The organism is Aeromonas sp. 130281 (assembly GCF_056642115.1).
This window is the reverse complement of record NZ_JBWVQS010000006.1, coordinates 1-115,343: the sequence shown is the minus strand read 5'-3', so window position 1 is coordinate 115,343 and position 115,343 is coordinate 1. Positions and strand designations below refer to the sequence as shown.

General features: G+C 59.7%; 96 protein-coding genes, 1 tRNA gene and 3 pseudogenes (1 of these 100 running past the window's edge). 39 read left to right on the top strand and 61 right to left on the bottom strand.

Translation table 11 applies throughout. The annotated features are described in order from the left end of the window. From AC1IN8_RS16090 to rfbB, 20 genes and pseudogenes are all read right to left on the bottom strand, one after another. On the bottom strand, positions 1–108 hold the beginning of the coding sequence (locus AC1IN8_RS16090; protein ID WP_479759643.1) for a glycine zipper 2TM domain-containing protein. Its footprint begins 345 nt before the window's first position; 108 of the gene's 453 nt are visible here — the first part of the coding sequence; it begins with the start codon at positions 106–108; its stop codon lies beyond the left edge, outside the window. 177 nt (positions 109–285) lie between these two features. Next, a complete protein-coding gene (locus tag AC1IN8_RS16085) occupies positions 286–2,001 on the bottom strand; it encodes a PglL family O-oligosaccharyltransferase (protein ID WP_479759641.1) in 1,716 nt (571 codons plus the stop codon). Positions 2,002–2,096: 95 nt separating this feature from the next. Further along, entirely contained in the window at positions 2,097–3,179 is a 1,083-nt protein-coding gene (locus AC1IN8_RS16080; RefSeq protein ID WP_479759639.1) for an LPS O-antigen chain length determinant protein WzzB, read from the bottom strand. A gap of 370 nt (positions 3,180–3,549) precedes the next feature. Beyond that, positions 3,550–3,804 (bottom strand): sugar phosphate nucleotidyltransferase, encoded by a 255-nt coding sequence (locus AC1IN8_RS16075; protein WP_479759637.1) that lies wholly within the window; start codon positions 3,802–3,804, stop codon positions 3,550–3,552. Between the two features lie 28 nt (positions 3,805–3,832). Continuing rightward, positions 3,833–4,750 carry a dTDP-4-dehydrorhamnose reductase gene (rfbD, locus tag AC1IN8_RS16070; RefSeq protein WP_479759636.1) on the bottom strand — a complete coding sequence of 306 codons (918 nt, stop codon included), beginning with the start codon at positions 4,748–4,750 and terminating at the stop codon, positions 3,833–3,835. A 6-nt stretch (positions 4,751–4,756) separates the two neighbouring features. Next, the gene (locus AC1IN8_RS16065) at positions 4,757–6,028 is read right to left on the bottom strand and encodes a sugar transferase (protein WP_479759634.1); all 1,272 of its coding nucleotides are present in this window, start codon (positions 6,026–6,028) and stop codon (positions 4,757–4,759) included. 53 nt (positions 6,029–6,081) lie between these two features. Continuing rightward, positions 6,082–7,518: a phosphomannomutase gene (locus AC1IN8_RS16060; protein ID WP_479759632.1), complete on the bottom strand. Its 1,437-nt coding sequence runs from the start codon at positions 7,516–7,518 to the stop codon at positions 6,082–6,084. Continuing rightward, positions 7,511–8,962, bottom strand: coding sequence for a mannose-1-phosphate guanylyltransferase/mannose-6-phosphate isomerase (locus AC1IN8_RS16055; RefSeq protein WP_479759630.1), 1,452 nt, complete (start codon positions 8,960–8,962; stop codon positions 7,511–7,513). The genes AC1IN8_RS16060 and AC1IN8_RS16055 overlap by 8 nt, the downstream gene beginning before the upstream one ends. 1 nt (position 8,963) lies before the next feature. Beyond that, positions 8,964–9,995: a WaaS/CpsH family glycosyltransferase gene (locus AC1IN8_RS16050; RefSeq protein ID WP_479759629.1), complete on the bottom strand. Its 1,032-nt coding sequence runs from the start codon at positions 9,993–9,995 to the stop codon at positions 8,964–8,966. Beyond that, a complete protein-coding gene (locus tag AC1IN8_RS16045; RefSeq protein ID WP_479759627.1) occupies positions 9,952–10,551 on the bottom strand; it encodes an LbetaH domain-containing protein in 600 nt (199 codons plus the stop codon). The genes AC1IN8_RS16050 and AC1IN8_RS16045 overlap by 44 nt, the downstream gene beginning before the upstream one ends. A gap of 3 nt (positions 10,552–10,554) precedes the next feature. Continuing rightward, a complete protein-coding gene (locus tag AC1IN8_RS16040) occupies positions 10,555–11,592 on the bottom strand; it encodes a glycosyltransferase family 4 protein (protein ID WP_479759625.1) in 1,038 nt (345 codons plus the stop codon). Then, positions 11,589–12,536: a hypothetical protein gene (locus AC1IN8_RS16035; RefSeq protein WP_479759623.1), complete on the bottom strand. Its 948-nt coding sequence runs from the start codon at positions 12,534–12,536 to the stop codon at positions 11,589–11,591. The genes AC1IN8_RS16040 and AC1IN8_RS16035 overlap by 4 nt, the downstream gene beginning before the upstream one ends. Positions 12,537–12,837: 301 nt before the next feature. Then, positions 12,838–13,740 (bottom strand): glycosyltransferase family 2 protein, encoded by a 903-nt coding sequence (locus AC1IN8_RS16030; protein ID WP_479759621.1) that lies wholly within the window; start codon positions 13,738–13,740, stop codon positions 12,838–12,840. Between the two features lie 23 nt (positions 13,741–13,763). Beyond that, positions 13,764–13,913 (bottom strand): annotated as a pseudogene (locus AC1IN8_RS16025) (DapH/DapD/GlmU-related protein); the annotation flags it as partial. A 395-nt stretch (positions 13,914–14,308) separates the two neighbouring features. Further along, a complete protein-coding gene (locus AC1IN8_RS16020) occupies positions 14,309–14,815 on the bottom strand; it encodes an acyltransferase (RefSeq protein WP_479759619.1) in 507 nt (168 codons plus the stop codon). Between the two features lie 3 nt (positions 14,816–14,818). Beyond that, on the bottom strand, positions 14,819–16,306 hold the full coding sequence (locus tag AC1IN8_RS16015) for a lipopolysaccharide biosynthesis protein (protein WP_479759617.1): 1,488 nt from the start codon (positions 16,304–16,306) through the stop codon (positions 14,819–14,821). After that, complete coding sequence (locus AC1IN8_RS16010) at positions 16,306–17,133, bottom strand: NAD-dependent epimerase/dehydratase family protein (RefSeq protein ID WP_479759615.1); 828 nt, start codon at positions 17,131–17,133, stop codon at positions 16,306–16,308. The genes AC1IN8_RS16015 and AC1IN8_RS16010 overlap by 1 nt, the downstream gene beginning before the upstream one ends. Positions 17,134–17,135: 2 nt before the next feature. After that, entirely contained in the window at positions 17,136–17,687 is a 552-nt protein-coding gene (rfbC, locus tag AC1IN8_RS16005; protein ID WP_479759613.1) for a dTDP-4-dehydrorhamnose 3,5-epimerase, read from the bottom strand. Positions 17,688–17,698: 11 nt separating this feature from the next. Beyond that, complete coding sequence (gene rfbA / locus AC1IN8_RS16000) at positions 17,699–18,562, bottom strand: glucose-1-phosphate thymidylyltransferase RfbA (RefSeq protein WP_479759611.1); 864 nt, start codon at positions 18,560–18,562, stop codon at positions 17,699–17,701. Further along, positions 18,562–19,647: a dTDP-glucose 4,6-dehydratase gene (gene rfbB, locus AC1IN8_RS15995; RefSeq protein WP_479759609.1), complete on the bottom strand. Its 1,086-nt coding sequence runs from the start codon at positions 19,645–19,647 to the stop codon at positions 18,562–18,564. Before rfbB ends, rfbA begins: the two co-directional genes overlap by 1 nt. Before the next feature lie 948 nt (positions 19,648–20,595). Here rfbB and AC1IN8_RS15990 point away from each other — a divergent pair. From AC1IN8_RS15990 to AC1IN8_RS15960, 7 genes are all read left to right on the top strand, one after another. Next, positions 20,596–21,270 carry a response regulator gene (locus AC1IN8_RS15990; RefSeq protein WP_025327574.1) on the top strand — a complete coding sequence of 225 codons (675 nt, stop codon included), beginning with the start codon at positions 20,596–20,598 and terminating at the stop codon, positions 21,268–21,270. Between the two features lie 11 nt (positions 21,271–21,281). Then, entirely contained in the window at positions 21,282–22,652 is a 1,371-nt protein-coding gene (locus tag AC1IN8_RS15985) for an ATP-binding protein (protein ID WP_412095033.1), read from the top strand. A gap of 155 nt (positions 22,653–22,807) precedes the next feature. Beyond that, positions 22,808–33,949: a VCBS domain-containing protein gene (locus AC1IN8_RS15980; RefSeq protein ID WP_479759607.1), complete on the top strand. Its 11,142-nt coding sequence runs from the start codon at positions 22,808–22,810 to the stop codon at positions 33,947–33,949. A gap of 15 nt (positions 33,950–33,964) precedes the next feature. After that, positions 33,965–35,494 (top strand): TolC family protein, encoded by a 1,530-nt coding sequence (locus tag AC1IN8_RS15975; RefSeq protein ID WP_479759605.1) that lies wholly within the window; start codon positions 33,965–33,967, stop codon positions 35,492–35,494. Then, positions 35,478–36,248, top strand: a complete 771-nt coding sequence (locus AC1IN8_RS15970; protein ID WP_139434791.1) for an efflux RND transporter periplasmic adaptor subunit — start codon at positions 35,478–35,480, stop codon at positions 36,246–36,248. The genes AC1IN8_RS15975 and AC1IN8_RS15970 overlap by 17 nt, the downstream gene beginning before the upstream one ends. Continuing rightward, positions 36,241–37,581, top strand: a complete 1,341-nt coding sequence (locus tag AC1IN8_RS15965) for an efflux RND transporter periplasmic adaptor subunit (RefSeq protein WP_479759603.1) — start codon at positions 36,241–36,243, stop codon at positions 37,579–37,581. Before AC1IN8_RS15970 ends, AC1IN8_RS15965 begins: the two co-directional genes overlap by 8 nt. Next, the gene (locus AC1IN8_RS15960) at positions 37,581–39,680 is read left to right on the top strand and encodes a site-2 protease family protein (protein WP_479759601.1); all 2,100 of its coding nucleotides are present in this window, start codon (positions 37,581–37,583) and stop codon (positions 39,678–39,680) included. Before AC1IN8_RS15965 ends, AC1IN8_RS15960 begins: the two co-directional genes overlap by 1 nt. A 203-nt stretch (positions 39,681–39,883) precedes the next feature. Here AC1IN8_RS15960 and glk read toward each other — a convergent pair whose 3' ends face one another. Next, positions 39,884–40,852 (bottom strand): glucokinase, encoded by a 969-nt coding sequence (glk, locus tag AC1IN8_RS15955; protein WP_139434784.1) that lies wholly within the window; start codon positions 40,850–40,852, stop codon positions 39,884–39,886. 348 nt (positions 40,853–41,200) lie between these two features. On the opposite strand from glk, the gene AC1IN8_RS15950 reads away from it, so the two are divergent. Next, the gene (locus AC1IN8_RS15950) at positions 41,201–42,055 is read left to right on the top strand and encodes a MurR/RpiR family transcriptional regulator (protein ID WP_167402227.1); all 855 of its coding nucleotides are present in this window, start codon (positions 41,201–41,203) and stop codon (positions 42,053–42,055) included. Positions 42,056–42,216: 161 nt separating this feature from the next. Continuing rightward, complete coding sequence (pyk, locus tag AC1IN8_RS15945; RefSeq protein ID WP_139744459.1) at positions 42,217–43,656, top strand: pyruvate kinase; 1,440 nt, start codon at positions 42,217–42,219, stop codon at positions 43,654–43,656. 64 nt (positions 43,657–43,720) lie between these two features. Here pyk and AC1IN8_RS15940 read toward each other — a convergent pair whose 3' ends face one another. The 4 genes from AC1IN8_RS15940 to psrA form a co-directional block, all read right to left on the bottom strand. Further along, the gene (locus AC1IN8_RS15940) at positions 43,721–44,764 is read right to left on the bottom strand and encodes an efflux RND transporter periplasmic adaptor subunit (RefSeq protein WP_479759599.1); all 1,044 of its coding nucleotides are present in this window, start codon (positions 44,762–44,764) and stop codon (positions 43,721–43,723) included. A gap of 15 nt (positions 44,765–44,779) precedes the next feature. Continuing rightward, entirely contained in the window at positions 44,780–47,842 is a 3,063-nt protein-coding gene (locus tag AC1IN8_RS15935) for an efflux RND transporter permease subunit (protein WP_479759597.1), read from the bottom strand. Between the two features lie 163 nt (positions 47,843–48,005). Further along, positions 48,006–50,330, bottom strand: a complete 2,325-nt coding sequence (locus AC1IN8_RS15930) for an acyl-CoA dehydrogenase (protein WP_139434776.1) — start codon at positions 50,328–50,330, stop codon at positions 48,006–48,008. Positions 50,331–50,377: 47 nt separating this feature from the next. Then, the gene (gene psrA, locus AC1IN8_RS15925; RefSeq protein ID WP_025327582.1) at positions 50,378–51,031 is read right to left on the bottom strand and encodes a TetR family transcriptional repressor PsrA; all 654 of its coding nucleotides are present in this window, start codon (positions 51,029–51,031) and stop codon (positions 50,378–50,380) included. Positions 51,032–51,494: 463 nt separating this feature from the next. Between psrA and AC1IN8_RS15920 the strand changes: the two genes are divergently transcribed. The 3 genes from AC1IN8_RS15920 to AC1IN8_RS15910 all read left to right on the top strand — a co-directional run bounded on the left by AC1IN8_RS15920 (position 51,495) and on the right by AC1IN8_RS15910 (position 53,056). Further along, positions 51,495–52,235 carry a phosphatase gene (locus AC1IN8_RS15920; protein WP_139434773.1) on the top strand — a complete coding sequence of 247 codons (741 nt, stop codon included), beginning with the start codon at positions 51,495–51,497 and terminating at the stop codon, positions 52,233–52,235. 86 nt (positions 52,236–52,321) lie between these two features. After that, positions 52,322–52,397 (top strand) — tRNA-Thr (locus tag AC1IN8_RS15915). Between the two features lie 146 nt (positions 52,398–52,543). Further along, positions 52,544–53,056, top strand: coding sequence for an AAA family ATPase (locus tag AC1IN8_RS15910; RefSeq protein ID WP_479759594.1), 513 nt, complete (start codon positions 52,544–52,546; stop codon positions 53,054–53,056). Positions 53,057–53,718: 662 nt separating this feature from the next. Here AC1IN8_RS15910 and AC1IN8_RS15905 read toward each other — a convergent pair. From AC1IN8_RS15905 to AC1IN8_RS15855, 11 genes are all read right to left on the bottom strand, one after another. Beyond that, positions 53,719–54,381 carry a hypothetical protein gene (locus AC1IN8_RS15905; RefSeq protein WP_479759592.1) on the bottom strand — a complete coding sequence of 221 codons (663 nt, stop codon included), beginning with the start codon at positions 54,379–54,381 and terminating at the stop codon, positions 53,719–53,721. Further along, positions 54,368–55,288 carry a hypothetical protein gene (locus AC1IN8_RS15900; RefSeq protein ID WP_479759590.1) on the bottom strand — a complete coding sequence of 307 codons (921 nt, stop codon included), beginning with the start codon at positions 55,286–55,288 and terminating at the stop codon, positions 54,368–54,370. Before AC1IN8_RS15900 ends, AC1IN8_RS15905 begins: the two co-directional genes overlap by 14 nt. Beyond that, complete coding sequence (locus AC1IN8_RS15895) at positions 55,285–55,869, bottom strand: Rha family transcriptional regulator (RefSeq protein WP_479759588.1); 585 nt, start codon at positions 55,867–55,869, stop codon at positions 55,285–55,287. Before AC1IN8_RS15895 ends, AC1IN8_RS15900 begins: the two co-directional genes overlap by 4 nt. A 172-nt stretch (positions 55,870–56,041) precedes the next feature. Then, a complete protein-coding gene (locus AC1IN8_RS15890; protein WP_283940880.1) occupies positions 56,042–56,236 on the bottom strand; it encodes a helix-turn-helix transcriptional regulator in 195 nt (64 codons plus the stop codon). Between the two features lie 82 nt (positions 56,237–56,318). Then, entirely contained in the window at positions 56,319–57,155 is an 837-nt protein-coding gene (locus tag AC1IN8_RS15885; RefSeq protein ID WP_479759586.1) for a hypothetical protein, read from the bottom strand. Next, positions 57,152–58,450 (bottom strand): tyrosine-type recombinase/integrase, encoded by a 1,299-nt coding sequence (locus AC1IN8_RS15880; RefSeq protein ID WP_479759584.1) that lies wholly within the window; start codon positions 58,448–58,450, stop codon positions 57,152–57,154. The genes AC1IN8_RS15885 and AC1IN8_RS15880 overlap by 4 nt, the downstream gene beginning before the upstream one ends. Next, entirely contained in the window at positions 58,447–58,869 is a 423-nt protein-coding gene (locus AC1IN8_RS15875) for a hypothetical protein (RefSeq protein ID WP_479759582.1), read from the bottom strand. The genes AC1IN8_RS15880 and AC1IN8_RS15875 overlap by 4 nt, the downstream gene beginning before the upstream one ends. Further along, positions 58,866–59,249, bottom strand: a complete 384-nt coding sequence (locus AC1IN8_RS15870) for a hypothetical protein (protein ID WP_479759580.1) — start codon at positions 59,247–59,249, stop codon at positions 58,866–58,868. The genes AC1IN8_RS15875 and AC1IN8_RS15870 overlap by 4 nt, the downstream gene beginning before the upstream one ends. A gap of 405 nt (positions 59,250–59,654) precedes the next feature. Beyond that, positions 59,655–61,070, bottom strand: coding sequence for an efflux transporter outer membrane subunit (locus AC1IN8_RS15865; RefSeq protein WP_479759579.1), 1,416 nt, complete (start codon positions 61,068–61,070; stop codon positions 59,655–59,657). Beyond that, positions 61,063–64,212, bottom strand: a complete 3,150-nt coding sequence (locus AC1IN8_RS15860; RefSeq protein ID WP_479759577.1) for an efflux RND transporter permease subunit — start codon at positions 64,210–64,212, stop codon at positions 61,063–61,065. Before AC1IN8_RS15860 ends, AC1IN8_RS15865 begins: the two co-directional genes overlap by 8 nt. A gap of 17 nt (positions 64,213–64,229) precedes the next feature. Next, a complete protein-coding gene (locus AC1IN8_RS15855) occupies positions 64,230–65,423 on the bottom strand; it encodes an efflux RND transporter periplasmic adaptor subunit (protein WP_265436618.1) in 1,194 nt (397 codons plus the stop codon). Positions 65,424–65,575: 152 nt separating this feature from the next. On the opposite strand from AC1IN8_RS15855, the gene AC1IN8_RS15850 reads away from it, so the two are divergent. From AC1IN8_RS15850 to AC1IN8_RS15840, 3 genes are all read left to right on the top strand, one after another. Further along, positions 65,576–66,217, top strand: coding sequence for a TetR family transcriptional regulator (locus AC1IN8_RS15850; protein WP_479759575.1), 642 nt, complete (start codon positions 65,576–65,578; stop codon positions 66,215–66,217). A gap of 99 nt (positions 66,218–66,316) precedes the next feature. Continuing rightward, a complete protein-coding gene (locus tag AC1IN8_RS15845; RefSeq protein WP_479759573.1) occupies positions 66,317–66,985 on the top strand; it encodes a class I SAM-dependent methyltransferase in 669 nt (222 codons plus the stop codon). A gap of 117 nt (positions 66,986–67,102) precedes the next feature. Then, the gene (locus tag AC1IN8_RS15840) at positions 67,103–68,281 is read left to right on the top strand and encodes a dicarboxylate/amino acid:cation symporter (protein ID WP_139439560.1); all 1,179 of its coding nucleotides are present in this window, start codon (positions 67,103–67,105) and stop codon (positions 68,279–68,281) included. Between the two features lie 46 nt (positions 68,282–68,327). Here AC1IN8_RS15840 and AC1IN8_RS15835 read toward each other — a convergent pair whose 3' ends face one another. The 7 genes from AC1IN8_RS15835 to rnm form a co-directional block, all read right to left on the bottom strand. Next, positions 68,328–68,699, bottom strand: a complete 372-nt coding sequence (locus AC1IN8_RS15835; protein ID WP_479759571.1) for a glyoxalase superfamily protein — start codon at positions 68,697–68,699, stop codon at positions 68,328–68,330. Positions 68,700–68,727: 28 nt separating this feature from the next. Then, the gene (gene tesB, locus AC1IN8_RS15830) at positions 68,728–69,600 is read right to left on the bottom strand and encodes an acyl-CoA thioesterase II (RefSeq protein WP_139439558.1); all 873 of its coding nucleotides are present in this window, start codon (positions 69,598–69,600) and stop codon (positions 68,728–68,730) included. Positions 69,601–69,858: 258 nt separating this feature from the next. Continuing rightward, complete coding sequence (rluB, locus tag AC1IN8_RS15825; RefSeq protein ID WP_139439557.1) at positions 69,859–70,782, bottom strand: 23S rRNA pseudouridine(2605) synthase RluB; 924 nt, start codon at positions 70,780–70,782, stop codon at positions 69,859–69,861. 110 nt (positions 70,783–70,892) lie between these two features. Beyond that, the gene (scpB, locus tag AC1IN8_RS15820) at positions 70,893–71,465 is read right to left on the bottom strand and encodes an SMC-Scp complex subunit ScpB (RefSeq protein ID WP_025327615.1); all 573 of its coding nucleotides are present in this window, start codon (positions 71,463–71,465) and stop codon (positions 70,893–70,895) included. Between the two features lie 35 nt (positions 71,466–71,500). Further along, a complete protein-coding gene (locus AC1IN8_RS15815; RefSeq protein ID WP_479759569.1) occupies positions 71,501–72,382 on the bottom strand; it encodes a segregation and condensation protein A in 882 nt (293 codons plus the stop codon). Continuing rightward, a complete protein-coding gene (locus AC1IN8_RS15810) occupies positions 72,375–72,995 on the bottom strand; it encodes an L-threonylcarbamoyladenylate synthase (RefSeq protein WP_010673702.1) in 621 nt (206 codons plus the stop codon). Before AC1IN8_RS15810 ends, AC1IN8_RS15815 begins: the two co-directional genes overlap by 8 nt. 129 nt (positions 72,996–73,124) lie before the next feature. Beyond that, positions 73,125–74,006 carry an RNase RNM gene (gene rnm, locus AC1IN8_RS15805; RefSeq protein ID WP_479759567.1) on the bottom strand — a complete coding sequence of 294 codons (882 nt, stop codon included), beginning with the start codon at positions 74,004–74,006 and terminating at the stop codon, positions 73,125–73,127. 421 nt (positions 74,007–74,427) lie between these two features. Here rnm and AC1IN8_RS15800 point away from each other — a divergent pair, with 421 nt between their 5' ends. The 7 genes from AC1IN8_RS15800 (at position 74,428) to AC1IN8_RS15770 (ending at position 83,428) form a co-directional block, all read left to right on the top strand. Next, entirely contained in the window at positions 74,428–76,065 is a 1,638-nt protein-coding gene (locus AC1IN8_RS15800) for an anthranilate synthase component 1 (protein WP_479759565.1), read from the top strand. Between the two features lie 80 nt (positions 76,066–76,145). After that, complete coding sequence (locus AC1IN8_RS15795; RefSeq protein ID WP_479759563.1) at positions 76,146–76,745, top strand: aminodeoxychorismate/anthranilate synthase component II; 600 nt, start codon at positions 76,146–76,148, stop codon at positions 76,743–76,745. Positions 76,746–76,754: 9 nt separating this feature from the next. After that, positions 76,755–77,768: an anthranilate phosphoribosyltransferase gene (trpD, locus tag AC1IN8_RS15790; RefSeq protein ID WP_479759561.1), complete on the top strand. Its 1,014-nt coding sequence runs from the start codon at positions 76,755–76,757 to the stop codon at positions 77,766–77,768. After that, complete coding sequence (trpCF, locus tag AC1IN8_RS15785; protein ID WP_479759559.1) at positions 77,765–79,264, top strand: bifunctional indole-3-glycerol-phosphate synthase TrpC/phosphoribosylanthranilate isomerase TrpF; 1,500 nt, start codon at positions 77,765–77,767, stop codon at positions 79,262–79,264. The genes trpD and trpCF overlap by 4 nt, the downstream gene beginning before the upstream one ends. Before the next feature lie 74 nt (positions 79,265–79,338). Beyond that, complete coding sequence (gene trpB, locus AC1IN8_RS15780) at positions 79,339–80,532, top strand: tryptophan synthase subunit beta (RefSeq protein ID WP_202046714.1); 1,194 nt, start codon at positions 79,339–79,341, stop codon at positions 80,530–80,532. Then, positions 80,529–81,335, top strand: coding sequence for a tryptophan synthase subunit alpha (trpA, locus tag AC1IN8_RS15775; RefSeq protein WP_479759557.1), 807 nt, complete (start codon positions 80,529–80,531; stop codon positions 81,333–81,335). The genes trpB and trpA overlap by 4 nt, the downstream gene beginning before the upstream one ends. A gap of 1,376 nt (positions 81,336–82,711) precedes the next feature. Further along, entirely contained in the window at positions 82,712–83,428 is a 717-nt protein-coding gene (locus AC1IN8_RS15770; protein WP_479759555.1) for a hypothetical protein, read from the top strand. Positions 83,429–83,625: 197 nt separating this feature from the next. On the opposite strand, the pseudogene AC1IN8_RS15765 reads toward AC1IN8_RS15770, so the two are convergent. Then, positions 83,626–83,724: pseudogene (locus tag AC1IN8_RS15765) on the bottom strand (metal-dependent hydrolase); the annotation flags it as partial. Positions 83,725–83,851: 127 nt separating this feature from the next. Here AC1IN8_RS15765 and AC1IN8_RS15760 point away from each other — a divergent pair. The 5 genes and pseudogenes from AC1IN8_RS15760 to AC1IN8_RS15740 all read left to right on the top strand — a co-directional run. Next, positions 83,852–83,989 (top strand): annotated as a pseudogene (locus AC1IN8_RS15760) (tryptophan synthase subunit alpha); the annotation flags it as partial. 1,033 nt (positions 83,990–85,022) lie between these two features. Next, positions 85,023–85,487 carry a hypothetical protein gene (locus tag AC1IN8_RS15755; RefSeq protein WP_479759553.1) on the top strand — a complete coding sequence of 155 codons (465 nt, stop codon included), beginning with the start codon at positions 85,023–85,025 and terminating at the stop codon, positions 85,485–85,487. Between the two features lie 85 nt (positions 85,488–85,572). Continuing rightward, entirely contained in the window at positions 85,573–85,947 is a 375-nt protein-coding gene (locus AC1IN8_RS15750) for a MazG nucleotide pyrophosphohydrolase domain-containing protein (RefSeq protein WP_479759551.1), read from the top strand. A gap of 90 nt (positions 85,948–86,037) precedes the next feature. Further along, positions 86,038–86,631 carry a hypothetical protein gene (locus tag AC1IN8_RS15745; protein ID WP_427203810.1) on the top strand — a complete coding sequence of 198 codons (594 nt, stop codon included), beginning with the start codon at positions 86,038–86,040 and terminating at the stop codon, positions 86,629–86,631. A gap of 175 nt (positions 86,632–86,806) precedes the next feature. After that, entirely contained in the window at positions 86,807–87,133 is a 327-nt protein-coding gene (locus AC1IN8_RS15740) for a hypothetical protein (protein ID WP_479759549.1), read from the top strand. Here the strand turns inward: AC1IN8_RS15740 and AC1IN8_RS15735 are convergent. Beyond that, entirely contained in the window at positions 87,120–87,662 is a 543-nt protein-coding gene (locus AC1IN8_RS15735; protein WP_479759547.1) for a metal-dependent hydrolase, read from the bottom strand. The genes AC1IN8_RS15740 and AC1IN8_RS15735 overlap by 14 nt on opposite strands. Positions 87,663–87,803: 141 nt before the next feature. On the opposite strand from AC1IN8_RS15735, the gene AC1IN8_RS15730 reads away from it, so the two are divergent. Then, a complete protein-coding gene (locus AC1IN8_RS15730; RefSeq protein WP_005332143.1) occupies positions 87,804–88,046 on the top strand; it encodes a DUF3297 family protein in 243 nt (80 codons plus the stop codon). A 275-nt stretch (positions 88,047–88,321) separates the two neighbouring features. Here AC1IN8_RS15730 and AC1IN8_RS15725 read toward each other — a convergent pair whose 3' ends face one another. Continuing rightward, on the bottom strand, positions 88,322–88,756 hold the full coding sequence (locus AC1IN8_RS15725) for a DMT family transporter (protein WP_479759545.1): 435 nt from the start codon (positions 88,754–88,756) through the stop codon (positions 88,322–88,324). Positions 88,757–88,854: 98 nt separating this feature from the next. Next, positions 88,855–89,343 carry a DMT family transporter gene (locus tag AC1IN8_RS15720; protein WP_479759543.1) on the bottom strand — a complete coding sequence of 163 codons (489 nt, stop codon included), beginning with the start codon at positions 89,341–89,343 and terminating at the stop codon, positions 88,855–88,857. A 100-nt stretch (positions 89,344–89,443) separates the two neighbouring features. Between AC1IN8_RS15720 and AC1IN8_RS15715 the strand changes: the two genes are divergently transcribed. Then, entirely contained in the window at positions 89,444–90,337 is an 894-nt protein-coding gene (locus AC1IN8_RS15715) for a LysR family transcriptional regulator (RefSeq protein WP_479759541.1), read from the top strand. Positions 90,338–90,487: 150 nt separating this feature from the next. Further along, a complete protein-coding gene (locus AC1IN8_RS15710) occupies positions 90,488–91,591 on the top strand; it encodes an ElyC/SanA/YdcF family protein (protein WP_479759749.1) in 1,104 nt (367 codons plus the stop codon). A 66-nt stretch (positions 91,592–91,657) separates the two neighbouring features. Here the strand turns inward: AC1IN8_RS15710 and AC1IN8_RS15705 are convergent, their stop codons facing one another. The 8 genes from AC1IN8_RS15705 to AC1IN8_RS15670 form a co-directional block, all read right to left on the bottom strand. After that, positions 91,658–92,026 carry a DUF1428 domain-containing protein gene (locus AC1IN8_RS15705; protein ID WP_479759539.1) on the bottom strand — a complete coding sequence of 123 codons (369 nt, stop codon included), beginning with the start codon at positions 92,024–92,026 and terminating at the stop codon, positions 91,658–91,660. Between the two features lie 57 nt (positions 92,027–92,083). Beyond that, a complete protein-coding gene (locus tag AC1IN8_RS15700; RefSeq protein ID WP_454010179.1) occupies positions 92,084–93,445 on the bottom strand; it encodes an MFS transporter in 1,362 nt (453 codons plus the stop codon). A 188-nt stretch (positions 93,446–93,633) separates the two neighbouring features. Continuing rightward, positions 93,634–94,527, bottom strand: a complete 894-nt coding sequence (gene cyoE / locus AC1IN8_RS15695) for a heme o synthase (RefSeq protein ID WP_010673685.1) — start codon at positions 94,525–94,527, stop codon at positions 93,634–93,636. A 10-nt stretch (positions 94,528–94,537) separates the two neighbouring features. Then, positions 94,538–94,870 (bottom strand): cytochrome o ubiquinol oxidase subunit IV, encoded by a 333-nt coding sequence (locus AC1IN8_RS15690; protein WP_139436396.1) that lies wholly within the window; start codon positions 94,868–94,870, stop codon positions 94,538–94,540. Between the two features lie 75 nt (positions 94,871–94,945). Next, positions 94,946–95,641, bottom strand: coding sequence for a cytochrome o ubiquinol oxidase subunit III (locus AC1IN8_RS15685; RefSeq protein WP_139436394.1), 696 nt, complete (start codon positions 95,639–95,641; stop codon positions 94,946–94,948). Continuing rightward, positions 95,562–97,538, bottom strand: a complete 1,977-nt coding sequence (cyoB, locus tag AC1IN8_RS15680) for a cytochrome o ubiquinol oxidase subunit I (RefSeq protein WP_479759536.1) — start codon at positions 97,536–97,538, stop codon at positions 95,562–95,564. Before cyoB ends, AC1IN8_RS15685 begins: the two co-directional genes overlap by 80 nt. A gap of 3 nt (positions 97,539–97,541) precedes the next feature. After that, entirely contained in the window at positions 97,542–98,615 is a 1,074-nt protein-coding gene (gene cyoA / locus AC1IN8_RS15675) for a cytochrome o ubiquinol oxidase subunit II (protein WP_139436390.1), read from the bottom strand. Positions 98,616–99,115: 500 nt separating this feature from the next. Further along, positions 99,116–99,559, bottom strand: a complete 444-nt coding sequence (locus tag AC1IN8_RS15670; protein WP_479759534.1) for a carboxymuconolactone decarboxylase family protein — start codon at positions 99,557–99,559, stop codon at positions 99,116–99,118. Positions 99,560–99,678: 119 nt separating this feature from the next. Here AC1IN8_RS15670 and AC1IN8_RS15665 point away from each other — a divergent pair, with 119 nt between their 5' ends. Then, positions 99,679–100,587, top strand: a complete 909-nt coding sequence (locus tag AC1IN8_RS15665; RefSeq protein ID WP_319913328.1) for a LysR family transcriptional regulator — start codon at positions 99,679–99,681, stop codon at positions 100,585–100,587. An 87-nt stretch (positions 100,588–100,674) separates the two neighbouring features. Here AC1IN8_RS15665 and AC1IN8_RS15660 read toward each other — a convergent pair whose 3' ends face one another. The 3 genes from AC1IN8_RS15660 to AC1IN8_RS15650 form a co-directional block, all read right to left on the bottom strand. Further along, a complete protein-coding gene (locus tag AC1IN8_RS15660) occupies positions 100,675–101,004 on the bottom strand; it encodes a DUF3634 family protein (RefSeq protein ID WP_162519194.1) in 330 nt (109 codons plus the stop codon). Positions 101,005–101,097: 93 nt separating this feature from the next. Beyond that, positions 101,098–102,066: a nucleoside hydrolase gene (locus AC1IN8_RS15655; RefSeq protein ID WP_319916559.1), complete on the bottom strand. Its 969-nt coding sequence runs from the start codon at positions 102,064–102,066 to the stop codon at positions 101,098–101,100. A gap of 171 nt (positions 102,067–102,237) precedes the next feature. Then, positions 102,238–102,540, bottom strand: coding sequence for a DUF3861 domain-containing protein (locus AC1IN8_RS15650; protein ID WP_479759532.1), 303 nt, complete (start codon positions 102,538–102,540; stop codon positions 102,238–102,240). An 81-nt stretch (positions 102,541–102,621) separates the two neighbouring features. Between AC1IN8_RS15650 and AC1IN8_RS15645 the strand changes: the two genes are divergently transcribed. Next, positions 102,622–103,044, top strand: a complete 423-nt coding sequence (locus tag AC1IN8_RS15645; protein WP_479759530.1) for a MarR family winged helix-turn-helix transcriptional regulator — start codon at positions 102,622–102,624, stop codon at positions 103,042–103,044. A 137-nt stretch (positions 103,045–103,181) separates the two neighbouring features. Next, a complete protein-coding gene (locus AC1IN8_RS15640) occupies positions 103,182–103,742 on the top strand; it encodes a HutD family protein (protein ID WP_319913324.1) in 561 nt (186 codons plus the stop codon). A 12-nt stretch (positions 103,743–103,754) separates the two neighbouring features. Here the strand turns inward: AC1IN8_RS15640 and AC1IN8_RS15635 are convergent, their stop codons facing one another. Continuing rightward, positions 103,755–103,958 carry a hypothetical protein gene (locus AC1IN8_RS15635; protein WP_202046734.1) on the bottom strand — a complete coding sequence of 68 codons (204 nt, stop codon included), beginning with the start codon at positions 103,956–103,958 and terminating at the stop codon, positions 103,755–103,757. A gap of 202 nt (positions 103,959–104,160) precedes the next feature. Then, the gene (gene azu / locus AC1IN8_RS15630) at positions 104,161–104,601 is read right to left on the bottom strand and encodes an azurin (protein WP_202046735.1); all 441 of its coding nucleotides are present in this window, start codon (positions 104,599–104,601) and stop codon (positions 104,161–104,163) included. Between the two features lie 302 nt (positions 104,602–104,903). Between azu and AC1IN8_RS15625 the strand changes: the two genes are divergently transcribed. After that, positions 104,904–105,941, top strand: a complete 1,038-nt coding sequence (locus AC1IN8_RS15625) for an FAD:protein FMN transferase (RefSeq protein WP_479759528.1) — start codon at positions 104,904–104,906, stop codon at positions 105,939–105,941. 42 nt (positions 105,942–105,983) lie between these two features. Here the strand turns inward: AC1IN8_RS15625 and AC1IN8_RS15620 are convergent, their stop codons facing one another. Further along, positions 105,984–106,409, bottom strand: coding sequence for an Hsp20/alpha crystallin family protein (locus AC1IN8_RS15620; RefSeq protein ID WP_139436372.1), 426 nt, complete (start codon positions 106,407–106,409; stop codon positions 105,984–105,986). Between the two features lie 257 nt (positions 106,410–106,666). Here AC1IN8_RS15620 and AC1IN8_RS15615 point away from each other — a divergent pair, with 257 nt between their 5' ends. The 5 genes from AC1IN8_RS15615 (at position 106,667) to AC1IN8_RS15595 (ending at position 114,995) form a co-directional block, all read left to right on the top strand. Continuing rightward, positions 106,667–108,313: a response regulator gene (locus tag AC1IN8_RS15615; protein WP_479759525.1), complete on the top strand. Its 1,647-nt coding sequence runs from the start codon at positions 106,667–106,669 to the stop codon at positions 108,311–108,313. A 59-nt stretch (positions 108,314–108,372) separates the two neighbouring features. Further along, positions 108,373–109,335 carry an ion channel gene (locus AC1IN8_RS15610; RefSeq protein WP_479759523.1) on the top strand — a complete coding sequence of 321 codons (963 nt, stop codon included), beginning with the start codon at positions 108,373–108,375 and terminating at the stop codon, positions 109,333–109,335. Between the two features lie 253 nt (positions 109,336–109,588). Beyond that, the gene (gene xthA / locus AC1IN8_RS15605) at positions 109,589–110,395 is read left to right on the top strand and encodes an exodeoxyribonuclease III (RefSeq protein ID WP_139436366.1); all 807 of its coding nucleotides are present in this window, start codon (positions 109,589–109,591) and stop codon (positions 110,393–110,395) included. Positions 110,396–110,666: 271 nt separating this feature from the next. After that, positions 110,667–111,866 carry an efflux RND transporter periplasmic adaptor subunit gene (locus tag AC1IN8_RS15600; protein ID WP_265435379.1) on the top strand — a complete coding sequence of 400 codons (1,200 nt, stop codon included), beginning with the start codon at positions 110,667–110,669 and terminating at the stop codon, positions 111,864–111,866. Between the two features lie 9 nt (positions 111,867–111,875). After that, positions 111,876–114,995 (top strand): efflux RND transporter permease subunit, encoded by a 3,120-nt coding sequence (locus AC1IN8_RS15595; RefSeq protein WP_427232393.1) that lies wholly within the window; start codon positions 111,876–111,878, stop codon positions 114,993–114,995. Positions 114,996–115,343 lie beyond the last annotated feature (348 nt).

Here is a 115,343-nt window from a genome sequence, read left to right as displayed (position 1 = left end):
GCGGCTCTCTTGCACTGTGCCGTATTCCACCTGGGCGCTGGTGCCTGCGAGGGCCGGTGTGCCCATCAGGATGAGCAGGCTGGTAATGATGGATGCAATCTTCTTCACTATGTCGACTCCGATGACGACTGAGACCCGATGGCGCTGGCACCGCGCCTGCGCGGCCCCGCCATCCCCATTCGGGAGACTACACCGCCGATCCTGACTGTGAGCTTGCCTGAGGTGGAAATGATCACGGCCGCAAAGCGGCCGTGATGGGATAAGGGGAAGCGGCGCCCGGCCCGCTCATGAGGAGGGCTTGGGCTCCAGGGTCGAAGCGACCGACCTGGCCGCCGAGGCGGTGAGCAAGGGCTCACCCGGATAGAGCATCAGCGCCTGGGTGCGCAGGCGGCTGGCCTCTTCGGTCCGTCCCAGCGCATTGAGGGCGATCACCATGTTGGCGTAGATGTTGGCCCTGGGGGTATGACGCACGAACGCCTGCCCCCAGTCGAGATAGGCCTCCAGCTCCGCCTTGTTGTTGGCCTGTAAACCCACCATCAGGCGCACCGCGTTGACGTCGAACTCCACCCGGGTCAGCCAGGCCATGGGATTGACGATGTCGAGCAAGAGTGCAGGCTGCTTGTAGCCGCCGCGCTCATACTTGGTCACCACCCAGGCGGTATGCAGGGCCGTCAGCATGAAGGGAACGACGATCAGGGGAATGCCAATGGCCAGGAAACGCAGCAAGAGCCAGGGGCGATAGACATGCTCCCGCCAGTTGGCATGGCCAGCGGTCCCCCCCTCCTCCACTTCCGCATCCAGCACATGGATGAGCAGCAGCAGCGCCCACCACAGGGCGATGGCATGGTAGAAGGGATACTCGGTCTGGGTGTGCAGCAGTATGGGGATCACCAGGGCCAGCAAGGCACTCCCTCTGACCCAGCCAGCCCGGCCCAGTCGCCACAGCAGGGCCCCGCCCATCAGCGCCATGCCGAGCATGGGGGCCAGCCCCCCTTCCACCGCCCAGTAGAGAAACTCGTTGTGGGGGTGATCCAGGTTGTACTCGATCTGCACCATGGCGGGATTGAGCGCCTTGTCCGCCATGTAATGCTGGAGGAACACGGACTCGAAACTGCCATAGCCCCAGCCGGTCCAGGGCGCCTCGGCAATCAGCCTGGCGGCATAGGGCCAGTAGATGGATCTCATGCCGCCGGACTGATACATCTCCAGCCCCCGCCTGGCCCCCGCCATCCAGTACTGGGAAGCCAGCCCGAGCGCTATGCCCAGCCCAACCAGTCCCAGCACCCGGCCCAGTTGTCGCTCGCGATACAACTGCGGAAGCAGCAGGATCAGGGCCAAGGCGCCTCCCAGCTGGCCCACCCTGGACTGCAGCACCAACAGCAGCAAGGCGGTCGCCAGGATCACGGCATGACGCAGCACCTTGAGCCAGGGGTTGACGTGCCCTCGCATCTGAAGCCATATCGCCAGGGCAAACCCAGTTGCCATAAAGCTTGCCATCACATTGGGTTGCTGGAAGATGCCATAGGGGCGATTGGCCCTGGTGTCATAACCAATCCAGTTGCCCGGCACCAGCAGGTAGTATTGCACCAGGCCGAGCAGCGCCTCTATGGCTACCGCTCCCAGCAGCAGGTAGAGCAGCCGATCCCGCATCTGACGGTCCAGTCGCCACTGATAGAGGCAAGCGAGAAACAGCAGACCGGCAAACAGCCCCAGCAGGCGGGGGATGGCATAGTCCTTGAGCTCGAAGCCCGGATAAGCCATGGGCAACAGCAGCAGCAAGGCCCCCAGCCACAGGACCGTCAGCAGCGGCGAGACCACCAGTCGCTGGTTGAGGGTGACCTGCCACAGTCCCAGCGCCATCACCAGGCTCGCGAAGATCCAGCCCCAGGCATTGAAGGGCAGGTAGAGCCCGGCCCCGCCCGGGTTGTGCATGAAAAAGTGCATGCCCAGCAGCCAGTAGAGGATGCTGAGCAAGCCAAAGATCCCTGTTGTTGTCCTCATCGTCCCTGATCCCTGCAGCGTCATTCTCATGGTGTCGTCACCAAGCGTCCAATACGTAAAAGGGGGCAACCGCCCCCCTGTTCACTTCCTTGCCATCATGCCGGCTCTGGCCTGCGAAACGCATGACGGACCAGCACTATGCCGACGCCCAGCATGCCGCCGAGCAGGGTAGCCAAGACCACGACCAAGGGACGCTTGGGTTTGTCACGGCTCAGGGGTTCACTCGGCGAAGCCAGATAGGCGAAAGACTGGAAGGGCAGCTCCTCGAGCTTGATGGCCTGCAGGCTGCTCAGTTGCAGACGCAGATCGCCAATCCCTGGGTTCATGAACTCGGGGTTCTTGATCTCCTTGAGGATCTTGAGCTTCTCCGCCAGGGCGCGAGCCCCCAGATCGATGGGCAGGCTACCCTGATCTTGCAGGTTCTGCACCGGCGCCTCCAATCCGGCCACCTGGGCGATGCGAAGACCGTACTCGGTACGCAGAATATCGTCTTGCAGCTGTTTGAGGGTATCGGCCTTGGCACTCTCATACTGGGTCTGCAGCGTCTTGATCCGGTTCTGCCAGATGGTATTGAGCTCCTTGCCCTTGGCCGCCGACTCCTGCATCTGTATGAAAGCGATGTATTGCGCCAGACGCTCCTTGGCCTCGGTCGCCGTGCCTGCGGCGAAGGAGAGGGTGACATCTTCGCGCAGTTTGTCCGGGGCCTTGGCACTGATCCCTTCAGTCATCTTCTTGAGCAAACGCCGCTTGTCTTGCGCATCCGTTGCCCCGGACTGCGCCGCCTCGGCGTCCAGATAACCTTTATCCATCAGGAACTGGCGCTTGTTATTGAAGCTGTTGAAGCTGTTTACAAAATCATCGTAGAGCGCCTTCTTATCGAAGGAGGTAAAAGCTGTCACCGGTATCTGGGCGTTGATCAGCTGGTTGATGTTGAGCTCGAGCGATTCCACCTCCTTGAGGGTCGGCTGTTTGATCTCGGCCTGACTGACCCAGACCTGGGGGGCCAGCAGGGCGTAGGCAATGCCTGCAAAGGCAAATATGATTGCTGTCAGCAGGATCAATATTTTCTGACGCCACAGCATCAGAATCAGCTCGCGTAGATCAATCTCATCGCCAGAGGAGGCTTGCCAACCCTGAGGCAGCTGACTATCTGAGTTATCGAATACTTTTTTGTTCATACTGGGCTCTAAAGATGATGATGTTACTTCCAGAAAGGAGCCTGACGGTCTTTGTCCGGCAAGACTAATGGCACATTGTCCATGAGGGGCCACGCAATTGCCAGCGTCGAGCCAGGCCATCATAAAAATAGATGCCTGCCATCACATACAGGCTCACCGGACAGAAAGGCTTATCGACTATGGCTGCCCCTATTCCTTGTCCATCGAATACCAAAGCACAATACCGCTCAGCATCCCGCACATAGTTGGCAAACAGGCCATCCTGACGCTGGTCCACTGAAGCTGATAAGGCAACTAGCCCTCCATAAAAGATATAGCCGGCAAGGCAGGGACTACCGGCGAGGAAAGGCTCTACAAGCAGCGGGGCTGCTTATTCTGCAGCGGATAGCGAAAGTGCATGCCCCACTGATTGCCATCTCCCAATAACAGCTCGAAGCGAGAAAGATCCAGGGAAGTGCTGATGACCAAGATGTCGAGAAGGTCCGCCTGCATCGGGGGTCGACAGGGGGTAATAGATCATGGGTTTATCGTAGACGGGCAGCAATTGGTTACTGATAGCCAGGGTCGCAGGATAGAACCAAGTGGCCAAACAGCCGGCCAGTATGATGCCTTTACGCTGGATCATGGGACTCCATGGAATTAAGAGGGGCAACTCATGGAAAGGGGCACACATCCTCCGCCCCATGATCGGCATCTTGACTGGCCAGCCAGAGAGTCATCTGCTTCTGCCAGGAAGGCAGCCTGATGCCAAAAACAGTGGAGAACAATCTGCAATCGAGCCTGGAGTTGAGCGGCCGACGGGCTGCCTGGGGCCAGTTCGCCGACGGAATGGGATTAATCGGAACGGAATGTGTCAGCAGCCCCAACCGACAGGCTTCTCGCACCAGCGCAGAGGCAAAGCCATACCAGCTTGTCTCCCCCCCGCAAGCCAGATGATACAAACCTCTCTTACCCGGATCGTTCAACACTTGTGTTAGCGCAAACACCGCTACCCTTGCCAGCCAGTGAACCTGAGTTGGTGCCCCCCATTGATCATCTACCACCTGAAGGGGGATCCCCGCCCTAGCACGGCAAAGTATGGTACGAGCGAAATGCGGGCCTTCCCCGCCATAGAGCCAACTGGTGCGAAAGATCAGGTGGTCAGGACATAGCGCTTGTATTACCTGATCACCGGCATATTTGCTGGCACCATAAACATTAAGGGGACAAGGCTTGTCCGCCTCATTCCAGGGCCTTACCCCGGAGCCATCAAATACATAGTCGGTGGAAAAATGCACCAGCAGGGCGCTCCGGGCCTTTGCTTCCTGGGCCAGGGTCATCACTGCTGCGTGATTGACACTCTCTGCAAGTTCAGGCTCAGCTTGTGCACGATCGACCGCCGTATAAGCGGCGCCATTGATGATGACATCCGGGCGGTGACGGTTCAGGGCATCCGTCAGGGAGCGCGGATCAGCAATGTCACACTCGCCTCTGCTCAGCGCCACCACTTCCCAAGGGAAGGTGTCATGGTTAAGAGCAGAAAAAAGGGCTCGTCCCAACTGGCCACGAGCCCCCAACAGCAAGATCCTCATCAGGGATTACCGTGCGCCAAAACCTGTGAGGATAGTGCGGATGGTCTTGAACACGATGAGCACATCGAGCCAGAGCGAGAAGTGCTTGATGTAGTAAAAATCATGCTCAATCTTGATGCGCGTATCATCGGCATCGGCAGCATAACCGTGCACCACCTGCGCCCAGCCACTGATCCCTGGACGCACTATATGGCGATACATATAAAAGGGGATCTCCCGCTCGAACTGGTCGACAAAGGTACGCTGTTCCGGCCTCGGCCCAATCAGGCTCATGTCCCCCTTGAGGACATTGAAGAACTGCGGCAGCTCATCGATGCGCAGCTTGCGGATCACCTTGCCCACGCGGGTGACACGCATGTCACCGTCCTGGGCGAACTGAGCTCCTGCCTTTTCCGAGTCCTTGCACATGCTGCGGAACTTATAGATACAAAAATCTTTATTCCCCTTGCCGACACGATTTTGCAAGAACATCACGGGACCCGGGCTCTCCAGCTTTATCAGCACAGCCGTTACCAACATCAGTGGTAAGAACAGAGGAATCGCGATCACCGCAGCCAGTATGTCCATGCCCCGCTTAATGAAGGCATAGACGGGTGACGGCAAGAGGGAGCCCAGCTGGTTCTCGTGCAGATGGTCAATCTTCACCCGGCCGGTGAGGGTCTCGCTGATCTGCTTGATGTGGTAGACGGGAATATGGGCCAGAGCACAGCGAGCGAGAAAACGCTCCCACTCACCAGCCAGCTTTTCATCTCGCAGGTCCGCCACCACGGCGTCATAGCGAACGGCACCCAGATCAGGTTTATCCAATAAACGCCACTGTACACAATCATGATGGGTCAGAGGCTGATAGTCACCAAAAGGCAGCAGTGCATACTTTGGAGTCCGATAGCGGCGACCAATGAAGTAAACCAGCCAGCAGCAGAGCAGCGCTACTACATATGACTCAAACAATACCTGACGGCTGTAAGGCAGACGCAGGAAGAAGAGGATTCCGACAAGCGCCCCATAGAGGGTTGTCACCGTGGGGATCATGTAGGCAACCGGGCTGGCCCCCGGATAGCGCAGAAAACGATGGAGTACTATCCCTGTCAGCAGAAACGCCACAAAAGCACCAACTAAGGTGTTGACTCTTACCGCATCGAGTCCCTCCCAAAAGCCCCATCCCCAGCGCTCGATGGCAGGTAAACACACCGCAAGCAAGGCTCCAAAGAAAAATAAGGAAGGGGGGCTTAATAAAGCACGCTCATACCAGCGTGAGTGACGGCGTTGATAACTCAATGTATTACCCCATGCGATTAAAATTTGTACGAATTGATTTTTGGAAGACTATTTTAAATCGATTTTTGCAAATAACCAAGGCACTGATTCACGATGGCCTTCGCCCTCTCAACGCTTTCAGACTCAGCATAACATCGGAGTTCAGGTGCATTGCCTGAAGGTCGAAGGTGTAATACATCGCCGCCTAAGAATACAATTCTCAACCCATCGGTTTGATCAACCAATATTATCTCAGCCTTATCGAAGTGAAGCTCCAACATTAACAATGACATGTCGGAAACGCCTAGTTCAATTATTTTCTTACTTTTCTCTCTAGGAAAATCCTTGATTCTATCCGAGTAAGTAAATCTTTGGGGAAGATCACCAACCATTGCTGATATTTTTGATGATTGAGCACTAACAAACAATATCAATGCTGGCAAAACTGCATCCCGGGTTGGCAAAGGAGCCAAGGTCTGACCATTGAACGTCACCTGACTGCCAAGCAGGAATCCACCATTGGCTTCAAAGCCAGCAACAGAACCATATTTGAGGTTCAATGCTGGAAATGCCTCCAATACGTATGGCGAGCCAATCTTTGTATATGTGACATTTTCAAATTTACCACAAGAGCTCACGGCTGAATTACAGCTAATAGGGATAGCAACGGCTTCTATGCCTAATTTGGCGGCACACAGCAGACCCAATATATCGCCTCTCAACCAATTTCCTGATTCGTCAGCAACTAAAGGTCGGTCACCATCACCATCTGTAGAAAAAATGGCATCGAGATTGTACAACTGGGACCATTTCTTGGCCTTGTCTTGATCGGCTTCAGAAACTGCCTCGGTATCGATAGGCACAAAATTCTCTGTGCGTTCCAGAGAGATGACTTCAGCGCCTAATCTTTCAAAGAGTACGGCATAGATATCACGACCGGCACTCGAGTGCTCATAAATACCGAGTCTCATGCCAACAAGAGGCGGATTATCAAAAAGCGAGGTATAACGCTCCATATAGGCAGCAGCGGCATCAGTCCTTGGCTCCAAGCATAGCAGATCACTTGCAACCGAGAATGTTTCCTCTGCCGAAAGAATAGCCAATTCATCACTCTTGGAGATTTCGCCATCTGGGCGATAGAATTTTAGCCCATTTCGATCAAATGGAATATGGCTTCCTGTCACCATGATACAGGGAATACTATCTTTCATCGCTTTATAGGCCAGTGCCGGCGTTGGTATGACACCGTAATAGACAGGCTCCAATCCCATAGCCTTCAATGCCGTCGCACAGGCCATCGCCATGTCATAACTGCTGGGTCTATTATCAATGGCCAGCGCTACTTGATTGAAGCTGTAGGAAAACTTCATGACAGAAATAAAAGCGCAAGTGAATGCAAAACATGCTTCTGGAGTAAAATCCGTGACAAGACCTCTAGCGCCGCTGGTACCAAATTCAATGCCACTTTGATTTATGACATTCTTGCTCACAAGATCGCCTTGCTTAATCATACTTCCCTCCGTCAACCCGACCATATTTATCACTTAAACGAACAATGTCATCCTCATCGAGATATCTACCAGAGCGGATCTCAATCAACTCCAAATCAACCTTCCCCGGGTTTTCAAGCGAATGTATTGCACCAATCGGGATAAAAGTTGACTCATTTTCAGTAATCAGAAACTCTCGCTCAGCATTAGTCACTTTGGCAGTACCTGACACCACAATCCAGTGTTCCGCCCTATGATGATGCATCTGTGTTGATAAACGTTCTCCGGGTCTGATCAATATCTTTTTGACTTGATAACCATTGCCATCATCAATGGAGTCATATTGTCCCCAAGGCCTGTATACCTCACGGTGAGTTCTGTATTCTTTCCGGCCACGACGCTTTAGTTCTTCCACAATCGATTTGACATCTTGTACCTTATCTTTGCTTGAAACAAGAATGGCGTCCTTTGTTTGAATGATGACAAGGTTATCTACACCTATGGTTGAAACTAGAACAGACTCGGCAGAAACGTAGTTATTATGACTTTCAGTCAAAATAACATCACCACGGCAAACATTACCACAAGAGTCTTTTTCTGAGATGTCCCACAAGGATGACCATGAACCCACATCATTCCAACCTGCATCCATTGGAACAACTATCGCATCCGAGGTTTTTTCCATAATGGCATAATCAATTGAATCGCTGGGACATTCACTGAACGCATCATGATTAATCCGAATGAAATCCAGATCACTTCTGACATCATCCATTGATGCCATGCATGCATCGTATATGTCAGGACGTGAGTTCTTCAATTCAACTAGGTAACGACGAGCACTAAACATGAACATGCCGCTGTTCCAGTAATATTCACCGCTCGCCAAATAGGTCTTGGCAATATCCAGATTTGGTTTCTCTACGAACTGATTAACACTATATGCTTTTGAGCATTTCTGGGGAGCATGCAACTCACTGCCACGATGAATATAACCATATCCCGTCTCTGGTGAATTGGGGACAATTCCAAATGTCACCAACTTTCCCGATTCGGCGAATGGGATGGCACTGTTGATAGCATTGGTGAATGCCTGTTGATCTTGAATCAAGTGGTCAGCAGCCAGCACCAACAATATCGGGTCATGAGCATCGCCGGCGTCTTGCAGGCTTTGTATCGCGGCTAGGGCTATTGCCGGTGCTGTATTTCTTCCTACCGGCTCAAGAATAATGTTATTGGCAAGAATATTGAGCTGGCGAAGTTGCTCGGCCACGATAAAACGGTGCTTTTCATTGCACAGGATAAGGGGAGCGGTACATTCGATATTAGCAAGCCGGTTTACAGTCTCTTGCAGCATCGAATTATTGCCATACAAGTTCAGAAACTGTTTTGGGAAATGCTCACGAGACATGGGCCAAAGCCTGGAGCCAGAGCCCCCAGCCATGATTACGGGAATAACAGCCATATTAATTTTCACTTTTTATCAACAAGTTATCAAGCCATGTAGATATGGACAACGCATCTCCACTCAGTGTGGAATCCAACATCTCATCCAGGTAGCAAGCACACTGTGAATCAGACCATCGCTTTCCTGTATTCCTGTCAATGACAACGACATCTTTCATGTCTGCATGACAAAGTACTGCCGCATTCGTCGTCACCAATTGATGTCTATCACCCAAGGTTTCCCAAGTCCGCATGGTGAGCCCGGTTTGATTGGCATTATGTATGTCTATAACATATTCACTATGTTCAGCCACATCAGTAATTGTTGCCCTTGCCAGTGGCTTGAATGTGAGCCACTCCTTAGGGGCAGTGCGCAAGGCTGGATCAAGAAGGTAGTAAAAAGCAAATTGCAATTTACTCTGAAAAAATATTTTCACATATACACTGGCATCATTTTCATGGGATAAAATGCGTTGTAAAACGGCTACACGATCACCATGATAGCTGCCGATGAAACTATATTTATATTTTTTGGCAACAGAATAACCGTAGCATTTTTTATCAGAATAGAACAGAGGTAAATAAGTGTATCCATACTTCATGCAATCAGCAATATCAAATGTATATGCTGCATCAGCTTTGACTGCCAATAAAGGAAACGTCTTTATATTTGAAATGGAATCCCAGCTGTAACAGATCACTCTTGTTTTTGGATTGAGTTTTTTAATTTTCTCGATCAGACAAGGAGATACACAAGTCCCTTTGACAATAATGACTTCAGCGATTTCAGAAAGCTTGTCAGCAATCGAATAGAAAATTTCAGCACTATATTTTTTGGCAGCTATATGGGCATATCCAAAAATATTAAACTTTATCAATGCCTTTTCTACTGAGGTACAGTGCGGCCGGTCAGAAAAAGAGAGTACCGACGCGTAGCGGCGTTCAAGTTCGGCTGTAAGTAAACTTTTATAATCAAAAAAATCCGGGCATATCAACACGGCACCAGCATTACTTCGCATCAACAGCCACCCATTGCCCACGTTGGAAATCAAACTGTTTAATCACTCTTGCCGGATTGCCTACTGCAATGGAGTTAGCTGGTATGTCTCTGGAAACCACTGAGTTCGCTCCAATGATGGAGGCCTTGCCAATGTTGACGCCAGGTAATACGACCACGCCTTCCCCAAGCCAAACATTTGACTCAATGACAACCGGCTTGGTATGCAATGCCCGCTCCCTGCAGATTGAATCAGGATGAGAGTGATCGACCCCGCTATAGCTGCCATGATTGAGGTCCGTGATAAAAACTCGACTTGCAATCAGCACATCATCACCAATAAGAACACTTTCCGCAGCAGCAATATGGACAGAATCATTAATCTGGCAATTATTGCCGATGAGGATGTTCATTCCTTCTGAACCATGTGCTTCTAGCCTGCAATATCTTCCTGTAGTGAACCCCAGACCAACATTGATATGTTTCTTCCCACGACATTCAAATGGGGTTCTTATCACTTTTGCATTGCGAAATCTAAACTTGGTGAAAATAACCTCTATTGCCAATCTGACACACCCAAAAAACCCATAGTGCTCTATATAAAATCGCATACTTTACTCCATCAACTCCTGATATACGCACAAGGTATCTTGATAGCATTTTTCCCAAGAGAATTTTTTTGCCTGAACCAGACCATCTGCTATCATTTTTTTTCTAAGTGTGTCGGACTCAAGTTGGGTAAAGGCATCCCTGAATGCATCAACAGTAGCTTCCTTAACTAGCAGTGCAGCATCGCCAGCGACCTCGGGGATTGATGAAGTATGTACAGCGACAACAGGACATCCCGAACGCATGGCCTCGGCGACCGGAATACCGAACCCTTCGTAGCTTGAGGGATAAAATAGGCAATAAGCCTTGTTGTAGAGCTCATTTAATCCACTATCAGGAACACGTCCCAACCACTCGTACCTGCCAGGAATACACTCTTCCAACAATGCAATTTCTTCAGGTGTCAGAGCCCCCCCTCCAACAATACTGAGCTTCAGATAGGGAAATAGGTGCAGCGTACGAACAGCAATCGTAAAGTTCTTATACCAACCGCGAGCTCCCACAAAAATAACGCTACTGTCTTTCTGTGCTCCTTCTATCGGAAAGTAAGACTCAGAAACTCCGTTGTAAACAACTCGAATTTTATCTCTCTCAATAGGACAAAAACGCATCAGGTCATCAGCTGTGTTTTGAGAAACACAAATCACCAGGTCGCTGTTTCTGATCGCCCTAAATTTCTGCCAAGAGTGCATCCAACGGGCAGGGCCTTTCCGATACAACTCATAAGTAAAATCATGTACGGTGGTGACTGTCCTGACGTTGCGAGTAGGTAGCCTGTAATGGGTAGAGTGGAAGATAATATCATCACCAAACTGAGATGTGTCTACATCACGCCACCTTTCCAAGAGACGTTGGTCTCGTTTCACTAACGTACAATTCGAATCATGCAAAGAAATATTTTCCCCCATGACAGGAAAGAAACGCATATACGCCAGAGAAACCTTGTTCTCTTGCTGTAGAAAAGAAAGAAACTGGTTAAAATATACCGTGCAACCACCGTTATTTTGTAAGCTTTCAATAATTCCATCTATAACCAACTTCATAATATATGATTTTCCTTTTGGAATGTTTTTTCTTTTCTTGTTTTATCTAATAGATAGAAAACACTGACCGCGAGCATAAACAATGATGGACTAAAATAGCCAACCCCTCTAACAAAAAATTCCAGCACACTGGTTATTATTACCGTCGAAGCAAAGAGATCTTTCTTACTTTCGATACTTTTGGTGCGAACTTTCCTGCACAATGAGATCAATGCAACAAGGTAAACAACTAACAATATAAAACCAAATATTCCGAATTCTCCAACAATTTTAGGTGCAGTAGAGCCACCATCAAATTGATTTATATCAAAGCCTAGCAACTGATATAGTTTCTCACTAACATCACCGGTTAAGGTCGTTATACCAAATTGCTGAAAACCACCACCTAACCAGGACCCGGTGAGTGTCTTTATGGCGTTATCCCATCCTTGATATAGCACAAGGACAGAAAGATTATCGCTACTGCCAGAAAGCGACAGGCGGTCACTAAAATAACTAAGTTTATCTGCATCAATAAAAAAGACCAGTGTACTCACTACAAGTAATAATGCGCATAGTGACAAAAATAAATTATTTCTCGTTGAGAGTAAATATGCAATAAGGACGGCCAACATCATTGTCATATTTTGAATATATGCAGCCCATCCCGCAACAAAGAGCAGCATTAATATACCCTTTACTCTCGTTGTCGTTAGGCAATAGTAAGAGACGAACGGCGCTACAACTAGTGCAAAGTGTGATGGCTCTAAATAGATGAAAGAAGGTTTTGCTAAGCCGGTGCCAAAAAAATCAATCTGACTCAAAGATATCAATCCATTACCGAACAGAACGATTGATATCACCATGCAGGATTTGTAAAAATAGTCATCACTCACCATTTTTAGTGATGTAGCAATCGATAATGCACAGCACAGCATCAGGCTGAATGTTATGTAGCTCAACATAAAACGATTCAAGTCAATTTGATTGAAATGAAATCGAAGCATATTTAAAATATAGAAATGCAACATTATAAATAACAAAAAAAACATCAATAAAATAATGTTTTTCACGCTATATTCTAAACGAGAATTATTCCTACGCAGTAGTGAAAGTATGAGCAGTGCAATTAAAAATATGACCGATGAACAGAGAATTCCAATAGAGAAAGATGAGGCAAGTTTAAAAACCATCAGCATTGATGGCAATGCCATTATCATGAACCACCCAGATGGTAATAGCACTGGGAAACTAGAGACCTTCATATTACATTTTCAACCCGTCAAGAATACCTTTACCAATAGCGCTGCGCAGTTCGGGATTTTTTATTGTCAACATTCGAACAACCCTTGTCATCAGCGTATATGAGAGGCTGATAACCTTCTTTATTCCTCTAATGTTCTTCTTGATAAAATAGATACGATTTCGAGTGAGATGATACATACCAAAATGTGAGATATCCCCTCCCGTAGAACTGCCCACTTTGTGGTAGACTAATGCATTAGGAATTAATTCAACTAGAACACCTGATTGTACTATACGATATAGAAAATCAGTATCGTCATAATAAGCAAAATAGCGTTCATCCATAAGCCCGACACGTTCCCATACATCACGAGAGACCATGAGAAAGCAGGTAGGTGCATAAGTGAAACATGCACGTCTGATGGTTTGAGGCTGATATACCTCATCAATCAGAAAGTGTGGGGCAACCGCCCTGAGCTCATCGATTTCCCCACCTGCGTACCAAATGTTGCCCGCTGGATAATTCAGAATAAGTGGACTCAAGACCTTCACATTATCGTCTGTTGCCGCCTGAACCAGCTCTGAAAATACAGTCGTTTGCTCAAACAATAGATCATTATTAATGAAAACGATATAGTCACAACCATCACGCCCTGCGGCAAGTGCCCCCTGATTGTTTCCGGCAGCTACACCGACATTGTTGCCCTGATTGTCGATAAAGGTAGTTTCAATACCATACTGAGCGGCCAGCTCTCGTGCCAGACGAAGTGATTCGGGTTTCGAGCTGTTATCAATTACATAGAGAATAAAGTTTTTATAATTCTGGCATGCAAGGCTTTTAAAAAAGTCGGGTAACACTTCAGGTGTATTATAAAGGACCGTAACAAGACCTATTTTTGACGAATACACTATACTTTCTCCCATACATGCTTATCAAAATTATACTTTTTGATTATTCTTGCAGGATTCCCAGCGACTACGCTGTAGTCATCTACATTTTTAGTGACGACAGATCTTGCTCCTACAATGCAATTACGACCTATTGTTACACCAGGATTTATATGTGAACCGAAGCCAATAAAACTTCCGTCACCTATCAACACCGGCATACATACATCTTCTATTCTGTCACCTATTTTATTGGCTGCGAACACATCATTATATGGATGGACAACATCTACAATAGAACATCCGCCAGTAATAGATACATTATCACCTATTGATATATTGCATCGAGCAACGATATGAACATATTGTTCTATGTTAACGTTATTTCCAATTTTTATTACAATATCATTCTGTGGGTCAACAACTTCTAATCTAACGCCATCTCTAATAAAAACATTATCACCTACAGAAATATTCTTATGGTTGGAAATTAGCATAGGCTTTATTATTCTACTTTTGTGGCCAAAACTATGCATGAGAATCTTGTACTTTAGCTGACTATATATCAAAAACATGCCATTTATTATTTTGTCAAAGTACATATTTAACTCACCCATTTATTAGATTGGGAATCATATTTTTTAATTATTTTAGCCGGATTTCCTGCAATCATTACATAACCAGGAAACGATTTTGTCACAACCGCACCAGCACCAACAATACACCAGTCTCCTAGTGTGACATTAGGCATAATTTTACAACCAAAGCCAACGAATACATTTTCACCTAGAATTATTGGACCCTTATCATAAGACTCTTGTTGCATTATTGGTCCTGACTGTGGATCTAATCCGTGTGAGAGTGTACTTAAATACACATAGTCACTTAAAACAGTCCCCTCCCCGATTATAATTTGAGAGCCAGTATGTATATTTGAAAATCTACCAACATACACATTCTTATTTATTGTTATATTAGAGTCTGAATTACCTGTAACTATAAATGTCGCAGCATTATGGATGAACACATTATGAGGTGATATCTCAACTCTCTTATCTAGGAAAAATCTATATTTAATTTTATATATCAAGTTGATCAATCGTCCAATCATGAATCACACCTCGAGAATTTTTTTAATATTTTTTGCTTTTCTCAACACCAAATATCCACCTATTATTAGAGCTAGAACTGATACGAAATTTAGCATATATATTAAAATATCCATGCTTTCTTTTTTCGCCTCGACTAAACCGATAATAAAAATGAACGTTGACAGTGGATATATTAAGAAAATAAATTTATATCTAATAAAATAACTATGATCATCTAGTATATTTAACAATTTAAATGAATATATAAATAGTATTAGGAAAACTGAAATAGCCAGCCCTATAGGTACCGCATACATTCCATAGGAACTAATTAGCAAAATAGTCAATACAACGCTAATGACACTTTCTATTAGCGGATAGTGCATTATTTTATTCTGCTTAGCTTGAGCTATATATAATAGACCCAGTGGAGCACCAACTAACCTAACAAGATTAACAGCCATCAAAGATATAAATATATTTTCTACATGGATAGATATAGAATCTCCTACCCATAAATTCAAAATGTATGGTCCGATATAAAATGCTATTATTATAGAGATGATAGATAACCACATAACAATAAAAGTAAGGTTGTATAATAATTTGTTTAGATTTTTTGAAGAGTCACTTCTATTAGAGAGCTTCACCAACGGCTGTATTATTGGTGACATCGCGGCATTAATAAATCCTACAGCAGCGGTTACTAAGCTCATTCCCAATGAATAATATGCAAACTCATTAAAAGCATATTTTCCTACTAAGATCCCATTTAAACCGACCAACATAAAGGAAGCTAAATTAAAGACACTTATACCAATGAAATATGAAAAAAAATTTCCAAACCTGTACTCAAAATCATCTTTTGATGGTTGATTAACTAGAGTGTTCCTGAAAAAAGAATATGATATATATATCGTCAAGTAAGATAAAATATTAATGACTAGATATACATATGACATTACTTTAATGCCATATTGTGCCGACATTACAATGCAGACACCTAATATAACTCTTGACAATAGATTTATCATTGCTGGGATATCATTTCTCTCTATCCCAGTAAAAAACCCACTAAATACAGACGATATTAGACCAATAACAAATGATATAGCTACAACAAAAAAAGTTACCTTATCCTCTGATGCTTCAATCCCCTCTACTTCACTAAATAAAGAATAAAAATTATTATAAATTAAAACCAATAATAGACAACTAATTAAAATACCAAGCGAGCTTAAAATAATACCATTTTTTATTATCTGGTGCTCCATTATAGAGTCTTGTTTTTCTCTCGCGATTGTAATGTTTCTCGCAACCGTCAACTGACATCCAAAACCAATGAGAGCAAAGAATGCTCCAACTTGAATACTCAAATTCCATATCGAGAAGCTATCAATTGGTAGACGTTGCAATAAGAAAGGGGATATAACTATCCCCAATATTACATTTGAAAAGCCATTAATTATATTTGCTACTGAGTTCTTCAGCAGTCTATTAAATCCACTCATCAGTGTGCAGCCAAATGAGTTTTAAATTCCGCTATCATCAACTCAATGTCTTCGAGTACATTCCTTGGTTGATAATCAGGGATAAGAGATATGATTTTACTGATAGCTGTCTGAGGGAAGTTTTCATTTGGGAAAGGGATCTTATGCCACATAATCTCACATGCCGTGAACTTATGTAATACATCAGCTATTTGTCGTGCAGTAATATTATATCCTGCGGCGATATTGATGATTTGTCCCACACTCTCAGGATGAGTGGCCAAAGTTATACAGGCGCGGGCAACATCCGTCACCGAAACGTAATCTTTTGCATAATCCTGGTCAATATACATATCGACCTTGCCGTGATTGATGGCATTACGGGTGATCGCCGGCAAGAAAAGCGGACTGTGCAGGGCAACGCCATAGACATTGCTCGGTCTGACGATGGTAATATCGCGGCCACTTTTCAGACAGAGTTCTTCTGATACCAGCTTGGTGAGGTTGAACAGCCGGCGCTGATCATCGGAACATACCTTCAGATCATCTCCTTCTGCCGCCGAGTCCTGGTTCATGTATACACGGGTGGAAGAGACATAGAGGAGACGCTCAAACTTGCCTCGTGCCAGCAGATCGGCCAGCAAACGACAGTTGGCGTCAAACACACCCAGCGGAGCATTCTTGCAGTCGCCCTGCCCCGCACTGTAGATCACTGTCCCCAGATCGGTGTCAAATACACTTTCATCGTCGCGCGGCGGCACCCAGACATCCTGACCGGCAGCTTCCAGCATGCTGACGATCTCGCTGCCGATAAAGCCACGCCCACCAAACACTGTGTAACGTTTCATGCTCACCACCCATTCACCAGGTTGTCACGGATCTGGGCCAGCGTGGGCTGCACACTGTCTTTCGGTGACAACAGCGGCTCCGTCAACGGCCACTCGATCCCCAGCGCGGGATCATTCCACAACAACCCGCTTTCATCAGCAGGGTCATAGTAATCGGTACATTTGTATTGGAAATCGGCCGTTTCACTCAGTACGCAGAAACCATGGGCAAATCCAGGCGGAATGTAGAACTGGATCTTGTTTTCTCCCGTCAGCAAGACAGATTCATGCTGACCAAAAGTAGGAGAGTCTGGTCTCAAATCGACAGCAACATCAAATACACGGCCCTGGGTCACAGTGACCAGTTTTCCTTGTGGCTTGGTTTTCTGGAAATGCAGACCGCGCAGTACATTTTGAGTAGAGCGAGAGCGATTGTCCTGGACGAAATCCACGGTGATTCCAGCGGCCTTGTAACGCGCCTCTTGGTAGGTTTCATAAAAGAAACCTCGCTCATCACCAAATACTTTCGGTTCAATAATCAGCAGATCTGCAATTTTTGTTTTGATTACATTCATGTCGACATCTCTTATTTGATCAGACTCAACAAATACTTGCCATAACCGGTTTTTGCCATGCTGCTACCAATGGTCTTTATTTGATCACGGTTCAACCAGCCATTGTTAAGCGCAATCTCTTCAAGACATGCGATTTTGAATCCCTGACGCTTTTCAACGGTTTGCACGAACTGGGAAGCTTCAATCAGAGAATCATGGGTACCGGTATCAAGCCATGCGAAGCCACGCCCCAGCTGTTCTACCTTCAGTTGACCACGATCCAGATATGCCTGGTTGACACTGGTGATTTCAAGCTCACCGCGCTCAGAAGGCTTGATGCTCTTGGCGATCTCGATGACGGAGTTGTCATAGAAATACAACCCAGTGACAGCCCAGTTCGATTTCGGTTTTACCGGTTTTTCTTCGATGGATTTGGCACGGAACTCTTCATCAAATTCAACCACGCCAAAGCGCTCGGGATCCATCACCTTGTAACCGAATACGGTGGCACCTTCCTGATTGGCAATCGCCTTTTGTAACTGCTTGCCAAATGCCTGACCAAAAAAGATATTATCGCCAAGCACCAGGCAGACACTGTCTTGGCCAATAAACTCCTCACCCAGAATAAAGGCTTGGGCCAGTCCATCCGGTGACGGCTGTACCGTGTATTGCAGATTAATGCCGAACTGTTCACCATTGCCAAGCAGACGCTGGAAACTTTCCAAATCCTCGGGCGTCGTGATGATCAAGATATCCTTGATGCCAGCCAACATGAGTACCGACAGGGGGTAGTAAATCATCGGTTTGTCATATATCGGTAGCAGTTGCTTGGAAATGCCGCGCGTGATCGGGTGAAGGCGAGAGCCTGAGCCACCAGCCAGAATAATGCCTTTCATTACTTCTTCTCCCCGTACTGCTGATCGATCCAGGACTGATAGGATCCACTCTTCACGTTGTTGACCCACTGCTGGTTTTCCAGATACCACTGCACTGTCTTGCGGATACCGGATTCAAAGGTTTCTTGCGGTTGCCAGGCGAGCTCGGCGCTCATCTTGCTGGCGTCAATGGCATAACGACGGTCGTGACCGGGGCGGTCGGCCACGTAGGTGATTTGATCACGATAAGATCCTGCTTTCGGCACCATCTCATCAAGCAGATCGCAGATGGTATGCACTACCTCCAAGTTCTGCTTCTCGTTGTGACCACCGATGTTGTAGGTCTCGCCGATGACACCTGTGGTGACCACTGTATAAAGCGCGCGGGCGTGATCTTCTACATAGAGCCAGTCACGGATCTGGTCACCCTTGCCGTATACCGGCAGCGGTTTGCCATCCAGGGCGTTGAGGATCACCAGCGGGATCAGTTTCTCGGGGAAGTGATAGGGACCGTAGTTGTTGGAGCAGTTGGTGACCACGGTCGGCAAGCCGTAGGTACGACGCCAGGCGCGCACCAGATGGTCGCTGGAGGCCTTGGACGCAGAGTAGGGGCTGCTCGGGGCATAAGGAGTCGTTTCGGTAAAGAGCGGCAATGCCTCACCGGGAGCAACTTCATCGGGATGGGGCAGGTCGCCATATACCTCGTCAGTGGAGATATGGTGGAAGCGGAAGGCCTCCTTGCGCATCTCGTCCAGACCGTTCCAGTAGGCGCGAGCTGCTTCCAGCAGCATGTAGGTGCCGACGATATTGGTTTCGATGAAATCGGCAGGGCCGGTGATGGAGCGATCGACGTGGCTCTCGGCCGCCAGGTGCATCACTGCATCGGGTTGGTGGGCGGCAAAGACGCGATCCAGCTCGGCGCGGTTGCAGATATCTACCTGTTCAAAGGCATAACGTTCACTTTTTGCGACACAGGCCAAGGATTCCAGATTGCCTGCATAGGTGAGTTTGTCGAGGTTGACCACTGAGTCTTGGGTATGTTGGATAATGTGGCGAACAACGGCAGATCCGATGAACCCGGCACCGCCAGTCACAAGGATTTTCATTGAGAGGTTCCTGATTTCAATCTAACTAAATGAAAAGTAAATATTTTTATAAGGAGATATTGCTGTATGCCACCAGCTTATTTCTGGAGCAAAAATATGATTGTAGTGATGGGGTGAACGTTAAATTCCATAATTTGAGAGGCTGTCCACTTGATTAGTTGGGCACATACCTCATACCAAGCACCAGGCGGCAGTAGGTAGAAATATTTCCTGCTCGCAATAAATTACGCTACCGCCCTTGAGTTACAGCTCCCAACATGCTGCTTTTAACCTGATTGTGTGCGCTGTTGGTCATCATATCCTCCAGCTTCTTGTTTTGGCTGATGTTTAACAATGGCGTCACATCACCTTGCTCACCCAGGCGTTCCTGGCGCCCCATTGTTCACATCTTGGGCAGTTAAGAGCCCCAAACCCGATTTTGGGCCAGATTCTATCTTGTTTGACCCAAGGATGAACAGTCAAAACAACAGTCCACCCCCATGCAGGCTAGGATTCAATAAAAACCGTCCATAGGATTTTTCACTCAGTGCTCTTCAAGAGACAAGTTCACATCCAGACAAACGGAGCTACCCGGCATCTGACAAGGACGGTAAAATATAAATAATTCATAATCTTATGACCTAATTCAGTGATGACATAACCATCAGAATGACATTGCTAGACCGACACCCTGCCCCCTGAATAGTGCGCCTAGTATGTGCCAAGCCCCGGTCCGTGCGATAGGAACGGTCGCAACCCCTGGTTCTGAAGTGCTGGGTGAGCCCCAGGTTGTCGATAGCCTTGATTGAGGGACCATGGTTCAGCCTGGTCACGGAGGGAAGTGGGACGCCGATAATAAAGGCAGGCACGATTCAGTCCCGATACAGGGGGGTTATGTAGGATCCTCGTTGACTCTCCCCGTTAGACACCCTCTAATTGACAGCCTGGACCCTTATCATCATGCATCTTATGAAAATCCTACTGGTCGAAGACGACAAGCTGCTCAATCATCACCTTACCACGCTGTTGACCGAGGCCCAGAATCAAGTCCACAGCACCGACAGTGCCCAGGTGGCGCTGCACTATGCGGCCGACTACCCCATCGATGTGGGCATCATCGATCTGGGCCTGCCTGACATGGACGGTCTGCAGCTCATCAGCCGGCTGCGCGAGCAGCAGATCCCCTTCCCCATCATAGTCCTGACGGCCCGGGGCAACTGGCAAGACAAGGTGGAGGGTCTGGAAGCCGGCGCCGACGACTATCTGGTGAAGCCCTTCCAGAAAGACGAGCTGCTCGCCCGCCTCAATGCCCTGGTGCGTCGCAGCGCCGGTTTCATCTCCCCCAGGGTGAAGGCGGGTGACTACGAGCTGGATCTCTCCCGCAAGGAGCTCACCGTCGCCGGCGAGGTCACTGTGCTCACCAGTTTCGAGTATCTGATCCTGGAATACCTGATGCGCAACGCCCGTCAGGTGGTTTCCAAGCAGCAGCTGCTTGATCAGCTCTATGGCGATGGCGAAGGAGATCCGAACACCATAGAGGTGATGGTGAGCCGACTGCGCAAGAAACTGGATCCGGAAGGGGTCATTGCCCCCATCTCCACCATCCGTCGCCAGGGTTACATCTTCAACCTCTCCTGCAGCTGATGTCCCGTCTCATGCTGCATCCAATGCAACTGATCCGCCGTTCGCTGCACCTCAAGCTGATGCTGAGCGCCATGCTGGTCATCGCGCTCATCATGACCTTCTCCGTCTATATCCTCTATCTTGGCCACGCCGAGGAGCAGGCGCAGAAGGCCAGCATCCGCATGCAGGAGAATCTCTCCAAACTCTTCTCCTCCAAGCAGCCCGATCCCCATGCCATCACGGATCTCGGCAACATCACCCCGGATGCCATCGACCCCAATCTCGACACCCTGATCTGCCGATCCGACGGTGAGCTGAGCTGGTCCAGCCTGCACATGCCGGAGGTGATCACCATCAAGGAGACCATCTGCCGGGATCTGATGAAATACCTGGGCGGCCTGGATCAGGACTATTTCTTCAAGCTGCACACCATCAAGAACGGCGAGAGCTACTTCATCTACAGCCTGCGTTTCCTGCGCAACCACGGCGACGGCCCCACCACCTACTACGTGGTCATGGTCGATTCCGCCAAGCGTTACCAGGCCCAGACCAGGGAGTATCTCTACCGCTGCATTCGTCAGGCGCTGCTCTCCTATTGCCTGCTCGGGGCTCTGCTGCTGCTGACCAGTTTCTGGAGTCTCTCCTCCCTGCGCACCATGGCGCGGCAGATTGACGAGATCCGCGCAGGCTCCCGGGAGTCGCTCTCCAACGACTACGAGCGGGAGCTGACACCGCTGACCGAGTCGGTCAACCAGCTGCTGGAAAACGAGCGCCAGCAGACCCAGCGTTACCAGCACGCCCTGAACGATCTGGCCCACAGCCTGAAAACACGGCTGGCGCTCATCCAGATCACCGCCCAGGAGCTCAAGCTCGGCCACGATATCCATGACAACATCAGTGAGCAGATCACCACCATGGATCAGATCATCCAGTACCAGCTGCGCCGTGCCGTCACCGGGCGAAAACGCCTTGCCAGCAAGGGTACCGAGCCGGTGCCCCTCATCGAGAAGCTGCTGGCCAGCCTCACCAAGGTCTACCGCCACAAGAAGCTGCAAACCGGCTTCCAGTTTGATGACGATGTCTTCTTTCACGGTGAACAGGGCGACCTGATGGAGCTGATGGGCAACCTGCTCGACAACGCCTGCAAGTTCGCCATCAGCGAGATCCAGGTTAGGGTCAACCGCCAGGGCAGCGGCCTGCTCATCGTGGTGGAAGACGACGGCCCCGGCATAGATCCCGGCAAGTCGCAGCAGATCTTCCAGCGCGGCGTGCGGGCGGACAGCTCCCCCGGCCAGGGGATAGGGCTCGCGGTGGTGACCGAAATCGTGCACAGCTATGGCGGCAAGATCCGGGTGGACGAGTCACCGCTCGGCGGCGCCAGATTCCATATCACCCTCCCCTGACACCTTAGGCTCCAGGCAAGAAACCGCATACCAGAGGTGATTTCCAGACCCATTTGGTCTCAAAAAATACATATTTATCATCGAACTGCATTAGAAACTTAACCAGGGTTGTGACATAACTTAACACCATCAACTAACGCACGGATGCGATAGCCATGGTCAACAAGCCAGCCAACCCGTTCTTCAGGCCCCAACAACAGATGCTGGCGTTGGAACCGCGCATTCTGTTTGATGGCGCCGCCGCCGTCGCCGCCGAGCATCAGAACCAGGATAACCAGGCGACCCCGGCTGAGGCCCCGGATCATGGGGCGCCCACGCAGACGGCACAGCCTCGCCAACTGCTGGTCATCGATGCTCGCATCGAGCAGGCCAGCCAGCTGACCAAAAACCTCGACAGCCATGTCAGCCTGCTGCTCATCGACAAGCAGACCGACGCCCTGGCCGCCATCGGCACCAAGCTGGCGGAGCTGGGTCAGGTTGATGCCGTCCAGATCCTCTCCCACGGCGCTGCCGGCCAGTTCACCCTCGGCAACCGCACCCTGACGGCCGACAACCTGGCCAGCGTCAGCCAGCAGTTGCAAGGCTGGCAATCCCACCTGAGCGAGCAAGCCGACATCCAGCTGTATGGCTGCCGGGTCGGGGCCGGGGAGTCTGGCCAGGCTCTGGTCAGCGCTCTCGCCAACTGGACAGGTGCCGATGTGGCGGCATCCAGTGATGACACCGGCGCCAGCAGCAAGGGGGGGAACTGGGAGCTCGAGGTGAGCAAGGGCCTCATCAGTCAACCCCTTTCACTCAGCCGGGCGGCGATGCAGAGTTACGATCGGCTGCTCGCCAACGCCGACCCCAGCAGCAGCCTGCCCCTGAGCAACGCCAATGTGCTGCTGGGCGAGCAGTTCGAATTCACGGTCACCGTCAGCAACGAGGCGAGCCAGACCGGCTATGCCCCCTATCTGGATCTCTACCTGCCCGGCACCGGCAAGGACGGAGACGATGGGGTCAGCTTCATCAAGGCCAGCTACCTGGGTCAGGCACTCAAGACCCACAGCGTGGTGTTTGACGCCTCGGGCAATGCCACCCATCCCCTCGCGGTCGATGGCAGCGGCAACCCCCTGATCATCCGGGCGGCTGACGTCGGCCTGCGTGCCGGCGACACCCTGGTGGTGATCGAGATCCCCTTCGGCAGTGTCAATCAGGGCCAACCGGATATTTCTGTCCAGATCACCGCCCAGTTGAGCAATCTGGCCGACACCAGCTACTCGGCGGCGTCGCCGGATCTGACCATCGGCATTCGCAGCGGTTTCCAGTATGGCAATGATGCCCTCGACAACCCCCTCGACGATCCCAGCCTGGTCGAAGGGGATCTGCACAGTTTCGTGGTCAAGCCGACCGTCATCCGCTTCGAACACAGCCTCGACATGCCCGAAGGCGAAACGGCGACCGGGCCCAACTTCAACCATACCCTGGTCCTGACGGCCATCCCGGCCGATGGCCAGACTCTGAACAACGTCGTCATCAGCCAGACCCTGCCCGCCGCGATTCAGGTCACGGCCATCACCCCGGGGCAGAATGGTATCCTCACCTCAGTCACCCTCTCGGATGGCCGCGTCCTCACCAGCCCGGCGCTCATCACGGCGGCCATCAACAGCGACAGCCTGTTCATCCAGGCTTTTACCGTGACCTACAGCAGCCTCGCCGCCGCCACCGATACTCTGGTCAAGTTCTATGTCCCCGAGGCCGATGCCAACGGTCAGCAGGTGATCAACCCCAACAGCGGCGATGCGGTACAGATCACGATCGCGGCACCCACCGCCAGCGGTGAGTGGACCCCGCTCGACAGCCGGGATCTGACGCCCCCGGCCACCAGCATCGACTTCGCCGGCCAGGGTGACCCCATCGGCTTCACCGCCCGCGCCATCGCCCTGCAAAAAGAGGTCAGCCTCGCCATCGACGGCGGCAAGGCCGGGATCTCGCCGGGCGATACCCTGGACTACAGCATCAAGATGACCCTCTCCGACTACTTCGCCTTCGGCAAGAATCTGTTTGGCGAGGGCCAGTTCATCGTCTCCGACACCCTGGGGGACGGCCAGACCCTGACCGGCACGCCCACCCTGACCCTGACGCGCAATGGCGCGAGCGAGACCATAGCCCTGGTCTACACGACCATGGTCAATGCCGACGGCTCCACCGGCATCAGCTTCGACATCGGCCAGTCCCTGGCCAACGCCTTCCCCTTGCTGAGCCGGCTCGCCGGGGATCTGGCCTTCGATGACAACCAGCAAGGGGCCACCCTGGCGCTGCTGAGCTACAGCGCCCTGATAAGCCAGAGCTACACCCCGCCGGCCGGCAACCCCCAGAGCGAGATCAACGAGGGGGATGCCATCGGCAACAGCGCCGGCGTCACCGCCAGCGTCCTTGAAAACGGCACCAACCTGACCGGCGGTACCGCCTCCGACAGCTCCCAGACCACGACGCGCATCCCAACCAGCCAGGTCGACATCGCACTGACCAACGTCAATGGGGTCGGCAGCCCGGGGGGCGCCATCGAGCTGCGCCCGGGGGATCAGGTGACCTTCCGGCTCAGTTACGATCTGGTCACCGGAGACTATGAACAGTTCAGGCTGACGGCTTACCTGCCCTTGCCACTGTTCGATCTGACGGGCATCAACTGGAGCGAAGGAAGCGGCGTCGGCCAATGGCACTTCGGCAGCGGCGACACCAATCTCGGCGCTCTGGTCAGCATCGGCAACGGTCCCGGCAACTCACTCATCTTCGATTTCGGCAGCTATGCCACCAGCGTATCGGGGGGCAGCCGCATCGAGGTGGAGTTCACCCTCAGGGTCGGCGATCAACCCTTCGCCGATCAGCGCACTCTGGACGTGCTGGCGCAATCGAGCCAGGTAACCACCCTCGACAAGAGTCAGCTCAGCAGTTCTGACATCACCGTCATCACCTCCATCGCCGAGCCGGATCTCGCCATCGGCCACGGGGTCGTCTCATCGAGCAACGGCACAGTGACCGGCACCACCGGCAGCTGGCAGGCTCCAGGCAGCGGCGGGCTCCCCTTCACCGGCCCGATCACCGACATAAATGCGGTGAATGGCAGCGTCACCGACATAGATGGCGCTGACAGGCTGCGCCTGGCGACGGCCATCGAGAACCGGGGCGGCGGCGGGGCCTACGATGTGGTCACCAGCATCACCCTGCCCGCCGGCCTCTCTTTCCTGAACGGTTCGCTGGCCGCGGCCAACCTGCAGATCTATCGCGGCGATGGTACCCCGCTGCTGCTGGGGACCGACTACCAGGTGAGCGGCAACACCATCAGCTTCCTGGATGCCGGCAATGTGGCGACCCTGTTGCCGGGTCGGGACGGCTCGACGGCGGCCAATGCGGGCAGCAATCTCATCGTCATCACCTATGAGGTCGAGGTCGCCGCCGACATCCGGGCCAGCAGCACGCTGGAGACCAGCGCCACCCTCAGCAACTACGCCAGCGTCAACAACGGGCAGGACTTCACCCCCGTCGATCTGACCGACAAGGGGGGCGCGCAGATCGCCGCCCCGACCCTCACCATCGACTTCAGCAATGGCGATGCCGCCTCCGCCTCCAGTGCGGGCCATACCGCGGGGGCCAATCTGGTGATTGGCGAGAGCATGGGCTATGACATCCGGGTGACACTGCCGGAGGGGAGCACCCAGCAGCTCAACATCAGCGATCTCATTCCCCCCGGTTTCAGGCTCGACACCGGCTTCAACGGCGGCAAGGGCTATGAGCTCATCACCACCGGCTTTGCCGGCAGCATCAGCGAGCCCACCCTGGGGGGCGCCGGGGTCGGCACCAATGGCGCGGACGCCCTCTTCAGCTTCAGCGCAAGCGGTGCCAACGCCGACAACAATGAGGGCAACAACGGCTTCACCCTGCGGCTGCGCCTGGTCGCCGACAATGTCGCGTCCAACCAGGCCGGCACCAGCCTCGGCAATGGCGCAACCCTGCACTACCAGGATCCCGACGGTGACGTCGCCGGCGGCAGTGCCCTGACGCGAGAGGTCACCACGGCCCCCGCCCCCTCCGCCTTCATCCAGGAGCCGGTGCTCACCATAGCCCAGAACCTCATCACGACCCCGCCCCCCTACGGCTTTGAAGAAGGGGATGCGGTCAGCTTCAACATAGTGATCAGCAACAACGGCCCCCTCGACGCCTTCGACATCCGGCTAAGCGACCTGCTGCCCGGCCAGCTGAGTGGCTACAACCTGGTGTCCGTCATCTATGATGGCGTCGATGTCAGCAGCCAGTTCGAACTGGTGGGCAATCAGTTGCAGACCAGGGCCGATGCCAACCTGGATATCGCCGTGGGCAAGCAGCTGACCCTGGTGCTAAGCGGCGTGGTCAATGCCAGCGCCACCAACCTCGCCCAGCTGACCAACCAGGCCGAGGTACAGTGGACCAGCCTGAACGGCAACCTCGGCACCGCGGCCGATCCCGCCGGTGAACGCACCGGTGCCGACGGCCTGCCCGCCAGCCAGGTGCTCAACGACTACCGCGCCATCAACCAGTCGCTGATCCCCATCGCCAGCGGCATCCTCATCTCCCGGGTCGGCGGCGTGGCTGACACCGGGGGCGGCGCCACCGATGCCAGCCATGAGCAGGTCACTGTCGGCGAGATCATCCGCTACAAGGTGGTGGCCCTGATCCCCGAGGGGGATAACGCCAACTATGAGCTGAGGGTCAGCCTGCCCAGTGGACTCAGCTTCCTCGACAAGGAGCAGGTGCGTCTGGCCCTCATCTCCAACGGGGGGCTGAGCAGCAGCCTGAGCGGTGGCGCCATCACGGGCGCCGATGTGGCGGGCAACGAGACCAGCAGCGCCGCCCTGGCCATCTCGCCGACCCTGACCAATGGCTTGCAGGGCCTGCTCGACGCGGCCCAGATCGAGATAGTGACCGATGCCAATGGCAACCAGACCATCATCTTCCGGCTGGGGGATATCACCAACCTGGATGCGGACGGCGACCTCGAGGGCATTGCCATCGAGTTCAACGTGCGGGTCGACAACAGTGCGGGCAATCAGGCCGGCGCCCAGCTCGGGGTCTTCGCCAAGGATTATGTGGGCGCCGACCCGGACAATCTGATCCAGCGCGGGGCCAGCCAGACCCTCTATCAGGACATCATGGAGCCCAGCCTGAGCGGCCTGGACAAAACGGTGATCGCCTTCGATCCCAGGGCCATCGACAACAACACCGGCCGCGCCCAGGTCCGGATAAGCTTCGCGCAGTCAGGGGGCCTGGCCGCCTTCGAGCCGCGTCTGACCGACGGCTTTCCCGGCGGCAGCAACTATGCGCTCACCAGCCTGACCATCACCCTGGGGGGTACCCTCTATACCTACGACAGCGGCGACAGCGCCAACAACTATGGCCTGCCGCCGGGCGTTACCGTCATCGTCACCCAGGGCAGCAACTTTGCGGTCGACTTCTCCCGACTCGATGGCGGCGCAGAGGTGACCCTGGTCTATGCCGTCGATCTGCCCAATGGCGCCACCATTGCCGGCACCGACGCCACCCTGACCTGGTCCAGCCTGCCGGAAGACTTCAGCGGCTGGGGCGGCTCCACCGTCGGCACGGACGGCAGCGCCAGCGGTGAACGCACCGGCCAGGATGGCCAGGGCAACACCCTCAACAACTATGTGCTCGCCAGCACAGCCGGGCTTGGCCTCGTCAGCGGCACCCTGTGGAACGACACCGCCAGCGCCACCACCAGCACCCAGCCGGATGGGCCCGGGCTCGCGGGCCAGACGGTCACCCTGGTCTGGGGCGGGCTGGATGGGGACCTCGCCACCACAGGGGATAACCAGAGCTTCACCACCACCACGGACGGCAGTGGCCGCTTCTCCTTTGGCATCCTGCCGGCGGGCGTCTATCGACTCGATGGGCCGGCGGGGAGCACCATCACGGATGCAGGCTATGGCACCTTGCAGGTTCGCATCGACAGCGACGCCAGCACCCTGGGGCAGATCGGGCTAGTGCTCACCGAGGCCGGCATCGACGCAGGCCAGTACGAAGCCGGTGCCAACATCGGCTATGTGGAGCTCAACGATGCGCCCACCCTGGGCAACACGACCCCGGCCCAGAGCGTGGATGAAGATAGGGATCTCCAGCTGGTCGGGCTCTCGGTGGCCGACATGGACGCGGGCAGCGGTGCCCTCACCCTCACCCTGACGGTGACCCAGGGCGTGCTCACCCTGGGGAGCGCAACCGGCCTGACGGTGGTCACCAACAACGGAGGTGGCCAGCTGGTCTTGACCGGCAATCTGGCCGCCCTCAATGCCGTCCTGCTGACCCTCAACTACCGTGGCAACCAGGATTACAACGGCAGCGACACCCTCTCGGTGCTCATCAACGACAACGGCCAGTTCGGTGACAAGCCGGGGGGCGATGGCATTCCCGGCAATGCCGAAGATGCGCTGACCGCGGCGACGACCATCGTCATCACGGTCCAGCCGGTCAATGACGCCCCCACAGGGCAGAACGACACTGTCACCGCCACAGAGGCCGGAGGCACAGATAACGGCCTGCCGGGTAACAATCCGCAGGGGAATCTGCTGACCAATGACAGGGATGTCGACATCGCCACCAATGGTGACAGCCTGCATCTGGGGCTGGTCACCAGCGTGGCCACCGGCAACAGCACGACTCCGGGCTCCGCCGACATTCCCGCCACAGTGACGGGCAGATATGGCACCCTCTACCTTCTGACGGGCGGGGGCTACCGCTATGAAGTCGACAACAGCAACCCGGATGTGGAAGCGCTTCGTCTTGCCAGCCAGACCCTGACCGAGCAGTTCAGCTACCAGCTGATAGACAGCCAGGGGGCCAGCAGTCAGGCACAGCTCATCGTGACCATAGAGGGCGCCAACGACGCCCCCGTGGGCAGCAACGATCTGGGCAACGCCACCGAGCAGGGGGTCGGCCAGGCGGGTACGGACGCCATCGGCAATGTGCTCACCAACGACACGGATATCGATGCAGGAGACGACAAGCGGGTCGACAAGGCGGCTCTCGGCCCCGTCACCGATCCCAACCAGATCCTCGACGTCCCGGGCGCCAGTACCAGCGCCAATGGCGCCGTCATTGTCGGGCGCTACGGCACCCTGACCCTGGGGGCCGACGGCAGCTATCGCTATGTGGTGGACAACGGCAATGCCACAGTCCAGGCCCTGAGGCAGGGGGACACCCTCACCGAAACCTTCAGCTACAGAGTCACGGATCTGGGCGACTTCCACGACATCGCCGCCCTGGTGATCACCATCAACGGCAGCAATGATGCCCCTGTTGCGGCGGATGACACGGGCACCGCCGTCGAGGCCGGGGGGCTCGGCAACACCACCCTTGGCAGCAATGCCACCGGCAACGTGCTCGCCAACGACGGCGACCCCGACGCCAGCAACCCCGATGAAACCCGGCGTGTCGCCACTGTCCGCACCGGCACCACAGGAGGCACGGGCACCTCAGGTACCCTGGGCTCCCAGTTGCGGGGCGACTATGGCTGGCTGCTGCTCAATGGGGATGGCAGCTACACCTATGTGGTCGACAACGACCTGGCGGCGGTTCAGGCCCTGCGTCTGGCGACCGATACCCTGGCCGACAGCTTCACCTACTCCCTGGTGGATGCCGCCGGCGCCAGCAGCCTTGCCACCATCACCATCACCATCCAGGGGGCCAATGATGCCCCCACCGCCCTCCCGGATGCGGCCATCGCCATCGAAGGCATCGATCAGGCAAACGGCACCAACCCGAGCGGCAACGTCCTCACCAACGACACGGATCCTGATCGCAACGGGGAGCAGTTCACCGTCATCGGCGTCAGCGTCGGGGCCACCAGCGGCACCGTCGGCAGTGCAATAAGCGGCCTCTATGGCACCCTCACCCTCAACGCCGACGGCAGCTACACCTATGTGCTGGACAATGCCAATGCCACTGTGCAGCAACTGCTGCCCGGCGAGAGCCTGACCGACGCCTTTGACTATCAGATGCGCGACCTCGGCGGCCTCGCCAGCCCCCAGACCCTGACCATTACCATCCAGGGGCGCAACGACACCCCGCTGGCGGTGGCGGACACTGGCACCGCCGTCGAGGCGGGGGGGGCCAACAACAGCACCCTCGGCAGCAATGCCACCGGCAACGTGCTCGGCAATGACACGGATCCCGAGTCGGGCAACCCCGACGAGGGCAAGACGGTCAGTGCAGTGCGCACAGGCACCGGTACCGCAGGCACCCTGGGCAGCCAGCTGAGAGGCAACTACGGCTGGCTCACCCTCAACGGGGATGGCAGCTACACCTATGTGGTGGACAACAGCCTGGCGGCAGTTCAGGCCCTGCGCCTGAGCAGCCATACCCTGACCGACAGCTTCGGCTACACCATGCAGGATGCCAATGGCGCGACCAGCCAGGCCAGCGTCACCATCACCCTCCAGGGAGCAAACGATGCCCCCGTCGCCACGGCCGACACCGCAACCGCCCTTGAGGCCGGCGGCCTGAACAACGACCTCATGGGGACAGACCCCACCGGCAACCTGCTCACCAACGACACGGACCCCGATCGCAACGGGGAGCAGCTCACCGTCACCGGGGTCAGCGCAGGCGCCACCAGTGGCACCATCGGCAGTGCAATAAGCGGCCTCTATGGCACCCTCACCCTCAACGCCGACGGCAGCTACCGCTATGTGCTGGACAATGCCAATACCGCAGTGCAGCGACTGCTGCCGGGGGAAACCCTCACCGAGCAGTTCGATTATCAGATAACGGATCTCGGGGGGCTCGTCAGTGCCCAGACCCTGACCATCACCATACAGGGGCGCAATGACACCCCGGTGGCGGTCGCCGACAACGGCACCGCCGTCGAGGCGGGGGGCGTCAACAACACCACCCTGGGCAGCAATTCCACCGGCAACGTGCTCGGCAACGATACGGATCCCGAATCGGGCAACCCCAACGAGGGCAAGACGGTCAGCACAGTGCGTACCGGCACCGGCACAGCCGGCACTCTCGGCAGTCCGCTGAGAGGCAGCTATGGCTGGCTCACCCTCGGCGGGGATGGCAGCTACACCTATGTGATCGACAACAGTCTGGCCGCGGTCCAGGCCCTGCGGACCAGTGCCGACACACTGACCGACAGCTTCGGTTACGGCATGACAGACGCCAACGGTGCCAGCAGCTCAGCCACCCTGACCATTCGCATCCAGGGGGCCAACGACGCCCCCCTGGCCCAAAACAACACCGGCATTGCCGTGGCCGACAATGGTCTCGGTACTCCCATCAATCCCAGTGGCAACCTGCTCACCAATGACAGCGATGTGGACAGCGGCGACAGCCGGACCCTGACCGCAGGCCGCCCCGGTGAGGAAGGGGCCGGTGGTCCACTCGATACCGTTCCCCCCGGCAACGCCCTGGTGCTGACCGGGCTGTATGGCACTTTGACTCTGGAGGCCGACGGCAGTTACCAATATGCCCTCGACACTGGCAATGCCGCCGTTCAGGGGCTGGGGCCCTTGCAGACCCTGAGAGACTATTTTACCTACCAGGCACAAGATCTGGCTGGCGCCGTCGACCTCGCCCAGCTCACCATCATCATACGGGGGCTCAACGATGCCCCGGTCGCCAACCCGGATCAGGCCCAGGCGATCGAGGCGGGCGGACTCAATAACGGGCAGCCCGGCCTGGATCCCGCTGGCAATGTGCTCGGCAATGACAGCGATCTGGAGGGCGATGCCCTTCGGGTGACGGGCGTTCAGCATGCCGATGGCCAGAGTGCCGCCCTGGGAACTGTGCTGCAGGGCCGCTATGGCGAGCTGGTGATGAATGCCGATGGCAGCTGGCACTACCGCCTGGACAACAGCCTCCCCGAGGTGCAGGCCCTGCGCGGACCTGACCAGACCCTGACCGAACTCTTCAACTACCAGATCGCGGATCTCTGGGGCGCCACCAGCGCCAGCACGCTCACCCTGACCATCCGCGGCAGCAACGACACTCCCATTGCCGTGGATGACAAGGCCGATGCCATCGAAGCCGGTGGCATTCGCAACACGGCGGCGGGGCGGGATCCCGTCGGCAATGTGCTGGACAACGACAGCGACGTGGACAGCCAGGCCAACGGCGAGACCAGGAGAGTGCTCACCGTCAGCGACGCACTCGGCAACAGCGTCAATGCGGGTCAGGTTCTGCAGGGGCGCTATGGTCAGCTCATCCTCAATGCCGATGGCAGCTACCAGTACCTGATTGACAATGACAACCCCGAGGTCGAGGCGCTGCGACTGGCCAGCCAGACCCTCACCGAGGTGTTCGGCTACCGCATGCGCGATCAGGGGGGAGCCCTCTCCGAGGCCCGCCTGACCGTCGTCATCCAGGGGGCCAACGACAACCCGATCGCCCGGGATGACAGCGCGGTGGCCAGCGATCAGGTGCAGGCCCCCCATGTCTCGGGTCAGGTGTTGCCCAACGATGGTGATGTCGATGCCGATGATCCCTTGCGCGTCACCGGGGTGCGCAGCGGCACCGAGGACGGCAGCGGCAATGCGGGCACCCTCGGCCAGCCCCTCGCCGGGCGCTACGGCTGGCTCACCCTCAACCAGGATGGCAGCTATGGCTACACCATGGATCTGACCAACCCGGACGTGCTGGCCGCCGCCGGCCTCGGCCAGGTGCTGCAGGACGTATTTACCTACACCCTGGGGGATGGCAGCGATGCCACCGATCTGGCCCAGCTGGTGATCCACCTGGACATCTCGGCCCCCTATGTGCCCCCTCCCGACACCAGAGGTGCTGGCCCCCATGATCTCGATCAGGGGGCAGTGGGGGATCTGGGTGCGCAGCTCCCAGACCTGACCCCGGCCATCTTCATCACCCCTGTGGTGCAGAACATCAACAGGCTGCTCGGCGCCAGTTCAGAGCGCTCGGACGGCAGCCTGCTGTTCTTCGGCCTGACCCCGGAGATCCACAGCCAGAGCATAGGCCAGGGCCTGGGCCAGCTGGAGGGGACCTTCGTCAGCCAGAGCGTGCAGGAGAGCTGGCTGGCCCAGGAACAGGATCTGGCCAGCTTCCTCGGTCGTCACGGCCGGGTCAGCCTCAGCGCCGACGGCCTGCTCAGCGATGCGTCGGTGTTTGCCATGACGCCACAGGATATGCGGCCCCAGGGCGCCCCTGACCCCGCTGGCAAGGCCAGCAGTTTTACCAGGCAACTGCAAGATGCGGCAGGCCGCGCCATGACAGCCACAGCGCGCACGACCACAGTTGCCACCAAATCCGGCACTTGATTCTAAGGACAGATGATGCCCAGACTCGCTCCCCGCCCCTTGACCCTGACTTCCAGCCTGCTGCTCTGTGCCTGCAGCGCTCTGCCACCCGAGACCTACACGGAGCAGGACAAGACCGACCGGATCCGCTTCGATCGTCAGCTGATGTACGATCAGCAAGAGCCCGTGATCCACCCCCTCACCTTCTATGAAGCGGCGGCCAGGGCCCTCAAATACAACCTGGACTACCGCCTCAAACTGATGGAGGGCGCGCTCGCGGCGGATCTGCGGGATCTCTCCAGTCACGAGATGCTGCCCCAGCTGGTCGCCTCCGCCGGGCTGGCCGGACGCAGCAACGAATCGGGCGGCACCTCGGTCGGGATAGAGGACGGTGAGGAGAGCCTGCGCGCCTCGACCTCCCAGGAGCGCTACCGCGATCTGAGCGGTCTGGGGCTGAGCTGGAGCCTGCTCGATTTCGGCGTCGCCTATTACCGCAATCAGCAGAAGGGGGACCAGGTGCTGATGGCCGAAGAGCGCCGTCGCAAGGTGGCCCAGAACGTATTGCAGGATGTGCGCAGCGCCTACTGGCGTGCCCTGGGGGCCCAGCGCCTGCTGCCCGAGGTCGACAAGCTGCTGGCCAGAACCCGGGTGGCGCTCGATTCCGCCCGCCAGGCCGAGACGCAAGGCTTGTTGCCGCGCCAGCAGGCGCTGGCCTACCAGCGCGCCCTCATCGATTCCGTCTCCCTGCTCAATCAACGCCGCCAGGATCTCGAGTTCGCCCGTGCCGAGCTCGCCGCCCTCATCTCCCTGCCCTCCGGCAGCAAGATGGTGCTGGCCGATGATACCCCCGAACCCCGACTGCCGACCCTGGCCCAGAGCATCGACAACCTGGAGCTGATGGCGCTGGAAAACCGCCCCGAGATCATGGAGGAGTGGTATCGCAAACGCGCCAACCAGCAGGACATCAAGATAGCCAAGGCCGAGCTCTGGCCCAACGTGAGCCTGAACTGGGGCTACAACTACGACTCCAACCAGTACCTTTACAACAACCACTGGTCCGAGACAGGGTTGCAGGTCTCCATCAACCTGCTCAAGTTCCTGCGGCTGCCCGCCATCCAGAACATGGAGGTCTCCCAGAAGGTCACGGATGATGCCAGGCGCGTCGCCCTCTCCATGGCCGTGCTGACCCAGGTCAGGGTCGGGGTGCTGCGCTACAACCTGGCCGCCCAGGAAGTGGCCTTCGCCGACGAGAGCCTGCGGGTCGACGAGAGCCTGCTGCGCTATGCCCAGGCCGCCCGCACCAGCGATCAGGGGTCCGAGCTCGAGGTCATCCGTACCGAAGGGCGCTACCTGCTCTCCCGCTACCAGCGCGAGGCCGCCTACTCCCAGGCCCAGGCCGCCTGGGGCCGGCTCTACAACTCGGTCGGCCTGGACGTGCAGCCTGAAGCCATCGCCCAGCACGACGTCCAGACCCTGGCCAAAGCCATCGAGCAAACCATCAAGAAACAGGAGAACCAGGCCTTGCTGACTTCCAATGGCGGAGTGCCCTATGCCCTTCCCAACTAACGCCAGCCCCTGGTGGCTTCTGCTGCTGCCGCTGACCGCGCAGGCCACTCCTGCCCCGACACCAGCCACAGGCACCTTGCAGGACGATCCCAATGCCATTCGCATCCTGCTGACCGCCAACCTGGAGACGACCCTCTCCAGCCAGATGAGCGGCACCCTGGGCAAACTGCAGGCCAGCCTCGGCCAGCCCGTCAAGCAGGGGGCCCTGCTCGCCCGTTTCGACTGCCGGGAAGGCGAGGCCCAGGCCCGCGTCGCCCAGGCGGAGTTGCAGATGGCCCGTCAGGATCTCGCCGCCAAGCGCAACCTGCGCAAGCTCGATGCGGTGGGCGATCTCGAGGTGGCCATCGCCGCCACCGGGGTACAAAAAGCCGAGGGGGCCCATGCCCTGGCCCAGGCGCGCACCAGCTACTGCGACGTGCGGGCCCCCTTCGCGGGGCGCATCGCCCAGGTACAGGCCAAGCCCTACCAGACCATGACCGCCGGCACCCCGCTGTTCGATCTGGTCAGTGACGGCCCCCTCAAGGTCCGCCTCAACGTCCCTTCCCGGCTGCTCTCCGGACTGCAACAGGGGCAGGCCCTCGAGATCAATGTGCTGGAGACCGGCAAGCCCTACCAGGCCAGGATCAGCCACATCAATGCCCGGGTCGACGCCGTGGCCCAGACCGTCGAGCTGGAGGCCAGACTCGACGCCCCTTATCCCGAACTGGTCGCGGGTATGAGTGGCGTGGCCCGCATTCTGGAGTCCCATGACTGAATCGCTCCCGCCGCCTCAGGTGCTGATGGCCTTGCATGCCCTGCGTGACCGGGCTCTGGCCGCCCGAAGTCTCAATGCCCTCGCCTTCTCCATGGCCAACGATCTCTATCAATTGCTGCCGTTTCATCAAGCCCTGGTGTTTGCCCGCCATGGCCAGGCCCAGGAGCTGCTCTGCGTCTCCGGGCTGGCCAGGCCCAGCGAAGACTCCCCCTATCTCATCTGGCTCGACCGGATGAGCCGCTGGCTCGATGCCCAGCTCTCGGGTCATGATCCCGTCTGGCTGGCGCGCGAGACCCTCTCCCTGCCGGAGGATCTGGCCGAAGGCTGGGCCGAGTGGTGGCCGGAGGGGGTGTTCTGCGTCCCCATCCAGCACGACGAGGGCGAGCGGCTCGGCCTCTTCTGCCTGCTGCGCGAGAACGAGCCCCCCGCCCCTCTGCTGCCCCTGCTGCAAGGTCTCTGGCAGACCTGGGCCTATTGCTGGCACAGCCTGACCCACAAGCCCCCCCTGCTCGCTTGGCGACCCAGCCGGCGCCAGCTCATCCTGCTGGCCCTGGCGGCCGGCGTCATGCTGCTCATCCCCATCCGCCAGAGCGCCCTGGCCCCGGCCGAAGTGGTCTCCCGCACCAGCCTGGTGATCAGCAGCCCCCTCGCCGGGGTCATAGAGCAGATGGCGGTGCGCCCGAATCAGGCGGTGGCCGCGGGCGCCCCCCTGTTTCGCCTGGACGAGACCACGCTGCGCAACCGGGCCGAGGTGCTGACCCAGGAGGTGGCCGTGGCCGATGCCGAACTGCTCGCCGCCAGCCAGCGCGCCTTCGACAATCCCCAGAGCCGGCGCGAGCTGACCCTGCTCACCGGCCGGGCCCAGCAAAAGCGTGCCGAGCTGGCGGGGGTCGAGCTGCAGCTGTCCCGCAGTCAGGTGACGGCCCCCCGGGACGGGGTCGCCGTCTTCAGCGACGCCAACGACTGGCTCGGCAAGCCTGTGGTGACCGGGGAGCGCATCATGCAGCTGGCCGATCCTCACCAGCCCGCCATGCGCATCTTGCTGCCGGTGGCCGATGCCATTGCCCTCGAACCCGGAGCCGACGTCACCCTGTTCCTGAGCGCCTATCCCCTGGATCCCCTGCGCGGCAAGATCCTGGAGACCAGCTATCAGGCCCAGCCGGGGGCCGACGGCGTGGTCGCCTACCGGCTGCTCGCCACCATAGAGTCGCCGCCCCCCCATGCCCGTCTCGGCCTGCATGGCACCGCCAAGCTCTATGGCGAGCGCGTGCTGCTCGGCTACTATCTGCTGCGCCGTCCCCTGGCGGCCCTGCGCGCCTGGAGCGGCCTCTGATGCAGGATCCCGCCGATCTGCCCCTGCCGAGCCTGCGCGATGATCTGCGACTCTGTCCGGCGGACAGAACCGCCAACGGCGAGCCGGCCTGGCTCATTCAGGACATGGTGATCAACCGCTTCTATCGCATCGGCTGGTTCGAGTTCGAGTGTCTGGTGCGCTGGGCCGGGCAGACGCCCCGTCGCCTGCAGCAGGCGCTGCAGCACGAGACGGCCCTGCATCCCGAGGTGGAGCAGATCCTCGCCTTCTGCCAGTTTCTCGAGCGCCATCAGCTGGTGCGTCCCGGCCCCCAGGGGGTGGACAGGCTGCGCCAGGCGAGCGAAGGCCGGGCCTGGCTGAAGGGACAGTGGTGGTTGCACCACTACTTGTTTTTCCGCATTCCCCTGCTGCGCCCCCAGCTCCATCTCCGGCGGCTGGCGGCACGGCTTGACTGGCTGTTCAGCCCCCTCACCGCCTGGCTGGTGGCGGGGGCCAGCCTGCTCGGCATACTGCTGACCCTGCAGCAGTGGGACAGCTTCACCCATGCCGTGGTGGAGTCCTTCTCCCTCGACGGCCTGCTGAGCTTCGCCCTCGCCCTGATCCTGGCCAAGACGCTCCATGAGCTGGGCCATGCCCTGGTCGCCACCCGGCTCGGGGTACGGGTGGCCCACATGGGAGTCGCCTTCGTGGTGCTCTGGCCCATGCTCTACACGGATACCAGCGAGAGCTGGAAGCTGGCCCGCTCCCGCCAGCGGCTCGCCATCGCCAGCGCCGGCATACTGACCGAGCTGGCCCTGGCCGGGCTGGCCACCCTGGGCTGGGCGCTGTGCGCGGACGGGGCGCTGCGCAACGGCCTGCTCTACCTCGCCACCACCAGCTGGATCCTCTCCCTCGCCCTCAATGCCAGCCCCTTCATGCGCTTCGATGGCTACTTCATCCTCTCGGATCTGCTCAACTTCCCGAACCTGCACGAGCGGGCCTCGGCCCTGGCCAGGGTGGCCCTGCGCCGCTCCCTGCTCGGCCTGATGGAGCCCTGGCCCGAGCCCTTTGCGGTGCGCCAGCGCCGGGCGCTCATCGGCTTTGCCATCCTGACCTGGCTCTACCGCCTGGTGCTGTTCCTCGGCATCGCGGTCGCCGTCTACTTTCTGTTCTTCAAACTGCTGGGGATACTCCTGTTCATGGTCGAAATCGGCTGGTTCATCCTGCTTCCCGTCTGGCGGGAGCTGAGCCATTGGTGGCAGGCTCGCGCCAAGGTGACCCGTCCACGCCGGGTCGGACTCGCGCTGGGGCTGCTCGCCCTGCTCATCCTGCTGGCCCTGCCCTGGCACAGCCAGATCAAGGGGGTCGGGGTCGCGCGGGCGGAGCGCCAGCTGCAGGTGTTTACCCCCTTCCCCGCCCGCCTGGAGAGCCTGCGGGCCGCCGGGCCCGTCAAGGCGGGGGAATCCCTGCTGCAACTGGTGGATCCCGATCTCGACTGGAAGGTGCAGGGCAACACCCAGAGCATCCAGACTTACGGAGCGCGCCTGGGCGGCATGCTGGATGACCCCTTCGGGCTCAGTGAACAGATAGCGACCCGGGAGCGGCTCAGGGTGCAATACAGGGAGGCGAATGCGACGCGGGCCGAGATAGACAGACTCAGGCTGGCGGCCCCTTTCAGCGGTCTCTGGCTGGATGTGGATCCCGAGCAGCAGCCCGGCCAGTGGCTCAACAGCCAGCACCCCGTCGGCGTCCTGATCGATCCCGGCCAGTGGCAGGTCGATGCCTATGTGGCGGCGGATGAGATAGCCCGTCTGCGCGTCGGCGATCCGGTACGCTTCTATCCGGACGGCGCCCTGTCGCCCCTCCATGGCACCCTGGTCGATCTGGGCACTACGCGGGTCACCAAGCTCAAGCACCCCATGCTGAGCGCCCGCTTCGGGGGTCCCATCACCACCAGCCCGCAAGGGGAGGAGCTGCAACCTGCCCATCCCCTGTTCCTGGTGCGGATCCGGCTGGACGAGGCGCCGGCCACCCTGCGAGAGACCCGCGGCACCCTGGTGCTGGAGGGGAGCCGACGCAGCCTGCTGGCCGAGGGGAGCACCTGGCTGCTCGCCGTGCTGCTGCGGGAAAGCGGCTTCTAGGCCTCATGGATGAAATGGCGGACATAAAAAAACCGGCCGCAAGGGCCGGTGAAACAGTTCAGGCTTGTCAGGTGACAATTCGCACCCAGCGGATGAAGACAGCTTCCAATTCCCTGTGAAACCCTGTCCTCTTGAGTACGTGATGTCACTCTACGCCAGGGTCACTGAATCGGGACTGAACCATTGCGCATTCTTTATCCGCCTCAGAGGCGGATCCCGAGGGACTGACGCAGATAGGCCCCCGCCCCGAGTAGCCCCGGGCCCTCATGGGTGATGAGGAACACCGGAATCTCTTTGAGATAAGGCTTGAAGCGCCCCTTGTCCTCGAAGGCGACCCGAAAACCTGAGCCGATGAAGAACTCCTGGAAGCGCGGCACTATGCCGCCGGCGATGTAGACGCCGCCGAAGGTGCCCATGTTGAGGGCCAGGTTGCCGGCAAAGCGGCCCATGAGCACGCAGAACAGGCTCAGGGTGCGGCGGCAATCGAGGCAATCCCCCGCCAGCGCCCGCTCTGTGATGTCCTTGGGGGCAAAGGGCTCGGGTTCACGGCCGTCGGATTTGACCAGGCCACGATAGAGATTGACCAGTCCAGGGCCCGAGAGGAAACGCTCCGCCGACACATGGCCCAGTTCGCCACGCATCACCTGCAGCACCGCATCTTCCTCTTCCGTGTTGGCGGCGAAGTCCACGTGGCCGCCCTCCCCCGGCAGACTGAGCCACTGCTCGCCGGCCTGCACCAGGTGCGCCACCCCAAGGCCGGTGCCTGCGCCATAGATGGCGATGGGCTTGCCGGCCACAGGCGCCGCGCCCCCCAGCTGGATGCGGTCACTCTCACCGAGCACGGGCACCGCCATGGAGACGGCGGTGAAATCGTTGATCACCTGCAGGCGATCCAGGCCGAGGTTGGTCTGCATCTCGCGGATGGAGAACTCCCAGCTGTGGTTGGTCATGGCGACCCAGTCACCGTTGATGGGACAGGCGATGGCGATGCAGGCCTCGCCCACCTTGACGCCATGCTCCTCCAGATAGAGGCGCACCACGGCCTCGAGGCTGGGGTGGGCCAGCCCGGAATAGGTCTTTGCCTGGGAAATGGCGCCGGTCGCCAGCTCGCAGAGGGCCAGCCGGGCATTGGTACCGCCTACGTCGCCCACCAGCGCATGGGTATGCTGCATAACAAACTCCTTCGTTACCGACTCGGGGCGGCCCTTACCGTCCCGACATAATTATTTGGTTGCAATACTACCCGAGCCCCTTCCCTTGCGGCGCGTCGGATGAATGCAACTGTGCGCCCGCTCACAGTGTTGTTGCTTTGCAACATTTGTAAGCGTTTTCAAGGGACAGATGGAAGTTTGTAACCAAAAGCACGAAATAATTAGACATGAGTCATACTTTGTAGGGACGAGATTAGTTCCGATAAGCGCTTGTCTTGTATAGTCATCAAGTAGATTGGAAACCTGCTTGAGCTGTGAATTTAGTGCACAGACACTGAAGTTAAATTACAAAAATGCCTGGTGGTAATGATGAATACCCTCGATAAAATTACGAACAATTTGGAAAGTTTCAGTAAATCAGAGCGTAAGGTGGCTGAAGTGATCCTGGCGTCGCCCCAGACCGCCATTCACTCCAGCATTGCCACCCTCGCCAAGCTGGCCGATGTCAGCGAACCGACCGTCAATCGCTTCTGCCGTCGTCTCGATACCAAGGGCTTCCCCGACTTCAAGCTGCACCTGGCCCAGAGCCTGGCCAACGGCACCCCCTATGTGAACCGCCACGTGGAAGCGGAAGACGGGCCCGACACCTATACCGCCAAGATCTTCGAATCCACCATGGCCTGCCTCGATGCCGCCAAGAACAGCCTGGACATCTCCGCCATCAACCGCTGCGTCGACATCCTGACCCAGTCCAAGAAGATCAGCTTCTTTGGCCTCGGCGCCTCTTCCGCCGTGGCCCGCGATGCCCAGAACAAGTTCTTCCGCTTCAACATCCCCGTGGTGAGTTTCGACGACATCGTCATGATGCGCATGAGCTGCATCAACAGCAGCGAAGGGGATGTGGTGGTACTGATCTCCCACACCGGCCGCACCAAGGCGCTGGTGGAAATCGCGGCCCTGGCCCGTGAAAACGATGCCACCGTCATCGGCATGACCGCCAAGGATTCCCCCCTGGCCCGCGAGTGCAACCTGGTGCTCTCCATGGACGTGCCGGAAGACACCGACGTCTACATGCCCATGGCGTCGCGCATCGCCCAGCTCGCCCTGGTGGACGTGCTGGCAACCGGCTTCACCCTGCGCCGTGGCATGAAATTTCGCGAAAACCTGAAGAAAGTCAAAGAAGGTTTGCGCGAATCCCGCTTTGATACCCCGCATAATTCCTGAATCATTCGGGGGTCCGCCCCCGACTGTCTATGCCACCGGGCTTGGTGTAGTATCGTAATTTAATAACACAAGGCCACTCAGATGGCCTGCAAGCAGGCGCCATGCCACATGCTTGACGGGGCAGTATTTCAAGTCATATCAACTTCACATCGGAGTCTTTCATGCCAAGACGTACAAAGATTGTAACCACACTCGGTCCGGCGACCGATCGCGACGGCATCCTCGAGGGGATCATTCGCGCCGGGGCCGACATGGTGCGGATGAACTTCTCTCACGGCACTCCTGAAGATCATATCCTGCGCGCCAACCAGGTGCGTGAAATCGCCGCCAAGCTGGGCCGTCATGTGGCCATCATGGGGGACCTGCAAGGCCCCAAGATCCGCGTTTCCACCTTCAAGGATGGCAAGGTCTATCTCGCCATCGGTGACAAGTTCATCCTCGATGCCGCCCTCGGCAAGGGCGAAGGCTGCCAGGAGCAGGTCGGCATCGACTACAAGAGCCTGCCAAACGACGTGGTGGCCGGCGACATCCTGTTGCTGGACGATGGCCGCGTGCAACTGAAAGTCGAGCAGGTCGAAGGCACCCGCATCCACACCACAGTGACGGTGGCGGGCCCCCTCTCCAACAACAAGGGCATCAACAAGAAAGGGGGCGGTCTCTCCGCACCGGCCCTGACCGAGAAGGACAAGGAAGACATCAAGACCGCCGCCCGCATGAACGTGGACTACCTGGCGGTCTCCTTCCCCCGCAGCGGCGATGATCTGCGCTACGCCCGCGAGCTGGCCCGCGAAGCCGGCTCCAACGCCAAGATAGTGGCCAAGGTCGAGCGCGCCGAGACCGTCGCCAGCGACGAGGCGATGGAAGACATCATCCTCGGCTCCGACGCCGTGATGGTGGCCCGGGGGGATCTCGGCGTCGAGATAGGCGATCCCGAGCTGGTGGGCGTGCAGAAGAAGCTGATTCGCCACTCCCGCCGCCTGAATCGTGTGGTCATCACCGCGACCCAGATGATGGAGTCGATGATCAACGCGCCGCTGCCGACCCGTGCCGAAGTCATGGACGTGGCCAACGCCGTGCTGGACGGTACAGATGCGGTGATGCTCTCCGCCGAGACCGCCGCCGGTCAGTTCCCCATCGAGACGGTCACCTCCATGGCCAGCGTCTGCGTGGGCGCCGAGAAGCACCCGAGCCTGAACGTCTCCAACCACCGCATGAGCTACACCTTCACCTCGGTGGAAGAGGCCGTGGCCATGTCCACCATGTATGCCGCCAACCACCTGGAAGGGGTCAAGGCGATAGTGGCACTGACCGAGTCCGGCACCACACCGCTGCTGATGTCCCGCATCAGCTCCGGCCTGCCGATCTTCGCCATGTCCCCCCACAACAAGACGCTGGCCTGGACCAACCTCTATCGCGGCGTCACCCCTGTGCTGTTCGACGGGGACGAGAGCAAACCTGTCTACGAGGTGTGCCGCGAGGCACTGGACGTGCTCAAGGCCAAGGGCCTGGTCCAGAGCGGCGACATGGTGCTGCTGACCCACGGCGACAAGATGGAAACCGTGGGCAGTACCAACACCTGCAAGGTGATGATGGTCGAGTAATTTCCCTTCACCGGCACCAAAAACGGCTCCCGCGGGAGCCGTTTTTTATGGCGCCAAACCCGGTTCAGCCACGAAACAGCGCCACCTTGTCGCCGTCCTGCAGGCTGCCGGCGCCGCGCACCACCACCCTGTCCCCCTGCTTGAGGGCGCCGCTCACCGCCACCTGCCGGCTGTCGCCGAACAGCACTGTGACCGGCACCCGGTTCACGGTCAGCGCCTCGCCGCGCTGCTCCACCTGATAGACCACGCTCCCCTCGGTGCCGAGCACCAGGGCATCCCGCGGCAGCAGCATGGTCTGCTGCTCTCCCAGGGGCAACGCCACCCGCACCGGCGAGCCTATGATGAAGCGACCCGGCTCTGGCCTGAGCCGCAGCTCGATGAGGCGCGACTTGGGATCGGCGCTCGCCGCCCGCTGGTAATAGACGGCGTGGCCGCTGAGCTGCTCCCCTTCCACCCGCAACCTGGCCTTTGCTTCCAGCTGGCTGGCCCAGACGATGGGTGCCCGCAGCCGGATGTCGGGCTGCGCCGGGTTGACCAGCTCCAGCGCCCGCTCGCCCGCGTCCACGTGCTCCCCCGGCTGGATGAAGTGCTCGTTCACCACACCGTCGAAGGGGGCGAAGATGTGGGTCCTTTGCAACTGCGCCTCGATCTGGCGCACCTGTACCCGGGCCAGCTGCTCGGCCAGCTCCGCCTGCTCCACGTCATAGCGCGCCTTGTCGTACTGGCTCTGGGAGGCACTCTTCTGCTGGTGCAACCTATCCAGGCGCTGGAACTCGGCGCGGGCGTAGCGCAGGTTGCTCCCCTCTCTCACCTGCTCGGCCCGGGACTGCTCCAGGGAGAGGCGCAGGATCGCGCTGTCCAGGCGCAGCAGCTCGTCCCCCGCCTTCACCCGGCTGCCAAACTCGGCAATCCACTCCACCCGGCCGCTCACCTCGGCGCTGAGCGCCGCCTGCTGGCGGCTCGCCACAGTGCCGCTGACCCAGATGCTGGCCCCCGCCTCCCCCTGGGTTACATCCGCCAGGGTCACCATCTTGTCTTGTGCCAGCGCGGGCAGCCCCCCTGCCAGCAGCAGGGCCCCCACCATCATCCTTGTGAACATATGCGTCATCGATAAGCTCCTTGCTCAGGCCCGCTGGCGCAGGGGTTGTGGGATCTCCGCCTGCTCCCCGAGACGGAGGAAGGCGGGTAACAGGATCAGGGTGAACAGGGTGCTGCAACTCATGCCGCCGACGATGACGGTGGCGAGCCCCCGGTAGATTTCGCTCCCCTCGCTCGGGCTCAGCATCAGGGGCAGCATGCCGAAGATGCTGGTGAGGCTGGTCATGGCGATGGGCCTCATCCGGCTTTGCAGGGCATCGGCCACCGCCGACTGGCGGCTCAGGCCGTCCCGCTCGGCCATGCGGGTCTGGTGCACCAGCAGGATGGCGTTGTTGACCACCAGCCCCAGCAGGATGACGAAGCCGATGATGGTGAGCAGATCCATCGGCAGCGGCACCAGGAGGCCGCTCAGGTGCAGCGCCAGCACGCCGCCCACCGAGGCGAGCGGCAGGGTGAGCAGCACCAGCACGGCATCCTTGAGGGAGGCGAAGACCCCCCACAGCAAGATGAGCAGTATCATCACCGCAAACAGGAAGATGCTCCCCAGGTTGTCCAGCGCCTGCTGCAGGCTGTCGGCATTGCCGGCGACCCTCAGCTCGCCACCGGCGGGCAGCAGCGGCCGGATGGCGGAAAAGCTCTTGGTCTGCAGGGTCTCCAGCACCTGCTCCATGCTCATCCCCTCAGGCGGGGTGATCTGCAGGCTGATGCTGCGCCGCCCGTCGGCCCGAAAGATGCTCTCAGGCCCGAGGCCGGGCTCCACCCGCAGCAGCTCGCCGAGGGGGACGATGCGCCCGGACGGCGTCGCGAGCGGCACCGCCTTCAGCTCGTCCGGGTTGGCGGAGGCCTGACCCATCAGCAGGATGTCGAGCCGCTCCTCCCCGTCGAAATACTCGCCGACCCGCAGGCCGTCGCCGAAGGTCTGGATGATGGCGGGCATGGGGCTGCGATCCCAGCCCACCTCGGCCAGACGCCTGTCCTGGGGCACCAGCCGCAATTCGGGGGCGGTGAAGTCGAGCCCGGGCTCAGGCCTTATCTGGGCCCCCGGCAAGTTCCGCTGCACTATGACCATGCTCTGCCGCGCCGCCTGATAGAGCGCCGGCAGCTCGCCCCCCTGGATCAGCAGTGAGATGCCGTTCTCGCTGTCGAAGCCGCCAAACAGGGAGCCCTGACCGCCGAAGGCCCGGGTATCGGGGATCCCCACCAGCAGCTGTTTCATCAGGAGCTGCTCCAGCGCCTTGATCTGACTCTCCTCTTTTGGCCGCACCCCGATCTGGGCACCGCCCGGGTAGCGCAATATGTAGTAGTTCTTGAGGGCCGGCTCCTTCTCCCCCTTCATGTAGGGATCGAGGCGGGCGATCAGGGTGTCGATCACCTCTTCGCGCTGGGCCTTGAGGTTGACCCCCGGGGTGAAGTTCATCCAGACATCCACCGCGTCCCGTTTCACGTCCGGCAGGTAGTTCATCTTGGGCAGCAGCAGCCAGCTGGCCAGCACTGGCCCCGTCATCATCAGGGCGATGATGGCCCAGCGCCGGGGGGCCGTGCCGGTCCAGCGGATCAGGTGGCGGGTGATGCGCTGCCACTGGCTGCCATAGGGATCCACCAGCCGCTCAGACCCCATCCAGCGCGCCGCTACCGCCGGCAGCACTGTCACCGCCACCACCATGGAGACGGTGACGGCGCAGGCGATGGTGAGCGCCAGGTCTGCGAACAGCTGCCCCTCCACGTCGTTGAGCAAGAGTACCGGCAGGAAGATGGCGACCGTGGTCAGGGTGGAGGCCACCAGGGCGGTCCACACCTGCCGGGTGCCCGCCAGCGCCGCCTCGGCCTTGTTCAAATCCCCCCGCTCGTGGCGCCGGTAGATGCTCTCCAGCACCACGATGGCCGCATCGAGCACCATGCCGACGGCGAAGGCGATCCCCGCCAGGGAGATGATGTTGAGGGTGCGCCCCATCACCTTGAGCAGGCAGAAGGTGAGCATGATGCTGATGGGGATGGCGATCGCTATCATCAGGGTCGCCTTGAGCTGGCGCAGGAAGACCCAGAGGATAGCGCAGGAGAGCAGCACGCCGAGCCCCAGGTTCGCGGTCACCATGCCCACCGCCCGGTTGATGTAGAGGGAGGCATCGAACGACTGCTCCATGTGCAGCCCGACCGGCTCCAGCACCTCCCGGTTGAGCTCCTCCACCTTGGCCTTGATCCCCTCCAGCGCCGCCAGGGCATTGGCCCCGCTCTCCTTGAAGACCTGCGCCGCGATGGCGGTGTTGCCGTTCTGGATGCGCAGCACAGGGTTCTCCTCCCGGACCAGCCGCACCTCGGCCACATCCCGCAGGTAGATGGGCAGGCCGTCCCGCCAGTCCACCACCTTGTCCCCCAGGGTTGCCACATCGTAGCGACCGGCGAAGCGCAGCTTGTACTCCCAGCGGCCGATGTCGAGGGTACCGGCAGAGACATCCCAGTCGGTGGTTGCCCGGCTGGCGAGCACGGGGATCTCCACCCCCAGCTCGGCGGCGCGATAGGGGTCGAAGCGGATCTGGATCTGGCGCTCGTTGATCCCCTCCACCTCCACGGTCGATACCCCTGGGATGCGCTCAAGTTCCGGCTTGACCCTCGCCTCGATCAGCGCCTGGTGATCGTCTATTTCCCCCTTGGCGCCAGGCAACTGCTGGATGAAGAAGAAGGTCAGGGTGTCGTTGCTGCTGTAGTTGTTGACGTAGGGACCGCCGATGTTGTCCGGCAGGCCGGAGACCCGGTTCAGGCGCGAGATGACGTCGAGCTGGGCCCGCTGCATGTCGGTGCCGAGGGCAAACTCCATGTCGATCTCGGTGAAACCGGGGTAGCTGTTGCTGGTGAGGCTCTTGAGCCCCTGTACCCCCTGCATCTCCTGCTCGATGGGGTCGGTTATCTCCGACTCCATCTCCTGGGGCGAGGCCGAGCGCCAGTCCACCGAGATGTTGAGGTGAGGACGGTCAATGTCGGGAAACAGCTGGACTGGCAGTCCCCGGATGCTGAGCAGGCCCAGCAAAAAAATCAGCACGACCGAGACCGCCACCCAGATGGGGCGTTCGATCGCCGTTTTGGCGAGGTTCATTCACTCTTCCTGAGTTTGTTGTTGTGGGCCATTCCGCTGGCCTTGCTTCCTGCCCCAAGGGTGGGGGCCATTGCATTTAACTGGAATTAATCGAGGTTGTAAATGCCTGGTTAACAAACAAAAAAACCGGCCACATGGGCCGGTTGTCGGTTCACTCTCGGGGTCAGGCGGCGTGCACGACCGGGTTCGGTTGAGACAGGCCTTCCAGCTCGCCCGGGGCGAAGTTGTCCACCTGGATCGCCTCGTAGCGCAGGGCATCGGCGGCCAGCAGCTTGTCGGCCTCCTCCTTGCCGAGGATGGACTGGGACAGGGCCGCGGCCACCAGCTCCGGTAGGGCCATCTTGCGGGGCAGCTTGCCCTCTTTCTGGGCCTGCACCAGCTTCTTCTCGATGGGCTGCACCGCCACCATGGCCTGGAAGGCGCGCTCCATCAGACCGACAGGGTCAGCGTCATCCTTGCCCACGTAGCAGAGCGCGGTCAGGCGGTCGCGGAACTCCCCCGGCGTCATCATGGCCAGACAGATGGCGTGGCAACGCTCGTCTGCCGGCATCTTGTAGCCCACGCCGAACGGGAACACCACCCGTTTGAGCACGGCGCCCACCACCTTGTTCGGGAAGTTCTGGAAGAAGCCCTCGAACGCCTTGCCAATCAGATAGAGGTTGCGCTCTACCGCGTACTGCACGAACGGCAGATCCGAGACCATGCGGCCCTGATCCTCGTAGTGCTTGAGGGTGGCGGAGGCCAGATAGAGGTGGCTCAGCACGTCACCCAGACGGGCGGAGATCATCTCCTTGCGCTTGAGATCGCCACCCAGCATCAGCATGGAGACATCGGCGCACAGGGCCAGCCCCTTGCTCATGCGAGAGAGCTGCTTGTAGTAGCGGGCGGTTTCCCCTCCCACGGGGGCATTGTTGAACTGCCCCAGGGTCAGCCCCTGGAACAGGGCGCCGAAGAAGTTGCCGGTGCCGAACGCGATGTGCTTCATCAACAGGGCGTCAAACTTCTCGAGGCCGCGCTCCACGTCGGTGTCGGCGGCCGCTTCCAGCTCGGCAAACACGTAGGGGTGGCAGCGAGTGGCACCCTGCCCGAAGATCATCAGGTTGCGGGTCAGGATGTTGGCCCCCTCCACCGTGATGGCGACCGGAATGCCCATGTAGGCGTAGCCGGTGTAGTTTTTCGGGCCGAGCTGGATGGCGCGACCGGCGTGGATGTCCATGGAGTCATCCATGATCTGGCGCGCCATTTCGGTCATGTGGTACTTGGAAATCGCGGTGACGATGGCGGGCGCCTGACCCAAGTCCAGGGAACCTGCCGTCATGCGACGTGCCCCTTCCAGCTGATAGGTGAGGCCGCCGATGCGAGCCAGCGCCTCCTGCACCCCTTCGAACTTGCCGATGGACATGCCGAACTGTTTGCGCACATAGGAGTAGGCGCCCACGGTGCGGCTCGCCATATGACCGCAGGCGGTGCCCAGGGCAGGCAACGAGATGCCGCGCCCGGCGGAGAGGCACTCCACCAGCATGCGCCAGCCGCGGCCGGCGTATTCAGGGCCACCGATGATCCAGTCGAGCGGAATGAACACATCCTTGCCGAAGGTCGGACCATTCAGGAACGCCAGCCCCATGGGGTAGTGGCGATCGCCGACCCGCACACCCGGGTGGTTGGTGGGGATCAGGGCACAGGTGATGCCGATCTCTTCCTTGTCACCCAGCAACTTGTCCGGATCGTACATCTTGAACGCCAGACCCAGCACGGTGGCGCGGGGCGCCAGGGTGATGTAGCGCTTGTTCCAGTTCAGGCGAAGCCCGAGGACCTCCTCCCCCTTGTACATGCCCTTGCAGACGATCCCCTTGTCCGGGATGGCGCCCGCATCCGAGCCCGCTTCCGGACCGGTCAGGGCGAAGCAGGGTACTTCCTTGCCGTTGGCCAGCCCCGGCAACCAGAAGTCCTTCTGGGCCTGGGTGCCGTAGTGCATCAGCAGCTCACCCGGGCCCAGGGAGTTGGGCACCATGACGGTGACCGCCACGCTCAGGCTCTTGGTGGCGATGCGAGTGACTATGGTGGAGTTGGCAATGGCCGAGAACTCGCGGCCGCCATAGGATTTCGGGATGATCAGGGCGAAGAAGCCTTCCTTCTTCAGATAGTCCCAGACCGGCTCGGGCAGGTCCTTGGTCTCGTTGACGATCTTGAAGTCGTCCACCATGGCGAGCAGGGTCTCGACCTGATTGTCGATAAAGGCCTGCTCCTCGGCGCTCAGGGTCGCCTTGCCGTAACCATGCAGTTTCTTCCAGTCCGGGTTGCCGCGAAACAGCTCGCCATCCCACCAGACGGAGCCGGCCTCCATGGCCTCCCGCTCGGTGGCCGACAAGGGCGGCAGTATCTTCTTGAAGATGCCGAACACGGGACGGGTTACCACCTTTTTACGGATGGCGGGCACGCCGAGCACCACGGCTATCGCCAGCACCAGCAGGACAAGCAATGTGATCATACCGAAGTTCCTTCTATTTCACTGTTTCCGTTGATTATTGTTAGGTGTTACACGGCCAGGGAGAGCCTGGTCGACTCCACGGGCGCCCCGACACCGGACGCCAGATAAGGAATAACGTTGCGCACCAGCCCTTCCACATCGAGCTGCTGGCCAAAATCGGCCTGGGCGATGTCACGCAGGGCATCGGCGGAAGCCATGGTGAACACGACTGTGCCCAGGGTGAAGTGCAGGCGCCAGAACAGATCCGCCGGCGACAGGGCCGGGTTGGCCTTGGAAATCGCCTGGGTGATCCCGTGCAGGGTCGCCCCATAGTGGGTGGTGATGAAACGGCGCAGGTGGCCCTGACTGTCGATGTAACCGCGCCCCAGCAACTGCATGAAGAGCGCCGGGCCGTTGGCCCGCACCGCCACCAGCTTCATCAGGGGATCGACGAAGCTCTCGAACACCTGCAGCAGGGTCAGCTGCTCCTGCACCATCAGGGTCTGCAGCCGCGCATCCAGCGCCGGCATGAAGATACTCAGGTAACGATCGAGCACCGCCTGGATCAGCTCCTTTTTGGAGCCGAAGTGGTAGTTGACCGAGGCCAGGTTCACATCTGCCTCGCTGGTGATCAGACGCAACGAGGTATCGGCGAATCCCCGCTCGGCAAACAGCACCTCGGCGGCATCGAGAATACGGTTTTTGGTATCGATTTTACTCACTGGACACCTCACTTAAACGAATGTTTAAAAAGTACGTTTCACGCCCAGTCATGTCAAGAGAATGTGAACAGGTGTTGGCGAAATGTTTTCAACCAAAAAAGCGGGAACAAGATGGGAACTTAGCGGCCAGGCCGGACTCTATATCTATGCCACTGCAATTAAACATTAAGTCTCGCCCAACTTGCGCCATGCTAGTTGGGCATTTTTTTATCCGGATGGCGGCGAAGATTGCGGGCGAAAAAAAACCGTCGCAGGGGCGACGGTGGGGAAAAGTGAGTCGAATCATCCAGTTTCGACTCATCGATGAGAGTTCAGGCTTGCATCGATGGGGCTATGCTCGCAGACAAAGGTGGTCAGACTTTGTCAGTCCTGGCGTAATTTGTGACAAAGTATGGCAGGCCGCCACATGGCCCGAGTCCGCCAATTTTGCTATGCTGGCGCCTCATGCCAGAGGGGAGAGAAGATGAAGTATACGGTCGATACCCACACGCACACCGTCGCCAGCACCCATGCCTACAGCACCATTCACGATTACCTGCCCATTGCCAGGGCCAAGGGGATCAAGCTGTTCGCCACCACGGATCACGGCCCCGACATGGCCGATGCCCCTCACTTCTGGCACTTCGTCAACCTGCACGTCCTGCCGCGGGTGGTGGACGGGGTCGGCATACTGCGCGGCATCGAGGCCAACATCAAAAACATAGACGGCGAAATCGACTTCCCCGAACGCTACGAGTCGCGCCTCGACATGATCATGGCCGGCTTCCATGAACCCGTGTTTCCTCCCTGCGATCAGGCAACCCATACCCAGGCCATGATCAACGCCATCAAGAGCGGCCGGGTCGACATGATAAGCCACCCGGGCAACCCGGCTTTTCCCATCGACATCCAGGCCGTGGTCAGGGCCGCCGCCGAATACCGGGTGGCGCTGGAGATCAACAACTCCTCCTTCAGTCACTCCCGTCCGGGCAGTGAAGGCAACTGCCGCGCCATCGTCGAGGCGGCACGCGACCTCGGTGCCTATCTCACCTTCGGCTCAGACTCCCACGTGGCCTTCAGCCTGGGGGATTTCGACCACTGCCACCGGCTGGTGACCGAAGCCGGCTTCCCCGAGGAGCGGATCCTGGCCCGCTCCCCCCGCGCCCTGCTCGCGTTTCTCGAGAGCCGTGGCCGCGCCCACATTCCGGAATTCGTCGATCTCTGAGGTGCGCCCGTAACTCCATGAGCAGGCTCATAAAAACAGTTCTGGCTCATTGACTTGCCTGCACATTTTCGGGAATCTAGGGACAAGCCGGTGTAGCTCAGTTGGTAGAGCAGCGCATTCGTAATGCGAAGGTCGCAGGTTCGACTCCTGTTTCCGGCACCATATAAAACAAGGGCTTGGCGCCATCACAGTGCCAAGCCATCTTGCAATCTAATCCAAAGGGCCACCATACGGGCCACCGGGTCAACAACACTAGGCCATCTAATATACCCACGCGAATAAACACTAATTGTTAGGCATCGCGGACCATGCACATTCTCATAACAGGCGCTTCGGGCAGTGGGACGACAACTCTCGGCGAGGCTCTGGCAAGTTCGCTCGGACTGCCTCACCTTGATGCGGACAACTTCTATTGGCTTCCCACCTCTCCCCCCTTCAAGCAAAAACGCGATCCCAAATACCGATTTAACCTTCTACACCAGGAACTCCACGCAGTTCCGGGCGTCATTTTGTCTGGCTCAATCGTAGACTGGGGTTCTGAAATCGAAAACTCGTTCACGCTAATCGTGTTCTTGTATCTGTCTGCTGAACTCCGCGTAGAGCGTCTCCGCAGGCGGGAACTTGAGTGCTATGGCAAGGTAAACGAAGCTTTTATTAAGTGGGCTTCCGAGTATGACAGTGGTCCCTCTGAAGGCCGCAGCCTTGCAAAACACGAGTCATGGCTCGCTCAGCGGCCGTGTCCGGTACTACGCCTTGAGGGTGATCTATCTATCGAGGAGCGAGTCGCGCGTGTTTTGCGAGTTATTCTCGAACCCGGCTAATCTGCACAGATCAGCATCAGCAGCCCTAAGACACCAGCCCTCCGGCGCACACATGTAGAAGGAGGCCACTCACACACTCAACCAGAGCGGTAACCATGCTCCGTCTGCTCTCGCCTGTAGCCCGCCGAGCCTTATTCGCTTTTATCAGGCGGCTCGCCTTGCCGGATGTTGGAGACGAAAGGCGTCCCCTCAAGTAACCCAGGAAAGATGATTTCAGCAGGGCCCCTATAATGCTGTCAGACAACTTTGAGAGCTGGTGACAAGGCAGTGCCTTAGGCAAGGTCGGGAACGGGATACAAGCTGAAAAGGTTATCATCAGGTTAACATGCTTCATTCGGAGCCTTACAAGCTAATACAGGCCAACGGGCTTTAGTTCGTTCGATGAAAACGTCGATGTTGGACTGGCGCTGGTGGGCCACAACTGAGCGGGTCCAGGCATCAAATTCTGTTGTCATGTTGCTTCCTGGATGAATGACTACAGGCAGAGATCATCCAAATCGCTACAACAAACCGTAGATAATGCTGTTGGAAACGTTACATTTTTTGATGACACATACGACTAGGTGCTGCATATTTCGCAACAAAACCTGACGATTGAGGGCATCAGTACAAATAGCACTATTCAAGGAGCCACTAGCCGACGACTAATTTTCCACCCTAGCTTATGGCCTCGACCGTCTACTCATAAGCCCGGCCACATCCCGCCTACTGCCTTGGTATCCAAGCTCGATTTGTGCCTCACTGACGGCGACAGAGGCTGCAAGCTGGCGGGGTTTAAGTACCCGACCGCGACGGGGTGAACTGGGGGCCTTCGGGTCTTCACCTTCCTTGAGCGGGCGACTGGGTCCATCCTGATACTGCTGCTCCAATTTGCAGTACGCTTTCACAAAGCGAACCTCTGGAGCATCTCCATCCCCCTTGAGGATACCCACCAGCCCGCCGCAGTCAGCCACGGCTTGGACGGCTTGAGCATCATAGCGGGACTTGAGCGAGGTGTGCCCTTGGGCCCGCATATCGGCGACCTTGGCCCGGATAAAGGCGAACCAGGCGTGGGCATAGCCTTCTGCTGACATGTGGCTATCCAGAGCCGCGATCTCCTCGGCCAGCTTCACCAGCTTGGGTGCGTTCAGTTGCCATTCCGCAAACCGGGAGCTGGTGGCCGCCTCGTGATACGTGGTTAGCACCACCTCTATCGGGAAGGGTGCTAGACAACGAGCACAAGCAGCCATGAACCCCTGATCTCCCCTCATGTTCGGGAATGAGTCCATCAGGGCGTTGTGTGCCTGACCGAATTTATGGGCTTCAATCGGGTTATTCATGTTCATATGTTTCTCCTGCTGTGCAGCCACTGTATTCGGTGGTGATCGCGAACGGGTCGGGCTGCTGTGTAAAGCGGGCCATAAACTCTCCCATCATGCTGTCATTCGCTTCGTTGCGGCGTTCTTGGGCCGTCTGGTACTGCTGCCAGTGCTTGCCATTGATGCCCACCTTCTCGGCAGCCCTAGCAATCCAGTTGCGCCAGGTAGCCTGCCAGTTGACCTTGGTCGCATCCTTGCCAGCCTTGGCCATCCAGTAGTTGGCAAAAGCCTCCGCCTCCTTCTGGATAACCGCCTTGTCCAGGCCGTGTTTCTCGAAGGCCTCCAGCTTCCACTCCCTAGGCACTTCCTCCCCCTCTGCCCAACGTTTCCCATTCTTCGCGGGGGTGACTGGCTTGCCAGGCGCCGGACTCTTTTCCGCCGACATTATTGCGGCGGTGGTATCAGGTTTCAGGGATAAAGGATCAGGAATCAGTAAGAGGGAATCAGCAGGAACGCTCTCGTTTTGCTCTGGAGTGTTCACAATTACTCCAGATTTATCGCGATTAATCGTGAGTGCTTGTGAATCAACAGCTTGCGTGACTCCATCCCAGGCGGGGATGCTGCTCCCTTTCTCCTTCTCGTTTTTGTGGGGGTTCTGGTGCTTGACGAAGTTGCAGACGGAAAGGCACTCCAGACCCCCTGCCGTATACCTCTTCACCAGCTCGGCGGCCACCAGCTCACTTACCAGGGCCTCAACCTCGCATTGGTCGTAGGGGAGCAGCTGAGCTTTGATTCGCTTGGGGCGCCACTCCAGATCGCCCTTGAAATCGGCCAGCGTCCACAAGCCGATGAACAGCAGGCGGGCCAAGGGGGAGCACTCCCCCAACTCCTCATTGGCAAAGAAGGCGGGCTTGATGTTGCGGGCTCGGCTCATGCTCCCCCCTTCTCGCTGGTGGCGATCAGGGCGCGAACCTTGGGAGCGTCAAACCCCATGCCTTCAAACACCATTTGGGCAGCCCCGGCTATCGCCTTCTCCTGCTTTGCCAGGTCGCGCTTGGCCTTCTTGCGGGCTGCCAGACGACGCCCGGCGTCACTGCCATCTGCCACGCTGGCCCGCTCCTGCTTGGTGTGTTCATCCATCATTGCCTTGAGGCCGGGCAGGGTGGCGATATGGGTGGCCATCTGGTTAAAGGCGCTGATGTACCGTTCCACCAGCGCGGCGGACGCCTTGGTATTGAAGCGACCGGCCAACATCACCAGTCCGTCTTTCGTTACCAGATACAAAGGGCGCGGCTTGCCTTGTTGGTCGATATATTCTGCCCGTCCAAAATTGGATTGGCGGAAGTCATCCGAACACTTGATACCCTGAATCAAGCGCAAGATATGGCTGTGCTGCTTGCCGAACACCTTGGCGATCTTCTGGCTGGTGGTAGTGGCCTTGCCGTGCGGCCCTGCTGCGATTAGGCCATTTCCAAGAAAAGCGGCGGCTTCCGGGTGGATACGGTATTCATTCATTTGGAGCTCATTTTGTTGTTGAGTGCTTCCCGGTTGGTGGCCCTGGTGGTGGCCCCTTTCACCGATCAGTCGTAGTTTGTGGAGTTGGGCCTAAGCCAAGCCATTGATCTAGTTGGCTGGTGGTTTGTCAGACTCAGACCAATCGTTCGCATTACGGATTCGGTGCGGGGTCTTAGGCGCTCGCAGCGGCGGCGATGTAGGCATCCAGATCAGCGCGGCGGTAGCGAACCAGACGGGGCCCCATCTTCACTGGCTGGGGGAAGTTCGGAACGTCCTTGCGCCAGCGCCAAAGAGTCGGGCGGGAGATGCCAAACAGGGCGGCGGTTTCCTTGTCGGTCAGCAGGGGAGATTGGATTTCAGTGTTCATCTTTACCTCGTCAAATAGCTGTTTGTGTTTCAACGAGGGGGATTGTCGGGCTCTTCCGTTTTTGATGTGCGCTACCTAATCGCTACCTAATCGCCAAGCGTCCGGCCCTAATTTCCTTTGAAATGATCTTTCCTAATTGGGATTGAGCGGGAAGCTTTCTCTCATCAGGGTTGGCGCCTATCAACAGCGAACTCTCATGGTCAAGGATGGTTGCCGCCCACCGCGCCGCAGACTTGCACCCCTCCGGGTACACCCCTTGCGCCTTACGAGCGATGATAACAACCCATTCCCGCTGCTCATTATGGCGGTTGCGCTGCGCCTCGCCTCGCCTGTTCGGATCTGCCAGCGAAGAAGACGATTGCTCAGGTACGGGCTCAGCACTTGGCTTGACCTCACAAGTCGGCAGACATAACCGGCGTAGATCTTCGGGCATCACCCACAATCGAGCGTCATGGATCGCGGGCAAATTCGCCCCTCTAATCGTCACACACCCGCGAGCCTCGTCCTTATGCCATGCAGTCAGGATTGCGCAATCAAGGCTCTCAGATCCATACAGATCAAAGTGCTCGAAAGGCACGGATGACACGCGCCAGAACCCTTCGATCATTACCTTCGCGTTTTGCCAAGATGCGAAATAAACATCCCTGCTCTCCAGTAGACTCAAGTATGCGCCGTGTTCTAGGCTATGAATGACCACATGATTACCCTTGGCGAGAGTCTGTATCACCTTATCAATCGGTATGGTGAGACCTTCTGACATTGCGATGCTGTCTATGTGGCATGAGGTGTGAGGCCCCATGTGGATATAGAGCGGTAGCTCACCTGCACCAGCCATGTGATAAAGGTCTCTGACATTGCACCCCAGCAACTCGGCTGCATCATCAATGGGATAATGCTTTCTCCACACACGGGCCATCACTTACGCCCTCCAAAGCTCACCACGACCACGTTATCCGGCACGCCGGTGGCCTCGGGTGTCTGGGCCACGTTGGCAGCCACCCAATCCCCCCAGTCGAGCCACAGGCGCCGCAGCTTCTCGGCCTGCTCGCCGGCCTGATAGGTGCGCACCAGGCGATCTTGCACTTGGTGGTTGAGTAGCTTCTCGATCAGGCGCTCGGGCGCGTCCAGGTACTCACCGCATCCGGTTGCCACACTACGGCGCAGATCGTGGACATGGAACGGCTCAAGCTCGGCGAGGTGCTTTACTCGGATGCGCTCTAGGGCTTTGGTCACGGCGTCGGCGGTGACAGCCACCATGGGGTTGCTGGTGGACGCGAACACCCAGGCGCCGGCAGACAGTTTGCGCTGACGCTCCAGGATCTCCATGGCAAGGGGGTGTAGGGTCACGACATGGGCTCGCCCGTTCTTTGTTACCGGGATAGTCCAGCGGTCGCCCTCAATCTGGTCGAATCGCATCCCGGCAGCCTCAGCGCGTCGGACGCCGGTTAGCATGATCAAGCGCAGACAGTCGGCCACGGCTAGGGATGTTGCGCTGGCCTCAGCATCCCCCAGGGTGCGCCACAGCATTGCCAGCTCGTCCACCAGCAAATGGCGCTCACGGGGCTGGCCCATGGTGCCACCAACTGCGGCGGGTTTGATGGTACGGGCAGGGTTCAGTTCGATGTGCTCCAAGTCCACAGCGCGATCCAGGATCTGGTTCAGCAGGACAAGCGACTTGCGGGTCGCCTCCTGTGTACCTGTGTTTTCCAAGAACGAGAAGATCACCGACCTGGACAGATCACAGACCCGAACCTTGCCGAGCTTCTTGCCCAAATGGCCGTCGAACACTCGTTGATAGTCGAGCAAGGTACGGGCCGAGATCGGGACGCCGCGCTTGGTCTTGGTCTTTGCCTTCACAGCCAGCCACTCGGCGAACAGCTCGGCCAGAGTGGGCATGGCGATGTTCTTCACCTTGGCGGCGCTCAAGGTGGCTTTGGGGTCGATGCCATTCTTCACCATAGCGACCGCTTCGCCGTGCTTCTTCCTCGCGGCGGCCAAACTGGTGGTCGGGAAGTAACCGAGATCCATATCAGGACGCTTGTCCCCCAACCGGTACCGGTAGCGGAAACGCTTGGCGCCGTCCGGCTTGATTTCCATCCAGAGGCCAGGCCCGTGCTTCGACTTCACCGGGTACTTGTCTATGGTCTTGCCCTCACGGATGAGAGCAGACTCTATCTCTTTGTGGCTGTCGAGCGGAGCGGCCTTCTCTGTCATTTGGCCGCCTTTTTCATGATCGGGTAATAGCCCATCGCTATCTGCTCAAGATCCATTAAGCGCTGGGTGTCCATTTCAATTGGGTAGTTAAGGCTGATGCAGTGGTTACGGGTAACGTCCACCAGCTCCCAGAATCGGGCCCCGCCCTCCTGCTGCGCCATGGCGTCGGCCTTCTCTGTCAGCACCCGCCAAGTGGCGTCATCAGTCCCGGCGATGCGAGGTAGCTGGGCATCAATTAGCCCCTCGACCGTCACAGCCCAGCGAGCGCACATGGAATAGCGCTCACCTTCTGGCATATCAAGGATGCGCTGCCCCCACTTGGCACCGGGCATTTCATTCAGAGCCTTGGCAACAGCGGCGACGTCAGCTTGGGCAGTACCGGCCACCAGCATCATGGAGATCAGGGTCAGGCGCTTCATTTCTTGTCCGCCTTCTTGTTGGACTTGGTGATCAGCCAGCCGGTGCTCTCTGACCATGTCGTATCCATCACCTCACAGTACTGGCGCTCGTCGGCGCTGCTCTCGTTGCCGGAAATAAAGATGCCCACAGCGATCCCGGCTTGAAACGCTTCATATTCCACCCGGTCAGCCTTGGGGATCTCGGCCTGCTCTATCAGGCGATCGGCCACCGGTGCCATAGCCTCGGCACGTGCCTTCCACTTGTCCTCGAACTCAGGTAGGGTCGCGGCGCAAGTCCACGCCAGCTGTTCATAGCGCACGGCCAGATCTTCGGCGGTAGCGCTCCCGGCTTGGGCAGTGCTAGCCACCAGCAGGGCGGCGATCAGGGTCAGTCTCTTCATGGTCTCTATCTCGCTGTTTCAGGGCCACCATAGGGGCCACCGGATGGGATGAGATAGCGACAATAGTTTATGAAACCTAGACGGTAGCTTGATGAAGGTGAATGTCGCGCCAGGACTGGGATGGAGTGGTAGTTATCAGGGCCACCATGAAATGCGGTGAAACGTGGCAGGAGGGAATTCGTAATGCGAAGGTCGCAGGTTCGACTCCTGTTTCCGGCACCAGACATAGCAAGGCTCGCAGCGATGCGAGCCTTTTTCTATCTCGGTCCGGACAAGCCTGGCGTCAGAAAAACGGGACCTGCTCGGCAGCAAGGTACCCTGACAAGGCCGGTCCATGTACACCTAAAAAAAACAGGGCGAACCAGATGGTTCGCCCTGTGGCTGTCACGCTGTCAGCGAGAGAGACTAGCCCTGCCCTTCGGAGGCCGCCGGAGCTTCCTTGGGGGCCTGCCAGCCGCCGCCGACCGCCTTGTAGAGGGCGACCTGGTTGCTGAGCTGGGCCAGGCGGGTGCTGATCAGCCCCTGCCGCGCGCTGAACAGGGAGCGCTGGGCATCCAGCCTCGTCAGATAGCTGTCCACCCCCTGCTCGTAGCGGAACTCCGCCAGCTTGAAGTAGGTCTGGTTGGCGTTCACCAGATCCTGCTGTGCCTGCAGCTGCTGCTGGTAGTCCGCCTGGGCGCCGAGGGTATCTGCGACCTCCTTGAAGGCGGTCTGGATGCTCTTCTCGTAGCTCGCCACCGCCTGCTTGCTGCCGACCTCGGCCACATCCAGATCCGCCACGCGCTTGCCACCGTCGAAGATGGGCAGGTTTATCTGGGGCATGAAGGTCCAGGTGCCGGTGCCGCCGTCAAACAGCCCGCTCAGTTGGTTGCTGGCGGTGCCCGCCGTCGCGGTGAGCGAGATGGTCGGGAAGAAGGCGGCACGGGCCGCGCCTATGTTGGCGTTGGCCGCCTTCAGGCTGTGCTCCGCCGCCAGTATGTCGGGCCGCTGTTGCAGCAGGCTGGAGGGGGCCCCCACCGGGATCGGTGCCAGCTTCACCTCGGCCAGGGTCGCCGGTTGCCCTTCCAGCACCGGCACTTCTGTGCCGAGCAGCAGGGCCAGACCGTTTCTGTCCTGTTTCACCTGACGCTGGTATTGCGCCTGGCTGACCCGGGCGTTCTCGAGCGCCGTGCGTCCCTGCGCCAGCTCCATCTCGGAAGCCGCCCCCAGCCGGTACTTGTGCTGGGTCAGGGCATAGCTCTCCTGCTCGGTTGCCAGCGTCGCCTGGCTCAGGGCCAGCAGCTCCTGATCCGCCAGCAGGGTAAGGTAGGCATTCGCCACCGAGGCGATCAGCGCTATCTGGGTGCTACGCTGGGTCTCGATTTGCGCCAGGTAGTTCTCCAGCGCCTGATCTTTCAGGCTCTGGATCCGGCCAAACAGGTCCAGCTCATAGGCGGTGATGCCGATGTCGGCGCCGTACTGGCTGCTGATGCTGCCCTGCCCCGTGCTGCTGAGATCGTCGGATCCCTGCTGACGGGTGCCGGAGCCGCTGGCGGCCAGGGTCGGCAACTGGGCCGCCCGCTGGATCCGGTATCTGGCCTCATAGGCCTCGACGTTGAGGGCCGCGAGCCGCAGATCCCGGTTGTTCTCGAGGGCAGTGTCGATCAGCTTTTGCAGCGCCGGGTCCAGGAACTGTTGCTGCCAGGGCGCCAGCGCCCCCTGGGTGGCGAGGTTCTCTTGCCAGGAGGCGCCTTGCGGCACCTCGGGGCGTTGGTAATCGGGGGCCATGGAGCAGGCCCCCAGCAGCAGCGTCACACTCAGGGCGACCAGGGTCTTAGTCATGTTGGGTCTCCTTGGTCAGCGCGGCGCGCTCCTCGGCTGAACTCTGCTTGGTGAAGTAATGCATCACCAGCACGAAGAAGAGCGGCACGAAGAAGATGGCCAGCACGGTCGCGGTGATCATCCCCCCCATGACGCCGGTGCCGATGGCGTTGCGGCTGCTGGCGCCGGCACCTGTGCTTATCACCAGCGGCAAGACGCCGAGGATGAAGGCGAGGGAGGTCATCAGGATCGGACGCAGACGCTGACGGGAGGCTTCCACCACCGCATCGCCGAGCTTCATCCCCTTGTCATGGAGCTCCTTGGCGAACTCCACGATCAGGATGGCGTTCTTGGCCGAGAGCCCGATAGTGGTGAGCAGGCCCACCTGGAAGTAGACGTCGTTCTCAAGCCCGCGCAGGGTCGCCGCCAGTATGGCGCCCAGTACCCCGAGCGGCACCACCAGCATGACGGAGAACGGAATGCTCCAGCTCTCGTACAGGGCCGCCAGACAGAGGAAGACCACCAGCAGCGAGATGGCGTAGAGCGCCGGCGCCTGGGAACCCGCCTGACGCTCCTGGAAGGAGAGCCCGGTCCACTCGATGCCGATGCCTTCCGGCAGCTGTTTCACCATCTGCTCTATGGCCGCCATGGCGTCACCCGTACTCTTGCCCGGCGCCGCTTCACCGACTATCTCCATGGCGGAGACGCCGTTGTAACGCTCCAGACGGGGCGAGCCGAAGCTCCACTCGGTGCTGGCGAAGGCGGAGAAGGGCACCATCTGGCCCGCGCTGTTGCGCACGTACCACAGCTTCAGATCCTCCGGGTTCATCCGGAAGGGGGCATCCGCCTGCAGGTAGACCTTCTTGACCCGGCCTCTGTCGACGAAGTCGTTCACATAGGAGGAGCCCCAGGCCGCCGACAGGGTGTTGTTGATGTCGCTGATGGAGAGCCCCTGGGCCAGCGCCTTCTCGTAATCGATCTTGATATCGAGCTGGGGGGTGTCTTCCATCCCGTTCGGGCGTACCCGCACCAGGTTGGGATCCTGCGCCGCCATGCCGAGCAACTGGTTACGAGCCTGCATCAGCTTCTCGTGCCCCAGACCACCGCGGTCCTGCAGGAAGAAGTCGAAGCCGGTGGCCGTGCCGAGTTCAGGGATGGGGGGCAGGTTGAAGGCGAACACCTGGGCCTCCTTGATGCTGAACAGATAGCCCATGGCGCGGCCTATGATGGCGTTGGCACTGCGCTCTTCCCCTTGACGCTCGCTCCAGTCCTTCAACTTGATGAAGGCCATGCCGCTGTTCTGGCCGCTACCGGCGAAGCTGAAGCCCGCCACTGTCAGCACCGAATCGACGTTCTCCTTCTCGTTCTTGAGGAAGTAGTCGCGCATGTCGGCCAGCACCACCTCGGTACGCTCCTTGGTGGCCCCCACCGGCAGTTGCACCATGGACATGATGACCCCCTGATCCTCTTCCGGCAGGAAGGAGGTGGGCAGGCGCATGAAGAGCACCGCCAGCACCGCCAGCATGGCCAGGTAGATAATGCTGTAACGGGTCCCCTGCTTGATCACCTTGCGCACGCCGTTCTGGTAACGGTTGGCATTGGTGTCGAAGAAGCGGTTGAACCAGCCGAAGAAGCCGCGCTGGGCACCGAACTCCCCGTGTTTCATGGGCTTGAGCAGGGTGGCACAGAGCGCCGGGGTCAGGATCAGCGCCACCAGCACAGAGAGCACCATGGCCGAGACTATGGTGAGGGAGAACTGGCGATAGATGGCACCGGTCGAGCCGCCGAAGAAGGCCATGGGCACGAACACGGCCGACAGCACCAGGGCGATGCCCACCAGGGCGCCGGTGATCTGGGTCATGGACTTGCGGGTCGCCTCCAGCGGGGAGAGTCCCTCCTCGCTCATCAGCCGCTCCACGTTCTCCACCACCACGATGGCGTCATCCACCAGCAAGCCGATGGCCAGCACCAGACCGAACATGGTCAGGGTGTTGATGGAGAAGCCGAAGGCCGCCATGACCCCGAAGGTACCGAGCAGTACCACGGGCACCGCTATGGTCGGGATCAGGGTCGCCCGGAAGTTCTGCAGGAACAGATACATGACGCAGAACACCAGGAAGATGGCCTCGATCAGCGTCTGCACCACCTCCTCGATGGAGATCTTCACGAAGGGCGTGGTGTCGTAGGGGTAGACGATCTCCATGTTGGCCGGGAAGTACTCGGAGAGCTCACCCAGCTTGGCCCGGACATGCTCGGCGGTGTCCAGGGCGTTGGCACCGGTCGCCAGCTTGATGGCCACCGCCGCCGTGGCCTGGCCGTTGTAGAGCGCGGTCGCGTCGTAGTTTTCACCGGCGAGCTCGACCCGGGCCACGTCCTTGAGCAGCACCTTGGAGCCGTCCTGGTTCACCCGCAGCAGTATGTTGTTGAACTCCTCCACGGTGGAGAGCCGGGTCTGGCCCATGATGGTGGCGGTAAATTGCTGATCGCTCACCGCAGGGGTGCCACCCAGCTTGCCGAAGGCCACCTGGGCGTTCTGGGCCTGGATGGCGGCCTGTACGTCGGCCGGGGTCATCTGCACCCGGTTGAGCTTGTGGGGATCGAGCCAGACGCGCATGGAGTACTGGCTGCCGAACAAGGTAATGTCACCCACCCCGTCCAGACGGCTCAGGGGCTCCTTGATGTTGGCCACCACATAGTCCGCCAGGTCATCGTTGGTCATGGTGCCGTCAGTGGAGATGAAGGCGGCCACCATCAGGAAGCTGCTGGAGGTCTTCTGGACCCGCACGCCCTGCTGCTGCACCTCTTGGGGCAGGAGCGACATGGCCTGTTGCAGCTTGTTCTGCACCTGCACCTGGGCGATGTCGGGATCGGTACCCGGCTTGAAGGTGAGGGTCACGCTGACGTTGCCGGAAGAATCCGACTGGGCAGACATGTAGAGCAGGTGATCCAGCCCCGTCATGTTCTGCTCGATGATCTGGGTCACCGAGTCTTCCACCGTCTTGGCGGACGCCCCCGGGTAGCTGGCGGAAATGCCGACGGCCGGCGGAGCGATGGTCGGGTACTGGGCGACCGGCAGGCCTATGATGGCCATGGCCCCGGCCAACATGATCACCAGGGCAATCACCCAGGCGAAAATGGGTCTGTCTATGAAAAATCGTGCCATGAGGCGACTACTCCATCCTACTGCTTGGTGACCTGGGTCTGATCGGCTTGTGCTGTCGTGGTGGTGCTGGTGCGCTCAGCGGGCGCCACCAGGGCACCGGGTTTGACCTTCTGCAGACCGGCCACTATCACCTTCTCGCCGGCATCGAGGCCGGACTCCACCACCCAGCTGTCGCCAACCACGCGGCTGAGCTGCACTTCTCTCAGCTCGACCTTGTTGTCCGCGGTCACCACCATGACGGTGGCACCGCCTTTCGGTGTGCGGGTCACGGCGGTCTGGGGCACCAGCAGGCCTTGCGGGCGCTCGCCCTCCTGCAGGGTGGCGCGCATGAACATGCCGGGCAGCAGCAGATCATGGGGGTTCGGGACCAGGACCCGCAGGGTCACCATGCCGGTGGTCTCGTCCACTGTCACGTCGGAGAACTGCAAGGTCCCCTGCTCGCCGTACTGGCTGCCATCTTCCAGCTGGAAGCTGACCTTGGCGCCCTCCTGCTGGCCCTGGGTCAGCTTGCCGGCAGCGACCTGGCGCTTGAGGCGCAGCAGATCGGCGGTGGACTGACGCACGTCCACATACATGGGATCGAGCTGGGAGATGGAGGTGAGGCTGTCCGCCTGCTGGGCGGTGACCAGGGCACCCTCGGTCACCGCAGACTTGCCGATGCGGCCGCTGATGGGGGCGGTGATCCTGGTATAAGCCAGGTTGATGTTGGCGCTCTGCAGGGCGGCCTTGGCGGCCCCGATCTCGGCAACCTGCTGCTTCCAGGCCGCGTCGGCGTCGTCATACTCCTGACGGCTGATGGCTTTCACCTTCACCAGCTCGGCATAACGCTGGGCCTTGAGGCGGGCGCTCTGCTCGTTGGCCTGCGCCTTGGCCAGATTGGCCTTGGCACTGGCGACGGCGGCCTGATAGACGGCGGGATCGATCTGGTACAGCAGCTGGCCGGCCTTGACGTCGCTGCCTTCGGTGAACAGGCGCTTGAGGATGATGCCATTCACCTGGGGACGTACCTCGGCCACCCGCAGGGGGGCGGTACGGCCGGTGAGCTCGGACATGAGTTGCAGCGGTGCGGCATGGAGGGTGACCACGTCCACGGCGGCAGGCGGCATCTCGCCCGCCCCTTGCCCGGCCTCGCCCTTGTCGCCACAACCAGCCAGCAGGCCGCTTGCCAACAAGGCAAGGCCCACCGAACGTGCGAGAATGTGTTTATGCATGGAGTTTCTGAGCCTCTGTTTCAAACAAAAAAAACCACAAAACCACAGGGTTTATAGGGCCCCTGTTGGTAAAACTGCGAAGATGAGGCAATATACATACATTCATAAATGTATGTAAGTAACTTTTTCCCCTTTTAACAGGTACAGATCCGATGGCCAGAAGAACCAAAGAAGAAGCGCAGCAGACCCGCTGCCACATCATGAGCACGGCCCTGAATCTGTTCTGCCAACAGGGATTGGCGAAGACCAACCTGACCGACATCGCCAAGGCGGCAGACCTGACCCGGGGCGCCATCTACTGGCACTTCAAGAACAAGGAGGAGCTATTCGTCACCCTGTGGGAGGAGCTGTGCGCCCCCCTCTCCCACCAGTTAGACGCCTGTGTGGATGAGCAGGAGCCGGATCCCCTCGGCAAGCTGCGCAGCTTCCTCAAGGAGGTGATGCACAAGATCAGCACCGAGCCCGCCCACCAGCAGATGTTCACCATCATGTTCAATCTGGAGTCGCTGGAAGGAGAGGCCATCTCCCTGCGGGATCACATGCGCGTGCAATCATTCAACTTCTTCCGGGATCTGGAGATCACCCTGGCCAACGCCGTGCGCCTCGGCCATCTGCCCCAGACCCTGAATCTGCACCGCGCCGCCACCCTGCTGCACTGCACCCTGGACGGTTACATCATCAACTGGCTGCACTTCCCGGAGCGCATCAACCTGATTCGGGAGGCCGACTTCCTGCTCGACACCCTGTTCGGTCTGCTCGCCAACCCCTCTCCCTCGCTCTTGCGCCGCCCCTGATGGCGCTGATGGCGCGCAGGGCCGGGGAGGATCCTCAGCAGAGCTGAACAGCAGGGGGCAAATTTGCTAGAGTAGCCGCCCACCCAAGAGACGAGCCCTATGCCACTGCCACAGTCACCCGCCCAAGGCACCCAGAGCGCTGCTCCGCTGGCGCCCCGCCCCGCCCTCATCGGCCAGGCCCACTCCCCCTTCCTGGCCCGCCTGCAGCCGGGCGCCCACCTGCTGGAAGCCGGCTGCGGCGCGGGGGAGGATCTGCACCATTTTCGGGAGCTGGGGTTCATGGTCACCGCCTTCGATGCCAGCCTGAGCCAGGCCAGCACCGCCTCGCGCCTGTGCGGCCAGCCGGTGCGGGTCTGCCGCTTCGAGCAGATGCACAACGTGCTGCCCTATGACGGCATCTGGGCCAGCGGCTCGCTGCCCTGCCTCACCGAGGATGAGCTGGCCCCCACCCTGATGCACCTCGCCGGCCTGCTCAAACCCCAGGGCCCCCTCTACTGCTCCTTCCCCTATGGCGAGAATGACCCCGGCAGCCCCTTGCCCCCCTCACAGGACGAATACCCGCTGCTGACCCGGCTCGATGAGGCCCGCTTGCGGCAGCTGATCGCCCCCCTGCCATTTGAGCTGCATCAGAGCTGGTGCAGCGACGATGCGGTGCACGGCCGCTGGCTCCATGCCCTGCTGATCCGCGACCCCAATCCCGCCACCATCAATCAATATCGCGGCCGTCGTTCCAGACAGGGTGCCCGACGTGATTCAGCATCCAGATAACAATATTTAACTCTGAGTTAACCAGGTGATGGCAGACAAGATGCGGCATTTGTGTTAAAAAGCGGCATTAAAATCAAGATTAAATAACAAAACAGACACCAACACCTGGATTCCCCCATGAAACTCGTCCTCAATCTGATTGCCGGCATCCTCGCCGGTCTCCTGCTCGGCCTCTACGCCCCGGAATGGGTCGCACGGGTGCTGTTCACGGCCAAGACGGTGATAGGTCAGCTGATCACCTTCACCATTCCGCTCATCATCCTGTTCTTCATCATGAGCGGCATCGCCAGCCTGCCGAAGAACTCCGGCAAGCTGCTCGGCAAGACGGTGGCCCTCTCCTACTGCTCCACCATACTGGCGGGCCTGTTCGCCTTCACGGTGGCGAGCCAGCTGATCCCGCAGCTGACCACGGCCGCCGAGCCCACGGCGCAAGCCGCCATCAAGCTCAGCTCCTACATCAATCTCGAGATCCCGCCGCTGTTCGGGGTGATGTCGGCCCTGGCCGCCGCCTTCGTGTTCGGCATCGGCATCAGCGCCACCCAGGCCACCGACCTGCGCCGGGTCGCCGATCAGGGCCGTGACATCATCGACCGCCTGCTGGCCCGCGTGATCATTCCCCTGCTGCCCTTCTACATCGCCGGCGTCTTCGTCGAGATGACGGTGGAAGGCACCGTCTTCGCCACCCTCAAGACCTTTGGCGTGGTGCTGGTGATGGCCATCGTCATGCACTGGCTCTGGCTCAGCCTGCTCTTCATCGGCACCGGGCTGGCGCTGGGTCGCTCCCCCGCCATGCTGATCAAGAACATGCTGCCCGCCTACTTCACCGCCCTTGGCACCATGTCCAGCGCCGCCACCATCCCGGTGGCCCTGCAGGCGAGCAAGAACAACGGCGTGAGCGACGGCATCGCCAACTTCACCGTGCCCCTGTGCGCCACCATTCACCTCTGTGGCTCCACCATCACGCTGGTGACCTGCGCCACCGCGGTGATGTTCCTCTCCGAGCACCTGGCCATTCCGGGCTATGGCACCATGCTGCCCTTCATCATGATGCTCGGTGTCATCATGATTGCGGCACCGGGCGCCCCCGGCGGCGGCGTCATGTCGGCGCTCGGCCTGCTCACCTCCATGCTTGGCTTCGGTGAGGCCTCCATCGCCCTGATGATCGCCCTCTACCTGGCCCAGGACAGCTTCGGCACCGCCTGCAACGTCACCGGTGACGGCGTCATCGCCCTCTGGGCCGACCGCTTCGCCCAGGGCGAAGCGCCCCTGGCCGCACCGGAGCAGGACGCCGCCTGAGGGCCTGCGCCACAATAAAAAAACGGGAGCCACTGGCTCCCGTTTTTTATGAGGCGTTTTCTGCCGGTGGCAGCGGCTCGGTAAAGACCAGTCGATTCCCGAAGGGATCCCGCACCTGCAACTCCCGGCAACCCCAGGGCATGGTCTCGATGGCGGGTCTCACATTGGGATACCCCTTGGCCCGCCACTCCGCAAACAAGGTGTCGAGCTTGTCAGTGGAGAGGCGCAGAGCTGCCCCCGGACAGGCATCCCCGTGGTGCTCGGAGAGGTGGATAACCCAGTCCCCCCGTGAGATCTGCAGGTAGAGCGGCATGTCCGGGCCGAACCTGTGCTCCCAGTCGATGACGAATCCCAGATAATCGAGGTAGAAGGCGCGCAACTTGCCTTCATCGAAGCTGCGCAGGATGGGCACTATCATGGATGCGCCACCCCGTCTCGGTGCCGGCTCATGCGCCAGTGCCCCGGCGGCGGATCACCCCTTCCTGCATGGTGCTCGCCACCAGCACGCCGTCGCGGGTGAAGAACTGGCCGCGTACCAGGCCACGGCCGCCGCTGGCGCTCGGGCTGTCCACCACGTAGAGCAACCAGTCATCCAGCCGGAACTCCCGGTGGAACCACATGGAGTGATCTATGGTGGCCACCTGCATGTCCGGCTCCCAGTACGACACCCCGTGGGGCTGCAGGGCGGCGAACAGGAAGTGGAAATCGGAGGCATAGGCCAGCAGGTAGTTGTGGACCCGCTGATCGTCCGGCACAGTGCCGTTGGCCTTGAACCAGGTGTAGCGCAGGGGCTCGTGCACATCCGGACGAATGGGGTCGACCAGGGTCACGGGGCGGATCTCCAGGGGCTTCTCGCACAGGATCTTGTCCCGCAAAGCCGCCGGGATCATCTGCTCGTAGGGGCGCACCAGCTCCAGCTCGCTCTTGAGCTGCTCGGGGGGCGTGATGCCTTCGGGCATCTGGGCCTGATGCTCGAAGCCCTCGGCCTCTACCTGGAAGGAGGCATTGAGGTAGAAGATGGGCTTGCCGCCCTGAATGGCCTTGACCCTGCGGGTGGAGACGGTCTGACCGTCGCGGATGTTCTCCACGTCGTAGACGATGGGCTTGTTGGCATCCCCCGGACGCAGGAAGTAGGAGTGGAAGCTGTGGACCTGGCGATCCCCGGCCACCGTCTGCTTGGCGGCTGACAAGGCCTGCCCCATTACCTGCCCGCCAAACACGGATCGCAACCCGAGATCCTGGCTCTGGCCCCGAAACAGGCCCTCCTCGATCTTCTCAAGCGCCAGCAGTGCCAGCAGCTCATCCAGTACCTTGCTCATTGGTTTCTCCTGTATCTGTGCGCGAAAGGCTAACAAGCCAGTCCCGGCAGGGCAACCATCCTGATGCACATCTCACAGCCCCCCTCCCGGCCTCCCCCTCTCTGAGGGGGAGGAGCATGGCGATCTCCAACCCACACAGAGACAACTCTGGCTGCATCCCCCTTCACCAAGGGGAGGAGAATCGCCGGCAACAAAAAAGCCCGCACCATGGGGTGCGGGCTTTTGACTTGTCCGGAGCGAGAGGCCCGTGGCGGCGGCTTACTTGCTGCCGGTGCCTGAGTTGCGGGTCGAGGCTTGCGGCTTGCGGCGGGCCGTGGTGGCACGAGCACGCGGCTCCTTGCCCTGCATCTCCTTGTGGCGCTTGACGGCGCGACGGATCTGGGCGGCCTGCTTGTGGCGGGTGCTCTTGCCATCCTGCTGCAGGTCGACCTTGGACTCGGTCTCGTTGGGCAGGTTGACCAGGCCGCGCAGGTAGTTCACCTCGGGCAGTTTGAGCTCCTGCCAGCCACCGCGGGGGATGCCACGATCCAGGGTGACGTCACCGTAGCGAATGCGCATCAGGCGGCTCACCTGCACTTCCTGGGATTCCCACAGGCGGCGCACTTCACGGTTGCGCCCCTCGGTCAGGGTGACGTTGAACCACTGGTTCAGCCCTTCACCGCCGGCCGGCTTGATCTTGTTGAACTTGGCCATGCCGTCTTCCAGCTGCACGCCCTTGCGCAGGCGCTGCAGCATGGCTTCGGTGATCTCGCCAAAGACGCGCACCGCGTATTCCCGCTCCACTTCGTGGCTCGGGTGCATCAGCCGGTTGGCAAGCTCGCCGTCGGTGGTGAACAGCAGCAGGCCGGAGGTGTTGACGTCGAGGCGACCCACCGCAATCCAGCGGGCCCCGTCCATCTTGGGCAGACGATCAAACACGGTGGGACGACCTTCCGGATCGTGGCGGGTACACATCTCCCCTTCGGGCTTGTGGTACGCCAGCACGCGGCAGATCTGCTCCTCGGCCGCACGGGTCTTGACCTGGTGACCATCCACCCGGATCACGGCGTTCACTTCGACGCGATCCCCCAGCATGGCGACCTTGCCATCCACGCTGACCCGACCTGCGGTGATCAGGGCCTCCATCTCACGACGGGAGCCTTGACCCGCGCGGGCCAATACTTTTTGCAGTTTTTCACTCATCGGGTTTACCTGATTGTTGATCGCTGCCCGCTGACATAGCGGACAACATTGACTCCTGTGACGCACCCTCGGGCATCGTCACCACGTTCATTCTCAAGACGGCCTGCCGCTTATTGACCGTCGCTCCCCTCGCCCAGCATGACCGGCAAGGGGGAGTGCAGTTCGGGATCCAGCTCGGGGAGCTGCTCCAGACTCTGCAGATTGAAATAGTCCAGAAACTCTCGGGTGGTGGCGAGCAGCTCGGGGCGACCCACCACCTCCTTGTGACCTATGCTGCGCACCCAGCCGCGCTCTTTCAGGGTATTGATGATCTGGCTCGATACCGCCACCCCGCGGATGGCTTCTATCTCGGCCCGGGTGATGGGCTGACGATAGGCAATCAGCGTCAGGGTTTCCAACACGGCGCGCGAATATCGGGGCGCCCGTTCGCTCCACAGGCGCGACAGCTCCTCGGCGTACTCCTGGCGGGCCTGGAAGCGCCAGCCGGAGGCGACCTCCTTGAGCTCCACCCCCCGCTCGCTGTAGTCCTGCCTGAGCTCCGCCAGCAGCAGCTGCACATAGCGGCTGGTGACAGGGTAATCCGCCAGCACGCTGCTTTTCAGCTCGCTGACATTGAGCGGACGACCGGCCACAAACAGCGCCGCCTCGATCAGGGTCTTCAGCCGTTCAGCCGGCAGCGCCATGACGCATCCCTCCCTGAGTCAGGGTATTGAGTCGTTCAGTGGGCAGCGCCACGGTTGCCCTCCTCGCCCTGCTCGGCCAATGCAAAATGGATGGGACCCAGCGGCTCGGCCTGCAGGATCCAGATCAGTTGCTCCTTGCACAGCTCCAGCAGGGCCAGGAAGGTCACCAATACCCCCATGCGTCCCTCCTCGGCCCGCAGCACCTGCTCCAGCCGCAGGGTCTGCCCCAGGGACAACATGGCGAGGATCTCCGCCATGCGCACCCGGGTCGGGATCTGCTCACGGCGGATCTGGTGATGTTCAAAATGAGTCGCGCGTTTTACCACACTTTGCATGTAAAGGGCGAGCTCAACCAGTGAAACATCGGGGGCCAGCGGCTTCAAGGCGCCAAAATCCGGTGGCAGGGCCGAGGCGATAAAGATCTCCCGCTCCAGCCTCGGCAAGGCGTTGACCCGCTCCGCGCCCAGCTTGTAGCGCTCGTACTCCTGCAGCCGGCGGATCAGGGTGACGCGGGGGTCTTCCCCCTCCTCCTCGTCTTCCAGCTCCGGCGCCTTGGGCAGCAGCAGGCGGGATTTTATCTCCGCGAGCCAGGCCGCCATCAGCAGGTATTCCGCCGCCAGCTCCAGATTGAGCCCCTGCATCAGCTCCACGTACTCCATGTACTGGGCGGTGATCTGCAGGATCGGCAGGTTCAGGATGTCGAGCTGCTGACGGCGGATGAGGTAGAGCAGCAGATCCAGCGGCCCCTCGAAGGTGTCGAGAAACACCTCGAGCGCATCGGGCGGAATAAACAAATCCTGGGGCAGCTCATGGTAGGGCTGCCCCAGTACTTTCGCGATGGGCGGGGGAAGCAGGGCCTCCCCCGTCGCACCCGGTGCCATCACCGCCTCGGGTACGGGCTCGGCAGTATCACTCAAACGGCGTCGGATCCCCGGCACCGCGACGGCGCAGCACGGGCTCGTCGTCGGAGAAGTCCACCACAGTGGTAGGCTGCTCGCCCAGATAGCCGCCGTTGACCACCAGATCCAGCTGCTTGCCGAGCTTGTCGGCGATCTCTTCGGGGTCGAACTCCGCCATCTCGGAGCCCGGCAGGATCAGGGTGGTGGAGAGCAGCGGCTCACCGAGGGCCTCGAGCAATGCGAGCGCGATATTGTTGGCGGGCACCCGGATGCCGATGGTCTTCTTCTTCTCGTTCATGAGGCGGCGCGGCACCTCCTTGGTGGCCTTGAAGATGAAGGTGTAGGGCCCTGGGGTGTTGTTCTTCACCAGCCGGAAGGCGGTGTTGTCCACCTTGGCGTAGGTGGAGATCTCCGAGAGATCCCGGCACACCAGGGTGAAGTCGTGGTTCGGCTCGATGCGGCGGATACGGCAGATGCGCTCCAGCGCATCCTTGTTGCCCATCTGGCAGCCCAGGGCATAACCGGAGTCGGTGGGATAGACGATGACGCCGCCGTTTTGCAGGATCTGCACCGCCTGGCTGATGAGGCGAACCTGGGGGTTGTCCGGGTGTACGTAAAAATGCTGACTCATATGCTCTTCTCGCGATAGGGGCACGCCGGGTGCCCGCTTCATGGTCAAGGGCCCCTTGGCCCATGACACTACCTTAACCTGTTTGGCACAGACTCGCCCGTACCAAAGATCCGTGTCCGCCCATTGTACTCAGCGGCTGGCCAGCAGGCTGGCATGCTGCTCCTGACTGAGCCCGAAGTGATCGGGGTGCCCGAGCCAGAGCGGCATGCCCTCCTTGGGCAGCCACAGATGGCGGCCCAGCTCGGTCCAGTTGGAGGGGAAGTGAAAATCGGACCCCACCGAGATATAGAGATCGTGATCCTTGGCCCACTGGCCGAGGTTGGCCCGCTCCTGGGGGCTCTGCTGGGGCAGGGAGACCTCCATGGCATCGCCACCGGCCGCCTTGAAGACCACCAATAGCCGCTTGATCCACTTGGCGGTGAGGCTGTAGCGGCTCGGGTGGGCCAGCACCGCCAGCCCGCCCGCGGCATGAATGGCCGCGATGGCCTCCCCCATCTCGGGCCACTCGGCGGGCACATAACCCTTGTTGCCCCGGCTCAGGTACTTCTTGAATACCTTTTGCATGTTGTCGGCCACCCCGCGCGCCACCAGCACCCGGGCAAAATGGGCCCGGGTCACGGCGGCGTCACCCGCGAGCTGCTTGGCCTCTTCATAGGTGCCCGGGATGAGGCACTTCTCCAGACGGCGCCCTATTTCCTGGGCGCGCGCCTCGCGGCGGGCCCGCTGACCGGCCAGGAAGGTGACCAGCTGCGGATTTTTTTCATCCACCCCGAGCGCCACTATGTGGATCTCGTGGTGCTCCCACCCGGTGGAGATCTCGACCCCGCTCACCAGTCGCAGCGGCAACTGTTCGTTCTGGATCGTCTGACGGACTTCATCAAGCCCGTCAAGGGTATCGTGGTCAGTGACCGCTAACACCTCCACCCCTTTCTCGGCGGCGCGGCGCACCAGTTCGGCGGGGCTCAGCACGCCATCCGAGGCCGTGGTATGACAGTGAAGATCGAATCTCATCGGCTTGTTTCGCTCTCATCAGGGGGCCTGCTTGGGAAAAAGAAGGCAAAAAAGCGACTTGACTTGGCCGCGGCTTTATCGTTTTCTGTAGGCACTTCATTGCAAACATCTTTTTACAGGACGCTATCATGCAAACGACTTCCATCCTGACCATCTGGTGGTGGCACACTCCCTGACATGCGGGCGTGTGGTCGTTGCTGTACCTGTAATCTGACAGCAAATTAAGAACCCAAAGAAAAAGCCCGCTGACCCCAGCGGGCTTTTTTATTATCCGGCAAATGGACCTGTGATGAAACCGACAATTCAGACAAGTGCACTGACATGGCGATGGCGAACTCGCTGACGTGACGAAAACCCAATCCCAACTCGAGAGAAACGCCATGACCATCGGTTACACACAACACATGCAAGGGAAGGCATTATGACAGGCAACAAGACCCGGTTACCCCTGGGCGAATTCGACACCATCCGGCTCAATGCCCCTTATGTGACAGATCCCCTGGCGCTCTACACCCAGCTCTGCCAGCACAAGCCCAACAACCTGCTGCTGGAATCGGTGGAGATCGACTCCAAGGCTGGCACCCAGAGCCTGCTGCTGGTGGATGCCTGCCTGCGCATCGAGTGCCGTGGCCGCACGGTGCGGGTCCGCGCCCTCACCAGCAACGGCGCCGCGCTGCAGCGCCTGCTCGAGCAGCGCCTCCCCGCCGTCATCACCCAGACCCGGGTGGCGGACGAGCTGCAGCTCGACTTCCCGGCCTCCGACCGCACCCTTGACGAAGACAGCCGCCTCAAGGGCAGCAGCGTGCTGGACGTGCTGCGCACCCTGCAACGGGAGCTGCAATGCCAGCAGGGCAAAGAGGCCCTCTTCATGGGGGGCAGCTTCGCCTACGACCTCATCGCCTCCTTTGAAGACTTGCCCGAGGTGCCGGAAGGGAGCAACGACTGCCCCGACTACTGCTTCTATGTGGCCGAGACCCTGATCACCATAGATCACATCAAGCAGAGCACGGCCCTGCTGGCCTGCCTCTTTGGCGGCGAGCAGAACGAGCGCCAGCTCGATGAGCGTTACGCCCAGCTGACCGCGCGCCTCGAGGCCTTCAAGCAGGCCTGCCAGCAGCCGCAACCGGGGGCACAGGGCGCCAAGCCGCTCACCGGCAACCTCCAGATCGACAAGAGCGACAAGCAGTTCTGCGCCGAGGTGGAGAAGCTCAAGGGCTTCATCCGCCGTGGGGACATCTTCCAGGTGGTGCCGTCCCGCAGCTTCTCCCTCCCCTGCCCCGACCCGCTGGCCGCCTATCGCCGCCTCAAGCAGACCAACCCCAGCCCCTACATGTTCTATGTACAGGACGAGGGTTTCACCCTGTTTGGTGCCTCCCCGGAGAGCGCGGTCAAGTTCTGCGCCGCCAGCCGCCAGGTGGAGATGTACCCCATCGCCGGCACCCGCCGCCGCGGCCTCAACCCCGATGGCAGCATCAATCTGGATCTCGACGGTCGCATCGAGCTGGAACTTCGCCAGGACGAGAAAGAGGTGGCCGAGCACCTGATGCTGGTGGATCTGGGTCGCAACGACATCGCCCGCATCTCCGAGCCCGGCACCCGCTACGTGAAGGATCTGCTCAAAGTGGATCGCTACAGCCACGTGATGCACCTGGTCTCCCGGGTGGTGGGCACTCTTCGCTCGGATCTCGATGCCCTGCATGCCTATCAGGCCTGCATGAACATGGGCACCCTGACCGGCGCCCCCAAGCTGCGAGCCAGCGAGCTTATCCGCATGGTGGAAGGCAAGCGCCGCGGCAGCTACGGCGGCGCCGTGGGCTACCTCAACGGCGCGGGAGAGATGGACACCTGCATCGTCATCCGCTCCGCCTTCGTGAAAGCGGGTCTGGCCCATGTCCAGGCCGGTGCCGGCGTGGTCTATGACTCCAAGCCCCAGATGGAGGCGGACGAGACCCGCGCCAAGGCGGCCGCCGTGCTGGCCGCCATCGCCGCCAGCCATGGCACCTCCCTGCAAGCCCTGAGCGCCCAGCAGGAGCAACATAAGGACGTGAGCCATGACTAACATCTTCCTGCTCGATAACTTCGATTCGTTTACCTACAACGCCTTGGCCGATCAGTTCCGCACTTCGAAGGAGCAGTCCCATGACTAACATCTTCCTGCTCGATAACTTCGACTCCTTTACCTACAACCTCGTGGATCAGTTCCGCACCCTGGGTTACCCGGTGCGCATCTACCGCAACAGCCTGCCGGCGAGCCGCATCATGCAGGAGATAGAAGCCTGTGACGGTGACGCCGTGCTGGTGCTCTCCCCGGGGCCGGGCGCCCCCCACGAGGCGGGCTGCCTGATTGACCTCATCAAGCTGGCCCGCGGCCGGGTGCCCATCCTCGGCATCTGCCTCGGTCATCAGGCCCTGTGCGAAGCCTACGGCGGCACAGTCGGGGCGGCCGGGGAAATAGTCCACGGCAAGCGCTCCCTGATTGAGCACAACGGTCACGGCGCCTTCGCGGGGCTGCCGAACCCGCTGCCGGTGGCCCGCTACCACTCCCTGGTGGCGACCTATGTGCCGGAGGAGTTGCAGGTGATTGCCCACTATCAGGGCATGCCCATGGCCATAGAGCAACGGGATGAGCGGGTGCTGGGCTTCCAGTTCCACCCGGAATCCATCATGACCTCGGAAGGGGCCCGCCTGCTGACCCAGGCCCTCGCCCACATCACCCGTCCAGAAAGCCACGTGCGGTAAGGAGACCCCATGCATCAACATCTCAACACCCTCTATCAGGGGCAGTCTCTCACCCGTGACGCCGCCCGCGATGCCTTCGGCCAGGTGGTCCGTGGCGAAGTGGATCCCATCGTGCTGGCGAGCCTGCTCACCGCCCTCAAGCTCAAGGGGGAGACCCCGGAGGAGATCGCCGGCGCCGCCGAGGCACTGCTGGCGGAGGCCCGTCCCTTCCCGCGCCCGGACTATGCGTTCTGCGACATCGTCGGCACAGGTGGCGATGGCCTCAACACCATCAACGTCTCCACCACCTCGGCCCTGGTGGCCGCTGCCTGCGGCCTGAAAGTCGCCAAGCACGGCAACCGCTCGGTCTCGAGCAAATCCGGTTCGAGCGATCTGCTGGACAAGATGGGGATCAAGCTCGACATGAGCCCGGCCCAGGCGCGCCGCTGTCTGGACGAGCTAGGCATCTGCTTCCTGTTCGCCCCCCAGTACCACGCCGGGGTGCGCCACGCCATGCCGGTGCGCCAGGCCTTGAAGACCAGGACGCTATTTAACGTCCTGGGGCCGCTTATCAACCCCGCCCGCCCCAGCTACCAGCTGATGGGGGTCTATGCTCCCGAGCTGGTGCGTCCCATCGCCGAAACCCTGCTGGCACTGGGGCTGAAAACCGGTATGGTGGTACACGGCGCCGGGCTGGACGAAGTGGCCATTCACGGTCCGACCCAGGTGGCCGAGATCCGTGACGGCGAAATTCGCGAATACCTGCTCACCCCGGCAGACTTTGGCCTCGAGACCTACCCGGTCAGCGCCATTCAAGGGGGGGAGCCGGAAGAGAACCGCGCCATCACGGACGCCATACTGGCGGGGGAAGGCACTGCGGCCCACAACGCCGCCATCGCCGCCAACGTGGCGCCGCTGCTGGTGATGGCGGGCAAGGCCCCGGACTTCAAGCAGGCGGCCGCGCAGGTGCTGGCCAAGCTTTCAAGCGGTGAAACCCGCCTGCTTGCCCAGGCCCTCGCCACCCTGAGCCATCAGGAGGCATGATGTCAGTCAGTACTCACGGCAGCCAACAAGGCAGTACCACTCTTAGCAAGGATATCGAGATGCTCGACCCCCTCTCCTCCCCCGATGCCTTCCTGAATCGGGCGTCCATCAACCAGACCATTCTCGGCAAAATCGTGGCCGCCAAGCAGGAGTGGGTCGCGGCCCGCAAGCTGGCCCAGCCCCTGGAGAGCTTCCAGGGCACCCTGGTGCCAAGCGATCGGGACTTCGAGGGCGACCTGCGTGCAGGCTCCACCCGCTTCATTCTCGAATGCAAGAAGGCCTCCCCCTCCAAGGGCTTGATCCGTGACGACTTCAGCCCGGAGGCCATCGCCGACATCTATGGCAACTATGCCACCGCCATCTCTGTGCTGACGGACGAGCAGTTCTTCCAGGGGGATTTTGCCTTCCTGCCCAGGGTGCGTGGCCGGGTCAAGCAGCCGGTGCTCTGCAAGGACTTCATGATTGACCCCTATCAGGTCTATCTGGCCCGCTACTATCAGGCGGACGCCATCCTCTTGATGCTCTCCGTGCTCACCGACGAGGGCTATCGCGCCCTGTTCAAGGTGGCCAAAGAGTTAGGTCTAGGGGTGCTCACCGAGGTGAGCAATGCAGAGGAGCGGGATCGCGCCGTCACCCTCGGCGCCCCCGTGATCGGCATCAACAACCGGGATCTGCGGGATTTGAGCGTGGATCTCGCCCGCACCCAACAGCTGGCGGCCGAGATCCCCGCCGATCGGGTGGTCATCAGCGAGTCCGGCATCAACCACCGCGCCCAGGTGGCGGAGCTGCGCGCCCATGCCAAGGGCTTCCTGGTGGGCTCCTCCCTGATGAGCGAGCCGGATCTGGAGGCGGCGGTGCGCAAGCTGGTGCTCGGCCAGAACAAGGTGTGCGGCCTCACCCGCCCCGAGGATGCCGCCGCCGCCCATCAGGCGGGGGCCGTGTTCGGTGGCCTGATCTTCGTCGCCAAGAGCCCGCGTTACGTTGACATTCCCGCCGCCCGCGCCGTCATGGCGGGCGCGCCGCTCTCCTATGTGGGGGTGTTTCGCAATGCCCAACCCCAGACCATCGCCAAGACGGTGGAGGCCCTGAACCTCGCCGCCGTGCAACTGCACGGGGACGAGGACGCCGCCTATATCGAGACCCTGCGCCCCCTGCTGCCGGCAGGCTGCCAGATCTGGAAAGCGGTAGGCGTCTCTCTTGGCAAGGAAAGCGGCGAGCCCCTGCCCTCCCTCGACTACCCGGCGGATCGCCTGCTGCTCGATACCAAAGTGGGCAGCCAGAGCGGCGGCACCGGCCAGGCATTCGACTGGGCCCTGCTGGGAAGTCTCGATAAAGCCAGGCTGATGCTGGCAGGCGGCCTCAATCCCGACAACGCCCTGCAGGCGGCCCGGGTGGGTTGCCTCGGCCTTGATTTCAACTCCGGGGTGGAGAGTGCCCCGGGCCAGAAGGATGCGCACAAGCTGGCGGCGGCCTTTGGCGCCCTGCGCCAACTGTAAGAGTGCCCTGCGCACCCTCTGAACATGCACCAAATTAATGAACTGCATTTGCCTATAAGCACAAGGAATAATCTATGACCCTGCTCAATCCGTTTTTCGGTGAATTTGGTGGCATGTATGTGCCCCAGATCCTCATCCCCGCCCTGCTCCAGCTGGAGAAGGCCTTCGTCGATGCCAAGGATGACCCGGCCTTCGTCGCCGAGTTCCAGTCCCTGCTGACCGAGTATGCCGGTCGCCCGACCCCGCTCACCCTGACCCGCAATCTGACCAAGGGGACCAAGACCCGGCTCTACCTCAAGCGTGAAGATCTGCTGCACGGCGGCGCCCACAAGACCAACCAGGTGCTGGGCCAGGCCCTGCTCGCCAAGCGCATGGGCAAGAGCGAGATCATCGCCGAGACCGGCGCCGGCCAGCACGGGGTCGCCACTGCACTGGCCTGCGCCCTGCTCGGCCTCAAGTGCCGGGTCTACATGGGTGCCAAGGATTGCGAGCGCCAGAAGCCCAACGTGTTTCGCATGAAGTTGATGGGGGCCACCGTCATTCCGGTGCACTCCGGCTCCAGCACCCTCAAGGATGCCTGCAACGAGGCGCTGCGCGACTGGGCTGCCAATTACGAGAGCGCCCACTACCTGCTCGGCACCGCCGCCGGCCCCCACCCCTTCCCCACAATCGTGCGGGAGTTCCAGAAGATGATCGGGGAAGAGGCCAAGGCCCAGTGCTTCGAGAAGGAGGAGCGCCTGCCCGATGCGGTGATCGCCTGCGTCGGCGGCGGCTCGAATGCCATCGGCATGTTTGCCGACTTTATCGACAACCCTGAAGTACGTCTGATCGGCGTCGAGCCCGGTGGTCACGGCATCGAGAGCGGCGAGCACGGTGCACCGCTCGGTCACGGCAGCAAGGGGGTCTTCTTTGGCATGCACTCCTACCTGATGCAGGACAACCAGGGCCAAATTCAGGAGTCCTACTCCGTCTCGGCGGGTCTGGACTTCCCCTCCGTCGGCCCCCAGCACGCCCACCTGGCGGCCATCGGCCGCGCCGAGTACCCCTCGGTGACCGACAAGGAGGCGCTGGACGCCTTCCAGGAGCTGGCCAAATCCGAAGGCATCATACCGGCGCTGGAATCCTCCCACGCCCTGGCCCACGCCCTCAAGATGGCCCGCAGTGAACCGGAGAAAGAGCAGGTGCTCATCGTCAACCTCTCCGGCCGTGGCGACAAAGACATCTTCACCGTTGCCGATATTTTCGAGAAAGAAGGAACCTTGTCATGAATCGCTACGCACAACTCTTCTCCCGTCTGGACAAGGCCAATCAGGGCGCCTTCGTGCCCTTCGTGATGCTGGGTGACCCCACCCCCGAATTGTCCCTGGCCATCGTCGATGCCCTGGTCGAAGGGGGCGCCGACGCCCTGGAGCTCGGCATTCCCTTCTCCGATCCGGTGGCGGACGGCCCCACCATTCAGGGTGCCGCCCTGCGGGCCTTTGCCAGCCACACCACCCCGGACGACTGCTTCACCCTGCTCGCCCGCATCCGCGCCAAGTACCCGGAGCTGCCCATTGGCCTGCTGGTCTACGCGAACCTGGTCTATGTGCGCCACATCGACGGCTTCTACGAGAAGTGCCAGCAGGCGGGGGTGGACTCCGTGCTGGTGGCCGACGTGCCGGTGCAGATGTGCGAGCCCTACAAGGCGGCCGCCGACAAGTTCGGCATCGACAGCATCTTTATCGCCCCGCCCAACGGTGACACCGAGACGCTCAAGGCTGTGGCCGAGCTGGGCTCTGGTTACACCTACCTGGTGAGCCGCGCAGGCGTGACCGGCGCCGAGACCAAGGCCGGCATGCCGGTGGATGGCCTCATCAACACCTTGCGCGAGTTCAATGCGCCCCCCGCCCTGCTCGGCTTTGGCATCAGCGAACCGGCCCAGGTGCGCGAGGCCATCAAGGCCGGCGCCGCCGGTGCCATCTCCGGCTCCGCCGTGGTGAAGATCATCGAGACCCACCACAAGAACCCGGAGCATATGCTCACTCGTCTGAAAGAGTTTGTGGAAGGGATGAAGGCCGCAACCAATCGATAAGGGGTGGCATGGGTCAGTACCATTGGCCATGTCTGCAAAAAGGGAGCCTGATAGGCTCCCTTTTGTTATCCGGCGTCAGCGGTTGGCTTCTCTGTAGGTCTGATTAGCGAAGCGTAATCAGACGTTCGCGGATTGGTTGAGATGGCGTGGCTTTGCCACGTAGTGGCACACCGTAGGGTGCAATAAGCGCAGCGCATTGCACCGCAGGAAAAAGTCCGTTCCACGACGGCAAACTCTCGCCGGATTCCAGAGCCGACGGTTAGCCCCTTGATGCGGCGGCGCCGCATGGGACGCGAGGGCGCTGCCCTCGACGGGGTTTCGCCCGCCCCCTGGCAGAATTTGACCGAATTCCTGAGCCTGCGGTTAACCCCCTGATGCGGCTTCGCCGCATGGGACACGAGGGCTCTGCCCTCGATGGGGTTTCGCCCGCCCTTCGGGCTAGGGCGAGTGACTTTGGAAAGACCCAAAGTCACCAAAAGTCTTCTCCCCCGCCAAGCCGCCCGCCTTTGCCGAAAAGCGGGAGCCGAGCGTTGCTCGTCTTCTACCCGCTTTTCCCTCATCTCGCTCTCTGGGTCGGGCGGAACGCCGCAGATGAGCCTTTGGCCTTCGCCATCCATGGCTTCGCCCAAAGTCCGCTTCGAACCTCCATGTTCTCGCGCCAAATCGGGCCGAGCCTTGCTCACCCATAACCGATTTGGCCCCTGTACCAACTGCGGCTGCGCCGTCATCCCTGACGGCGCTCCTGACCCATTGAGCTCGACTCGGCGGCTTGGAGGGGGATCAAAACCGTGCCAACCCAGAGCCCCCTCTAACCGCAAACAAGCTCCCTCTCCCCTTGGGAGAGGGTTGGGGTGAGGGGAATGTCCGCACTCTCTACAAACCCAACAGCCCACTTAAAACGGCAGTTGCTCACTAATTGGTTGAACCAGCTCGAATTTTTCTTAATCTTATCTTCCTATGCCCCAATCAGAGCCCTTAAGATAGCCAAGGACAATCCATCTCTCGGGAGGACACCATGGGAGTGATTGCTGATATCTCGCAGGTGAAAGCAGCGGGCTGGGGGCTGGAACTCAGGGGCGGTAGCGTGGTTTTTTGTAGGTTGGCGCAGAGCGAAACCCAGCAGGTGAGTATTATTGCGCCAACCGGATTAGGATAAACAAAGATGTGGCAGATCCGTAAAACAGATTTACAGATCTATTTCGTGGTACACGTTGGGCTTCACTTCATTCAGCTCCAACCTACGATTTTTAGCCCAACATACGTAATAAAATCTGGGACACCCACCTTTTTGAGTTTTAAGCCAGCTCATGGAGTATCAAAGCGGAAGTTATAAGGGAAGATAAAAAGTCTGTAAAGAAAAAACAACGAGGTGATTAATGGATGATGGAAAGGGAAAGCCGAGCAACATACCCAAAAAAACCAAACTGATATTTGGAGTTGTAGCCTTGACTGTAATAGGTGGTGGGTATTGGTGGCTTAAAGAGCCCAATATTGAGCCGGAGATTAACCCTAATCCAACAGAGTTTTTTACTATTCATGGTGAGTTTCCGTTTGGTAGCGGATATCAATTGGCTATCGATAGCACATTCATGGCATCTAATAAAACTTACTCTGCATGCAGCAAAACATTTTATGCGTTTGGCATTATACCTGCAAACACAACTCTTAGGGGATGGAAAATAGAAAACCCCATAAAGAAACATCAATTAAACAAGTTCAGTGTGAAGGTATCTAAAGACCATTTATTGCCCGGCCTCTGTAATTTTGGGTTAGATTCAGTTGGTTATTTTATTGTGAAGACTGGCTCCAAACTGGAATCTAACTTAAAAGCTAACCCTCTTGATCAGCATAATCGTGAAGGGTACTTTTTATCTTCAGCATACAGCGATTGGAGTGAGTTAAAGCATGGAAATATAAATATTTCATGCCGACCAAATGTTGGTCGAGAAGAATTAAGTGGTGGTGTTGCCTGTGAGCGACTGGATCAAAATGAAGTAAACAAGTATAGACGTGAATATAAATCACATAATAAGCCAATGCCAACGATAGTTAATCTTAGATTCGTTATGGAGGACGAAAATGTCAAGAACTAAACAAAATGCTGTTTTTAGCCATAGTGCATATGGCGACCCACAGAATAATAATTTCCCTATGCCGTTGGTTCGCCAGTCCCAGAAACTGATTGGATTGTTTTTGATAATTATAAAAATGATAAAAGTTCAGATTTTCAAGGTGTAATGTATCAAAATACAAAAACTGGTGAATATGTCTATGCAATAAAGGGGACTCAGGAAACCCCCGACAGCAGCAGGCGCGGCGGGATAATCCGGCTGCCAAGCCCCAGTCCCAGGCAGAGAGGTACGGTGGTGTGAGTGACGATGGTGGGCATAGGATAAAGCTACAACTGAAAACGTGGGGCTACCTTATCCCCGCTTGGGTAAATCAGGGCACCCACCTTTCTGAGCAAGACGCTGTATAGTCAGCATACAAAAAGGTGGGTGTCCTAAATAGCTCCCATCGCCGCTGGCGCCGCCGGTGCCATCTCCGGCTCCGCCGTGGTGAAGATCATCGAGACCCACCACCAGAATCCGGAGCATATGCTCACTCGTCTGAAAGAGTTTGTGGAAGGGATGAAGGCCGCAACCAATCGATAAGGGGTGGCATTAGCCAAATGCCATTGGCCATGTTTGCAAAAAGGGAGCCTGATAGGCTCCCTTTTGTTATCCAGCGTCAGCGGTTGGCTTCTCTGTAGGTCTGATTAGCGAAGCGTAATCAGACGTTCGCGACGTTGATGTGGTGGCGCGGCTTTACCACGCAGTGGCACACCGTAGGGCGCAATAAGCGCAGCGCATTGCACCGCAGCAAATTTCCTTTCCACGGCAACGGACTCTCGCCGGATTCCCGAGCCAGCGGTTAGCCCCTTGATGCGGCTTCGCCGCATGGGACGCGAGGGCGCTGCCCTCGACGGGGTTTCGCCCGCCCTTCGGGCTGGGACGAGTGACTTTGGAAAGACCCAAAGTCACCAAAGGTCTTCTCCCCCGCCAAGCCGCCCGCCTACGGCGGATTCCCTCATCTCGCTCTCTGGGTCGGGCGGAACGCCGCAGATGGTACATCCATGTACCAACTCCGGCTGCGCCGTCATCCCTGACGGCGCTCCTGACCCATTGAACTCGACTCGGCGGCTTGGAGGGGGAATCAAAACCGTGCCAGCCCACAGCCCCCGTCTAACCGCAGATATGCTCCCTCTCCCCTTGGGAGAGGGTTGGGGTGAGGGGAGTTTTCGCACTTCTGCTCACCCAGCAGCCCACTTAAAACAGCTGCTAATCACTAATTGGTTGAACCAGCTCAGATTTCTATCAACCACCCCTTCCCATGCCTCGTTCAGAGCCCTTAAGATAGCCAAACGACAATCCATCTCTCGGGAGAGCGCCATGACAGCGATTGTTGCTTTTTCGCAGGTTACAGACAGCAGACTGGGGGCTGGAACTCAGGGGCGGTAGCTTTGCCGACGCTTGCCATCACCGACTCCTTCACTGTTTCTTTACACAGTGGTAATGGAAGCGTTAAACGAGGAAGTCAAGGGATCACCTTCAGCTCCAGAGATAGGCTGGCAACGTAATAATTATTTAAAATGCGTTTTTCACTGCGGTGAATGAGAATGTGGCGGAGTTAAATTTAAGGTGAGTTATGACTTACAAAGTATATTCTGGGGAGTTTTTGGCAGGCCACGGTTACCCCGTGCTGATAGTGACGTCTCCAATAGCTTCAGCTGACAAATATATTTCTGAGTGTCATTCATTTTTTTCTTGGAATCCAGAAACCTATTCACTGTCAGAGTGCGAATACGATGCTGAGGATAAGGACCAAATAGATGATGAATCGCTCATGACAGCTTTCAAGCAACATGGCGAGAATCAAGTATATGACCATCTTTCCAAAGTGAGTTCGCTTCAGTATCAAGCCATGCTTGCAGGATTTGGTTACAAAATTACAGAGTCAGAAAAAAATTGGTTGCTCCAATTACACTTGCGCAACTTTCTTTCCCACGAGATAGAGACCAAAATAGTACACAATTCAAAAGATAATAATCTAAAGGATTTTCTTCGGTCGATAGCAAATTTGGGGAGAATAACAACGAGGAGGAAAATATAACAAGTCAATCAACTACACGCCTTCGGCGCCGGACAAGCTAAAGCGCGCCGGTTATTAACGCATTATGTGTTTCGCTGGGTATACGATGGAAAATTTTGATAATCTGCTTGAAATCGCAAGACGCAAGTCAGCGTTCGACCAAAACAATACTTGGTATTCAGGTTCGGAAACCTACCTGTCCGGGTTGAGAGCAGAAATAGACGAGGTAGTTGAAGAGATACCGAAAAATCGTACTTGCTACTTAGAAGATGAGCTAGGAGATTTGCTTTGGAACTACCTCAATACAGTCCTCGCACTGGAAAGGGAAACAAGTATAACGGTCGAGTCTGTTTTGAAAAGGGCATATCATAAGTACCAAGCTCGTGTGTCTGGTATTGAATCTGGTGTTTCTTGGCACGAAGTAAAGCTCAAACAAAAACAAGATTTGGCACAAGAATATGCATCAAAGACTCACACATAAGAATGCGCTAAAATCGCTCACTCCACTCGCTGGGACGGACTAAAACCAGTCCCTTAGCTTAATCGTTAAGTTTCTTTATCGAGATCGAGCATGGATGAAAAAATAAAATCGTCATGGGAACGGGCACTTCACCCTGAGACGCTTAAAAAAAATATTATTACCGCTTCTATATTTTCGATGGCCTTCGAAATGCTCAAGAGCAGCATTATTGACAAGATTGAAGCTTTTTACACAAATGGATTTTATGAAAATAGGATGGTTGTTAGCCCTGAATATAAAGAAAAGGTGCTTAGCCTAAACAGAAGTCATCTCTATGCATCATTGATATGGCTGCAAGATATGCATGCTATTGATGATAAAGATTTAGAGATATTCGAACATATTAAAAGGTGCCGAAACACCTTAGCTCATGAAATGCTCACTTTTGCCTCATCAGGTGTAGACTTTAATGTCGCTGAAGCGTTTGAAGAAATGATCAGTTTACTGAGAAAAATAGAAATTTGGTGGTTTGAAAACGTAGAAATGGCGATAGATCCAGAAGCTTACCCCGAAAACCTAGACTTAGAGCAGGTGATTCCCGGTCCAGTATGGAGTCTTCAAATGCTCATTGACGTTGCGCTAGGGCCTGAGGAAGAAGCGCGAAAATATTATGATCACTTTGTCGCAAATGCAGACAAAATTTAACCAGCGCATGTTGTCGGACAGGTTTTCCGCTGCGTTCCAAACCTGCCGCAAATGCGGGCGTTGGGCGGCACAATGATAACACATCAGGACAACCACCTTTCTGAGCTCGTCGCTGCCGAGACAAGCCACAAAAAGGTAAGTGTCCCAGTATTGTTCTCCATCGGCCCCTGAAGGAATGACAGATATCAACCGAAAAACAAAACAACTTGCCACCCTCTGCCTTTCCCTCTTTCTGATCCGACTCGGATTTCGCGCCTTTGGCTATGACCAGCTTTATCACAATCCAAATGACCCCTACGGCATATCGGATTTGATTGAAGTGGCGTTAGCCCTCATTTATCTGGTGAGTCTGGGTCTCTGCATACTGCATGCCATGTGGATATTGCTCCGGCACTGGGATCAAGGTGCCTTGGGAGCCTCAGCCCTACTTGCCCTCTGCGCCATCCAGTGGCACAGCTATGACTATCTTCATCACCTGGCCGCCAATCTCAGCATCCCCTAGGCCCCCTTCCCCACACCCGCCATCCCATCAATATCAGCATCAATACAACCCCCGGCAGCCAAACCCAGTAGAGCTCGGAGAGGATCACCGCCTCACCTCGGGCGGTGAGATAAGCCTCCAGCTTGAAGGGGGCGACCCGGATCAGCTGCCAGGGGGCGAAGAAACGCTCGTCACGCCACGGCCAGAACCAGCCAACCCCCTTGCCGCCAGTGGTGAGGGAATCGAGCAGGCTGTGGGAGAGCAGAGAGACCAGCAGAAACGACCAGACGCTGGCGGCGCTGGCCCGAAATTGGCGATGAAACAGCATGGCCAGTGTGGGCAGGGCAAAGGCGAACAGCAGGGAGTGGGTAAAGCCGCGGTGGCCAAAGACATGGCCGTAGGCGACCCCCAGTTTAAAGGCGAGCACATCGGCATCGGGCAGCATGGCGATGGCAACCCCCGCCAGCAGCAGGCGCGGCGGGATGATCCGGCTGCCAAGCCCGAGCCCAAGGCAGAGGGGTACGGCGGCGTGGGTGACTATGGTGGGCATAGGGTGAAGCTCCAACTGAAAACGTTGGCCTACCTTATTCCCGCTCGGTGAAGTGAAGGTGAAGTTGCGGGTCGCCAGCCTTGAGCCCATGGCGGGCATTGCCTACAATGACCCACTTTTTATCAAACTCAGGTCTATAAAATGAGCGACAACAAACCTGCACTGCCCGACCGTCTGGCGGCCAACCCGCGCAGCCCGCACCATGTGGCAGAGTGCTTCCAGCACGAGATCGGCATTCGCGTGAACGGCAAGGAGCGCACCAATGTCGAGGAGTACTGCATCAGCGAAGGTTGGGTGAAGATCCCCTCCCCCAAGGCCAAGGATCGCTACGGCAATGCCATGCTGATCACCGTCAAGGGCACCGTCGAGGCCTTCTACGCCTAAGCTGCCCTGACCGCGCGCCCCGCTGGGCCCGCCGCCATGCTGTTCAGAACACCGGCCTCGCGCCGGTGTTCTGCTTTTGGGGGCTGACCCAGGATTACAGGCAGCCTCTCTTTCTTTGTTCTCTTTTGCCTTCCTGTTTCTTCCTTTCCCTCCCTTTCTTTCGCCTTTTCCCTTTCGCCAGGGCCCTGATCCGGCTGGCGGGCAGCCTTTGAAATCGAGGCAAGGGCGGCGCTCTTGTCATCCCTGCCGGTTTACCCAGGCCATCACAGCACCACTCACCCTCGGGAGCGCGGCTTGCCGCCCTGCCAGCGTTGCAGCGCGGCGCCCGCCAGCACCAGCAGGATGCCGAGCAGATCGCTCGCTGCCAGCCGTCCGGCCAGGGCATCGAGCAGTGCGCCCCCCGACAGCTGGCCCGTGACGATGAGCAGGGCGCAGGCCAGGGCGCCGACCCGGCCTATGGCCCAACTGCTGATGGCGACGAACAGCGCCCCCAGCACCCCGCCGAGCAGCAGCCAGGGATCGAGCCCGGCGAGCCGCTCCCAGGGGGCCCCCTTGAGGATAAGCAGGGCGCCGAGCAACCCGAAGCCGAGCAGGTGGTTGGCGAGCGACGCAGTCATGGCGCCCCGGGCGCTGGCGAGGCGGCCATTGAGGGTGCGCGACAGGCTCACCGCCACGCCGTTCAGCAGTCCCAGCAGGATCAATAGGGTCATGGTGTATCTCCTAACGCAGCACGATAAGCAGGGCGCCGGCCATCACCAGCAAGGCGGCGAGCAGTCCCAGCAGGATCAATAGGGTCATGGTGTTTCTCCTAACCGAGCACGATAAGCAGGGCGCCGGCCATCACCAGCAAGGCGGCGAGCGCGTCCTTTCCCGAGGGGCGGCGGCGGGCCAGCCCGAGCCAGCCGAGGCCATCGCACAGGGCACCAAACAGCAGCTGACCGAGCAGCAGCAGGGCCAGGGTGCCCGCCATGCCGAGGGGGGAGTTGAGGCACAGGGCCGCCAGCACCACGGTGAGCGCCCCCGGCAGACCGCCGAGCCAGGCCCAGGGCGGGGCCGCCTCCGGCGTCGGGGGCCTTGGGGAGAGCCACCACAAGAGCGCGGCCACCAGGCCGCCAACCCCGTGGGCCAGCCAGCTCCCGAGCCAGGGGTCGGTGGCGCGGGCCAGGGCGCCGTTCTGGGCGATCATCAGCGCCAGCAGCAGGCCGGCAACGAAGGCGGCCAGGACGCCCAGGGTCGGGCCAAGTGTCTGGCCGAGGGTGGGGCGGCCGGGGCCGCGGTCAACAAGAGGGGGGATCATGGGGTTGCTCCTTGGTTGAACTGACGAGCAGGGTAAATTGTTTTTGATTTGGGGATAATCTACGCTGCTGGAACAACATTGTTTCCATATTGAGAACAGCATGAACCAGGATGCCTTCGCCCTACTCCCGGCCTTCGTCGCCGTGGTGGAGTCGGGCACCTTCTCCGGCGCCGCCCGCCAGCTCGGTCTCAGCAAGTCGGTGCTGAGCAAGAAGGTGAGCCAGCTCGAGCAGGCCCTCGGCTGCCAGCTCCTCTATCGCACCACCCGCTCCCTCACCCTCACCGAGGCGGGGGAGCGCTACTTCGAGACGGTGCGCCATGCGGTGCGCCTGGCCAGCGACGGGGAAGATGCCATCGGCGCCCTGCAATCGGCCCCCCGCGGCCTGCTGCGGGTGACTGTGCCCATGGTCTATGGCCGGCGCCACATCGCCCCCCTTGTCCCCGAGTTTCTCGCCCTCCACCCCGAGGTGCAGTTGCAGCTCGAGATGAGCGATGCCCAGCAGGATCTGGTGGCCGAGGGGTTCGACGTGGCGGTGCGCATCGGCGAGCTGGAGGATTCGAGCTTGGTCGCCCGCCGCCTCGCCCCCTGCCTCAGCACATTGTGCGCCGCCCCCGCCTACCTGGCGCAGGCCGGCACGCCCCGCACCCCGGTCGATCTCGAGCGCCACAACTGCCTCTTCTACTCCCTGTTTCGCGGCGGCACCCAGTGGCGGCTGCACGGGCCCGAGGGGGAAGTGGCCATCACCCCCAGAGGCAATTTCGAGGTCAACAACAGCGACGCCATCCACACCGCGCTGTTGGCGGGGCTCGGCATCGGCAACATGCCGGACTTCATCGTGGCGCGGGATCTCGCCGCCGGCCGGCTGGTGCCCGTGCTGCCGGACCATGCCCTGCCCGAGCACGGCATCTGGTGCCTCTATCCCAGGCGCCGCCACCTGCCCGCCAAGGTGGAGGCCTGGCTGGCCTTCCTGCAGGAGCGGCTGGGGCTGCGCTGAGGGGCGCCATCGGGATAACTGGAAGGGTTCACGTTTTTTTCATCGGGAAAGGAGTAGAGTAGGCAGCAAACCAAGCATCTGTTTTTATTGGAAAAGCATTCAGGGGACGAGCCACGGCATCGCGCCCCTCACCCCAGGGGGAGCCCCATGATGAAGAAAACCGCGATTGCCCTGACCCTCACCAGCCTGCTGGCGCTGCCGCTCTTTGTCTCGTCCGATGCCTGGGCCGCCCCGGTGCGCTCCCTGCAAAAGGAGCAGAATTACGATCAGTACATCAGCAAGCGCCAGGTGGTGGACCAGCTGCTGGCGGACGCCGCCCGCATCTTCCACTCCCCCGCCCGGGTCTCCGATGCGGGCTTCACCGCCAAGATGCCGAGCAACATGGAGCAGGTGACCACCCTGCTGCTGGAGGCTCACCAGCTCGAGCCCTATCGCACCGATCTGCTCATCTCGGCGGCCAACGCCCAGATCTACAACGGCAACGTGGAGAGGGCCATCGCCCTGTTCGAGCAGGCCCTCACCGCCGCGCCGGACGATCTGGACATCAACACCTATCTCGCCACCTGGCTGCGCTTCAAGGGCGATCAGGCCAAGTCCGATGGCTACCTCAAGCGGGTCGGCGAGCTCAACGCCGGTCGCGCCGCCGACTTGCAGCGGCTGTTCGCCACCGTGGATCGGGTGATCGCCACCCCCCTCAAGGAGCGTCAGGGACGGGGCGAGAAGAAGGGGCGCCGCGCCATCGTCACCCTGGGCTATGCCCTCAATCCCGATGGCTCCATGAACGACATTCTGCTGGGACGCCTCGAGACCACCCGCGCCCTGGCCCAGGCCGATCCGGCGGCCCTCGTCATCCTCACCGGCGGCGTGCCCCAGAACCGCCAGACCGAGGGCAAGCTGATGGCGGACTGGCTGGCGAAAAAGGGCATCGACCGCTCCCGCATCATCGAGGAGAACTACGCCACCAGCACGGTGGAGAACGCCCTCTACAGCGGCTATGCCCTCGCCCGCCACGAGATTGAATACGCCACCCTGGTGAGCTCGGCGAGCCACGTGCGCCGGGGCCAGACCCTGCTGGAAATCGCCTGCTGGCAGAGCGGCCCGGCCAATGTCCGCATCGACAGTGTCGCCTACCCGGACAAGCCCCTCTCGGCGCTGGCCAAGGCAAGCCCGGAGGAGCTGCTCGGCATCTACCGCGACGCCCTGCGCACCTATGGCCTCTGGAGCTACCGCTCGGCGCCGCTGGTGGAGCGCTGATCCCATGGCATGACGCCCAGCAAAAAGCCCGCCAAATGGCGGGCTTTTTGTACCGGCGGCGGGCCTTCAGCCCTTGAGCTCCAGCACAGTGGTAAAGCCCCCGAAGATCATGCGGGCGCCATCGAAGGGCATGGTCTGGTGCATGGGGCTGGTTGGATCCATCCTGGGGTCCTTCATCATCTTGGTCATGGCCTCGTCCCGTACCGCCTTGCTCGGCCACTCCACCCAGGAGAAGACCACGGCTTCGTCCTCCTTGGCCGCCACCGCGCGGTAGAAGTCGGTCTGCTTGCCGTGGGGCACGTCATCCCCCCAGCACTCCAGCACCCGGGTGGCCCCATATTCGAGAAAGATGGGGTCAAACAGCCCCGCATGATCGATCAGGGCCTGCTTGTTGACCGTGGGCACGGCGATCACGAATCCGTCTACATATGACATGAGAGGTTCCTCCTGTGGTTGAGGATCTCAGCATAGCAGCCGTGCCCCTGGCCGCCCTCAGAGGGACACCAGCCGCTCCAGATCGCTGCGGGTCAGGCGCTTGCTGTCCACCTTCACGTAGAGGGAGTGCTCCTCGCGCACCAGCAGCACGTCGCTCACCCCGTCGCAGGCGCGGATCCGCTGCTCCAGCGCCGGGGTGGCCTCGACCCCCTCCGGCAGCACGATGCGCAGGCTGCTGACGTAGGGAGGCTCCGCCATGGTGAGGCTCACCCCGAGCCAGAGCAGGGCCAGCACAGCGCAGCCGCCAAACACCAGGGGGCCGCCACCCAGGCTGTAGAGCAGGCCGCCGAGGCTGCCGCCGATGGCGACCCCGAGGAACTGGCTGGTGGAGTAGACCCCCATGGCGGTCCCCTTGTAACCCGGGGGGGACTCCTTGCTGATAAGGGACGGCAGCAGCGCCTCCATCACGTTGAAGCCGACGAAGAAGAGCTGCAGCCCGGCGAGCAGGCCCCAGAGCTGCAGGCCGCTCTGCCAGAGCACCAGCTCGGCGGCCAGCATCACCCCCACGCACCCGATGAAGACCCGCTTCATCTGGCGGTGCTTCTCGGCATAGATGATGAAGGGCACCACGCTCACGAAGGCGACCAGCATGGTGACCAGGTAGGCCTGCCACTGGTGCTCCCGAGCCAGGCCCGCTTGTTCGAGCAGGGGCGGCAGCGCCACGAAGCTCGACATCAGCAGGGTGTGAACGCAGAGGATGCCGAGGTTGAGCTTGAGCAGGCGCGGGTTGGTGAGCACGGTGCGAAAACCGCCGCGCACCATGGCGGACTCTCGATTCTGCAGGTGGGCCGCCGGGGTCGGCACTACCCAGATCACCATGGCGATGGCCGCCAGCGCCAGCAGGGCGATGAGCCAGAACAGCCCGGAGAGTCCCACCGCCTGGGTGATCAGGGGGCCTGTCACCATGGCGATGGCGAAGGTGATGCCAAAGCTCACTCCGATGAAGGCCATGGCCTTGGTGCGATTCTGCTCCCGGGTGAGATCCGACAGGAGCGCCATGACGGCGGCGGAGATGGCGCCGCTCCCCTGCAGGGCGCGCCCGACGATGATCCCCCAGATGGAGTCGCTCAGGGCGGCGATGACGCTGCCCAGTGCAAACATCAGCAGGCCTCCGACGATGAGGGGCTTGCGGCCGATGCGATCGGAGAGCAGGCCGAAGGGGATCTGGAACAGGGCCTGGGTCATGCCGTAGATGCCAATGGCCAGGCCGATCAGCGCCTCCGAGGCGCCCGCCAGGGACATGCCGTAGGTAGTCAGCACCGGCAGGACCATGAACATGCCGAGCATGCGCAACGAGAAGACGGAGCCGAGCGCCCAGGTCGCGCGGCGCTCGCCCCTCGTCATGGTGAAATCATTCATGATGGCCTCGATAGGTCAGGGAGAGGAGACAGAAAGGGGCGGATGACAAGGCACGCCACACCCGAAAAAGCCGACAAGGTGCCCCGTGGGGCGGGCCTCATAATAACAGAGCCGGGAAGGTTCCCGGCTCTGGATTCTATTGATTTTCCCGCGTTGCATCACAACACCGAGTCTGGCTGGCACCTGCCTCAGGGCAGCATGCTCACCAATACAGGCGCGGCATCCGGCTGGAAGTCCACCGACATCATCACGCTCAAACACGTGATGGTGACGATGGAGAACATGAACAGCTTGCGGGCCCAGAGGGAGTCATCCACCGCCGCCTTGTAGCCAGACAGCGCCATCCCCAACCACCAGACGCTCACCGCGGTGGCCACTACCAGATACTTGTAACCGGCGTAGCCGCCGAGGAACAGCATCAGGGTCGGCACCATGAACGCCAGTATGTAGAGGGTGATGTGGAGCTTGGCCACCGGGATCCCCTTCACCACCGGCAACACCGGGATGTTGGCGGCCTGATAATCCTTGAAGCGGAAGATGGCAATCGCATAGGAGTGCGGCATCTGCCACAGGCTGAAGATAGCCAGCAGGATAAGCGCCCCCGAGTCGAACTGGCCGCTCACCGCGCAGTAGCCGATGACGGGCGGCGCGGCGCCGGAGAGGCTGCCGACCAGGGTGCCATAGACCGAATGACGCTTCATGTAGAGGCTGTAGACCCCCACATAGACCAGGAAGCCCAGCACCGCCAGCAAGGCGGCCAACGGATTGGCCGCGAAGTAGAGCAGTGCAATGCCCGCAACGCCCAGGGCCGTCGCATACCAGAGCGACACACCGGGGGCGATGAGCCCCCTCACCAGGGCGCGGTTCTTGGTGCGCTCCATGATGCAGTCGATGTCCCGGTCGATGTAGTTGTTGAACACGCAACCGGAGGCCACCACCAGTGACACCCCCACCATGGTCAGGATGAACAGGGGCACATCCAGGCTCCCCTTCGAGGCCAGCAGGAAGCCGCCGATAACCGAGATGAGGTTACCGAAGATGATGCCCGGCTTGGTCACTTGCAGGTATTGCTTCATCATCACATCAACCCGCTCAGTGAACCATCATGTTGATGTTGAGGTTGTACATGATCCACAGGGAACCCACGACCACGATGGCGATGATGAGCACGGTAAAGACCAGTGCCACCAGGTTCCAGCGCTCCTCGGAGGAGGTGTTCATGTGCAGGAAGTAGACCAGGTGCACGAAGATCTGCACCACCGCCATGGCCACTACGGTGCCGAGCACCATGGCATGGGAGGCGGAGCCGTCCATCACCATCCAGAACGGGATCGCGGTCAGGATGAGTGACAGCACGAAGCCGGTCATGTAGGACTTGACGCTGCCGTGGCTGGCGCCGTGATTGTCAACGGAATGAGTGCTCATTTACATGACCCCCTTCAGATAGGTTCTGACACTGTCGTGGCTGGCACAGTCAATATTGTCAACAAAATGACTCATTTACATGACCCCCATCAGATAGACCACGGTGAAGACGCAGATCCACACCACGTCCAGGAAGTGCCAGAACAGGCTCAGGCACATCAGGCGCGTGCGGTTGCGCTCGGTCAGCCCCTTCTTGCTGATCAGGACCATCATCACGATGATCCAGATAAGGCCGCTGGTCACGTGGATACCGTGGGTACCGACCAAGGTGAAGAAGGCGGAGAGGAAGCCGCTGCGATCCGGGCCCGCATCATTGACGATCAGATGATGGAACTCGTAGATCTCCATGGCGATGAAGCCGGCGCCGAGCAGGAAGGTGACCAGCAGCCAGGTGTTGACCGCGGAGACCTTGTTCTTGTTCATGGCCAGCATGCCGAACCCGAAGGTGATGGAGCTCAGCAGCAGCAGCATGGTTTCGGCGAACACGAACGGCAGTTCGAAGATGTCCTTGCCGGTGGGGCCGCCGGCGGTGCCGTTGACCAGGACCGCATAGGTCGCGAACAGGGTCGCGAACAGGATGCAGTCACTCATCAGGTAGATCCAGAAGCCGAATACCTTGGTGGCACCGGCATCATGGTGCCCATCCTCATGGGCACCGTGAGAGTGATGTAGAACGTCAGTCGCCATGGAGTTAAGCCACCTTGTTGATATTGTCGAAATGCTGACCTTCGATGCGCTCGATCTCGTCAACCTGTACGTAGTAGTCCACATCGTCGTTGAAGCTGTGGATGATCCAGGTGGCGATCATGCCGACGAAGCCGGCGATGGCCATCCACCAGATGTGCCAGATCATGGCAAAGCCAAACACCACGCTGAAGGCGGCGATGATGACACCGGCACCTGAGTTCTTCGGCATGTGGATGGGAGCGTACTTGGCCGGCTGGCGATAGGCGCTGCCGTCCTCTTTCGCTTCCCAGAAGGCGTCCAGTCCCTTGATCTTCGGCTCGATGGCGAAGTTGTAGAAGGGCGGCGGAGAGGAAGTGGCCCACTCCAGGGTACGGCCACCCCAGGGATCGCCGGTCCAGTCACGGTTCTTCTCGCGGTCACGGATACTGACCACGACCTGGATGAGCTGGCACAAGACGCCGATGGCAATCAGGCCGGCGCCGCAGGCGGCAACCACCAGCCAGCCGTGGAACTCAGGGTCTATGTTCTGGCTGACACGACGGGTCATGCCCATGAAGCCCAGCACGTAGAGCGGCATGAAGGCCACGAAGAAGCCGGTGATCCAGAACCAGAACGCACGCTTGCCCCAGACGTCATCGAGCTTGAAGCCGAACGCTTTCGGGAACCAGTAGGTGATACCGGCGAAGCAACCGAACACCACGCCGCCGATGATGACGTTGTGGAAGTGGGCGATCAGGAACAGGCTGTTGTGCAGCACGAAGTTGGCGGCCGGCACCGAGAGCAGTACCCCTGTCATGCCACCCACGGTGAAGGTGATGATGAAGCCGACGGTCCACAGCATGGGCGAGGTGAACTCGATGCGACCGCGGTACATGGTGAACAACCAGTTGAAGATCTTCACCCCGGTCGGGATGGAGATGATCATGGTGGTGATGCCGAAGAAGGCATTCACGTTGGCGCCAGACCCCATGGTGAAGAAGTGGTGCAGCCAGACCACGAAGGAGAGCACGGTAATGGCCACGGTCGCCCACACCAGGGAGGTGTAGCCGAACAGCTTCTTCTTGCAGAAGGTCGCCACCACTTCGGAGAAGATCCCGAACACCGGCAGCACCAGGATATACACCTCGGGGTGGCCCCAGGCCCAGATCAGGTTGATGTACATCATCATGTTGCCACCCATGTCATTGGTAAAGAAATGGGTACCCAGGTAGCGGTCTGCGGTGAGCAGGGCGATGGTGACGGTCAGGATCGGGAAGGAGGCGATGATCAGGATGTTGGCGCACAGGGCGGTCCAGGTGAACACCGGCAGACGCATCATGGTCATGCCAGGGGCACGCATCCGGATGATGGTGGCAAAGAAGTTGACACCGGTCAGCAGGGTACCCAACCCGGAAATCTGCAGACTCCAGATCCAGTAATCGACCCCGACCCCGGGACTGAACTCCAGCCCCGACAAGGGCGGATAGGCCAGCCAGCCGGTCTGGGCGAATTCACCGACCCCGAGGGAGACGTTGATCAGCACCACGGCCGCGGCGGTAAACCAGAAGCTCAGGTTGTTCAGGAAGGGGAAGGCGACGTCACGGGCACCGATCTGCAGCGGCACGACGATGTTCATCAGGCCGATCACCAGCGGCATGGCCACGAAGAAGATCATGATGACGCCGTGGGCGGTGAAGATCTGATCGTAGTGGTGCGCGTTCAGGTAGCCTTCGCTACCGGCGGAGGCCATGACCTGCTGACCACGCATCATGACCGCATCGGCGAAGCCGCGCAGCAGCATGACCATGCCCAAGATGAGATACATGATACCGAGGCGTTTGTGGTCTACCGAGGTGAACCACTCTTTCCACAGATATTGCCACTTGCCGTAATAAGTGATGAGACCGGCAAGCGCCAGCCCACCCAAGATGATACCGGCTATCGTAACCATGATGATGGGTTCATGGTACGGAACAGCCTCGAGTGTCAATTTTCCAAACATCGATTATTCCTCGGATCCTGCTTTCACACTCTTGTCAGCCATGGACGTGGCCATGTGTCCGGCATGCTCGTCGTGACTCATGGCCGCGTGGTCCATGGGTTCTGCTTTTGCAGCGTCATGGTTCATGGCCTTGTGGTCCATGGGTTCTGCTTTCGCGGCGTCATGCTTCATGGCCTCGTGGTCCATGGCGCCATCTTTTGCAGCGTCATGGCCGCCATGGGACATGCCGCCCATGAACTTGTTGATCACATTGACGAACAGCTTGGGATCGGCGCTGGCGAAGTACTCAACCGGGTGGTTTTCGCTCTTCTTGGCCAGGGCATCGAACTCACCCATGGTGCTCAGCATCTTGGGAGACTGTTTCACCTTGGCGACCCAGGCATCGAAACCGGCCTGGTCCTGGGTGGCAATCGCCTTGAACTTCATGCCAGAGAAACCGGCACCGCTGTAACTGCCGGAGATCCCCTTGTACTGACCCGCCTCGTTGGCAATCAGGTGCAGCTTGGTCTGCATCCCGGCCATGGCGTAGATCTGGCCGCCCAGCTGGGGGATGAAGAAGGAGTTCATCACGGTGTCAGAGGTCACCCGGAAGTTGATTGGGGTGTTGACCGGGAAGGCCAGCTCGTTGACCGAGGCGATCCCCAGCTCCGGATAGACGAACAGCCATTTCCAGTCCAGCGAAATCACATCGACCTGGATCGGTTTGACGTCAGATTCCAGCGGCTTGTAGGGGTCGAGGGAGTGGGAGGTTTTCCAGGTAATCACCGCCAGGATGGCGACAATAATGACGGGCACGGTCCAGACGACCGCTTCAATCTTGTTGGAGTGGGACCAATCCGGGGTGTATTTGGCAGTGGTATTGGATGCTCTGTATTTACGAGCAAATGCCACCGTCATAATAATCACAGGAATCACCACGATTAACATCAACCCGAGTGCGGTCAATATCAGTGACTTCTGCTCCAGACCAACCTGCCCCTTGGGGCTCATCAGAGCCATGTCGCAGCCACTCAGCAAGCCAGCGGTTGCCATCAACAGCAAAGCGCCCAAGCCCCTCTTTACTTCAAAAGGTCTCATGCAATGTCCTCATCGTTTCAAGGCTTATTGGTATAATAAAAATGCCGCATTTTATTGCATCAGACCGGCATGTGAACAACATGAAAAATTAATCCCAAAAATGTTCCAAGGGTGGTGAAAACAGGTATCAGATGTTAATCGCTTGACAGCGACCAATTTATTAAATTCACAGACTCTCAATTCATCTCCCGTTAATTTATCTCCCCGCCAAAATCGCTCACCAATTAATCAAAACGGTCCATTACCCTTATTTTCAGAGGGAGAAACAGGGTAAAAAAGAGTCATTCAACCCCCTCTTGATGCACAGGCGCCCTCGCCATTCCTTGATCTGGATGCGTATATTCCGAGGGGAAATAAAAAAATAATTAATCAAACGAATGTATGATTAACTTCCCGGGACCGAGAGAAGCGCAGAAGGGGTTGCCCTGTCTGGGGCTCGCCATGAAAAACAGGCCTCATGTAAGGCCCGTTTAAGACGACATCCCACCACGGGGTCTCCCTCAGGGGTGCTTATGCTCCATTTGGGTCGCCACAGCGATGCGGTTCCAGGCATTGATGGTGACCACCTGCATCAGGCACTGGGCCAGCAGGGTTTCCCCCAGCAGGGCCAGGGCCTGTTGGTAGGTCTCCTCGGTGAGCCCTCGCTCGCCGATCAGGGTCACCTCGTCGGTCAGGGCCAGCACGGCCCGCTCCCGCTCATCGAACAGCGGGGATTCGCGCCAGGCGGACAGCGCCAGCAAGCGCTGGGGGCTGTCGCCGTGATTCATCGCCACCTCGGCGTGCATCTCGATGCAGTAGGCGCAGCCATTGAGCATGGAGGCCCGCAGCTTGATGAGCTCCTTGAGCGACAGGGGAATGTCGGTGCCGCCGAGATAGGTTTCCAGCCCCCGCATGGCCTGGATGGCGGCGGGGATCTGGCTGGCGAGCTGGATACGACGGGACATGGCAAGACTCCTTGGATGAGCGCCCCCATGGGCGATGAGCACATTGTTCATGCTTTCATCCATGGATAGAATACCGCCACAACCTGCAACAGTTTTGCATTTACCGCAAAGGTATACCCATGCTGGATCGCGTCCGTATCCTGGCTCAGGTGGTGGAGTCGGGGAGTTTCTCCCGGGCCGCCCGCGCCCTCAACCTGGCCCCCTCCTCGGTGACCCGCACCATAGATGCGCTGGAGCAACAGCTGGGGATCCCCCTGTTCAAGCGCAGCACCCGCCAGCTGGTGCTGACCGAGCAGGGGGAGTACTTCCTGGCCCGCTCGGTGCGCCTGCTGGAGGAGGCGGATCAGCTGGTGCAATCCCTGCAACCCCTGCCGGTGGCGCCAGAGGGCCCGCTTCGGGTCTCGGTGTTCGAGAGCTTCGGCACCACCTGGCTGGCGCCGCGCCTGCCGGCCTTCCTGGCCCGCTACCCCGGGGTGCGGCTCGAGATCGAGCTCGACAACCGGCTGGTGGATCTCGACGCCGAAAACGTGGACCTGGCGGTGCGCATCGGGCGCCCCGTGGACAGCGGCCTCCATAGCCGCCATCTGCTCACCAACCGGACCCTGCTGGTCGCCTCCCCCGCCTATCTGGCCCGCCACGGCGAGCCCGCCCATCCCGATGAGCTGGCGCACCACAACTGCCTCATCCGCGGCCATGGCCGTCAGCGCCAGCACTGGTATTTCCGGCAAGGGGCGCAGCGGCACAGGGTCGCGGTGCGGGGCAACCTCGCCTCGGTCGGCGGCACGCCGCTGCTGTGCGCGGCCGAGGCGGGCGCCGGCATACTGCTGCTGTCGAGCTGGATGGTGCAGCAGGGGCTGGACAGCGGCACCCTGCTGCCACTGCTGCCCGGATGGCAGGCCTCTCCGTACGAGGATCGTCATGACGAGATCCATGCGGTGTTTAGGGGCGGCCGCTTCCTGAAGCCCCAGACCCGCGCCTTCATCGACTTTCTGATCGAGGTGATGGCGCCCTTGCAAGGGCCACGCTGATAGCGGCGCGCTCTGACCTGAGGGAAAAGCAGACGCCGGGCAGAGTGCCCGGCGCTGGAAGTGAACGACAGCGTCAACAGAACGCGGTCAGCGAGAGTTGCGCCCATCCGGGGTCTGGGCCGCGCCCCTGTAGTCCCCGTAAGGGAATACGTTGCGCAGGCGCTGGGCCACGGGCTCCGGGATGGAGCGGGAGAAGACCAGCCTGACACCGTTGCCATCGCGCTGACCCAAGATGCGCCCCCGGACCGGCTCCTGCTGCAGGATCTGCTTGGCCTGGGCCAGGAAGCGCGGCGGCACCGAGCCTCGCTTCACCTGCACCTTGCCAGGGGCAAGCCTGATCTCGAACAGGGCGCCCCGCCCCAGCGTCATCAACCACCCTATCAGGGCGATCGCCACCAACAACGACAACCAGGCCATCTATCTCTCCCTTTGCCAGCCTTGATGTGCGTCAGTATATGTGGCGGCGGTCGGCGAGGAGTGGGCGGACATCACGTTTTGCCCATCCCCGTCTCAGCAATCCTTGCCCCAGGCCACCAGGGTGTCGCGATAGAGCGCCAGCAGGGCCTGATCCCGTACCGCCACCCCGACCCGCTGGGCCGGGCAGCCCGCCCACTCATCGTGGGGGTGGGACTTGCCGTCGAACTTCTGCAGGGTGTGGCCGATGGCGGGGCCATGGTCGATGACCCGCACCGGTCCCTCCCGCAGGGTGAACAGCTCGGGATCGATCACGTAGGCGATGGCGGAGGGATCGTGCACGTGGCAACCATTGAGGCCGATGCGCTCGGAATAGAAGCGCAGGTAGAAGCGGCTCACCGCCCACAGGAAGCGCCCGGGCTCACCGGCGTCGTCCCGCAGGGCATCCAGGTAGGCACTGCTGAAGAAGCTCTGCTGGGTCACGTCCAGCCCGATGATCACCACGGGCCAGGGGGCGGTGAACACCCGATCGGCCGCCTCGGGATCGTCGTGAATGTTGGCCTCGGCATAGGGGGTCACGTTGCCGCGATGGCCGTTGACGCCAAAGGCGCCCCCCATCACCACCACCTGCTTCACCAGCGAGGTGATCTCGGGGGCGGCCTCGAGCGCCAGCGCCAGGTTGGTCAGCGGCCCGATGGTCACCAGGGTGATCTCGCCGGGGTTGGCCTTCACCGTCTCGACTATGTATTGCCAGGCCGGGCGGGGATCCGGGGTCAGGGTCACCTCCCCCGCCTCCACGTCCCCCAGCCCGCTCGGGCCGTGCACCACTGTCGTCGGCCCCACGGGCTCGCGCAGCAGCGGCGCGGCGGCGCCCTGGGCCACCTCTGCCTTCATGCCGTATTTCTGCTTGAGCCAGAGGGCGTTGCGGGTCCCGTTCTCTATGGTGGCATTGCCAAACACAGTAGTGATGGCGAGCAAGTCGATGGCGGGGTGGGCCTCGGCAAAGAGTATTGCCATGGCGTCGTCGATACCGGGATCGGTATCCAGAATGATCTTGTGGGTCATGGGGCCTCCATACGGCAGAAGTGCCAGTGTAGCGACCCCGGGCCCGATTAACAGCGTCAGGATCACAGCCTCGGGGTTTCATCTGCCTCAAGCATGCTGGCGTCATGACAAAAACCGGGCTGCGCCATGGCGGGCACGAGCCCCTCCCTTGCCTTCCGGATCAGGCTGACATCACTGCCGGGACGGCTCTATCTCGGCCTCCTGTCCCCTGGCCGTGCGTTTCAGCTGCCCCATGAACTGCTTGAAATGGGGGAGAAACCCCTTGAACAGCTCCTCTTTGCGATGCTGCATCATCACTTCGCCGAACAGCTTCAACCCGACGATAAACGCCTGATGTTCCTGCTCCGACATGGGCAGCTTCCCCTTGCTGAGCGCCAGGATGGCAAATATGTCGTCGTGATTCTGGCAATCGAACTGCAACGGGGGCACCTCGCGGTCCAGCGCCTGGACCTGTACACGATACGGGTGTGGCATCTTTCATCTCCTCTCGGGCTGGGCTTTTGCCCACATGGTTGATAAAATCAATTAAACCAATTTAAGTTGACTTTATCAACCATGAACCTGTCAAACCGTCTCTTCCGGATCCTCGATCACTACAGAATCGCCCTGACGCAGCATTTTCGGGCACAGCAGATCGCCCTTAGCCCCCTCCATTACAAGGTGCTGCAACTGATCCACGCACAGGATCCGGCCACACCACAGCTCATCGCACAGCTGACGGGCCGCGACAAGGCACAGGTGACACGCCTGCTGCAGGAGATGGAGAGACAGGGGATGATAGAGAAACGGCCCCATCCGACGGATAAACGCAGCATCTGTCTGGCCTTGACCCCGCTGGCCTGCGAGCGCGTCAGCCAGGGGGAGCAGCTGGCCGCATTGCTCGACGAGCGGTTGTGCTCCCTGCTGGAACCGGCAGAGGTAGAGCAGTTGCAGCAACTGCTGGGCAAGATAGAAAAAGGGCTGGGATCAACCGATTAGATCCAACACCTGCATCAAGGGCTCCATTGCCTGATTTGTGGCCAACCAGCACGGCCCCCGCTGACGCCGCCTTGTGAGCCACTCCCGGAGATGGTATCACTGGCCCCTCTCTCCCCACTCCTCGCCGAGGCGCCAACGTGATCACCCTGATTAAAGAGTCTGACCAGCTGAAGATGCCCTGGAAAAACAGGCAGGGCACCACGGCCCAGATCCTTGTCTCCCCCCCGGGCTCGAGCCTGGAGAAGCTCGACTTTGACTACCGGCTTAGCTCTGCCCCCATCAAGGCGGCGGGCCCCTTCTCCAAATTTCCCGGTTATCAGCGCATCCTGCTGCCCGTCAGCGGCGCCGGTTTCGTGCTCAACGGCCACCCCTATGCCACCTTCGAGGCGGCCCATTTCAGCGGGGATGACGAGACCCACTGCGAGCTGCTGAAAAAAGAGGTGACGGATCTGGGGCTCATCTACGACCCGGCGCGCATCGGCGCCAACGTGCGGGTGCTCAATGTGCCCTTCCCCCTGACCCTCACCCTGGAGGCGGACAAGACCTACCTCTGCCACCTGCTGAGCGGCCAGCTGACGGTGGCAGGCCAGGCAGTGGCCATCAACGAGACCCTGGTGGTGCAGGGGGAGGAGAGCATCCACTTCGAGTGCGGCAAGAAGACCACCCTCGCTTTCTTTACCCTGCAGCCCATCGGCTGATCAGGCATACCGTCAGCGTTTGGGGGCTCGTCCCCCGCTGTCGAGACAGGCCTGCATGGAGTCGTAGGGGGTGTAGTGCTTGGTGCGACTGTAGTAGGTGCCGCCCTGGGGATGGCAGATGCCGCTTCTGCTCTTCTTGACCGGGGGCTCCGCTGCCAGCGCGATGGCGCATACCAGCAGCAGGCAACCGCTGATCACCCATTTCATGGCTTTCATGACGACCTTGGTTCCTCTTGGGCAGGCCTATCAGGCCCGAAAGGAGCCTATCTTACCCTCTTCCGTCCCCACTCCCCCCGCGCCGGATCATAAAACGGCGCGCAATACCGCCCTCATGGGCATCCAACGGATGCCGCAATCACGGCAAGCGGGCACAAAAAAGCCGGGATATCCCGGCTTTTTCCTGTCAGGCCAGCGCGGCTCAACCGACCTTGAAGGCCCCCTTCATCATGGCGAAGTGGCCGGGGAAGGAGCAGAAGAAGGTGAGATCCTTGCCCGCCAGCCCGTCGGTCTTGAAGGTGACGCTGGTGCTCTCGCCGCCCCCCACCAGCTTGGTGTGCGCCAGGATACGGGCGTCGTCCTTGGGCAGGTAGTCGTGATCTGCGCCTGCGCTCATGCCCGCGGTGGCGACGGCCTGATAGTCGGCGGTGTTGGCCAGCACCCAGTTGTGACCCATGTTGGCCACCGGCAGCTTGCCCGTGTGATTGAGGGTGACAGTCACCTCCTTGCAGGTGGCCGGCACGCTCATCTCTTTGAGGTTGTACTGCATGGCGTCATTGCCTTCGATGACCAGGGCGCACTCATCGGCCAGCGCCGGGGCAGCCAGGGAACTCAGAAGCAGCAGGGTTAACACCTTTTTCATCATCTTCTCCTTTGATTGGCGAGGAATGGCAACACCCTTGTCTGGCGAATCGCACGTCGACACGCAAAGATGCTGTCATGATCGATCTTCATTGTACCCAAATGTCACCGAAGGGCTGCCGCTTTTGCTCAAAGCTGCGGACCAGGTCACTCCCCGAGTCCATTGAACTGTGGAACAAATCGGCCGGCTTCACCCCCAGCGCGGCTTAATTATTTTCACCCGGACCCGGCCCCCGGGGCTCGTCAATGGCGGCGCCCTTGGCTAAGCTGCTCCCCCGTCGATGACTCCCGCGAGAATGCAAGATGAAGACCCTCTCCCTGGCCCCCCGCGGCCTGCTGCTCTCCCTGATGCTGCTGTTGACCGCCTGTCAGCCGGCGCCGACCCAGACCCGCATTCAGGGCAACACCATGGGCACCTACTATGCGGTGACCCTGAGCGACCCCTTCCCCGGCGGCCAGGCCGCGCTGCAGAGCGAGGTCGATGCCCTGCTGGCGCGCATCAACCAGGAGATCTCCACCTATGATCCTGGCTCCCTCATCTCCCGCTTCAACCAGGATGCGGGCAAGGCCCCCATGCCCATACCGGCCAGCATGGCCAGGATAGTGCAGCAGGGCATGGATGCGGGGCGCCTCACCCAGGGCAAGCTGGACGTCACCGTGGGCCCCCTGGTCAACTTGTGGGGCTTCGGGCCGGACAAGCGCCCGGTCAAGCGGCCCACAGCAGAGCAGATCGCCAAGGCGCGGGAGCGGGTCGGCATCGACAAGCTCAGCCTGACGCCGCAAGGGGACCATTTCCTGCTTGGCAAGGTCATCCCCGACCTCTATCTGGATCTCTCTACCCTGGGGGAAGGGGCGGCGTCCGATGACATCGCCGCGCTGCTGGAGCGCAAGGGGGTGCACAACTACCTCGTCGAGGTAGCGGGCGCCGTGCGCAGCAAGGGGCACAACGACAAGGGCAACCCCTGGCGGGTGGCCATCGTCGAGCCCTCGGACAGGCCGGGCGCCATCGAGGACGTGGTCACCCCGAACGGCATGGCCCTGAGCACCGCTGGCAGCTACCGCAACTATTACGAGCTCGATGGCCGGCGCTATTCCCACATCATAGATCCCGCCACCGGCGAGCCCGTCACCCACAAGCTGGTCTCCGCCAGCGTCATCACCCCCACCGCGCTCGAGGCCGACGCCCTCGACACCGCCCTCATGGTGATGGGGCCCGAGCAGGCGATGGCCTTTGCCACCGAGCACAAGCTGGCGGTCTATCTCATCGAGAAGACGCCCACGGGCTTTGCGGCGCGCCACACCCCTGAGTTTGCTCCCTACCTGGTGCGCAGCCAGCCATGAACGACGAGGCCCCGCAATGCGGGGCCTTTTCATGACGGCGCGCTATTCGATGGGGACGCGATGGGGCGCCGGGGTGACCGCCTGCTTGGGCAGTTGCAACGTGAGGATGCCGTTCTCGAAGCGGGCGCTGACCTTATCTGGCGCCACCTCCACCGGCAGCTCGACGGTGCGCGACACGCTGCCATAGTAGCGTTCGCTGCGCAGGGATCTCTCCTCCTTGCTCTGACTGTCGTGCTGGCGGATCTCTGCCTTCAGGGTCACCAGCTTGCCGTGCACGTCCACGTGGATGTCCTCCTTGGCCACCCCGGGCAGCTCGGCCTGCAGCAGGTAACCGCCGTCGCTCTCCCTCAGATCCAGCGTGATCCGGCTGGGCAGGGGATCCCCGTGCAGGGGCCGGATGTAGAAGCCGGAGGCCATGTCGTGGAACAGGTCATCAAACAGGCTGGTGCGGCTCGGTAGCAAACTCATTTGATTCCTCCTTGTGGTGCGGGTGATGTCTGCAGATCGCCGGGATCTGCCTCCCTTCAAGTCTAAAAACCGGGTCGAACCGCGCCACTGCCATCTCGCGTCCGGTTGACGAAGATCAAGGGCGCACCATGATTTTTTTGCGGACTGCCTCTTGCCCTGGCGGGAAAAACGGGGCCCCTTCCCATGTTCAATTGCCTGTCTGCGGACTTTGGTGGCACACTTCTTCCACCAGCCCGCAGCGCCTCGATGCAAGACAGATGCAGACACCGGATCCCGCACCAGAGAAGAAAGCCCAGCCCAAACCCAGGCGCATCCTGCTGGTCAACGAGCAGCGATCTTTTCAGATGATGATGAAGGCGATGCTGATCAACATCGGCATCAACCGCATCACCTACATCAATTCCGCCGACGAGGCGCGCCGCCGCTGCCAGAAGGAGAGCTTCGACATCTATCTGCTGGACTACGAGCTGGGAGCGGGCGAGAACGGTCGCCAGTTGCTGGAGAGCCTGCGGGACCAGCAGCTGATCCCGCCCCAGAGCGTGGTGATCATGGTCAGCAGCGACAGCTCCCGCGCCATGGTGCTGAGCGCGCTCGAGGCCGAGCCCGACGAATACCTGATGAAGCCCTTCTCCCAGGAGCAGTTCTCGTTTCGCTTGAAGCGCGCCCTCGCCCGTCGCCAGTCCCTGGAGAGCGTCTTCATCGCCCTCACCCAGAACGATATGCCGGCGCTGATCGAGGCTTGCGCCAGACAGGCCGATGCGGTGCCGCGCTTTGCCAACTTCTGCCGCTGCCTGCAGGCCGACACCCAGCTCAAGCTCGGCCAGGCCAAGGAGGCGCGCAGCCTGATGCGCCAGCTGCTGGCCGCCCAGGAGAACAGCTGGGCCAGATTGACCCTGGGCAAGGCCTGCTACCGGCTGGCACTCTTTGACGAGGCGGTGAGCCACCTGCAGGCGACGCTCAAGAACACCCCCCTGATGGTGGAGGCCCACCTCTGGCTGGCGGAATCCCTGCTCTCCCTTGGCAAGGAGGAGCTGGCCCAGCAGGAGCTGCGCCGGGCGGTGGACATATCCCCCCAGTCGGTGCAGCTCTCCCGCCGGCTGGCAGAGGTGTGCCTGCAGCGCCACGACTACGGCCAGGCCAAGGATGTGCTGCTCGCCCTCATCGACCTGTCGCGCAACTCCATCCACCGCACGCCGCATTATCTCGGGGCCTATATCCAGACCCTCACCTTGTACGCCCTCAACAGCAACGACGGCTATCACATCGCCAACCTGCAAAAGCAGGTGAACTCGGCCCTGTCGCGCATTCGGGATTCCCTGATGATGTCGGAGTTCAACTACCCGGTGTTCGAGCAGATCTGTCAGGCCAGGGTGCGCATCGCCCTGGGGGAGCTGCTCAAGGGCAAGAAGATGCTCTATCGCGCCAACCAGAACTGGCTCGACAAGCCCGAGACCATGCCCCCCGCCCTGCTCGGCGAGACCATACTCGCCCTCTACCAGCTCGGGGAGTTCGAGTACGCCGAGAGCCTGCAATCCCTGCTGGCGGAGGATGAAGACAGGCTGCTCACCACCTGCATCCAGGTGACCCGCGACGACAAGACGGTGCAGGAGCGCCGTCAGCGCTACCAGCAGCTCAACGATCTCGGCATCAAGGCCTACCAGAGCGGGGAGCTGGAGCAGGCCCTAGGCCATTTCCGCGAAGCCCTGCGCCGGGCTCCCGCCAATACCGGCGCCGCCCTCAACAAGATCCAGGTGCTGCTGCAGCTGATGCAGAAGAACCGCAAGAGCCCGGAATTCGGCGCCGAGTGCAAGGAGACCCTGGAGGTGCTGGAGGGTATCCCCCTCAATCCCGCCCAGCAGGATCGCTTTCGCAAGCTGCGCCAGGAATTTAACCAGCTAGCCTAGCCAGCGGCGCCGCTCCCTCACCTATGCTGATACAGACTCAGACAAGGAGGGGCGACAGCATGGGGATGTGCCGATACCTGGTGGCAGATGGCCGCCACTGCAGCGAAGAGGCGGGGGATCACGACCTGTGCCACTGGCACGACCCCCACGCCTCCCACTCGTCACCGGACACGGCCGCGGCGCTGGAGCGCTATGTGCGCCAGGGGGGCCTGTGCCACGGGTTGCAACTGGCCCGCGCCGATCTCGCCGGTCTCAACCTGGTGAACAGAGAGGTGCCCCAGGGATTCCTGCTGGAGCAGTGCAACCTCTATCGCGCTAACCTGAGAGGCGCCCACCTCTTTGGCATTCGCATCAAGGGCGGCAGCCTGATGAAGGCCGACCTCAGCGAGGCCAACCTGCACTGCGCCGAGCTGCATGACGTCAACCTGCTCGGCATCCGCTGGAAGAACACCCGGCTCGACAACCTGGATACCGGCAGGCGCCTGATGCAGGACAGGAAGGGACGACGCGAGCGGGACCCGGTGCAGGCCCGCGTCTGGTTCAAGGAGGCGGAGGAGACCTATCGGGATCTGCGCAAGGCCTCGGAGGCCCAGGGGATCTTCACCATGTCAGGCCGCTACATCCAGCAGGAGCTCACCATGCGCCGCCTGCAGATGCCGTTCTGGTCCTATCACCGCTTCGCCTCCTGGATAGTGGATCTCTTCTGCGGCTACGGCGAGGCCCCCATGCGGGTGGTGCTCTTCTCCCTGCTGCTCATCTTCATCTGCAGCATCTTCTACTTCTTCTGCGGTCTCAACTTCGCGGGCAACCACCTCATCTACCGCCCGGAGGCGACCCTCGAAGAGAACGCCATCTTCCTGCTCGAATGCCTCTACTACAGCGTGGTGACCTTCACCACCCTGGGCTATGGCGACTTCACTCCGGTCGGCCTGTCGCGGATCTTCGCCGCCTTCGAGGCCTTCACCGGCAGCTTCACGCTGGCGCTGTTCGTGGTGGTGTTCGTCAAGAAGATGACCCGCTAAAACCTCTCCACGATCTTGCTGTGAGGCCGCTTCCAGGGCGCATGTGCTGCTCGCTGATGTGTCACCAGGCGCTCTCATGCATACATATACACTCAGGTTCCTGCGCTTCACCTTGCCGGCGACCCCTCGCGACAGATAGTGAACAGGTTCCGATGCAAGTTCAGGAGCGGCACAGGGCGTCCCCCGGAACTTGCATCCAGACCGGATTCCTAGTCCAATAGCGACTAATAAAAACGACATGAGCACCCCGAACATGAAGATCATCTCTTTCAATATCAATGGCCTGCGCGCCCGTCTTCATCAGTTGCAAGCCATCATCGACAAGCACCAGCCGGATGTGATCGGCCTGCAGGAGATCAAGGTGCACGACGAGGCCTTCCCGGTGGCGGACGTGGAGGCCATGGGCTATCACGTGGTGTTCCACGGCCAGAAGGGTCACTACGGGGTCGCCATCATGAGCAAGCAGGCCCCCATCGAGGTGCAGAAGGGGTTCCCCACCGATCCCGAGGATGCCCAGCGCCGCATGATCATGGCCAGCTTCAAACGGGAAGACGGCTCCGTCATCAAGGTGATGAACGGCTACTTCCCGCAAGGGGAGAGCCAGGATCACGAGACCAAGTTCCCGGCCAAGCAGAAGTTCTACGAGGACCTGCAACACTACCTCGAGACCCACCACAGCCCGGACGACCAGATAGCGCTGATCGGGGATATGAACATCTCCCCCACGGATCTCGACATCGGCATCGGCGAGGCGAACCGCAAGCGCTGGCTGCGGGATGGCAAGTGCTCCTTCCTGCCCATAGAGCGGGAGTGGATGGAGCGTCTCAAGGGGTTCGGCCTGACCGACACCTTCCGCGCCGCCAACCCCACCGAGTGCGAGCGCTTCTCCTGGTTCGACTACCGCTCCAGGGGCTTTGACGAGAACCGGGGCCTGCGCATCGACCTCATCATGGCCTCCGACGCCCTCAAGGACAAGGTGACCGAGACCGGCATCGACTACGAGCTGCGCGGCATCGAGAAACCCTCCGATCACGCCCCCATCTGGACCTGCTTCGCCTGATGATCGCCCGCCAGTGGGGGCATCGGGCCCCCACTGGCACTTGCTTGCTCCTTGCTGCCTACCCTTTCACCGTCCCTGTCACAGGCTGTCGCGCCCCTCCTCTCCTCCCGCCGTAAGGACCCGGGCCAACAGCTCAGGTTCAACTTTGTCACTCTATTATTAAAAAACCCTTGTATTGCAAAACGTTAAATGTGCAAACATGTCATTAACAGCCCCCATTGATATCCAAGTTGCACACAACCATAGTGGCTCAACCGGCAGGAGTGTGAAGATGAAGGTTTCAGGCGCCAGGAAAGAAGCATTCAAACGCGGTTTTATGGCCCTGGCACTCGCCAGTGCGCTCACGGGTTGTGGCAACGACAAAAGCACCCAGGCCCAGACACTGCCCCCGGTCCCCGTGGTGGTGGCCACCGTCACCCCTGCCGATGTGCCCCTCACCACCGAAGTGGTCGGCGAGACCGCCGGCTTTCGCGAGATCGATGTGCGCTCCCGGGTCGGCGGCATCCTGCTCAAGCGCACCTATGTGGAGGGCCAGCCGGTCACCGAGGGACAAGAGCTGTTCCTGATCGATCCCGCCCCCTATCAGGCGGCGCTGGAGCAGGCGCAAGGCAGCCTGGCCCAGGAGCAGGCCCGCCTCAACAAGGCCAGGGCAGACAAGGATCGCACCATTCCCCTCTATCGTCGCCAGGTGGTGAGTCGCAAGGACTATGACGACACCATAGCGAACTACGAGGCAACGCTGGCCTCCCTGCAAGCCGCCCAGGCCAAGGTGAAGGAGGCGGCGCTCAACCTCGGTTACACCAGAGTCACGGCCCCCATAGACGGCATGGCGAGCAAGAGTTCACAGTCCGAGGGCAGCCTCATCACCACCAGCGGCGACAGTGGCCTGCTCACTACCATCACCCAGTTCGATCCCCTCTATGTGAACTTCTCCTACTCGGAGCAGGATCGCCTTACCTTCGAGAACTCCCTCAAGAGCGGCAAGCTGCAAGCCCAGGACAGCACTAACTGGCGCACCCATATCCGCCTCGCAGATGGCTCCGTCTATCCCGACGCGGGCAAGATCAACTTCTCGGATAACAGGGTCGATCCCCAGACCGGCACCATTCGTGCCCGCGCCATCTTCGACAACAAGCAAGGCAAGTTGCTGCCCGGCCAGTTCGTGCGCATGACCATAGAACTCGGGGTGCGCAAGAATGCCATCCTGATCCCCGAGCGCGCCATACAGCAAGCCCAGGCCGATCGCATGGTGATGGTGGTCGGTGCCGACAACAAGGTTGAACCTCGTCTGGTCAAGCTCGGCCAGAGTGTCGAGGGCGGCGTCCTGGTCGAAAGCGGCCTCAAGGCGGGAGAACGCTATGTGACCGAAGGCCTGATGAAGGCGCGTCCCGGCGCCACCGTCAAGCCCGTCAGTCCGGAACAGATGAAGGCGATCAGCGCCGAGGTCATCAGTCGCAGCGGCGCTCAGTAAGGAGTTTCTATGTTTTCCAAGTTCTTCATCGAGCGCCCCATCTTCGCCAGCGTGATCTCCATCATCATAGTGCTGGCCGGGCTGGCGGCGATGCGCTCCCTCTCCATCGAGCAGTATCCCCAGATCACCCCACCCGTGGTCTCGGTCACCACCTACTACCCAGGGGCGACCCCGGAAGTGATCGCCAAAACGGTCGCCGCGCCTCTGGAGCAGCAGATCAACGGGGTGGAGGACATGATCTACATGCAGTCCTCCTCCGCCTCCAATGGCCAGATGAACCTCAACGTCTACTTCAAGATAGGGACGGACCCGGATCAGGCCACCATCAACGTCAACAACCGGGTCTCCGCCGCCATGGCGCAGATGCCCGATGACGTCAAACAACAGGGGCTCACGGTACGCAAGAAGTCGACCTCCATCCTCCAGGTCGTCACCCTGGCCTCGCCCAAGGGAACCTTCGATACCACCTACCTCTCCAACTACGCCCTGCTCAACATCATCGATGAGCTCAAGCGCATCCCAGGGGTCGGCGACATCACCTTGTTCGGTGGCACCGACTATGCCATGCGTATCTGGCTGCGGCCGGACCGGCTGGCTCAGCTCGAGCTCACCCCGAGCGACGTGATTGGCGCCATCCGCGAGCAGAACACCCAGTTCGCGGCCGGCAAGATAGGTGCCCAGCCCACCACGGCGCCCATCGACTTCACCTACACGGTGCAGACCAAGGGCCGGCTCGAGGACGTGACCGAGTTCCAGAACATCATCGTCCGCTCCATGCCGGATGGCTCCAAGATCCGTCTGCGGGATGTGGCCAGGGTCGAACTCGGCGGCAAGGACTACGATGTGACCGCCAGCCTCAATGGCAAGCCGGCGGTGGGGATCTTCACCTACCTGCAGCCGGGGGCCAATGCCGTCGCAGTGGCCAACCAGGTCCATGAGACCATGGAGCGCCTCAAGACCCGCTTCCCCCAGGATGTGGATTACCGCATCCCTTACGACACCACAGAGTTCGTGAAGATCTCCATCGAGGAGGTGGTGCACACCCTGTTCGAGGCGATCGTGCTGGTGTTTATCGTGGTCTATCTGTTCCTGCAGAACCTGCGTGCCACCCTGATCCCCTGTATTGCTGTGCCGGTGTCGCTCATCGGCACCTTCGCCGGCATGCTGGTACTGGGCTTCTCCATCAACCTGCTGACCCTGTTCGGCATGGTGCTCGCCATCGGGATAGTGGTGGATGACGCCATAGTGGTGCTGGAGAACGTCGAGCGGATCATGCGCGAGAAGAAGTGCTCCCCCAAGGAGGCGGCCATTCTCGCCATGCAGGAGGTCTCAGGCCCTGTGGTGGCCATAGTGCTGGTGCTCTGCGCCGTCTTCCTGCCGGTCGCTTTCATGGGCGGCATGACGGGGGTGATGTACAAGCAGTTCGCCATCACCATCGCCGTCTCGGTCGCCATCTCGGGTCTGATAGCCCTGACCCTGTCGCCGGCCCTGTGCGCCATCTTGCTCAAAGAGGGCCATCATGAACCCGCCCGCTTCTTCGTCTGGTTCAACCGGATGTTCGACAGCCTCACCGCCCGCTACGTACGCGGGGTGGCCTTCCTCAACCGCCGGGTCGGGGTGGCGTTCACCATCATCGCGGTGATCCTGGTCTCCATCTACGGCCTGCTGATGAAGGTGCCGGGGGAGCTGGTGCCCAACGAAGATCAGGGTTACCTGCTCTCCGCCGTCATGCTGCCGGATGCCGCCTCCCTGACCCGCACCCAGGCGGTGGCCAATCAGTACGACCAGATCGCCATGGCCAACCCTCATGTGCAGGACGTGGTGACCTTCTCCGGCTTTGACATTTTGTCGAGCTCCATCGTCAGCAACCGGGGGGTGAGCTTCCTCCCCCTGAAGTCCTGGGGCGAGCGCGAGGGTGAGGGTCAGGACTCCTTCTCCCTGGCCAAGACACTGCAGGGGCTCAGCGCCATGGGGCAGTCCGATGGTTTCGTCGCCTCCTTCAACCCGCCCCCGATCCAGGGCATGTCCACCACTGGCGGACTGGAGGCCTATCTGCAGAACCGCGGCAGCGGCGATGCGAAATCCTTCGCCGCCGAGGTCGACAGCCTGCTGGAGGCGGCCAAGCAACGCCCCGAACTGGCCAGCGTCACCAGCACCTATCGCGCCAATGTGCCCCAGGTCTTCCTGGATCTCGACCGCGAGAAGGCCAAGGCGCTGGGGCTGCCCATCAACGCCGTGTTCGACACCATGCAGGCCACCTTCGGCCAAGTCTATGTCAACGACTTCAACCAGTTCGGCCGCACCTACCGGGTGCAGTTGCAGTCCGAGGCGGACTACCGCGCCAGGAAGAGCGACATTCGCAACGTCTATGTGCGCTCCAACAAGGGGGATATGATCCCCCTCAGCAGCCTGGTGACGGTGCGTGACACCACGGGTCCCGAGCTGGTGGAGCGTTTCAATATCTTCCAGGCGGCCAAGATCATGGCCCAACCCGCACCGGGCTACAGCTCGGGCCAGGCCATAACCGCACTGGAGGAGGTTGCCAACGACACCCTGGGCAATGAGGCCACCCTGGCCTGGACCGGCTCCGCCTATCAGGAGAAAGAGGCCGCTGGCAGCGCCGGCACCGCGTTCGGTTTCGGCATCCTGATGGTGTTCCTCATCCTGGCGGCCCAGTATGAGCGCTGGACACTGCCGTTTGCGGTGATCACCGCCGTGCCCTTCGCCCTGTTCGGCGCCCTGCTCGCCACCTGGACTGTGGGGCTGACCAACAACGTCTACTTCCAGATAGGGCTGGTGACCCTCGTCGGCCTTGCCGCCAAGAACGCCATCCTCATAGTGGAGTTCGCCGTGATGAAGCACGAGGAGGGAATGAGTCTCCTCGAGTCGGCATTGGAGGCGGCGCGGCTGCGTTTTCGTCCCATCGCCATGACGTCGCTCGCCTTCATCCTCGGCTGTGTGCCGCTGGTGACCTCGAGCGGCGCCGGTGCCGCCAGCCGCCATGCCCTCGGCTGGCCTGTGATAGGCGGCATGCTGGCGGCGACCTTTATCGCCATCTTCTTCATCCCGCTCTTCTTCCGCCTCATCATGAAGCGATCGGAGTCGCGAGCCCAGCCCCCCAAACCCTGACCCTGAGCCCCCGCCCATGCGGGGGCTTTCTTGTTCGCAATCCCGCCATTTCTTAATCCATATCAACTCTTTGGCAGAGGGGGTTTGCCACGCCTTGACCTTCACCTTTCGGCAAGGTTTAGATTCGGCCCATACGTCACAGGAAAGATGCACCATGTTGTCATCGAGATTGCCCACAGAACTCATCGCCCGGCTGTTGCTGGCGTTGTTGCTCGTCTGCAATCTCACCCTCTGCATCAGCTGGCATGGCGCGGCGGCGGGGGGGGGGGGGGGGCGCACCCCACCACCCCCCCCCCCCGCCCCGCCCCCCCCCCCCCCCCCCCCCCCCCCCGGCACGACCCCCCCCCC

Bases quoted from the DNA above. Each gene is read 5' to 3' on its own strand.
- AC1IN8_RS16085 (WP_479759641.1), bottom strand. From the start codon at position 2,001: ATGAGGACAACAACAGGGATCTTTGGCTTGCTCAGCATCCTCTACTGG.
- AC1IN8_RS16080 (WP_479759639.1), bottom strand. From the start codon at position 3,179: ATGAACAAAAAAGTATTCGATAACTCAGATAGTCAGCTGCCTCAGGGT.
- AC1IN8_RS16075 (WP_479759637.1), bottom strand. From the start codon at position 3,804: ATGATCCAGCGTAAAGGCATCATACTGGCCGGCTGTTTGGCCACTTGG.
- rfbD (WP_479759636.1), bottom strand. From the start codon at position 4,750: ATGAGGATCTTGCTGTTGGGGGCTCGTGGCCAGTTGGGACGAGCCCTT.
- AC1IN8_RS16060 (WP_479759632.1), bottom strand. From the start codon at position 7,518: ATGATTAAGCAAGGCGATCTTGTGAGCAAGAATGTCATAAATCAAAGT.
- AC1IN8_RS16055 (WP_479759630.1), bottom strand. From the start codon at position 8,962: ATGGCTGTTATTCCCGTAATCATGGCTGGGGGCTCTGGCTCCAGGCTT.
- AC1IN8_RS16045 (WP_479759627.1), bottom strand. From the start codon at position 10,551: ATGCGATTTTATATAGAGCACTATGGGTTTTTTGGGTGTGTCAGATTG.
- AC1IN8_RS16040 (WP_479759625.1), bottom strand. From the start codon at position 11,592: ATGAAGTTGGTTATAGATGGAATTATTGAAAGCTTACAAAATAACGGT.
- AC1IN8_RS16035 (WP_479759623.1), bottom strand. From the start codon at position 12,536: ATGTTGAGCTACATAACATTCAGCCTGATGCTGTGCTGTGCATTATCG.
- AC1IN8_RS16030 (WP_479759621.1), bottom strand. From the start codon at position 13,740: ATGGGAGAAAGTATAGTGTATTCGTCAAAAATAGGTCTTGTTACGGTC.
- AC1IN8_RS16020 (WP_479759619.1), bottom strand. From the start codon at position 14,815: ATGATTGGACGATTGATCAACTTGATATATAAAATTAAATATAGATTT.
- AC1IN8_RS16015 (WP_479759617.1), bottom strand. From the start codon at position 16,306: ATGAGTGGATTTAATAGACTGCTGAAGAACTCAGTAGCAAATATAATT.
- AC1IN8_RS16010 (WP_479759615.1), bottom strand. From the start codon at position 17,133: ATGAAACGTTACACAGTGTTTGGTGGGCGTGGCTTTATCGGCAGCGAG.
- rfbC (WP_479759613.1), bottom strand. From the start codon at position 17,687: ATGAATGTAATCAAAACAAAAATTGCAGATCTGCTGATTATTGAACCG.
- rfbA (WP_479759611.1), bottom strand. From the start codon at position 18,562: ATGAAAGGCATTATTCTGGCTGGTGGCTCAGGCTCTCGCCTTCACCCG.
- rfbB (WP_479759609.1), bottom strand. From the start codon at position 19,647: ATGAAAATCCTTGTGACTGGCGGTGCCGGGTTCATCGGATCTGCCGTT.
- AC1IN8_RS15990 (WP_025327574.1), top strand. From the start codon at position 20,596: ATGAAAATCCTACTGGTCGAAGACGACAAGCTGCTCAATCATCACCTT.
- AC1IN8_RS15985 (WP_412095033.1), top strand. From the start codon at position 21,282: ATGCTGCATCCAATGCAACTGATCCGCCGTTCGCTGCACCTCAAGCTG.
- AC1IN8_RS15980 (WP_479759607.1), top strand. From the start codon at position 22,808: ATGGTCAACAAGCCAGCCAACCCGTTCTTCAGGCCCCAACAACAGATG.
- AC1IN8_RS15975 (WP_479759605.1), top strand. From the start codon at position 33,965: ATGCCCAGACTCGCTCCCCGCCCCTTGACCCTGACTTCCAGCCTGCTG.
- AC1IN8_RS15970 (WP_139434791.1), top strand. From the start codon at position 35,478: ATGCCCTTCCCAACTAACGCCAGCCCCTGGTGGCTTCTGCTGCTGCCG.
- AC1IN8_RS15965 (WP_479759603.1), top strand. From the start codon at position 36,241: ATGACTGAATCGCTCCCGCCGCCTCAGGTGCTGATGGCCTTGCATGCC.
- AC1IN8_RS15960 (WP_479759601.1), top strand. From the start codon at position 37,581: ATGCAGGATCCCGCCGATCTGCCCCTGCCGAGCCTGCGCGATGATCTG.
- glk (WP_139434784.1), bottom strand. From the start codon at position 40,852: ATGCAGCATACCCATGCGCTGGTGGGCGACGTAGGCGGTACCAATGCC.
- AC1IN8_RS15950 (WP_167402227.1), top strand. From the start codon at position 41,201: ATGAATACCCTCGATAAAATTACGAACAATTTGGAAAGTTTCAGTAAA.
- pyk (WP_139744459.1), top strand. From the start codon at position 42,217: ATGCCAAGACGTACAAAGATTGTAACCACACTCGGTCCGGCGACCGAT.
- AC1IN8_RS15940 (WP_479759599.1), bottom strand. From the start codon at position 44,764: ATGACGCATATGTTCACAAGGATGATGGTGGGGGCCCTGCTGCTGGCA.
- AC1IN8_RS15935 (WP_479759597.1), bottom strand. From the start codon at position 47,842: ATGAACCTCGCCAAAACGGCGATCGAACGCCCCATCTGGGTGGCGGTC.
- AC1IN8_RS15930 (WP_139434776.1), bottom strand. From the start codon at position 50,330: ATGATCACATTGCTTGTCCTGCTGGTGCTGGCGATAGCCGTGGTGCTC.
- AC1IN8_RS15920 (WP_139434773.1), top strand. From the start codon at position 51,495: ATGAAGTATACGGTCGATACCCACACGCACACCGTCGCCAGCACCCAT.
- AC1IN8_RS15910 (WP_479759594.1), top strand. From the start codon at position 52,544: ATGCACATTCTCATAACAGGCGCTTCGGGCAGTGGGACGACAACTCTC.
- AC1IN8_RS15905 (WP_479759592.1), bottom strand. From the start codon at position 54,381: ATGAACATGAATAACCCGATTGAAGCCCATAAATTCGGTCAGGCACAC.
- AC1IN8_RS15900 (WP_479759590.1), bottom strand. From the start codon at position 55,288: ATGAGCCGAGCCCGCAACATCAAGCCCGCCTTCTTTGCCAATGAGGAG.
- AC1IN8_RS15895 (WP_479759588.1), bottom strand. From the start codon at position 55,869: ATGAATGAATACCGTATCCACCCGGAAGCCGCCGCTTTTCTTGGAAAT.
- AC1IN8_RS15890 (WP_283940880.1), bottom strand. From the start codon at position 56,236: ATGAACACTGAAATCCAATCTCCCCTGCTGACCGACAAGGAAACCGCC.
- AC1IN8_RS15880 (WP_479759584.1), bottom strand. From the start codon at position 58,450: ATGACAGAGAAGGCCGCTCCGCTCGACAGCCACAAAGAGATAGAGTCT.
- AC1IN8_RS15875 (WP_479759582.1), bottom strand. From the start codon at position 58,869: ATGAAGCGCCTGACCCTGATCTCCATGATGCTGGTGGCCGGTACTGCC.
- AC1IN8_RS15870 (WP_479759580.1), bottom strand. From the start codon at position 59,249: ATGAAGAGACTGACCCTGATCGCCGCCCTGCTGGTGGCTAGCACTGCC.
- AC1IN8_RS15865 (WP_479759579.1), bottom strand. From the start codon at position 61,070: ATGACTAAGACCCTGGTCGCCCTGAGTGTGACGCTGCTGCTGGGGGCC.
- AC1IN8_RS15860 (WP_479759577.1), bottom strand. From the start codon at position 64,212: ATGGCACGATTTTTCATAGACAGACCCATTTTCGCCTGGGTGATTGCC.
- AC1IN8_RS15855 (WP_265436618.1), bottom strand. From the start codon at position 65,423: ATGCATAAACACATTCTCGCACGTTCGGTGGGCCTTGCCTTGTTGGCA.
- AC1IN8_RS15850 (WP_479759575.1), top strand. From the start codon at position 65,576: ATGGCCAGAAGAACCAAAGAAGAAGCGCAGCAGACCCGCTGCCACATC.
- AC1IN8_RS15845 (WP_479759573.1), top strand. From the start codon at position 66,317: ATGCCACTGCCACAGTCACCCGCCCAAGGCACCCAGAGCGCTGCTCCG.
- AC1IN8_RS15840 (WP_139439560.1), top strand. From the start codon at position 67,103: ATGAAACTCGTCCTCAATCTGATTGCCGGCATCCTCGCCGGTCTCCTG.
- AC1IN8_RS15835 (WP_479759571.1), bottom strand. From the start codon at position 68,699: ATGATAGTGCCCATCCTGCGCAGCTTCGATGAAGGCAAGTTGCGCGCC.
- tesB (WP_139439558.1), bottom strand. From the start codon at position 69,600: ATGAGCAAGGTACTGGATGAGCTGCTGGCACTGCTGGCGCTTGAGAAG.
- rluB (WP_139439557.1), bottom strand. From the start codon at position 70,782: ATGAGTGAAAAACTGCAAAAAGTATTGGCCCGCGCGGGTCAAGGCTCC.
- scpB (WP_025327615.1), bottom strand. From the start codon at position 71,465: ATGGCGCTGCCGGCTGAACGGCTGAAGACCCTGATCGAGGCGGCGCTG.
- AC1IN8_RS15810 (WP_010673702.1), bottom strand. From the start codon at position 72,995: ATGAGTCAGCATTTTTACGTACACCCGGACAACCCCCAGGTTCGCCTC.
- rnm (WP_479759567.1), bottom strand. From the start codon at position 74,006: ATGAGATTCGATCTTCACTGTCATACCACGGCCTCGGATGGCGTGCTG.
- AC1IN8_RS15800 (WP_479759565.1), top strand. From the start codon at position 74,428: ATGACAGGCAACAAGACCCGGTTACCCCTGGGCGAATTCGACACCATC.
- AC1IN8_RS15795 (WP_479759563.1), top strand. From the start codon at position 76,146: ATGACTAACATCTTCCTGCTCGATAACTTCGACTCCTTTACCTACAAC.
- trpD (WP_479759561.1), top strand. From the start codon at position 76,755: ATGCATCAACATCTCAACACCCTCTATCAGGGGCAGTCTCTCACCCGT.
- trpCF (WP_479759559.1), top strand. From the start codon at position 77,765: ATGATGTCAGTCAGTACTCACGGCAGCCAACAAGGCAGTACCACTCTT.
- trpB (WP_202046714.1), top strand. From the start codon at position 79,339: ATGACCCTGCTCAATCCGTTTTTCGGTGAATTTGGTGGCATGTATGTG.
- trpA (WP_479759557.1), top strand. From the start codon at position 80,529: ATGAATCGCTACGCACAACTCTTCTCCCGTCTGGACAAGGCCAATCAG.
- AC1IN8_RS15770 (WP_479759555.1), top strand. From the start codon at position 82,712: ATGGATGATGGAAAGGGAAAGCCGAGCAACATACCCAAAAAAACCAAA.
- AC1IN8_RS15755 (WP_479759553.1), top strand. From the start codon at position 85,023: ATGACTTACAAAGTATATTCTGGGGAGTTTTTGGCAGGCCACGGTTAC.
- AC1IN8_RS15750 (WP_479759551.1), top strand. From the start codon at position 85,573: ATGGAAAATTTTGATAATCTGCTTGAAATCGCAAGACGCAAGTCAGCG.
- AC1IN8_RS15745 (WP_427203810.1), top strand. From the start codon at position 86,038: ATGGATGAAAAAATAAAATCGTCATGGGAACGGGCACTTCACCCTGAG.
- AC1IN8_RS15740 (WP_479759549.1), top strand. From the start codon at position 86,807: ATGACAGATATCAACCGAAAAACAAAACAACTTGCCACCCTCTGCCTT.
- AC1IN8_RS15735 (WP_479759547.1), bottom strand. From the start codon at position 87,662: ATGCCCACCATAGTCACCCACGCCGCCGTACCCCTCTGCCTTGGGCTC.
- AC1IN8_RS15730 (WP_005332143.1), top strand. From the start codon at position 87,804: ATGAGCGACAACAAACCTGCACTGCCCGACCGTCTGGCGGCCAACCCG.
- AC1IN8_RS15725 (WP_479759545.1), bottom strand. From the start codon at position 88,756: ATGACCCTATTGATCCTGCTGGGACTGCTGAACGGCGTGGCGGTGAGC.
- AC1IN8_RS15720 (WP_479759543.1), bottom strand. From the start codon at position 89,343: ATGATCCCCCCTCTTGTTGACCGCGGCCCCGGCCGCCCCACCCTCGGC.
- AC1IN8_RS15715 (WP_479759541.1), top strand. From the start codon at position 89,444: ATGAACCAGGATGCCTTCGCCCTACTCCCGGCCTTCGTCGCCGTGGTG.
- AC1IN8_RS15710 (WP_479759749.1), top strand. From the start codon at position 90,488: ATGAAGAAAACCGCGATTGCCCTGACCCTCACCAGCCTGCTGGCGCTG.
- AC1IN8_RS15705 (WP_479759539.1), bottom strand. From the start codon at position 92,026: ATGTCATATGTAGACGGATTCGTGATCGCCGTGCCCACGGTCAACAAG.
- AC1IN8_RS15700 (WP_454010179.1), bottom strand. From the start codon at position 93,445: ATGAATGATTTCACCATGACGAGGGGCGAGCGCCGCGCGACCTGGGCG.
- AC1IN8_RS15690 (WP_139436396.1), bottom strand. From the start codon at position 94,870: ATGAGCACTCATTCCGTTGACAATCACGGCGCCAGCCACGGCAGCGTC.
- AC1IN8_RS15685 (WP_139436394.1), bottom strand. From the start codon at position 95,641: ATGTGGACTACTACGTACAGGTTGACGAGATCGAGCGCATCGAAGGTC.
- cyoB (WP_479759536.1), bottom strand. From the start codon at position 97,538: ATGTTTGGAAAATTGACACTCGAGGCTGTTCCGTACCATGAACCCATC.
- cyoA (WP_139436390.1), bottom strand. From the start codon at position 98,615: ATGAGACCTTTTGAAGTAAAGAGGGGCTTGGGCGCTTTGCTGTTGATG.
- AC1IN8_RS15670 (WP_479759534.1), bottom strand. From the start codon at position 99,559: ATGTCCCGTCGTATCCAGCTCGCCAGCCAGATCCCCGCCGCCATCCAG.
- AC1IN8_RS15665 (WP_319913328.1), top strand. From the start codon at position 99,679: ATGCTGGATCGCGTCCGTATCCTGGCTCAGGTGGTGGAGTCGGGGAGT.
- AC1IN8_RS15660 (WP_162519194.1), bottom strand. From the start codon at position 101,004: ATGGCCTGGTTGTCGTTGTTGGTGGCGATCGCCCTGATAGGGTGGTTG.
- AC1IN8_RS15655 (WP_319916559.1), bottom strand. From the start codon at position 102,066: ATGACCCACAAGATCATTCTGGATACCGATCCCGGTATCGACGACGCC.
- AC1IN8_RS15650 (WP_479759532.1), bottom strand. From the start codon at position 102,540: ATGCCACACCCGTATCGTGTACAGGTCCAGGCGCTGGACCGCGAGGTG.
- AC1IN8_RS15645 (WP_479759530.1), top strand. From the start codon at position 102,622: ATGAACCTGTCAAACCGTCTCTTCCGGATCCTCGATCACTACAGAATC.
- AC1IN8_RS15635 (WP_202046734.1), bottom strand. From the start codon at position 103,958: ATGAAAGCCATGAAATGGGTGATCAGCGGTTGCCTGCTGCTGGTATGC.
- azu (WP_202046735.1), bottom strand. From the start codon at position 104,601: ATGAAAAAGGTGTTAACCCTGCTGCTTCTGAGTTCCCTGGCTGCCCCG.
- AC1IN8_RS15625 (WP_479759528.1), top strand. From the start codon at position 104,904: ATGAAGACCCTCTCCCTGGCCCCCCGCGGCCTGCTGCTCTCCCTGATG.
- AC1IN8_RS15620 (WP_139436372.1), bottom strand. From the start codon at position 106,409: ATGAGTTTGCTACCGAGCCGCACCAGCCTGTTTGATGACCTGTTCCAC.
- AC1IN8_RS15615 (WP_479759525.1), top strand. From the start codon at position 106,667: ATGCAGACACCGGATCCCGCACCAGAGAAGAAAGCCCAGCCCAAACCC.
- AC1IN8_RS15610 (WP_479759523.1), top strand. From the start codon at position 108,373: ATGGGGATGTGCCGATACCTGGTGGCAGATGGCCGCCACTGCAGCGAA.
- xthA (WP_139436366.1), top strand. From the start codon at position 109,589: ATGAAGATCATCTCTTTCAATATCAATGGCCTGCGCGCCCGTCTTCAT.
- AC1IN8_RS15600 (WP_265435379.1), top strand. From the start codon at position 110,667: ATGAAGGTTTCAGGCGCCAGGAAAGAAGCATTCAAACGCGGTTTTATG.
- AC1IN8_RS15595 (WP_427232393.1), top strand. From the start codon at position 111,876: ATGTTTTCCAAGTTCTTCATCGAGCGCCCCATCTTCGCCAGCGTGATC.